Source organism: Marinicella pacifica, assembly GCF_014636635.1.
GTDB lineage: Bacteria > Pseudomonadota > Gammaproteobacteria > Xanthomonadales > Marinicellaceae > Marinicella > Marinicella pacifica.
This window is the reverse complement of the sequence record NZ_BMEO01000009.1, coordinates 1-101,711: the sequence shown is the minus strand read 5'-3', so window position 1 is coordinate 101,711 and position 101,711 is coordinate 1. Positions and strand designations below refer to the sequence as shown.

General features: G+C 45.5%; 105 protein-coding genes. 60 read left to right on the top strand and 45 right to left on the bottom strand.

What is annotated here, in order from left to right:
- Positions 1-134: 134 nt before the first annotated feature.
- The 7 genes from IEV16_RS10450 to IEV16_RS10420 all read right to left on the bottom strand — a co-directional run bounded on the left by IEV16_RS10450 (position 135) and on the right by IEV16_RS10420 (position 7,164).
- A complete protein-coding gene (locus tag IEV16_RS10450; protein WP_188365651.1) occupies positions 135-1,070 on the bottom strand; it encodes a toll/interleukin-1 receptor domain-containing protein in 936 nt (311 codons plus the stop codon).
- A 125-nt stretch (positions 1,071-1,195) separates the two neighbouring features.
- Positions 1,196-1,831, bottom strand: coding sequence for a TIR domain-containing protein (locus tag IEV16_RS10445; RefSeq protein ID WP_188365650.1), 636 nt, complete (start codon positions 1,829-1,831; stop codon positions 1,196-1,198).
- 2 nt (positions 1,832-1,833) lie between these two features.
- The gene (locus IEV16_RS10440) at positions 1,834-3,276 is read right to left on the bottom strand and encodes an SIR2 family protein (protein WP_188365649.1); all 1,443 of its coding nucleotides are present in this window, start codon (positions 3,274-3,276) and stop codon (positions 1,834-1,836) included.
- A gap of 132 nt (positions 3,277-3,408) precedes the next feature.
- Positions 3,409-4,176, bottom strand: coding sequence for a DUF6090 family protein (locus IEV16_RS10435; RefSeq protein WP_188365648.1), 768 nt, complete (start codon positions 4,174-4,176; stop codon positions 3,409-3,411).
- Positions 4,177-4,251: 75 nt separating this feature from the next.
- Positions 4,252-4,995 carry a hypothetical protein gene (locus IEV16_RS10430; RefSeq protein ID WP_188365647.1) on the bottom strand — a complete coding sequence of 248 codons (744 nt, stop codon included), beginning with the start codon at positions 4,993-4,995 and terminating at the stop codon, positions 4,252-4,254.
- 193 nt (positions 4,996-5,188) lie between these two features.
- Positions 5,189-5,587, bottom strand: a complete 399-nt coding sequence (locus IEV16_RS10425) for an ExbD/TolR family protein (protein ID WP_188365646.1) — start codon at positions 5,585-5,587, stop codon at positions 5,189-5,191.
- An 86-nt stretch (positions 5,588-5,673) separates the two neighbouring features.
- Positions 5,674-7,164: a choice-of-anchor Q domain-containing protein gene (locus IEV16_RS10420; RefSeq protein WP_188365645.1), complete on the bottom strand. Its 1,491-nt coding sequence runs from the start codon at positions 7,162-7,164 to the stop codon at positions 5,674-5,676.
- Between the two features lie 529 nt (positions 7,165-7,693).
- Between IEV16_RS10420 and IEV16_RS10415 the strand changes: the two genes are divergently transcribed.
- The 3 genes from IEV16_RS10415 to IEV16_RS10405 all read left to right on the top strand — a co-directional run bounded on the left by IEV16_RS10415 (position 7,694) and on the right by IEV16_RS10405 (position 14,095).
- Positions 7,694-9,328 carry an AbgT family transporter gene (locus IEV16_RS10415; protein ID WP_188365644.1) on the top strand — a complete coding sequence of 545 codons (1,635 nt, stop codon included), beginning with the start codon at positions 7,694-7,696 and terminating at the stop codon, positions 9,326-9,328.
- A gap of 76 nt (positions 9,329-9,404) precedes the next feature.
- Positions 9,405-11,054: a Na/Pi cotransporter family protein gene (locus IEV16_RS10410; RefSeq protein WP_229728320.1), complete on the top strand. Its 1,650-nt coding sequence runs from the start codon at positions 9,405-9,407 to the stop codon at positions 11,052-11,054.
- A 95-nt stretch (positions 11,055-11,149) separates the two neighbouring features.
- Positions 11,150-14,095, top strand: coding sequence for an HzsA-related protein (locus tag IEV16_RS10405; protein WP_188365643.1), 2,946 nt, complete (start codon positions 11,150-11,152; stop codon positions 14,093-14,095).
- A gap of 17 nt (positions 14,096-14,112) precedes the next feature.
- Here the strand turns inward: IEV16_RS10405 and IEV16_RS10400 are convergent, their stop codons facing one another.
- Entirely contained in the window at positions 14,113-14,496 is a 384-nt protein-coding gene (locus IEV16_RS10400; RefSeq protein ID WP_188365642.1) for a VOC family protein, read from the bottom strand.
- Positions 14,497-14,658: 162 nt separating this feature from the next.
- Here IEV16_RS10400 and IEV16_RS10395 point away from each other — a divergent pair, with 162 nt between their 5' ends.
- Positions 14,659-15,888, top strand: a complete 1,230-nt coding sequence (locus IEV16_RS10395; protein ID WP_188365641.1) for a hypothetical protein — start codon at positions 14,659-14,661, stop codon at positions 15,886-15,888.
- 9 nt (positions 15,889-15,897) lie between these two features.
- Here IEV16_RS10395 and rnk read toward each other — a convergent pair whose 3' ends face one another.
- The 4 genes from rnk to ubiG all read right to left on the bottom strand — a co-directional run bounded on the left by rnk (position 15,898) and on the right by ubiG (position 19,136).
- Positions 15,898-16,311 (bottom strand): nucleoside diphosphate kinase regulator, encoded by a 414-nt coding sequence (gene rnk, locus IEV16_RS10390; protein ID WP_188365640.1) that lies wholly within the window; start codon positions 16,309-16,311, stop codon positions 15,898-15,900.
- Positions 16,312-16,463: 152 nt separating this feature from the next.
- Positions 16,464-17,729 carry a hypothetical protein gene (locus IEV16_RS10385; protein ID WP_188365639.1) on the bottom strand — a complete coding sequence of 422 codons (1,266 nt, stop codon included), beginning with the start codon at positions 17,727-17,729 and terminating at the stop codon, positions 16,464-16,466.
- Positions 17,730-17,751: 22 nt separating this feature from the next.
- A complete protein-coding gene (locus tag IEV16_RS10380; RefSeq protein ID WP_188365638.1) occupies positions 17,752-18,411 on the bottom strand; it encodes an HAD family hydrolase in 660 nt (219 codons plus the stop codon).
- Positions 18,412-18,413: 2 nt separating this feature from the next.
- Entirely contained in the window at positions 18,414-19,136 is a 723-nt protein-coding gene (gene ubiG, locus IEV16_RS10375; protein WP_188365637.1) for a bifunctional 2-polyprenyl-6-hydroxyphenol methylase/3-demethylubiquinol 3-O-methyltransferase UbiG, read from the bottom strand.
- A 173-nt stretch (positions 19,137-19,309) separates the two neighbouring features.
- Between ubiG and IEV16_RS10370 the strand changes: the two genes are divergently transcribed.
- Positions 19,310-19,717, top strand: coding sequence for a MerC domain-containing protein (locus IEV16_RS10370; RefSeq protein WP_188365636.1), 408 nt, complete (start codon positions 19,310-19,312; stop codon positions 19,715-19,717).
- Here the strand turns inward: IEV16_RS10370 and IEV16_RS10365 are convergent.
- Positions 19,714-19,884, bottom strand: a complete 171-nt coding sequence (locus IEV16_RS10365) for a rubredoxin (protein ID WP_188365635.1) — start codon at positions 19,882-19,884, stop codon at positions 19,714-19,716. The two genes, IEV16_RS10370 and IEV16_RS10365, sit on opposite strands and share 4 nt — an antisense overlap.
- A 72-nt stretch (positions 19,885-19,956) precedes the next feature.
- Here IEV16_RS10365 and IEV16_RS10360 point away from each other — a divergent pair, with 72 nt between their 5' ends.
- The 4 genes from IEV16_RS10360 (at position 19,957) to groL (ending at position 23,805) form a co-directional block, all read left to right on the top strand.
- Positions 19,957-20,898, top strand: coding sequence for an ABC transporter ATP-binding protein (locus tag IEV16_RS10360; protein ID WP_188365634.1), 942 nt, complete (start codon positions 19,957-19,959; stop codon positions 20,896-20,898).
- Positions 20,891-21,661 carry an ABC transporter permease gene (locus IEV16_RS10355; protein ID WP_188365633.1) on the top strand — a complete coding sequence of 257 codons (771 nt, stop codon included), beginning with the start codon at positions 20,891-20,893 and terminating at the stop codon, positions 21,659-21,661. The genes IEV16_RS10360 and IEV16_RS10355 overlap by 8 nt, the downstream gene beginning before the upstream one ends.
- Positions 21,662-21,855: 194 nt before the next feature.
- The gene (locus tag IEV16_RS10350) at positions 21,856-22,146 is read left to right on the top strand and encodes a co-chaperone GroES (RefSeq protein ID WP_188365632.1); all 291 of its coding nucleotides are present in this window, start codon (positions 21,856-21,858) and stop codon (positions 22,144-22,146) included.
- Positions 22,147-22,161: 15 nt separating this feature from the next.
- Positions 22,162-23,805, top strand: a complete 1,644-nt coding sequence (groL, locus tag IEV16_RS10345; protein ID WP_188365631.1) for a chaperonin GroEL — start codon at positions 22,162-22,164, stop codon at positions 23,803-23,805.
- Between the two features lie 58 nt (positions 23,806-23,863).
- On the opposite strand, the gene IEV16_RS10340 is transcribed toward groL, so the two are convergent.
- Positions 23,864-24,736: an ATP-grasp domain-containing protein gene (locus IEV16_RS10340; RefSeq protein WP_188365630.1), complete on the bottom strand. Its 873-nt coding sequence runs from the start codon at positions 24,734-24,736 to the stop codon at positions 23,864-23,866.
- Positions 24,733-25,680, bottom strand: a complete 948-nt coding sequence (locus IEV16_RS10335; protein ID WP_188365629.1) for a TolB-like translocation protein — start codon at positions 25,678-25,680, stop codon at positions 24,733-24,735. The genes IEV16_RS10340 and IEV16_RS10335 overlap by 4 nt, the downstream gene beginning before the upstream one ends.
- A gap of 261 nt (positions 25,681-25,941) precedes the next feature.
- Between IEV16_RS10335 and IEV16_RS10330 the strand changes: the two genes are divergently transcribed.
- Positions 25,942-26,178, top strand: a complete 237-nt coding sequence (locus IEV16_RS10330; protein WP_188365628.1) for a sulfurtransferase TusA family protein — start codon at positions 25,942-25,944, stop codon at positions 26,176-26,178.
- Here IEV16_RS10330 and IEV16_RS10325 read toward each other — a convergent pair.
- Positions 26,175-26,738: an adenylate kinase gene (locus IEV16_RS10325; protein WP_188365627.1), complete on the bottom strand. Its 564-nt coding sequence runs from the start codon at positions 26,736-26,738 to the stop codon at positions 26,175-26,177. The two genes, IEV16_RS10330 and IEV16_RS10325, sit on opposite strands and share 4 nt — an antisense overlap.
- Positions 26,739-26,941: 203 nt before the next feature.
- Between IEV16_RS10325 and IEV16_RS10320 the strand changes: the two genes are divergently transcribed.
- From IEV16_RS10320 to IEV16_RS10300, 5 genes are all read left to right on the top strand, one after another.
- Positions 26,942-28,201, top strand: a complete 1,260-nt coding sequence (locus IEV16_RS10320; protein WP_188365626.1) for a 6-phosphofructokinase — start codon at positions 26,942-26,944, stop codon at positions 28,199-28,201.
- Positions 28,201-29,466, top strand: a complete 1,266-nt coding sequence (locus tag IEV16_RS10315) for a nucleotide sugar dehydrogenase (protein ID WP_188365625.1) — start codon at positions 28,201-28,203, stop codon at positions 29,464-29,466. The genes IEV16_RS10320 and IEV16_RS10315 overlap by 1 nt, the downstream gene beginning before the upstream one ends.
- A 14-nt stretch (positions 29,467-29,480) precedes the next feature.
- Positions 29,481-30,545, top strand: coding sequence for a DNA polymerase IV (gene dinB, locus IEV16_RS10310; RefSeq protein WP_443093961.1), 1,065 nt, complete (start codon positions 29,481-29,483; stop codon positions 30,543-30,545).
- A gap of 113 nt (positions 30,546-30,658) precedes the next feature.
- Positions 30,659-30,940 carry a type II toxin-antitoxin system ParD family antitoxin gene (locus tag IEV16_RS10305; RefSeq protein WP_188365623.1) on the top strand — a complete coding sequence of 94 codons (282 nt, stop codon included), beginning with the start codon at positions 30,659-30,661 and terminating at the stop codon, positions 30,938-30,940.
- Positions 30,941-31,276, top strand: a complete 336-nt coding sequence (locus tag IEV16_RS10300; protein ID WP_188365622.1) for a type II toxin-antitoxin system RelE/ParE family toxin — start codon at positions 30,941-30,943, stop codon at positions 31,274-31,276.
- Between the two features lie 115 nt (positions 31,277-31,391).
- Here the strand turns inward: IEV16_RS10300 and IEV16_RS10295 are convergent, their stop codons facing one another.
- The 4 genes from IEV16_RS10295 to IEV16_RS10280 form a co-directional block, all read right to left on the bottom strand.
- Positions 31,392-31,529, bottom strand: coding sequence for a hypothetical protein (locus IEV16_RS10295; RefSeq protein ID WP_188365621.1), 138 nt, complete (start codon positions 31,527-31,529; stop codon positions 31,392-31,394).
- Positions 31,530-31,693: 164 nt separating this feature from the next.
- Positions 31,694-31,882 carry a GNAT family N-acetyltransferase gene (locus IEV16_RS10290; RefSeq protein WP_268234414.1) on the bottom strand — a complete coding sequence of 63 codons (189 nt, stop codon included), beginning with the start codon at positions 31,880-31,882 and terminating at the stop codon, positions 31,694-31,696.
- Positions 31,883-31,894: 12 nt separating this feature from the next.
- Positions 31,895-32,203: a hypothetical protein gene (locus tag IEV16_RS10285; RefSeq protein WP_188365619.1), complete on the bottom strand. Its 309-nt coding sequence runs from the start codon at positions 32,201-32,203 to the stop codon at positions 31,895-31,897.
- 13 nt (positions 32,204-32,216) lie between these two features.
- The gene (locus IEV16_RS10280) at positions 32,217-32,933 is read right to left on the bottom strand and encodes a ZIP family metal transporter (RefSeq protein ID WP_188365618.1); all 717 of its coding nucleotides are present in this window, start codon (positions 32,931-32,933) and stop codon (positions 32,217-32,219) included.
- Positions 32,934-33,293: 360 nt separating this feature from the next.
- Here IEV16_RS10280 and sugE point away from each other — a divergent pair, with 360 nt between their 5' ends.
- The 14 genes from sugE (at position 33,294) to glmS (ending at position 45,327) form a co-directional block, all read left to right on the top strand.
- Positions 33,294-33,623 carry a quaternary ammonium compound efflux SMR transporter SugE gene (gene sugE / locus IEV16_RS10275; RefSeq protein WP_188365617.1) on the top strand — a complete coding sequence of 110 codons (330 nt, stop codon included), beginning with the start codon at positions 33,294-33,296 and terminating at the stop codon, positions 33,621-33,623.
- A gap of 84 nt (positions 33,624-33,707) precedes the next feature.
- Positions 33,708-34,622 (top strand): MBL fold metallo-hydrolase, encoded by a 915-nt coding sequence (locus tag IEV16_RS10270; protein WP_188365616.1) that lies wholly within the window; start codon positions 33,708-33,710, stop codon positions 34,620-34,622.
- A gap of 11 nt (positions 34,623-34,633) precedes the next feature.
- Positions 34,634-35,491, top strand: coding sequence for a polyphosphate kinase 2 family protein (locus IEV16_RS10265; RefSeq protein WP_188365615.1), 858 nt, complete (start codon positions 34,634-34,636; stop codon positions 35,489-35,491).
- Positions 35,481-35,945 carry an NUDIX hydrolase gene (locus IEV16_RS10260; RefSeq protein ID WP_188365614.1) on the top strand — a complete coding sequence of 155 codons (465 nt, stop codon included), beginning with the start codon at positions 35,481-35,483 and terminating at the stop codon, positions 35,943-35,945. Before IEV16_RS10265 ends, IEV16_RS10260 begins: the two co-directional genes overlap by 11 nt.
- Positions 35,946-36,016: 71 nt before the next feature.
- Positions 36,017-36,397, top strand: coding sequence for a PH domain-containing protein (locus IEV16_RS10255; RefSeq protein WP_188365613.1), 381 nt, complete (start codon positions 36,017-36,019; stop codon positions 36,395-36,397).
- A gap of 2 nt (positions 36,398-36,399) precedes the next feature.
- On the top strand, positions 36,400-36,702 hold the full coding sequence (locus tag IEV16_RS10250; RefSeq protein WP_188365612.1) for a hypothetical protein: 303 nt from the start codon (positions 36,400-36,402) through the stop codon (positions 36,700-36,702).
- Between the two features lie 18 nt (positions 36,703-36,720).
- Complete coding sequence (locus IEV16_RS10245; protein ID WP_188365611.1) at positions 36,721-37,203, top strand: hypothetical protein; 483 nt, start codon at positions 36,721-36,723, stop codon at positions 37,201-37,203.
- A gap of 95 nt (positions 37,204-37,298) precedes the next feature.
- A complete protein-coding gene (locus IEV16_RS10240) occupies positions 37,299-40,169 on the top strand; it encodes a M16 family metallopeptidase (RefSeq protein WP_188365610.1) in 2,871 nt (956 codons plus the stop codon).
- A 121-nt stretch (positions 40,170-40,290) separates the two neighbouring features.
- Positions 40,291-40,539 (top strand): hypothetical protein, encoded by a 249-nt coding sequence (locus IEV16_RS10235; protein WP_188365609.1) that lies wholly within the window; start codon positions 40,291-40,293, stop codon positions 40,537-40,539.
- Entirely contained in the window at positions 40,540-40,941 is a 402-nt protein-coding gene (locus tag IEV16_RS10230; RefSeq protein WP_188365608.1) for a hypothetical protein, read from the top strand.
- Between the two features lie 166 nt (positions 40,942-41,107).
- A complete protein-coding gene (locus IEV16_RS10225; RefSeq protein ID WP_188365607.1) occupies positions 41,108-41,365 on the top strand; it encodes a type II toxin-antitoxin system Phd/YefM family antitoxin in 258 nt (85 codons plus the stop codon).
- A complete protein-coding gene (locus IEV16_RS10220) occupies positions 41,365-41,787 on the top strand; it encodes a type II toxin-antitoxin system VapC family toxin (protein WP_188365606.1) in 423 nt (140 codons plus the stop codon). The genes IEV16_RS10225 and IEV16_RS10220 overlap by 1 nt, the downstream gene beginning before the upstream one ends.
- A gap of 353 nt (positions 41,788-42,140) precedes the next feature.
- Complete coding sequence (gene glmU / locus IEV16_RS10215; RefSeq protein WP_188365605.1) at positions 42,141-43,493, top strand: bifunctional UDP-N-acetylglucosamine diphosphorylase/glucosamine-1-phosphate N-acetyltransferase GlmU; 1,353 nt, start codon at positions 42,141-42,143, stop codon at positions 43,491-43,493.
- 1 nt (position 43,494) lies between these two features.
- Entirely contained in the window at positions 43,495-45,327 is a 1,833-nt protein-coding gene (gene glmS, locus IEV16_RS10210) for a glutamine--fructose-6-phosphate transaminase (isomerizing) (protein ID WP_188365604.1), read from the top strand.
- Between the two features lie 98 nt (positions 45,328-45,425).
- Here the strand turns inward: glmS and IEV16_RS10205 are convergent, their stop codons facing one another.
- From IEV16_RS10205 to IEV16_RS10190, 4 genes are all read right to left on the bottom strand, one after another.
- Positions 45,426-46,034 carry a nitroreductase family protein gene (locus tag IEV16_RS10205; RefSeq protein ID WP_188365603.1) on the bottom strand — a complete coding sequence of 203 codons (609 nt, stop codon included), beginning with the start codon at positions 46,032-46,034 and terminating at the stop codon, positions 45,426-45,428.
- A 56-nt stretch (positions 46,035-46,090) separates the two neighbouring features.
- Complete coding sequence (locus tag IEV16_RS10200; protein WP_229728319.1) at positions 46,091-47,032, bottom strand: pirin family protein; 942 nt, start codon at positions 47,030-47,032, stop codon at positions 46,091-46,093.
- 61 nt (positions 47,033-47,093) lie between these two features.
- Positions 47,094-47,807 (bottom strand): pirin family protein, encoded by a 714-nt coding sequence (locus IEV16_RS10195; protein ID WP_188365602.1) that lies wholly within the window; start codon positions 47,805-47,807, stop codon positions 47,094-47,096.
- Between the two features lie 14 nt (positions 47,808-47,821).
- Positions 47,822-48,250 (bottom strand): DoxX family protein, encoded by a 429-nt coding sequence (locus tag IEV16_RS10190; RefSeq protein WP_188365601.1) that lies wholly within the window; start codon positions 48,248-48,250, stop codon positions 47,822-47,824.
- Between the two features lie 82 nt (positions 48,251-48,332).
- Here IEV16_RS10190 and IEV16_RS10185 point away from each other — a divergent pair, with 82 nt between their 5' ends.
- The 7 genes from IEV16_RS10185 to mpl all read left to right on the top strand — a co-directional run bounded on the left by IEV16_RS10185 (position 48,333) and on the right by mpl (position 54,108).
- Positions 48,333-49,241 (top strand): LysR family transcriptional regulator, encoded by a 909-nt coding sequence (locus tag IEV16_RS10185; protein WP_188365600.1) that lies wholly within the window; start codon positions 48,333-48,335, stop codon positions 49,239-49,241.
- Between the two features lie 78 nt (positions 49,242-49,319).
- Complete coding sequence (locus IEV16_RS10180; RefSeq protein WP_188365599.1) at positions 49,320-49,850, top strand: cytochrome b; 531 nt, start codon at positions 49,320-49,322, stop codon at positions 49,848-49,850.
- Positions 49,851-49,890: 40 nt separating this feature from the next.
- Positions 49,891-50,679, top strand: coding sequence for a patatin-like phospholipase family protein (locus IEV16_RS10175; RefSeq protein ID WP_188365598.1), 789 nt, complete (start codon positions 49,891-49,893; stop codon positions 50,677-50,679).
- Positions 50,680-50,825: 146 nt separating this feature from the next.
- Positions 50,826-51,026 (top strand): CsbD family protein, encoded by a 201-nt coding sequence (locus IEV16_RS10170; RefSeq protein ID WP_188365597.1) that lies wholly within the window; start codon positions 50,826-50,828, stop codon positions 51,024-51,026.
- Between the two features lie 130 nt (positions 51,027-51,156).
- Positions 51,157-51,528, top strand: coding sequence for a DUF4398 domain-containing protein (locus IEV16_RS10165; protein ID WP_188365596.1), 372 nt, complete (start codon positions 51,157-51,159; stop codon positions 51,526-51,528).
- Positions 51,525-52,616: an OmpA family protein gene (locus IEV16_RS10160; protein WP_188365595.1), complete on the top strand. Its 1,092-nt coding sequence runs from the start codon at positions 51,525-51,527 to the stop codon at positions 52,614-52,616. Before IEV16_RS10165 ends, IEV16_RS10160 begins: the two co-directional genes overlap by 4 nt.
- Positions 52,617-52,728: 112 nt before the next feature.
- On the top strand, positions 52,729-54,108 hold the full coding sequence (gene mpl / locus IEV16_RS10155) for a UDP-N-acetylmuramate:L-alanyl-gamma-D-glutamyl-meso-diaminopimelate ligase (RefSeq protein WP_188365594.1): 1,380 nt from the start codon (positions 52,729-52,731) through the stop codon (positions 54,106-54,108).
- Positions 54,109-54,160: 52 nt separating this feature from the next.
- On the opposite strand, the gene ppa is transcribed toward mpl, so the two are convergent.
- The 3 genes from ppa to IEV16_RS10140 all read right to left on the bottom strand — a co-directional run bounded on the left by ppa (position 54,161) and on the right by IEV16_RS10140 (position 57,741).
- Complete coding sequence (gene ppa / locus IEV16_RS10150; RefSeq protein WP_188365593.1) at positions 54,161-54,709, bottom strand: inorganic diphosphatase; 549 nt, start codon at positions 54,707-54,709, stop codon at positions 54,161-54,163.
- 81 nt (positions 54,710-54,790) lie between these two features.
- Positions 54,791-56,320 (bottom strand): YifB family Mg chelatase-like AAA ATPase, encoded by a 1,530-nt coding sequence (locus IEV16_RS10145; RefSeq protein WP_188365592.1) that lies wholly within the window; start codon positions 56,318-56,320, stop codon positions 54,791-54,793.
- Positions 56,321-56,427: 107 nt separating this feature from the next.
- Entirely contained in the window at positions 56,428-57,741 is a 1,314-nt protein-coding gene (locus IEV16_RS10140; protein ID WP_188365591.1) for a hypothetical protein, read from the bottom strand.
- Between the two features lie 122 nt (positions 57,742-57,863).
- On the opposite strand from IEV16_RS10140, the gene IEV16_RS10135 reads away from it, so the two are divergent.
- Positions 57,864-58,646 (top strand): winged helix-turn-helix domain-containing protein, encoded by a 783-nt coding sequence (locus IEV16_RS10135; RefSeq protein WP_188365590.1) that lies wholly within the window; start codon positions 57,864-57,866, stop codon positions 58,644-58,646.
- Between the two features lie 59 nt (positions 58,647-58,705).
- Here the strand turns inward: IEV16_RS10135 and IEV16_RS10130 are convergent, their stop codons facing one another.
- The 3 genes from IEV16_RS10130 to IEV16_RS10120 all read right to left on the bottom strand — a co-directional run bounded on the left by IEV16_RS10130 (position 58,706) and on the right by IEV16_RS10120 (position 60,807).
- Complete coding sequence (locus tag IEV16_RS10130; RefSeq protein ID WP_188365589.1) at positions 58,706-59,338, bottom strand: hypothetical protein; 633 nt, start codon at positions 59,336-59,338, stop codon at positions 58,706-58,708.
- Between the two features lie 119 nt (positions 59,339-59,457).
- Positions 59,458-59,961, bottom strand: a complete 504-nt coding sequence (gene tpx, locus IEV16_RS10125) for a thiol peroxidase (protein ID WP_188365588.1) — start codon at positions 59,959-59,961, stop codon at positions 59,458-59,460.
- Between the two features lie 69 nt (positions 59,962-60,030).
- On the bottom strand, positions 60,031-60,807 hold the full coding sequence (locus IEV16_RS10120; protein ID WP_188365587.1) for an amidohydrolase: 777 nt from the start codon (positions 60,805-60,807) through the stop codon (positions 60,031-60,033).
- A 104-nt stretch (positions 60,808-60,911) separates the two neighbouring features.
- On the opposite strand from IEV16_RS10120, the gene IEV16_RS10115 reads away from it, so the two are divergent.
- Positions 60,912-62,051 (top strand): patatin-like phospholipase family protein, encoded by a 1,140-nt coding sequence (locus tag IEV16_RS10115; protein WP_229728317.1) that lies wholly within the window; start codon positions 60,912-60,914, stop codon positions 62,049-62,051.
- A gap of 94 nt (positions 62,052-62,145) precedes the next feature.
- Here the strand turns inward: IEV16_RS10115 and IEV16_RS10110 are convergent, their stop codons facing one another.
- The 4 genes from IEV16_RS10110 to IEV16_RS10095 form a co-directional block, all read right to left on the bottom strand.
- On the bottom strand, positions 62,146-62,733 hold the full coding sequence (locus IEV16_RS10110; protein WP_188365586.1) for an FMN-binding negative transcriptional regulator: 588 nt from the start codon (positions 62,731-62,733) through the stop codon (positions 62,146-62,148).
- 1 nt (position 62,734) lies between these two features.
- Entirely contained in the window at positions 62,735-63,352 is a 618-nt protein-coding gene (locus IEV16_RS10105) for a cation efflux transmembrane domain-containing protein (RefSeq protein WP_188365585.1), read from the bottom strand.
- 858 nt (positions 63,353-64,210) lie between these two features.
- Positions 64,211-65,332 (bottom strand): PilT/PilU family type 4a pilus ATPase, encoded by a 1,122-nt coding sequence (locus tag IEV16_RS10100; RefSeq protein ID WP_188365584.1) that lies wholly within the window; start codon positions 65,330-65,332, stop codon positions 64,211-64,213.
- Positions 65,333-65,358: 26 nt separating this feature from the next.
- Positions 65,359-66,396 (bottom strand): type IV pilus twitching motility protein PilT, encoded by a 1,038-nt coding sequence (locus tag IEV16_RS10095; protein WP_188365583.1) that lies wholly within the window; start codon positions 66,394-66,396, stop codon positions 65,359-65,361.
- An 86-nt stretch (positions 66,397-66,482) separates the two neighbouring features.
- Here IEV16_RS10095 and IEV16_RS10090 point away from each other — a divergent pair, with 86 nt between their 5' ends.
- From IEV16_RS10090 to lpdA, 10 genes are all read left to right on the top strand, one after another.
- The gene (locus IEV16_RS10090) at positions 66,483-66,917 is read left to right on the top strand and encodes a DUF192 domain-containing protein (protein ID WP_229728316.1); all 435 of its coding nucleotides are present in this window, start codon (positions 66,483-66,485) and stop codon (positions 66,915-66,917) included.
- 112 nt (positions 66,918-67,029) lie between these two features.
- Positions 67,030-68,544: an alanine/glycine:cation symporter family protein gene (locus IEV16_RS10085; RefSeq protein WP_188365582.1), complete on the top strand. Its 1,515-nt coding sequence runs from the start codon at positions 67,030-67,032 to the stop codon at positions 68,542-68,544.
- 385 nt (positions 68,545-68,929) lie between these two features.
- Positions 68,930-69,931 carry a type I glyceraldehyde-3-phosphate dehydrogenase gene (gene gap, locus IEV16_RS10080; protein ID WP_188365581.1) on the top strand — a complete coding sequence of 334 codons (1,002 nt, stop codon included), beginning with the start codon at positions 68,930-68,932 and terminating at the stop codon, positions 69,929-69,931.
- Between the two features lie 26 nt (positions 69,932-69,957).
- Positions 69,958-71,121, top strand: coding sequence for a phosphoglycerate kinase (locus IEV16_RS10075; RefSeq protein WP_188365653.1), 1,164 nt, complete (start codon positions 69,958-69,960; stop codon positions 71,119-71,121).
- A gap of 44 nt (positions 71,122-71,165) precedes the next feature.
- Positions 71,166-72,191: a class I fructose-bisphosphate aldolase gene (locus IEV16_RS10070; protein ID WP_188365580.1), complete on the top strand. Its 1,026-nt coding sequence runs from the start codon at positions 71,166-71,168 to the stop codon at positions 72,189-72,191.
- A 67-nt stretch (positions 72,192-72,258) separates the two neighbouring features.
- Entirely contained in the window at positions 72,259-74,535 is a 2,277-nt protein-coding gene (locus tag IEV16_RS10065; protein WP_188365579.1) for an NADP-dependent malic enzyme, read from the top strand.
- Between the two features lie 4 nt (positions 74,536-74,539).
- On the top strand, positions 74,540-77,206 hold the full coding sequence (gene aceE, locus IEV16_RS10060; RefSeq protein ID WP_188365578.1) for a pyruvate dehydrogenase (acetyl-transferring), homodimeric type: 2,667 nt from the start codon (positions 74,540-74,542) through the stop codon (positions 77,204-77,206).
- A 19-nt stretch (positions 77,207-77,225) separates the two neighbouring features.
- Positions 77,226-78,560, top strand: coding sequence for a dihydrolipoyllysine-residue acetyltransferase (gene aceF / locus IEV16_RS10055; RefSeq protein WP_188365577.1), 1,335 nt, complete (start codon positions 77,226-77,228; stop codon positions 78,558-78,560).
- Positions 78,561-78,564: 4 nt separating this feature from the next.
- Positions 78,565-79,236 (top strand): hypothetical protein, encoded by a 672-nt coding sequence (locus IEV16_RS10050; RefSeq protein WP_188365576.1) that lies wholly within the window; start codon positions 78,565-78,567, stop codon positions 79,234-79,236.
- An 11-nt stretch (positions 79,237-79,247) separates the two neighbouring features.
- Positions 79,248-81,032, top strand: coding sequence for a dihydrolipoyl dehydrogenase (gene lpdA / locus IEV16_RS10045; protein ID WP_188365575.1), 1,785 nt, complete (start codon positions 79,248-79,250; stop codon positions 81,030-81,032).
- Between the two features lie 46 nt (positions 81,033-81,078).
- Here lpdA and IEV16_RS10040 read toward each other — a convergent pair whose 3' ends face one another.
- The 3 genes from IEV16_RS10040 to IEV16_RS10030 form a co-directional block, all read right to left on the bottom strand.
- Entirely contained in the window at positions 81,079-81,627 is a 549-nt protein-coding gene (locus IEV16_RS10040) for a hypothetical protein (protein ID WP_188365574.1), read from the bottom strand.
- A gap of 74 nt (positions 81,628-81,701) precedes the next feature.
- Positions 81,702-82,673 carry an alpha/beta hydrolase gene (locus IEV16_RS10035; protein ID WP_188365573.1) on the bottom strand — a complete coding sequence of 324 codons (972 nt, stop codon included), beginning with the start codon at positions 82,671-82,673 and terminating at the stop codon, positions 81,702-81,704.
- Between the two features lie 12 nt (positions 82,674-82,685).
- Positions 82,686-83,036 (bottom strand): VOC family protein, encoded by a 351-nt coding sequence (locus tag IEV16_RS10030; RefSeq protein WP_188365572.1) that lies wholly within the window; start codon positions 83,034-83,036, stop codon positions 82,686-82,688.
- A gap of 365 nt (positions 83,037-83,401) precedes the next feature.
- Here IEV16_RS10030 and IEV16_RS10025 point away from each other — a divergent pair, with 365 nt between their 5' ends.
- A complete protein-coding gene (locus IEV16_RS10025; RefSeq protein ID WP_188365571.1) occupies positions 83,402-83,665 on the top strand; it encodes a hypothetical protein in 264 nt (87 codons plus the stop codon).
- Here IEV16_RS10025 and IEV16_RS10020 read toward each other — a convergent pair.
- Positions 83,662-83,991: a putative signal transducing protein gene (locus tag IEV16_RS10020; protein WP_188365570.1), complete on the bottom strand. Its 330-nt coding sequence runs from the start codon at positions 83,989-83,991 to the stop codon at positions 83,662-83,664. The genes IEV16_RS10025 and IEV16_RS10020 overlap by 4 nt on opposite strands.
- A gap of 101 nt (positions 83,992-84,092) precedes the next feature.
- Here IEV16_RS10020 and IEV16_RS10015 point away from each other — a divergent pair, with 101 nt between their 5' ends.
- Entirely contained in the window at positions 84,093-84,329 is a 237-nt protein-coding gene (locus tag IEV16_RS10015; RefSeq protein ID WP_188365569.1) for a DUF6868 family protein, read from the top strand.
- On the top strand, positions 84,317-85,258 hold the full coding sequence (locus tag IEV16_RS10010) for an FkbM family methyltransferase (RefSeq protein ID WP_188365568.1): 942 nt from the start codon (positions 84,317-84,319) through the stop codon (positions 85,256-85,258). Before IEV16_RS10015 ends, IEV16_RS10010 begins: the two co-directional genes overlap by 13 nt.
- Here the strand turns inward: IEV16_RS10010 and bioC are convergent.
- On the bottom strand, positions 85,255-86,085 hold the full coding sequence (bioC, locus tag IEV16_RS10005) for a malonyl-ACP O-methyltransferase BioC (RefSeq protein ID WP_188365567.1): 831 nt from the start codon (positions 86,083-86,085) through the stop codon (positions 85,255-85,257). The two genes, IEV16_RS10010 and bioC, sit on opposite strands and share 4 nt — an antisense overlap.
- On the bottom strand, positions 86,082-86,828 hold the full coding sequence (gene bioH / locus IEV16_RS10000) for a pimeloyl-ACP methyl ester esterase BioH (protein WP_188365566.1): 747 nt from the start codon (positions 86,826-86,828) through the stop codon (positions 86,082-86,084). Before bioH ends, bioC begins: the two co-directional genes overlap by 4 nt.
- 122 nt (positions 86,829-86,950) lie before the next feature.
- On the opposite strand from bioH, the gene msrA reads away from it, so the two are divergent.
- Complete coding sequence (gene msrA / locus IEV16_RS09995) at positions 86,951-87,448, top strand: peptide-methionine (S)-S-oxide reductase MsrA (protein WP_188365565.1); 498 nt, start codon at positions 86,951-86,953, stop codon at positions 87,446-87,448.
- A 190-nt stretch (positions 87,449-87,638) separates the two neighbouring features.
- Here the strand turns inward: msrA and IEV16_RS09990 are convergent, their stop codons facing one another.
- Complete coding sequence (locus IEV16_RS09990; RefSeq protein ID WP_188365564.1) at positions 87,639-88,037, bottom strand: ECF-type sigma factor; 399 nt, start codon at positions 88,035-88,037, stop codon at positions 87,639-87,641.
- Here IEV16_RS09990 and IEV16_RS09985 point away from each other — a divergent pair.
- From IEV16_RS09985 to IEV16_RS09970, 4 genes are all read left to right on the top strand, one after another.
- Positions 87,985-88,950 carry a tetratricopeptide repeat protein gene (locus tag IEV16_RS09985; protein ID WP_188365563.1) on the top strand — a complete coding sequence of 322 codons (966 nt, stop codon included), beginning with the start codon at positions 87,985-87,987 and terminating at the stop codon, positions 88,948-88,950. The genes IEV16_RS09990 and IEV16_RS09985 overlap by 53 nt on opposite strands.
- 168 nt (positions 88,951-89,118) lie before the next feature.
- Positions 89,119-90,690, top strand: a complete 1,572-nt coding sequence (locus IEV16_RS09980) for a hypothetical protein (RefSeq protein WP_188365562.1) — start codon at positions 89,119-89,121, stop codon at positions 90,688-90,690.
- A gap of 88 nt (positions 90,691-90,778) precedes the next feature.
- A complete protein-coding gene (locus IEV16_RS09975; protein WP_188365561.1) occupies positions 90,779-91,033 on the top strand; it encodes a type II toxin-antitoxin system Phd/YefM family antitoxin in 255 nt (84 codons plus the stop codon).
- A gap of 1 nt (position 91,034) precedes the next feature.
- The gene (locus IEV16_RS09970) at positions 91,035-91,289 is read left to right on the top strand and encodes a Txe/YoeB family addiction module toxin (protein ID WP_188365560.1); all 255 of its coding nucleotides are present in this window, start codon (positions 91,035-91,037) and stop codon (positions 91,287-91,289) included.
- Between the two features lie 32 nt (positions 91,290-91,321).
- Here the strand turns inward: IEV16_RS09970 and IEV16_RS09965 are convergent, their stop codons facing one another.
- From IEV16_RS09965 to IEV16_RS09950, 4 genes are all read right to left on the bottom strand, one after another.
- Positions 91,322-92,485 (bottom strand): aminotransferase class I/II-fold pyridoxal phosphate-dependent enzyme, encoded by a 1,164-nt coding sequence (locus IEV16_RS09965; RefSeq protein ID WP_188365559.1) that lies wholly within the window; start codon positions 92,483-92,485, stop codon positions 91,322-91,324.
- A 5-nt stretch (positions 92,486-92,490) separates the two neighbouring features.
- On the bottom strand, positions 92,491-93,456 hold the full coding sequence (gene bioB / locus IEV16_RS09960) for a biotin synthase BioB (RefSeq protein WP_188365558.1): 966 nt from the start codon (positions 93,454-93,456) through the stop codon (positions 92,491-92,493).
- Between the two features lie 125 nt (positions 93,457-93,581).
- Entirely contained in the window at positions 93,582-95,057 is a 1,476-nt protein-coding gene (locus IEV16_RS09955; protein WP_188365557.1) for a PepSY-associated TM helix domain-containing protein, read from the bottom strand.
- Complete coding sequence (locus tag IEV16_RS09950; RefSeq protein ID WP_188365556.1) at positions 95,054-95,584, bottom strand: hypothetical protein; 531 nt, start codon at positions 95,582-95,584, stop codon at positions 95,054-95,056. Before IEV16_RS09950 ends, IEV16_RS09955 begins: the two co-directional genes overlap by 4 nt.
- Positions 95,585-95,788: 204 nt before the next feature.
- Between IEV16_RS09950 and IEV16_RS09945 the strand changes: the two genes are divergently transcribed.
- From IEV16_RS09945 to IEV16_RS09930, 4 genes are all read left to right on the top strand, one after another.
- A complete protein-coding gene (locus IEV16_RS09945; RefSeq protein ID WP_229728315.1) occupies positions 95,789-97,930 on the top strand; it encodes a TonB-dependent receptor in 2,142 nt (713 codons plus the stop codon).
- Between the two features lie 182 nt (positions 97,931-98,112).
- Complete coding sequence (locus IEV16_RS09940) at positions 98,113-98,907, top strand: TerC family protein (protein WP_188365555.1); 795 nt, start codon at positions 98,113-98,115, stop codon at positions 98,905-98,907.
- On the top strand, positions 98,907-100,754 hold the full coding sequence (locus IEV16_RS09935; RefSeq protein WP_188365554.1) for a cation:proton antiporter: 1,848 nt from the start codon (positions 98,907-98,909) through the stop codon (positions 100,752-100,754). Before IEV16_RS09940 ends, IEV16_RS09935 begins: the two co-directional genes overlap by 1 nt.
- 44 nt (positions 100,755-100,798) lie before the next feature.
- Complete coding sequence (locus IEV16_RS09930) at positions 100,799-101,584, top strand: oxygen-binding di-iron domain-containing protein (protein WP_188365553.1); 786 nt, start codon at positions 100,799-100,801, stop codon at positions 101,582-101,584.
- Positions 101,585-101,711: the final 127 nt, after the last annotated feature.

Here is a 101,711-nt window from a genome sequence, read left to right as displayed (position 1 = left end):
TGGTTTGCTCCAAAGTTAAAGTTATTATACTCTCTTTAGCTTTGGCAGTGTTTATGGGGGGCTAGTCACATTTACTTTCAATTCAGCATCAAAACCCGCATTACGTATAGCCTTTGTTGTATACCGATTTTATTTTAGTCAAAATTTATTCTTTTACTAATATCATCAATGTTTTTTTGATGTCGTTCTCTTTCAATTCTCTCCCTTTCCGCTTGTTGTTGTTTTCTCAAGTTTATTTCCGAAATTTGTTTGTTAGCAACTTCAACTGCTAGTTTCAAGGTATCTTTATGATGTTTTTCGACTTCTTCAATTGTTGTCCCATCAAGTATGACTTGATTTCCATAAGCAGAGGCAATTCCAGGTCTGTGCATAGATGTAAATCGAGGTGGACGGTTCCAAGCATTCACAAACAATTCTCTCCATTCAGAACTTGGTGTTCGGTTTAATTCAAATGGAATTTTATACAATGCGCTGCCAGCAGTTCCGTCATTTCTTGGTTGTGAAATTTCATCAATTACAATTCCTTTAATTTTTACAGGTTCATCTTTTGGCACTGTCTTAATGACTTTTTCAGAACTAACCGTAGCATTAGTTTTTGTAGTTACTGTTCCAAGTTCTGGAGCCCTTTCTCTCGCATTTAGCAATGTAGTTGTTAAATCAGAGTAGTTATTATCGAAATGGGTTTGATTGGATAGGTCAACGTAATATTTTCCTAGAAGCCAAGAAGGAATAGATGTTTCTTTAGTTCCTGATTTAAGGATTGGTATAAACTTTCGATGATTTGAAGTTTCAAGAACTTCCGCTGTCATTATATCTCCTTCGTAACCAACTCCGCCAATTCTATTTTCGGATTTAGATTTATACTTTGGTGTGCAAATAATTAGAACAAAGTCATTTTCACGAACTGACTTTTCCATAAAATGAGGCATTTGGTCGCCAGGAACAACTTCCCATTGATCCAGCCTTGCGTCAATTCCATCATTACGTAATTCGGTCGCAAGGTTTTTGACCCATTCTTTGGCTTCGTCACTTTCCCAAGCGTAGGAAATAAATGTTTTAGGATTACTCATTCTCTTCGTTTTAATAGGCATACTCCTGTTTTGTATATTAAAAGTAGCGGATTTGAAGCACTAATTTTTCGGTTTAAAACTGACCTTTAAATTATCTTTCGCTTAAGGACTAAAACAGCTATTATTTATATATTGTTGGCAGAAGTACTTTCTCTTTTCTTAATTAGATTATAATTTCCAGTTACCTTACTTTTGTTATACGCATTTTCAATGTAGTGACTAGGATTGTTTAAAAATGATTCCTCCTCAACCAAAGCAATATATGAACCTTCCAATTGATCAAATGATTGGCAATTCGGACAAGAATATTTATCATCTGTATTTAGGTTATATCTATTACCTTTTATAATGTCATATAATTTTGAATCATCTATATATCTAGTTGTGCATCCATCTGCATTTTGACTGCTACTTACTAACCAATCATAACTACCATTATGCTTCATTATTACTCCAACGATTCCATTAGTTTTTGAAGTAGTTGATTGTCTTTTATATTCTTTTAAAGAATACTCTATCTCCCAATCTACCCATTCACTTTCTTTAAGGTTAGGCGATATGATTACAATTGTCACAGAGGTACCAAAAATCATATCTTTTAAGTTGTTTTTTATTTTATCAATTGTTTCTCCAGACATATCAGGTGATTCGGCTGTTTCTCCTTGATAGTAACGAGCATCTTCGCCAAGTTTTTCAATAATGTCATCTCTTAAATCTTGAGCCTCGCTATATTTATATGCGATGAATGTTTCTCTAGCCATTTCTATTTTCTTAGTGTTTCAAGTAAGCCCTTGATAATTTCAATTGCTTGCGTGAATGTGGTTCTATCATTTGCCAATTTTTTAAGACTGGGCATTATTATATCTGGGTCTGCGTAATATTTTTTTGGCTCTTTTGATATGATATTATAAATCTTTTCAGATGCATATTTCGTTAAACCAATTGGTATACAAATACAACCATTCTTGTGAGCAATTTCAAATTCACTTATTACTCCATTTGCTTCTACAATTTTATTATCAACCAGTTTATTTCCAAATACGAAAAAAGAAATTCCACATTGAGAAATCATTTTCTCTCTATAATCCGACCATAATTCTTGTAGATTCTTTGAACCTGTTGCAAATTGAGGAAATGGTTTCAAAATCAATTGATTCTCCGAGTATTTATTAGGATTGCTATGTATAGACTCAAGAGCTCCATTTATTACTGAACTGCCAATTCCCCAACCGAATCCATTTACAATTCTAAAATCACTTTCGATAATCACTTTTGCAAGATTGTGTACAAATCCTATAGCATTATTCTTATCGTGTGGTTCGTAAGTTTCCGCACTCCCGGAAACAAATATTGTTTTCTTTTTATATCTATTCTCGATTTCTGTCAAAATCTTAGTTATATCTTCATAACTGTCAATAAGTAAAGATTTTATTCCATATCGTTTTAAATCGTTTATAGTCAGAGTTTGTCTTCTATCGTTATAATCAAGAGTTGCTTGGTCTGGATTTGATGAATCACCCAATTCGTGCTTCTTTACAAAACAATAGTGTTGTCTTTTATCCTTGCTAAATCGGAAATTCAAACGACTTAATACATAATCGAGATTAGGGTCCGTAAAACTGAAGCCAATAAATAAGAAAGTTTTAGTTGTTAGTTCTCCACTCAAAGCATTTATAAAAGGTTCGTGTGTTTGATGGTACTGTTCATATTCCTGCTTAGTTAAAATGGCTTGGTCAGGATGATTGACATCCCCGTGCATTTTATATATTGCTAAATCTCTTTTAGGTTTGGTGTTTAATAGTTGATTGTTTCTGTATTTTACATCTACAACTTTATTTTCTTTTAAGTAAGTTTTTTCAATCAACTCATCATAATTTGTTGTCCAAATTGAAGAAACTGGTAATCGGGCAATAATTCTATGGTTTTCTGTTTCTTCTGTATCTTCCGTAAACTCTTCTAAAATTTTTCTATTTAGCTTAGACCTAGTTTGATTCTCATTCACGTGATATTGAGCAATTGATACTAAATCTTTTTCTTGGTTTATGTCCAAGCCTAAATCTTGAGCAATTTCGCTCATTAATTCAGACCAATTAACAAATCCTGCAGGAATAGAAAGTCCAGCACCAGCAAAAATTGAAGCTGTTCCCTCATTTAAGTCCTTAACGTAATCGTTTATAAAAACTTCAATTTCGTTAGTGAATTTCATTTGTTTAGTTCTTTTAAATTACTGCCAAAATCCCAGTATACACAATTGTGTATATCACGACTATACGTTATACGATATTAGTATATCCACTACAAATCAAAGGCTGATATAAGCAATCACTGAATCTTTAAATTAATGATCTAACACTTCATCAATCAAACCCAAAATCGTATTCAGATTGTCCATCAAAGGTTGGTAATGATTTTCGTCGGTGGCTTCGCAGGTGAGGATAAACATTAGCAGGTTATTTTCAAAGGCCCGTGATTCCAATAAATGCAGATTGCTTTTTTCCGATAAATTGGATGTTTCGTCATTAGCGGGCATTGCGCCTGCGTTTTGTAAAACTGTTTTAAACGAGGTGTCTGGACCGCGGAAAAAATCGATTAGATGCTCTCGTTGTATGCTGAGGTCATGTTCTTGTTTGGCGATGTCATCAACATTGGCCAGCCAATTGGTGAATAGACGCCGTAATTGCACCGATTCGATATCTTTTAAACTCCCCGAGTTAATCATTTCGGTGAGCAGAGAATTGTTCGGATTATAGGCGACATCATTATTCAAAGCCTTCATTAATAACCGGGAAAACCGCGTCTCATCGATTTGTTGTGAACGGTTGTTGATTAATTCAATCAGATCTCGGGCATAACTAAGATTACTTTTATTGACATCAATCAACACCGCCAGCTTGTGTTGATTATCCAGGAATTCTGTTTTTAAACCGGTTAAATAAACCCGGGCTTTGGCTTGTGTGGCTTTATCTTGATAATGGTTGTTAATCGCCACCGCGATTAATATGCCGACCACGACAAGCACAATTTCACCCAGGGCATACAACAGATAATTACTGAATCGTCGCTCTCCCAATAAACGTTGTCTTGTTTTTCTTAGTCGCGTTAGCATCAGATTCCTGAAAAATGGGGCCTTATAAATTATAGACGGAAATCCTTTATGACTAAATAAAACTCAAGGCTATACTCAAACTTCAATCTCATTTGACGAATCAATGACTTCTTCCGGCTCACCCATAATTTCATGGTAGCAGTGCGATAGCAGGGTGATGCAGTAAATAACAATAATGGCGTATATAGCCAGAACCAAAACGCCCAACAACCATTCCGGGAATGGCAGTAAGAACACCGCAGCAGGTACGATATTGGCCAGTATCGGAAAGATAATGATCAACCAGAACAAGGTCAGGGTGTGGGGTTTGGATTTGTGCCAAATTTCAGGAAGTGTAAATGATTGGCCGATGGCGATGCTTGGGAAGGCCAAGGCAATGCGCGATCCAAAGTAACCCGCCAATAAAGCTATACCTGAAAAAAAGACAATCGTTACGACACTCATTCCACCACTCACTAAACCGGTCGGTGATATGATTAAAAAAAGCGAAGTTGTGACAAATACGATAAGAGTAATCGCAATCATGACTGCGACCATAGACAGCATATAAATTATTTCAGGTAAGCCCCATTTAAAAGCGTGTATAACATCCTTTTCTTTCAATAAAACGGTTCTGTGCACTAAAACGGCTAATTTTGCATAGATTAAAGATTCAATTAAATTAACCAATAGACCATCCTCTTCAGGCCCAAATACAATCACCACAAGCAACGACAAAGCCACAAACAAACCACCAAAAAACAAAAATGGCTTGAGGTTTTCAATTAAGGTTCGTTCGGTTAATTTGTGGATTGTGAGGCTGTTTATCTTATTGTCCATAATTCAGAAGCAAATCATTAATTGTAATGGAAAAGACTATATGTTTTTGGGCTAATTTAAAGAATTTTTCAGACTTTAGGTTCAATCATAATGCAATAAATCCTTCTAAAAGACGCTGGATGCCGGCCTTCGCTAGCAAAATAAGCCGTTTAGAACAATCATACTTGAAAGGTTATTAAATTTAACTTACAACCTAGCGATTCCCACCGGCAATATGAATATCCTTAATACCGGCGTTTTTAAATATATCCATCACTTCAACCATATCGCCGGTATCGGCTTCCTTATCGACAAATAGTAAAACCAGCGAATGTTTCTCTGCCAGTTTTTGATTTTTTATGTAATCTTTCAGATCTTTGAGGGGCACATCGGTATTGCGCTGTTTTGATTTATCTGTAAACCGTATTACATCCTGCATAAGCCGAACCAATAGGCCATTGGTCTTTGTGCTGGTTGATGGGCGACTGACTTCGACAGCGGTTTCATTCACAGAAATGTCTTGTTCACTGCATCCGACAAGTGCTATAAATAAAACCGCCGAAATAAGTGCTCTTAACATTGTCAGGGAATGATGATAATTCAAATCATACATTCTAACTTAATTACATTTAGAAAGCTTTCATGTCATGTGGCGGTTCAATGACTTTGTTTTTATGGCTCTTTGTCCGCTGTTAATTTCTATTCAAAAATTGACTTGAAAATCACATCACTATTGCTGATTTCGATGGCGCCGATATCACAACGGTTGTCACCACTTTGGCTGCCGTCCTGGTGTCTGAAGCGGCCAATCTGATCATAGTTTATCGCTTGGCTTGCATCTATATCGCAGCCACCCGGGTTACCGGCATCGATTAAAGGGCTTCCGGTTACAGGCTGTTGGAAGAGTTTGTGGCTACCTTCATCGATGAGCGAACTCAGTTGTGGGTCGATGGGGTTTAATTCATCACCGATGGAATCTGAGGCTTGCGATAAAATTCCACAATCCTGGTCATTTTCAATAAAATTATAACCCTTCGACGTCAATCCGCCTGAACAGTTTGGCCCGATGGTTAAGGTACTGTTATTGGCAATGACGGTGTTGCTGATTGTGGTTTTTACGTTTCGACTGTAAATACCGCCACCGCCGGCTGTGGAAAGCGATGTTGCGATGGTATTTTCGGTTATGGTGTTATTGATGAAATGGATTCCATCCAGATTATCATCATGGGCCCAGACATACACACCACCGGCATATTTCTGTGCCACATTGCCAATAAAACTGTTGTTAATGCTTTCAAACGCACCGGTTTTAAACCACATGCCGCCGGCGCCGCCTACGCCACTTTGATTGTTATAAAAAACTGAATTTTCTATACGTCCGGTCACACCGGGTCCTTCAAAATAAAATCCGCCTCCATTTTGGTTACTGCTGTTTGATTCAAAACGGCTGTTTTTAATGACAATATCTACGAGCCCTAAACTGGTGGTTGTCACCATCAGAGCACCGCCATCATCGGTCCGGCTTTCATTACCGGAAAACACACTGTTTTCAATGGTCGCCACCAGGCTTTTACCATCCACAGCGCTGATACTAATGGCACCTGAATGGCCACTTGCATCATTGTCGATAAATTGACAGTTATTGATATATAGCTGGTTGGTGGAATCTGCCGCTAATACCCGAATCGCTCCGATCGAGTCAGTGGCCGTGTTATTTTCTATAATACAATCTGTTAGCGTTAAATCATGTCCTTCGAACTGATATATGGCTGTTCCACGGAAGCCTTCAGCCTTAAATATTCGAAGACCCGATAAACTAAAATCCGCACGAAGCGTGAATACGTATCCCAATTGTTGAGGGTATAAAGTTAATAAATCAGCGCCCGGGCCAATAATGTTGAGCGGTTCCATGACGGTTGGCAGCACAATCCCCAAGGTGTTTATTTCATCTTCTCCGGGTGCCAAATCAAATACAATGCTATCCTCGCCGGCATCACCCGCTTCACATTCTCCTGTTGTCACGCCTGAACTGACATTATTATTGGCTGAGGCAATCGCTTCAGGAAGCGTGCATACACCATCATCGGCAATGATCACACTGATATCATTGATGCTAATGGTGCGGGTATATCCATTGAGTGACAAGCCGATAAGGCCGATTACAATGAGGCATATTTGAGATATTTTCATGGCAATTTTACTGTTTAAATAAGCCCTAACAAAATCCATGCCCATTTACTGCCAATTATTTTAAATTTTCCATTCTGCAGAATCTTAACCACAATAAACAGGTTGGTAGACCCGACATTCATGGAATTCCAACCATTTAATCTCCAATCTGGTGTTGTTTCATCTGCAAAGGCACTCAGATCATCACGCCAATCCCACACGACACTACCAGAGTCTAAGGCATTTTGAAGATGTTCCTCAATTACCCACCGGTTATATAGGCATGTTTTTACTGGCCTATGTGCCACCCCTTTGGTACAAAATTATGGATCGCAAATTAATGGCTATGCATGAGTCAAATCTGCAAACAATAAACACCTTGTAAACAAATCCTGGTCTTTTAAGGCTAACCAGGTGTTTTTTTAACCCATTATTTTTGCATATTAACCTCTTGGGCAAAGCCAATCACTCACGACAATAACCAACTTTTATTGCAAATTCACAACCGTTGGTGAACAATAGCGTCTTTTGTTAAAAATTCAAACCGCTGATGAATTCAAAAACCGAGTCAAACACACCTGTAAAAACCACCCACAAAAACCTGCCGAATAAGCCACCAAATCCGCCGGAAAAAACCGGTGGCTGGTTTGCCAAGTTTCTGGCATTTGTGGAATGGCTGGGTAATTTATTGCCGCATCCGGTGACTTTGTTTGCCCTGTTTTGTCTCTTTATTATTCTCTTTAGCGGTATCGCTGAATGGCTTGGTATCAGTGCCCAGGACCCCAGGCCTGAGGGTGGTGGTCGGGTTGAAGGCGGTGTTATCGAAGTGGTGTCTTTATTTTCCGCGGAAGGTTTGCGCCGGATTGTGACCGGTTTGGTAACGAATTTTACCGGTTTTGCACCGTTGGGCACGGTCTTAGTGGCCCTGCTCGGTGTCTCAGTGGCGGAACATTCAGGGCTATTATCCGCCGGAATGCGATCACTGGTCATGGGCGCTTCAAAACGTATGGTGACTCTGGCCATTGTGTTTGCGGGTGTTGTTTCAAACACAGCTTCAGAACTGGGATATGTGGTATTGATTCCACTGGCTGCCATGATCTTTCACTCCTTAGGTCGTCATCCACTGGCCGGTCTCGCAGCAGCCTTTGCCGGTGTATCGGCCGGTTACAGCGCTAATTTATTTATCGGCACTGTCGATCCTTTATTGTCAGGTATTACTCAAGAAGCCGCTCGATTAATTGATCCGGCCTATGAAGTGGGTCCTGAGGTCAATTGGTTCTTTATGGTCATCAGCACCTTCTTAATTGCCATCCTGGGCACCTTTGTTACTGAAAAAATTGTTGAACCGCGATTGGGTCAATATGATGAAAGTGAAGCCAGTATTGATTTGGGCGAACAAAAAATTGAACCGGTTTCTCCGCAGGAAAAACGTGGTCTGAAAATGGCCGGTTTAAGCTTTCTTATTTTGTGTGCCATATTGGCTTTAACCATCGTACCGGAATGGGGTGTTCTGCGTAATCAGACCACCGGCGAAGTGGCCGGATCGCCCTTTCTTAAAGGTGTTGTGGTGTTTATTTTTATCACCTTTGCCATTCCCGGATTTGTTTACGGTAAAGTGGTGGGCACCATGAAAAATGACCGCGATGTCATCGATGCCATGAGTAAAAGCATGGGCACCATGGGCTTGTATATTGTCCTGGTATTCTTCGCGGCGCAATTTGTGGCCTTTTTCAAATGGTCAAATTTGGGCACAGTGATGGCCATTAAAGGCTCCATTCTGATCCAAAGTCTTGGTTTAGATGGCCCGATTATCTTTTTATTCTTTATCATCCTCTGCGGTATGGTGAATTTATCCCTGGGCAGCGCCTCAGCACAATGGGCCGTGACAGCACCCATTTTTGTGCCGATGCTGATGCTGGTCGGTTATGCACCGGAAACCATCCAGGCGGCTTACCGCATCGGTGACTCGGTGACCAATGTCATCACCCCGATGATGAGTTACTTCGGTCTGATTCTGGCCATGGCTTGTCGTTATAAAAAGGACTTAGGTATTGGTACGCTGATTGCCACCATGTTGCCTTATAACATCGTGTTCTTTGTCGGCTGGACTTTACTGTTCTATTTGTGGGTGTTTGTTTTTGGATTGCCGGTGGGCCCGGGTGCCGCCACCTATTACACACCCTAAACTTTAAGGGCATTTTCTTTTTGGCTTATTGGCCCTAAGATAAGGGCCTTTGAGTGGATAATATTTTCTTAATGCCGTGAGCAACCAGACATTTGTGATTTTCGGTTCCGTTTTAGGCGGGCTGGGTTTATTTTTACTGGCCGTCGGTATGATGACCGATGGTTTGAAGCTGGCTGCCGGTTCTTCATTACGGCATATTTTAGCCTATTGGACCAATTCCACACTGCGCGGTGTGACCTCAGGCTTAATCATGACCGCCATTGTACAATCCTCCAGTGCCGTGATTGTCGCCACCATCGGTTTTGTTAATGCCGGTTTATTGACCATGCGCCAAACGCTGGGCATTCTCTATGGGGCCAATATTGGTACTTCCATGACCGGCTGGCTGGTGGCTGTGGTCGGGTTTAATTTTAATATTCAGCATTTTGCCTTGCCAATGATTGGTGTCGGCATGCTGATTCGTTTATTTAACCGCTCAGAAGGCAGACTACCTTCTCTGGCCCTGGCTTTGGTTGGTTTTGGTTTGTTTTTTGTGGGCATCGACATCCTTAAAACGGCCTTTGAAGGGATTGTGGCCGGCTTTGACTTAAGCGCGGTGAATGTCAGTGGCTTTCAGGGCCAGCTGTTGTTTTTTTTGATTGGTATTGTCATGACCCTATTGACCCAGTCATCCAGTGCCGCAATCGCTTTGACCATCACCGCAGCGGTGTCGGGTATTTTAGTGATTGAATCAGCCACTGCCATGGTCATCGGCGCCATTGTCGGCACCTCTTCCACCTCCTTACTGACCACCATTGGTGCCACCGCCAACGCCAAACGGGTGGCCTGGGCCCAGGTTATTTTAAATTCAACCACCGCTTTGGTGGCCTTTATCATTCTGCCTGTACTGATGTTTTTATTGCATCGCGGCAGTACTTATTTTCAGGTTGAGTTATCCATTGGCTTAACACTGGCCTTATTGCACACCACCATTAACATCGCGGGTGTACTGTGTTTTCTGCCACTTAACCGCCGGCTTGCAGAATTTTTAGAGCGGCGCTTTACCACGCTTGAGGCGACACCAACCCAGGCCAAATATTTGGACAGCTCGATTGCCGCTTCACCCACTTTGGCCATTGACGCCTTGATTCTGGAGCTTAAAGACAATGCTGATCGCATCAAATCTTTACCACAAGTTGAATTTACCCAAGCCGCTCAATCACCCACTACAATGACTGAAGAGCTCCGGGTCATTACTGACTTATCAAAACAAATTTCGGAATTTATCGTGGTGGTTGAGCAGCATGCCCTATCAGAAAATACTTCTAAACAGTTGGTTTTATTATTGCGCATTGACGAATATTTACTGACTTGTGCCCAAGCCATCAACACAATATATCATCAGTATCAGCGTTTTGATGATTCGGAATTAGGCAACTTCAAGTTAGATATTAATCTTTACAAAGACAGTATTTTACTGAACCCGGATTTATTATCCGGTTTCGACCTCGACCAGCTACAAGCCCAGGTCAAAACGGACCATGACGCCGTTAAAGTCAAACTTCTGAACCTCGGCTCGCGCGGTGAAATTTCTTTCACCACCATGACACTGGTTTTAGATATTATGCGGGAACAACTTTATATGATTCAGCAGTGGCTAAAAGCCATTCATCTGCTAAAGCATGTTGACGCACAAAACCAACAAGCCGAACAATTAGATGACGATGATCATAGTCAATCAAATTAAATGGCTTACCAGCTGAATCCTAAAATGTGACTTCTGCCTCATTTTAATTTACTTTATCAATCTATTCTTAAGCAAAATAACTTTTTGGATAAATAATGCCCTATAAAATCTTCGCCCTGTGCCTAAGCCTGTTTGTCAGCTTCAATGGCCAATCAGGCGTCGTCGATTATGACATTATCTATGTGAAGCAACCACGCTTCGGTGATGCGGTTAACACCATCTGGCCGGAAATAGCGCACCCCGGACGATTGGATTATGGTGCTGATCTAATGCTTTTACACCCTGATGGCAGTGAGGAGATTTTGGTGGATTGTGAGGTCTGTAGTGTGACCGATCCGGTGATTTCCTTCGATGCTCAGTGGGTTTATTACAGTTTATTTCATGATGTCAGTCCGGGTAACCTCAACACCCAACGCGGCAATTTACCCTATCAGGGTGCCGATATTTTTCGTATGCATTTACAGACCCGGCAAATTGAACAGTTAACCCACGGTGAATTTACCCCCAACACCGGTGCCGGCAATTGGGATGAAAGTAATCCGTTAGATCCGGATAGTAGCTACAATCGTCTGGGTTACGGCATTTTAAATTTGGGCCCGATGCCCTTACCGGGCAATAAACTGGCTTTTACCAGTAACCGCAATGGTTTTGTGCCGCCACGCGGGTACACCAACCCCAATATGCAACTGTATGTGATGGATGTGGATGGCTCTAATGTCGAAGCCATTGCACCGATGACCATCGGCAGCGCTTTGCACCCAACCATCCTCAATGATGGGCGCCTGATGTTTTCTACCCTGGAAACGCAGGGCATCCGAGACCTTCGATTATGGGCGATTTGGACCATTTTACCCGATGGCCGGCAATGGCAGCCTTTGGTCAGTGCCATGACTTCCCCCAATGCCTTTCACTTTATGACCCAAATCTCATCCGGTGATATTGTGGTGGAGCAGTACTATAATCTGAACAATAATGGTTTCGGGGCTTTGTATAAATTCCCCATAGACAGACCGCCTAATCAGCCGCAATTTGGCAGCCCCTATCCGGAATTAAATCCGCCGATTGAACAAACGGTCACTCAACAAACCGGTCTTTATCCTTTTCGGTTTTCTTTTACCCCTTATGGCTATCAAGCGGTGACGCCCATGACCCATCCCGGCGACAGCGCCGCACCCATTGGCAGTAATAATGTTGATCGGGTGGGAAAATTCACCCAACCTTCAGCGGCACCGAATAATGATTTACTGACTGTTTGGTCACCGGGCCCGGCCAATGATCTGAATCGACCCACCACCATTCCTTACTACGATGCCGGTTTATATGTGATTAAAAATACCGAACAAGTTTGGCAGCCGGAAGATTTGGTGCTGATAAAAAATGACCCCGATTTTAATGAAGCCTGGCCCCGGGCAGTGGTGCCCTGGCAGGCCATTCACGGCACACCGGAACCCGCTATCCGGAATTGGTTACCCAATGATGGTGAACTCAATACCCAACTACCGGCCGGTACACCCTATGGCCTGGTCGGCTCAAGCAGTCTTTATAAACGCGACTCCTTTCCGGGGCGCGGTTCAGCTGATTTTGATGGTTTAGATCCCTTTAACACCTCACAAAACCGCGTCAGCAGTAACTGGTCGTGGCAGGGCGCTGAAGCCGGTAAATACGACAACAGCGACATCTGGGCGATTCGAATACTGGCGATGGAACCCAATACCCACCGCCGATACGGGCCCAATTATGCCCCCAGCGGTTCCACCGATTTCTATAACCACGCCAATGAACGGTTGCGTATTATGGGCGAAATACCGGTGCGTAAGGAAAACCCCGACGGCAGCCCGATTCTGGATGCTGAAGGCAATCCGGACACCAGTTTCCTGGTTAAAATTCCGGCTGACACGCCGTTTACTTTTCAAACCCTGGACCGTAAAGGCATGGTACTGAATATGTCACAAACCTGGCATCAGGTCAGGCCCGGCGAGGTGCGCACCGATTGTGGTGGCTGCCATGCACACAGCCAACAACCGTTGGATTTTGCCGGTACTGCCGCCAGTTTGCCCGACTATCCGGTTTGGGACTTATCGAAAACCACACCCTTTATCAAGGTCAATCAACAAGGCGACAATGAATTAGAAAATAGACCTGAAAAAGTCGTGGATGTGGAATTCTATCAGGACATCCGACCCATTCTGGAAAACCATTGTGTCAGTTGTCATAACGGCAACCAAAACGCCGGTAATCTGAATTTAAGCGATTACAGCCTGGAGGATCATTTACCCGGCGATTACCGCCGCTTAGCCAAAGATGAATCAGCCGATTATGGCTATCCGCCGGTGATTCATAATGGTGTCTGGCGCCAAACCAATGCCAGTCGCTATATTCGTAAATTCCAGAGTCGGCGCAGTTTACTGATCTGGAAAGTGTTTGGTGAACGCCTGGATGGCTGGCTTAACAGCGATCACCCCACCGCCACCATTCCGGGTGATCCCGCATCGATTCCTGGTGGTGCCAATCCAAATTTGGCGGATTTAGATTTTATCCCCAGTGCCGCCCACCCGGCCGGTGGCATGAGTGGCTTAAGCAATGAACAGAAAATGATCATCGCCCGCTGGATTGATCTGGGTGCGCCCATTGATACTGCTGAGGTTCGCGGTAATCCCGGTTTCGGCTGGTTTTTGGATGATTTAAAACCGACCCTATCCATCAGTTTACCGCGCCCTAATTACAACGAAAAGCCGGTCGATTTGATTCGACTGGGTCTGGCAGATGCCAATTCCGGAATCAACTTATCAACGCTGTCCATTAAAGCCAATTTTATGGTTAATAATCTGCCTGCAGAGAGCGAATTAAGTGGATTAGCGGTTAGCAACGGTGATGGCATTTACCAGATTCCTTTCACATCCGCCCTGCCGATTGATACAACTGAACGCCATATTCGCGCCGAAGTGGCCGATCATCAGGGCAACATCAAACGGGTCGATGTGCGCTTTTATACCGGTAATCCGGATATAATATTTATCGATGGCTTTGAGCTTACCCCGTAAAAGATTTTATTAGAGCTCTATGGGTTTGCTTTATTAACACGCCAGGGCGGGAAGCGTCGGTTGTCACCCGCCCAATAGAGTTTTATTTTGTTACCCGAAGGGTCGTGCAGAATGGCTTCACGCCAGAGATAAGTCTGGTCGGTAGGATCCTGGTCAAAAACCACACCCTTTTCCTTAAGCACCGCAACCCATTCATCCAATTTTTCATGCTCAAAATAAATCACCGCACCGTTATTATAAGCGGCTGTTTCATACGACAGTGAAAAGGTGGCCTGGCCGTCAGGGCATTCAAAACGGGCATAATGGGGTGAATCCACAATCAGAATAAAACCCAATTGCTGATAAAACCGTATGGCTTTTTTAAGGTCGCTGACCGGTAAAGTGATTTGGTTCAAATTCATAAAAGATAATTCTACGGGCGGTTCTAAACTTTATCATACCAATTATCCGGGTTTTCAAGGCATCAAAACCGAGCATCACCGATAAAAATTAAAAATAATTGGCGTTATCTTGATGCTTTTAGCGCCTTTATATTTAACACAACCACGATATCAGGTGATGCCATGTCTAAACAAACCTATTTACTTATTTTTTCCGCGCTCACGGTCATTCCGTACAATGCAAACAGCAATAACGGCAACTGGAGCCAGGTCCCGATTTTTAATGAAGCGCCTTTAGAGACCGTATTATGGAGTGACGGCAGCCCGATTGATCCTGATATGTGGGCCGCTATTTTGTGGAACGATGGTGTCAACAATCGATTGGATGTGGTGAATATACCGCCACCCTACGATGGCACCGGCTTGTCTTCAACCCCGCTTGAAAACACCGCTAATTTATTTGCTTTGGGAAGCCCGTGCACCGATGGTACAAACGTCGTGGTACCTTATATTAAAAATTTTAACGTTGAAGTGGCCCGATATAATGGCAGCAGTTGGTCCAAATCAACCTTGCCTGATACCGTCACCAATAATTTTGATAACACCCACTGCGCAGCAACGCAAGATGGCTTTTTTATTGGCACCCACGATCTAACCGATGGTGAAACAGAAATATTTAAATCCAATAATGGCGGTGCCAGTTATACCTTTTATGGTCGTTATAATTCCAGCGGTCCTTTTGATGGCGCCATCAGAGAGCCGTTGGCAAGCAATTGGGGTCAACGCTATATCCGGTCTGTGTTTCAGCAAAGCAACGGCATGATCAGATCATGTCGCTTTGATACCGCACCACACACACTAACCCCTTCTTGTGTCAATATTGAGCAACAGACACCACCGGGCGGTTTTACTTTTGTTAGAGAATCAGCCGGTGGCTTCAATGGCCAGGGAATCACATTCACGTATAATAGCAACGGCACCGCCAAAGCGTTGACATTTAACGAACAGGATCTGATTAATTTCCAAAATGATGTGTTAGGGCCGGTTAACAATAACGGCAGTCAGTTTTCATTCCAAGGGTCAACCATCATCACTGTCTTAGATGAGAACAACAAGCCGATGCAAAACCATGTGCTGTGGGGTGATTATTACTATATTGATACCAGCACGCCATTCCCGCCACCGCCTTCAATTGACAATAATTATCCGGTTGCCGGTGTCGGCGGCCCCATTGACGGTTGCGTGGTTCGACAAAAGCAAGGCCATCGTATTACTGATCGTGGTTTTTTTGTGGCGCCGCGCGTGGGCCCGGATGGCACGGTTCTGTATAAAAGGACGCTACGTTCAGATCCTATTTTTGCCGATGGCTTTGAATCAGGTAACACCGCCGCCTGGTCTTCCACTTGTCCTTGATAAATCGGCTTAGCGGTGGAGTTCCCCGGCACGTTCCGGCTGGTAAACCACTTCCTCGATTTGCACTTTAAGGGTACCGCCGCCGGGTTTTGACCACTCAATGGTTTCGCCTTCTTTAAGACCCAGTAAGGCACTGCCAACCGGGGCTAAAATAGAAATGGTTTCGCCATTGTCTTTCATATCTTTGGGGTAAACCAACGTTAAACAAAACGTTTCATTACTGGATAAGACCTTAAACTTCACTGTTGAGTTCATGGTCACCACATCCGTCGGTATGTCCTTAGACTCGACAATATCGGCCCGGCTTATTTCGGCATCCAAAGCATCTGCAATGGGTGTGTTATCGCCGGTCACGGCGTCCAATAAATCTTCCAAGCGTTTAGCATCAGTCTTGGAAATTATAATGTTTGGTAAATCACTCACGATAATCCTCGTTATTCTATTTATGAGTTTTAGTTACAAATAAAAGCAACTGTTGGCTAACCATGCCTAAACATTGTAGCTGTTAGCCAATAAATCAATGCCGTCTATTGTAATACCAATGGCTGATGCTTTGGCAATAATTAAATCCGCTACTATTCAAAATCAGGAAAATACTTTTCGACCGCGGTCATTAAGGCATCTTTGCGGCCTTCTTCCGGCCAGCCGATTATTTGATCAAGTACCTGGCCGTTTTTTAAAAAGTAAATGACCGGGGTGCCCCATTCTTCTAATTTGGTAAAATCTTGTTTTAAATAGGCGATATCTAAGGACGCCATGGGGTATTTTTTATTCCAGTTAACAATGGCATCAATGTTACTTAAGTAATTTTCATCGGCAATCCATCTGGAATGGTTTTTGAAAAACTGCGACAGTTTTTCATCGGCGACGATATCTTTAATCAGCAATTGGCAGAATTGACAGTAGGGATGGGCAATTACAATGACTTCTGTTTCGGTGTTAAAAGTAAATTCCTGTTGTATTAAGCTGGATTCATCGCTGGCGATTCGATAAACAGAAGGACCTTCAATTTCTTGGCTTTGAATGGCTGGTAAATCACCGACGGCCATGTCGGAATATTGTTGCTGTAATTGCTGAGCAGCGACTAACTGGCGGCTACTCAGTAATGATTCATAAACATCCGTGGCCACGGAGGGGATGTATTTGGATTCGGAAAACTGACTCACATAATCATTAAAACAAGCTAAATGCTGACCCGCAATGTCCTGATCATTGCGGTAAAAATTAATGGTGTAGAGCACTTCCAATACCGCCAGGGTTTCATTATGACCGCGTTGTGAGCAGTTTTTCTGGGTCAATTCAGGCAATAAGGTATTATCATAAAAATCCCGAAAATCAGCCATTCTGTCTAAATCGCTCTTATTTATATCATCTCGGTTATCGATGGCGCGTAATTGTGCCAGTAAGGGGTATTCAGCATTGCTCAGGTAGGGTTTTGTCGGCGGGCTATTATCGTCATCATCCGATGGAACAATATGCTCAGCTAAATAAGACTGACCGAATAAGGCCAGGACTCTATAGGCATCGGCGTAGGAAAGTGTTTCGATAATATTGGTATTAAAGCGAATTAAACCTTTATCAGAAAACCGTAAACCGTCGATAAAATCCTGTCGAATATATTCATTACTAAACACATTGAGTGGAAATTCAGGATACTTGAGGGTTTTGTAATAGGCCAAATCAGCTTTATTTTTAATTAAGGCGTGTCTTAACTGAAGGTCTTGAACCTTATCGAGTTGATTTATTAAGGCATCGGTTTGTGATAACGCTTCAATACTGTGGGCCGTGGTGAGGGACATAACACCCAGAGTTAGTACAAGACAGGTGATCAGAATTTTCATATCATTTCGCTGGTTTTAATATTTATTTGGCTTGAAACAAGGCCAAAAGTTCATGTGGATTATTAAAGCTGTGATGGGCTCGCCAATGTTCGGGCTGATCGTGGTCATGCAAATAGCCCCACAACGCCACGGCTGATTTAGTGCCGGCGGCATGGGCGGCCAGTACATCACTTTCGGCATCGCCTAAATAAAGCGTATCTTGCGCTTTGACTTGAACCACTTTCAGTGCTTGATGGATGGGTTCCGGGTGCGGCTTTGAATGACCGACTTCATCGGCACAAATCAATACCTGACTGGCGCTTAATTCCGGTAAGTGGGCGACAATCGGTTTCGCCAACCAGCCGGGTTTATTGGTGACAATACCCCATGGAATGGCTGCCGCATTTAAGTGATTTAACAGGTCACCGACACCTTCAAACAGGTGGGTGTTTTGATTCAGGTTTTGTTGGTATAACTTTAGATAGCGTTGTTGTAAGCGATCGCGTTCGACTTTGGGTGGTTGACCAAAAATAGATTCAATCAAGGCCGCTGAACCATGGGTAATAAAACCACGATAATCAGCGATGTTGATATTATGCGGCTGCTGGTGTTCATCGGCTAACTGTCGAAGGGTCAGCAACATATCGGTGGCGGTATCTATTAAAGTACCGTCTAAATCAAACAGTACGGCGCGATAAGGCATGGTTAATCTTTGCCTGAATCCTGGTTGTTTTTTTGAATGGCCATCAGATAATTAATGTCTAAATCACCCGCATCAATGACCGCGGTTTTGGTGATGGGGTTATAACGCATGCCGCTGATGTCTTTAATTTCAGTTTTGGTGTCATTCAGCATCTGCACCAATTCCGAAGGTTTAATAAATTGCTCAAAGTGATGGGTGCCTTTGGGAATCAGTTTCAGCACATGCTCTGCGGCGAAAATGCCCAGCATCATGGCTTTTGGGGTGCGGTTTAAGGTGGATAAAAATAACCAGCCGCCGGGTTTTAAGGCTTTTAAGCAAGCCGTTATAATGCCTTTTGGATCAGGCACATGTTCCAGCATTTCCAAACAACACACCACATCGTAGTGCTCCTGGTTTTCATCACTGAAAGTGGCGATGTCTTGCTGCTGATAATCAACCGTTAAATCCGATTCCAACAAATGCAATTTCGCGGTTTGTAATGATTTCTCAGCCAAATCCAAGCCAGTGACTTGTGCCCCCAGCTTGGCCAGTGCTTCACTCAAGACACCACCACCGCATCCCACATCGAGCACTTTTTTATCCTTAAATTCCACCATCGATTGCATATAAGCGACCCGTACCGGATTAATGTGATGCAAGGTTTTAAACGGTCCTTCAGGATCCCACCAAAAGGCCGCTTGCTGGTTAAATTGATCAATTTCTTGTGGATAATGATTGGCTGTCATGGGTTTTAAAACGTGAAAAGCAAAAGCTTATTCTAACGTTTTTATGGCAAAATTGGAAAAGACCTCACGATTAAACTACTCCCATCATTCACGATACATTTCATGACTTGATTTAACGCTGATGGTGCCCATATCTGGTATCATTATGCGCTTTGCCGATAAAGCATTATTACATGACCGAATCAAGCCTCAAACCAACCGCTGACAAGCTGGGAATTTTTATTTCCGGTTTGTGCGCCATCCATTGTGCTATGTGGCCTTTTTTATTAAGCGTCTCAGTGATTTTGCCCGATTGGGCACACATTGGTCATGGCTGGTTCTGGTTTACTGTGATTGCGGCTTTGGCTGTCTGGTCGATTGCTCATGGCTGGAAACAACATCGCGACCGTCGGGTATTTTTTTATGCCTCGTTCGGTTTAGGTTGTTTGATACTGGCCATCGTCACCGAAGCGTGGACCGGCATCTGGCTGGAATCAGCTTTGTATGTAATTGGCGGCTGTCTGATGGTGGCAGCACACTGGCGAAACCACAGAAGATGTCGCTGTGTCGAACACGTACACACAGCAGGTTGTGAACATTAAAGCAGTTCGAAGTCTTCTTTAGTGACGCCACAATCGGGGCACATCCAGGTATCAGGGATGTCTTCCATGCGGGTGCCTGGTTCCAGACCGTCTTCGGGCCAACCTTCGGCTTCGTCGTAGATAAAGCCACAGACAACACAGATGTATTTTTTGTATTCCGGTTCCATAAATTTTAGTGAATCGTTGGTCGTCCTTAATATGCGGATGACTGTGTTTATTTCAACCAAGATTAGGAAATTATGACCCACGCCATTGAAGTCAACAATTTAGTCAAAACCTACAAAGACGGAACCCGGGCACTTAAAGGGATTGATTTAAGTGTCGAAGCGGACCAAATTTTTGCTTTACTCGGGCCAAACGGCGCCGGTAAATCGACATTAATCGGCATTGTTTCATCATTGGTGAATAAAACCTCCGGCACGGTACGTGTTTTTGGCAAAGATCTGGACGCTGATCGTCAGGCGGTTAAATCCATGATTGGTCTGGTGCCGCAAGAATTTAATTTCAACACCTTTGAGACCCCTTATGACATTGTCCGTAATCAAGCCGGTTTTTACGGCATTCCGGCCAAAGTAGCCCGGCAACGTACAGAAAAATACTTAAAGCAGTTACAACTGTGGCACAAGCGTGATGCGGTGTCGAGGGGCTTGTCCGGTGGCATGAAGCGTCGGCTGATGATTGCCCGGGCGATGGTCAATGAACCAAAACTACTGATTCTGGACGAACCCACAGCCGGCGTTGATATTGAAATCCGCCGATCCATGTGGGCATTTTTAGAAGACATTGCGGTCACCGGCACCACCATTATACTGACCACCCATTATCTGGAAGAAGCCGAACAATTGTGCAAAAACATCGCCATTATTGATCATGGCCATATCGTAAAAAATACAACCATAAAAGAATTGATTAAAACCCTCGATATTGAGACTTTTATTTTTGATTTAGATAAAAATCCTGATCCAAAAATTCTTGAGCAGCTCGGCGCCATTGCCAAAGATGAAGCCTCAATTGAACTGTCCATTGCCAAAGACGAATGTTTAAACAGCGTCATCATGCAATTGGATGATGCCGGTTATCGGGTGATTTCCATGCGCAATAAAGCCAACCGTTTAGAAGAGTTATTTGTCGCCATGACCGGCGATAAAAGCCAAACCAATAAGGAGCAAACACATGGTTAACACCACCTATGTCGGTATTAAAACGCTGATGCGTAAAGAGATAAACCGTATTTTGCGGATCTGGACCCAAACCTTATTGCCACCGGCCATTACCATGACCCTGTATTTCATTATTTTTGGTAATTTAATCGGCTCACGGATTGGTAACATGGACGGATTCGATTACATGTCATTTATTGTACCCGGTCTGGTGATGATGGCGGTGATTACCAGCTCTTATGGCAATATGGTGTCATCATTTTTTGGCGCAAAATTTGCCAAACATGTGGAAGAGCTGCTGATTTCCCCGATGCCCAATTGGGCCATATTGGTCGGCTATGTGGGCGGTTGTTTGTTCCGTGGCCTGGCGGTGGGCATTATTGTCACCGGCGTGTCTCTGTTTTTTACCGACATTCAAATCCACAATATCTGGATTGTCATTTCTACCGTGGTACTGACTTCTGTGGTGTTTTCACTGGGTGGTTTTATCAACGCCGCTTTTGCCAAAAAATTTGATGACATCGCCATTATTCCAACCTTTATTCTGACACCTCTGACTTATTTGGGCGGGGTGTTTTATTCCATATCCTTACTGCCTGAATTCTGGCAGGGTGTCTCAAAAATTAATCCGGTTTTGTATATGGTCAACACCTTTCGCTACGGTTTTCTGGGGGTTTCAGACATAAATATCTATGTCGCTTATACCCTGATTCTGACCTTTGTATTTATCTTAGGCTTTTTCTCCTGGTTGATTTTGCATAAAGGCTGGGGGCTACGCAGCTAGTCAAAACGGCGCTTGCGGGCAGTATCACCAATCAGTCTGGGTTCAAACAAACCGCCACCTGGATGTTTATTTTTTTGTGTTTTTCCCTTGAATTACCACCCACAAACCCAATATGTCAAACCAACCAAGCGCACAGGCCTTCTGCCTGTGTGCATCAACAATAATACTGTTATTAATTTTAAGGAGTTTAATCAATGAATATACGTCCTTTACACGATCGCGTGATTGTTAAGCGCGTAAAAGAGGAAACCACCTCACCTGGCGGCATCGTACTGCCTGAGTCAGCCACTGAAAAACAGGTTATCGGTGAAGTTTTGGCCGTCGGTAACGGTCGCTTACTGGATAACGGCGAAATCAAAGCCCTTGAGGTTAAAGTCGGCGATAAGGTTTTGTTCGAAGACAAATACAGCGTCAACGAAATCAAAATTGAAGGCGAAAAAGTCGTCGTCATGAAAGAAGAAGACATCATCGGAATCATTGGTTAATAGGAGATAATTATTATGAGTGCAAAAGAAATCAAATTTTCAGAAGACGCCCGTGCCAAGATGGCCCGTGGTGTAAACCTTTTAGCCAACGCAGTTAAAGTCACCTTAGGCCCAAAAGGTCGTAACGTGGTTTTAGAGAAAAGCTTTGGCGCGCCGAATGTCACCAAAGACGGTGTTTCTGTGGCCAAAGAAATCGAGTTAGAAGATAAATTCGAAAACATGGGTGCGCAAATGGTCAAAGAAGTGGCCTCGCAAACCAATGATGTGGCCGGTGACGGCACAACCACAGCCACCATTTTGGCTCAGGCGTTTGTTCGTGAAGGCTTAAAAGCCGTCGCTGCAGGCCGTAACCCGATGGATTTAAAGCGCGGTATCGATAAAGCCGTTGAAAAAGCCGTTGAAGCGATAAAAAAACAAGCCACGCCCTGTTCTGACACCAAAGCCATTGCGCAAGTCGGCACCATTTCGGCCAACGCTGATGAGTCTGTGGGTAAAATCATTGCCGAAGCCATGGACAAAGTCGGCCAGGAAGGCGTGATCACTGTTGAAGAAGGTTCCGGTCTGAAAAATGAACTGGATGTGGTTGAGGGTATGCAATTCGACCGTGGTTATTTGTCACCTTACTTTGTGACCAATCAGGAAACCATGACCGCAGAGTTGGATGATTCTTACGTCTTATTACATGACAAGAAAATCTCCAATATCCGTGAACTGCTGCCGATTTTAGAAGAAGTGGCGAAAACCGGTAAGAAATTATTTATCATCGCAGAAGATATTGAAGGGGAAGCGCTGGCCACTTTGGTGGTCAATAACATGCGCGGTACCGTAAAAGTCTGTGCCGTGAAAGCCCCAGGCTTCGGTGATCGCCGTAAGGCCATGTTAGAAGACATCGCCGTATTAACCGGTGGCACTGTTATTTCTGAAGAAGTCGGCTTGCAACTGGATAAAGCCACCCTCGATGATTTGGGTTCGGCCAAGAAAATTCAGGTCAACAAAGACAACACCACCATCATTGACGGCGCCGGTGACGGCAAAGAAATCGAAGCCCGTGTGGCCCAGATTCGTAAGCAAATCGAAGACGCCACCAGCGACTACGATAAAGAAAAACTGCAAGAGCGCGTGGCTAAACTGGCCGGTGGTGTTGCGGTGATTAAAGTCGGCGCCGCCACGGAAGTTGAAATGAAAGAGAAAAAAGCCCGCGTGGAAGACGCTTTACACTCAACCCGTGCAGCGGTTGAAGAAGGTGTTGTTCCCGGCGGTGGTGTGGCTCTGATTCGTGCCCAGCAATCCATCAAAGGCTTAAAAGGTGACAACGAAGACCAGAACATCGGTATCGCCATCACCTTAACCACCATGGAAGAGCCTTTGCGTCAAATCGTACGCAACTGTGCTGAAGAAGATTCCGTTGTTGTTAATGAAGTGAAAAACGGCAAAGGCAATTACGGTTACAATGCCGCCACCGGCCAATACGTTGACATGATTGAAGACGGTGTCCTGGATCCGGCCAAAGTCACCCGCAGTGCCTTACAGCATGCGGCCTCTGTGGCGGCCCTGATGATCACCACAGAGTGCATGATTGCTGACGTTCCGCAAGAAGATTCAGGCACACCTGATATGGGCGGCATGGGCGGCATGGGTGGTATGGGCGGCATGATGTAAATCAGCGTCCAAACAACCTGATGTTGTTTAAAACCCCGGACCCGAGTTCGGGGTTTTTTTATGCCTGTTTTAACACCGCATCAACCAATCTATCTGCCGCGTTGGGTTGATGCCGAAAAAACAAGGACGGTTCAATCAGTTCCACTTCATTAATCACCCACTGTCCTGTTAGATCGCGAAGAAAATCTAACCGGGCATAACAAAGTGGCTCAAAGCGTTGCCATAGATACGCCATACATTGATCTGCAACAATCCGTTCAGGCACCCCAATCTCATAAACACAATCGACACCACCAAAGGTGTCTTGCACCCGGTAATCACCGGCTTTAGGTTTTTTAATAACGGCGTGCGTTAACTGTTCACCCATATAAATGATGGACAACTCACCTTGATCGGCTACCGAGGGTAGGAATGGCTGTAACATCATGCCTGAATGTGTGAGATGCTGCTGTAAATGACTCATCGCCGTTTCTACACCAGCTCTGTCCGCTTTAAAACGCAGTGTTCCTGAAGCATCCGCACCAATCACCGGCTTTATAAACCACTCATCCGTATCGACCGTGTTTAATAACTGCGCAAATTCTTCTGCATTGGGAAGCTGATTAATCCAATGGGTTTCTGCCACAGGCAATCCGGCTTTCTGCAAATCTCTAAGGTACGTTTTTTCACTGTTCCATTGCACAACCTGCGGTGGGTTAAGCACAGTCATTTTCTGACTTAACCGTTTTATGATTTTGAGAAAAGACGATGGTTTTTTATGATAATCCCAAACCGAACGAATAAGCGCCACATTATGTTTTACCGAGTCATTAATCTGATTCCAAATTAGCCATTCTATATCCACTTGTCGTTGTTTAAAGGCTTGTACTAAATGCCTGTCGTCTTTATCGCCCCCGGGCAGATTAAAACAGGTGAGTAACGCCAGTTTCATTTCGTAATAATGTCCACTTGAGCGTTGTTTTGCTGTGGTTCAAAAGTCGTTTGGTAGAGTCGACTTTGCCCATTTTCGTATTGTTGAGTAGCATTCACAAACGATGATAAATCCGCAAAGTCAGCATCGCCCATTGCAGTGCGTTTACTGGTCCAAACAAGACGCCCGTTATCCGCATCATAAAAGGGGCAATAATCCATTTTATCGGAATTAATAGTTGGACCTAAATTTACCCTGGGACTGAAACCACCGTCGCTTTGCCGGTAACTAATGTATAAATCACCACTGCCCAGACCATCATCGGCGGCGTACACCGTATAAATTAAAAAGGATTCATCAGCCGCCACATAAGCATTAAACTCATAACCCGGACTGTTAATATTGTCGCTTAATGCTTGAGCTGGCTGGTATTGTTTATCCACCCAACGGCTCATATAAATATCATCTTTGCGCGTTTCCTTATTTCGATCAGACGTAAAATAAAGATTATTATTGTCACTCACCGCCGGATAAAATTCATTGTGCTCTGTATTAACCGGTCCGGGCAAATGAATCGGTGCTGACCATTTGGATTTTTGGCTGTCTCTTTGCACATACCAGATATCATAATGACTGGATTGTTCTGTACCCGCCAACGGCCTGTTCGAAGCAAAATAAAGCCGTAAGCCATTGGAGCTCAAAAAGGGTTCGATATCGCGATAACGACCACTAAAGGGCATCAATTCAAAATGACGCCATTGATTCTTATCAAATCTGGCCTTAACGATTACGCTGTGTTGTTCAGAGACATCTTGTGCCGTAAAATAGGCTTCATCTTGATAAGCCGTAAAATCTCGAACGTTAATAAATTGACTTAAATTTTCTGCCAGCGGCTGTACTTGACTGGCTGCCTGTGAAGTGGAAAAAAACCCGAATATAATTAAAGCACAGCACTGTATATACATAATTTTAGGCTCAATAAAAGGTCTATATAGCTTATCATGGCTTACATACCGATAAAAAAGATTCTGAACTTGGCTTTTATTTCAGAAATAGTTTATATTTGTGACGGACTTCACAGTTTATTTATTGCTTTTACATAGAATAGAAATTAAGTCGAGAGATTGAGTTTACACACACCCTTTCCCCCTTTTCTCAATCTCTTGAATTTAAAAAGACCACAACCCCCTGTGGTCTTTTTTTTTGCCTCATGCTAAATTGCACCCATGACTGAACTTTCTGAAGTAGACATTGATGCCACCGGCTTATTGTGCCCACAACCCCTTTTAAAGCTCAAGCAAGCCATGTCAAAGCTTGCTGTGGGTCAGCAGTTGTGTATTGCGGTGACCGACAAACACGCTGAATTGGATTTTCAGGTGTGGTGTGAACGCTTCGGACATCGTCTGGCCGGTCCGATTGAACAGTCAGACCGGCAATTGTTTGTGGTTAAAAAGGGAGGTTAGAACCTCAGCACGGCCTGAATACGGTCGTGGACTTGTTCGATGCTACCGCTGCCATGAATTTCTGACACAATGTCCTGTTTGCGATAAAAATCAGCCACCGGTGCGGTTTGCTTGCGATATACTTCGAGGCGATTTCTGACCACGTCTTCGGTGTCATCACTGCGGTCTTCTTCCTCAGCCCGTTTCGCAATCCGCGCCACCACTTCATCGGGATCCACCTGAATCAGCAAAGCATGGTCTAATTCGATATTCAAATCGTCCAGCAAATCTTCCAGCATTTCTGCCTGGGTAAGGTTGCGGGGGAATCCATCCAGTACAAAGCCTTTTTGGGCATCGTCTTTGCTTAAGCGGTCTTTGAGCATACCCAAAACGATTTCATCGGACACCAGTTCACCGGCATCCATGACTTTTTTAGCCGCTTTGCCTAATTCAGTTTCGTCCGCGATGGCTTGTCGCAGTAAATCACCGGTCGAAATATGGGGGATACCGCGTTCTTTTACAATCAATTTAGCTTGGGTTCCTTTGCCACTGCCGGGCGCGCCGAGTAAAACGATTCTCATAGTCTTGTCTCTTATGCCTTATACCGACCATCCGGGGATATTGCATACAACGGTGCAAGTCAGGTTATTTTCAGTTAAAATTCTCAACGTCAATGCCTAATAATGGCCAGGAAATAAGGTGTTTGTTAGAAAAGCGCTAACAGTACACCGCAAACCTGAGATAGTCAATCATTCAACAAAAAAAATAATGACAGGATACCGATATGCCGAAGAAAAATGCCCTTTATTGCCAGTCCGGCGGCGTCACCGCCGTTATTAACGCCACCGCTTGCGGCGTCATCCAAACCGCACGCTCACTACCCGAAGTGGGTACTGTATTCGGCGCCAAAAACGGCATTATCGGGGCGCTCAGAGAGGAACTTATCGACACCGCACAACACAGTGATGAAGAGATTGCCACGTTAATGCACACCCCGGGTGGTGCCTTTGGTTCTTGCCGATTTAAACTTAAAGACCCTGAAGCACAAAAACGTGAATACGATCGTCTGGTGGATGTGTTCGAGGCTCATAACATTGGTTATTTCCTCTATAACGGTGGCGGCGATTCATCGGACACCGCCCATAAAGTCTCCCAGATGGCTCACCAGCGTGGTCTGGATGTGATGTGTATCGGCGTGCCGAAAACCATTGATAACGATCTTCCCGTGACCGACACCTGTCCGGGCTTTGGCACCACCGCTAAATACATAGCCACCTCGGTGATGGAAGCCAGTCTCGATGTCGAATCGATGTCAGAAAGCTCCACCAAAGTCTTTATCTTAGAAGTGATGGGGCGTCATGCCGGCTGGATTGCCGCCGCCGGTGGCTTGGCCGGTAAACACCATGACGAACCACCTCAGATTATCTTATTCCCGGAAGTGCCTTTTGATCAGGCCGCGTTCTTAGAACGGGTTAAATGGTCAGTGGACAATCACGGTTATTGTTCCATTGTGGTGTCCGAAGGCGTGCAGGACAAAAACGGCAAATTCCTGGCCGATGCCGGCACCACCGATGCCTTTGGCCATGCCCAATTAGGCGGCGTCGCCACCGTGATTGCACAAATGGTGCGTGATGAACTGGGTTTTAAATACCATTATGCCATCAGTGATTATCTACAACGTTCAGCACGACACCTGGCCTCGAAAACAGATTTAGAACAAGCCTATGCTGTGGGCAAGCGTGCCATGGAACTGGCTGCAGAGGGCCACAATGCGGTGATGCCGGTGATTCGTCGCTTAACCGAAGATCCCTACACCTGGGACATCACCACCGCAGAACTGAAAGACCTGGCCAATGTGGAGAAAAAACTGCCGCCTGAATTTATTACCGAAGATGGCTTTGGTATTACCGATGCCTGTCGCCGTTATTTACAGCCTTTGATTCAAGGCGAAGCCTTTCCACCCTTTAATGCCGACGGTCTGCCCCATTATGTGCGCCTGAGTCAAACACTGACGCCGCAAAAATTACCGGCTTTTGATATCTGATGTCAGCATCGACACACATTGCGGTGGTTGGATTGGGTTATGTCGGTTTGCCGTTGGCGATGGCTTTGGCCGAACATTATCCGACCATTGGTTATGACCTGAACGAGAAGCGAATTCGGGCGTTACGACAACACCAGGACCACACCCAAGAAGTCACTGCCGAACAATTAAAAAACAGCGCATTAGAACTAACCAATAACTGTCAGGATTTGGTGCGGGCCAACGTTTATATCATGACCGTGCCCACACCGGTGGACAGTAATCACACCCCGGATTTATCACCCTTACTGACCGCCAGCGAAGCCATCGGCGGCCTGTTAAAACAAGGTGATGTGGTGATTTATGAATCCACCGTCTATCCGGGTGCCACTGAAGGTATCTGTGCCGACACGCTGGAACAAGCCAGCGGCCTGAAGCTCAACCAGGACTTTTATCTGGGCTATTCACCGGAACGCATTAACCCCGGTGATAAGGTTAACACCTTACAAACCATTGTCAAAGTGGTGGCTGGTTCCACTTCTGAAACAGCTGATTTTATTAACGGCATTTACCAGAAAATCATCCCCGCCGGTACCCATATAGCGCCAAGCATCGAAGTGGCCGAAGCCGCCAAGGCCATTGAAAACACCCAACGGGATATCAACATCGCCTTTATGAATGAACTGTCGATGATGTTTCATGAAATGAACATTGATGTTCTCGATGTGATTGCCGCGGCCAGCACCAAATGGAATTTTCTGCCGTTTAAACCGGGCTTGGTTGGTGGCCATTGCATTGGTGTCGATCCCTATTACCTGATCCACCAATCTCAACAACACGGTTATTTTCCACAGTTAATCACCACCGCGCGACGCCTGAATGAAAATATGAGCAGCTATGTCTCTGAGCGCATTTTAAAACTCATGGCACTGCACTCCAAACACATCGTTAAATCACGTATTCTGATTCTCGGCGTGACCTTTAAAGAAAACTGCCCGGATCTACGCAACACCCGGGTGGTTGAAATTAAAGACCAGCTGGAACGCTACCATGCCCGGGTTGATATCTGCGACCCCTGGGCTGACTCCACGGACTTAAAACAGGAATATGGTATCGAACTCACACAAAACCCCCGGGCTGACAGTTATGACTTAGTCATTTTAGCGGTGGCGCACGATTGTTTTAAAGAAGATGCTTATACACCCCAAAACTTCAGTCGTGAAGATGGGCTGGTCTTTGATTTAAAAGGTCTGTTACCCAAAAACGAGGTTAACGCCCGCCTCTGATCAGCATGCAGCCCTTGCGTAAAATCATCCACATCGATATGGACTGCTTTTATGCCGCCATCGAAGTCCGTGATTTTCCGGAACTGGCCGGCAAAGCCCTGGCCGTCGGTGGTCAACCGCACAAACGCGGTGTGGTGGCCACCTGTTCCTATGAAGCCCGCGAATACGGCATCCATTCGGCCATGCCGATGGCCAAAGCCCTGAAACTTTGCCCGGATCTGATTATCCAACCGGTGCGTTCCGATGTTTACCGCCGGGTGTCCGCTGAAATCTTCGATATCTTTAAAAACTACACCGACATTATTCAGCCTTTATCGCTGGATGAAGCCTTTTTAGATGTCACCGACTCAGACCATTGCCATGGCAGCGCCACCTTGATGGCCAAAGCGATTCGCCGTGATATTGAACAACAACACCATCTCACCGCCTCAGCCGGCATCGCGCCGAATAAATTCCTGGCTAAAATAGCCAGTGACTGGCACAAACCCAATGGCCAGAAACTCATCAGGCCCGAAGATATTGAAGACTTTATGCGTGATTTGCCGGTTAAAAAAATACCCGGCGTCGGTACAGTCACCAACCAGAAGATGCACAACCTCGGTCTCCATACCTGCGCCGATTTGCAACAACTCACTGAAAGCGAACTGCAACAACACTTCGGCCGCTTTGGCCTGTCCCTGTTTAACTATTGCCGCGGCATCGACCACCGCCCGGTGCAAACCAAACGCATTCGTAAATCCACCAGCATCGAAGACACCTTTGTTAATGACCTGCCCAATCTCACCGCCTGCCAGGCGGTTATCCCCAGGCTCTATGAATCCCTGCTCGAACGCCATCAACGCGCCCTGAAAAAAAGCCATGTTCCGCTCCTTATCAAAGCCCTCTACGTCAAAGTACGCTTCAACGATTTCCAAACCACCACCGCCCAATCCATCAGTCACAAGCCTGATTTAACGACCTTCCAGGAACTCATCAAAACCGCCTGGCACCGACAAGGCAAGCCGGTGCGCTTACTGGGCCTCGGCTTTCAATACCAAAACCCCTTAACGACCCATCAAGCAGATTTGTTTGAGGTTTGATTTGTTAAGCCTTTTGGTTATTGTGATATAATTATTAAAATGACTTAGCGGGTGGCAATTATAGCCACCCTGCCTTAAAATATAGAAAAATTTACTTTTTTAAGGAGAATACCATGCCAGCAAATCATACGAAAAATATTGCGCTCACTTCAGAATGGGAGCAATGGATTAATGAATTGGTTGTTAATGGTGAGTATAAAAGTGCCAGCGAAGTCATGCGCGCAGGTTTGCGCACTTTAAAGCACAAACGAGACCTACAAAAAATGGAATTGGAAGAAATAAGACTTCGGATAGTGAATTCAATCAGTCAGGCTGAAGCTGATGATTTTGCCGTGGGTTCAGGTGAAGAAGCCATTAAAAGGGCTTTTTCCACCGCTGCACAAGATAATCCTTAAATGCAAACCTGGCGTTTAACACCGCAAGCAGAAAAAAGCTTGGTTGAGATTGCTGCCTGGACCATTAAACATTTCGGACAAGCCCAAGCGCTCAAAAATCGAGATGAATTGATTTCATGTATAAATCGACTTGCCAACAATGACCCACCTCATGGTAAAGAATGCAACGAATTAATGAGTGACAAATCGCAAGCCAAAGGTCTGTTATATTTCCATCAAGGCAGTCATTACATCATATTCAGACGAACCAAAAAACAATTAGAGGTTCTGGAGTTTTTCCATCAACGCATGAATATAACGGCACATTTAGAAGAACTGGCCAGAACAAAAAGATAATCATCTACCCATAATGAAATTTTGTGCCAGAGGATTAAAATAAATTCGCATCAAACCAACATATATAGAATTTATTAATCAGTCGGATGATTTACGTCATCAACAAATATCAGGTTTACAGGCATAGATATTCCTCATTATTTTTGTTATTTTCAGCGATGACGCTTAATGTCTTTGAATCACTATTAACCATACGCGCCATGGTTTTTATCAGATCATCTTTGGGAGCCGTTTCAAAACGACGGCCACCCATTACTACATCTTAAAAGCTCAACCGTTATAAAACATCACCTTTTATCAAAACCGGCTCTGCGACTGTATTTTCATGAAAAAAGCCTTGCTATTGGCTTTGTGATTTGTTTGAATTTGTACGCCGTCAACTTCGGTTAAATTTAAGGTCATAAGAATCGAATTGTCCTATTTCATAGTGAGCAAAAGTCGTTGTAGTTCTGCTTTGTATTGCACAATTTTATAAGTTTGTTGCATACCCAGGGCTTTAAAGAAAGCTTGCGCTCCACTGTTATCCCATTCTGTATCGACTGCAAACTCAGTAAAACCTTGTTGTCGGCACCAATGCATCAAAGCTTCGACCACTTGACGCCCCAGACCCTGACGCTGTCATTGAGGCTGAATATAAAGCCCTTCCAGATACGCCACACGTTCTCTTAAACATCCATCCACCACATTTCTTATTGATAGTTCAAAAAAACCCACATGCTGACATTTAATCTCAATAAATCCGGCAAACCAATCTTTATGCTTATCAATTTTATGCATTTCCTGTTGGAAAAATTCGTGGTCTTTTGGTTGCGGTTGATACAAAGTCTGGCGGAATGTTTGCCATTGTTCGAAATCTGTTTTTTCAATGGGAATTAATTGAAATTCAGAACAAGAGTAATAAGGCTCTGATTTACTAATATTTTTCATCGTATTTTTTATATTAAGCCGTTAATTGCTGTCCAATCAAGCCCAATAAAAAGCCCAACAATGCAAATATCGGCGGTGCCCAGTGAGATTCGAGTTTGGCTTGTGGCGCGATGTCCTGAAAGATAATGTAGGTTATACCACCGGCCGCGAACAGCATGATGGCTGCCACGATTGATTGAAAATCACTTAAAAACCAATAACCTGATAATCCGGCGATTGGACCTATAAAGGCAATTAACACAAAAACGATAATGATTTTCTTGGTGCTGTAATGCGTTGCGGCTTTGATTTCCCGAAAGGCATTGAAACCTTCAGGCAGGTTCTGCAGCGCCATGATCCCGGCCAACAGCGGTGCGACCTTTTTATCGATCACAAAGGTGGCGCCCAGCGCCAGTGCTTCGGGAATAAAATCAGCCAACATCGCCACAAGTTGACTGGCAGATGTCTGGTTTCTGGCCAGAATAATATCCAAAGTCATAAACACCAGACCACCCAGGATAAAACTTAACGCTGTGGCCCATATCGGTAAGTCTTTACTCCCTTCAGGCACCAAAACCAAAGCCACTGCCGCCAATAATGCCCCGCCGCCAAACGCCATCACACCATGACGAAGCTCGTTTTTTAGCCAATTACGGCGAATGTTCTCAAACGCCGCCAAAGACCCGCCAATCGGTATGGCAACCCCGGCCAATAAGGTTAACAGTAAAATAACTAACCACGCACTCATCATTTTAGTTTAGCGCAATTAGTCAAGGGACACAAACCGCCAACCCACCTAAAAAAAATAACTTTAATGACTGCATCTGATTGAATATAAAGAAATGTCCTTGGGGTTTCGCTTCCGCTCCCGGCTCACACAGCACACCTCCATCCATGGAGGTGTACGCTTCCGCTCCCGGCTCACACAGCACACCTCCATCCATGGAGGTGTCTTGCCTTCGGCAAACCGCCTAAGAAATAAAAAGGGCCTTTTACTTGCGTTTCCTTCCTTGAACTTCAGAATTTCAATCATTTTTTCAATAACCCAGACTTATGCAGAGGTCTCATTATATAATTCTGAATACCGAATTTGACTCGTGGAAACTAAATTATGGCGTGGATTTATTTACTGGTGGCCGGCATCTTTGAATGTGTTTGGGCCGTGGGTCTGAAGTACACTGAGGGCTTTTCTAAACCCATGCCTTCAGTTATTACTGTGGCGGCCATGGTTGCCAGTGTCTGGCTGTTGGCCTTGGCCATGAAGGAGATTCCCATTGGCACCGCTTATGCTGTGTGGACAGGCATTGGTGCCGTGACGGTGGCGCTGGCAGGCATGGTTTTATTTGACGAAAGCCGTGATGTGGTACGCTTGTTATGTCTGATGCTGATTATTATCGGTATTGTCGGTTTGAAGTTATTTTCCATACCTTCTGCCGGGTAATATTCACATCCTGTGGCTTATCGATATGCCATCATTTTCATGGTAATATCGTTATTTTGAATTTTTGAGAGTGGGATATTTGAGATGATTAAACGTTTATTTATGATGCTGTTGTCCGGTTTTACTCTGTCAGTGCAGGCACAGGAAGCGCCACAAAAAGTAGAATTCAAAACACAGGAAGTGGCAAGTGGTCTTTATATGTTGTCAGGAAAAAATGGTTTTACCGGGGGTAATCTGGGTGTGATGGTGGGTAAAGAAGCGGTGGTGTTGATTGATGATTCGATGCCGCAGTTACTTGATAATATGCAATCTTCAATTAAAGCCGTGACCGATCGTCCTGTAGATTATGTCCTGAATACCCATTTACATGCGGATCACACCGGCAACAATGCCGCCATGCACAAAAGCGGTGCCCATGTGGTCGCCCACGAAAATGTGCGCAAACGACTAATCCAAAAAGGCATTACCGACGGCAATGAAATGAAACCGACACCACAAGAAAATTTACCGGTGATCACTTTTGAACAGGCTATAAACCTCTATTTTAATGAACAACCGATGCGGGTCGTGCATGTACCGCATGCCCACACTGACGGCGATTCGGTAATCCATTTCACCCGCGCCAATGTAATACACACCGGTGATGTGTTTTTTAACGGCCGGTTTCCGTTTATCGACATTGATTCAGGCGGTTCTGTGGCGGGCATGATTGCGGCCTTAGAAACCATCGAGGGCATGGCCGATAATAATACAAAAATTATCCCGGGACATGGTGAGTTGGCGGATAAAGACGCGCTGCAAAAAGCCATTAAAATGCTCAAAGACAGCCGCGATAAAATTCAGCTGTTAATCGATCAGGGTCTTGATGAGGCGGCCACTGTTGATGCCAATCCATTGGCTGATTATCATCATAACTGGAACTGGAACTTTATCACCACTGAACGCATGGTGAAACAGCTGTACCGGGGCTTAACTGAAACGGACCATCACAGTCACTGAGGTGGGCTGACATGAAAGATGTCAAGAAAATCGACACGCCCTATGCAGGTATCGATAAAGAAAGCTACCATGTGGAAAAGCGTCGTTTGCAGGTTGAACTGTTAAAAATCCAGCAGAAAGTGGTCAAAGAGGAACAACGTCTTGCGGTGGTTTTTGAAGGCCGGGATGCCGCCGGTAAAGGCTCCACCATTAAACGCTTTGTCGAAAATCTGATGCCGCGACATTATAAAATCGTGGCCCTGGGGATTCCCAACTCGGTGGATCGAAAATACTGGTTTCGCCGTTATGAGCGGGAACTGCCTAAACCCGGTGAAATCGCTTTTTTTGACCGATCCTGGTACAACCGTGCGCTGATTGAACCCACCATGGGCTATTGCAATGAAGCCCAGTACAAGTATTTCATGAAAAAAGTGCTGGACTGGGAGCATAAACAGCAAGAAAACGGCCTGATGCTGGTTAAATTTTATTTATCCATAACCAGTGACAGTCAGTTATACCGTTTTGAAGACCGTTTAAGTGATCCGTTGACTTTCTGGAAGTTCTCTGAAAATGATTTGCATGCCAGAGAACGCTGGGAAACCTTTACCCATTTTAAAGAGCAGATGTTTAACCACACCTCCTCGCGTCGATCGCCCTGGGTGGTGATTAACGCCGATGAAAAACGGGCCACACGTCTGACCGCCATGTTATATCTTGTGCAATTACTCGGAGACGGTAGTTTTGTGCCCTTAAGCGGCGAAGAAAGTAAAACAACTTTTAGTATCAAACTGGATGGCGTGCGTTTTAATAATCTAAGTTTCAGACAGTACGCAGTGCTTAAAGCCCGTAAACGTCAACAAAAAATAATGGACCAACAAAATGACGCATAATTTAATCGACACCATCAATAAACCGGTGGTGGAATCAGCCGGTGGCCTGGTGTGTAATGATGACCAGCATATTTTACTGATGTTTAAACGCGGTAAATGGGACATGGCCAAAGGTCGTCTGGAAGCGGACCAATCCACTGAATTCTGTGCCCGCCGTGAAGTCAGTGAAGAAACCGGTTTGTTGCTGGATAAATTACACATCCGTGGCAAACTGGTCAGCACCTGGCACACCACCACCCACCAGCAGGTGGAATACCTCAAAAAAACCCATTGGTTCATGATGCATTACCAGGGCCGAGACGATGATTTATCACCGCAAATTGAAGAAGGTATTATTGAATGCCGTTGGGTGCATTTAAGTGAATTACCGGCATACCGTGAACTGATGCGACCACGCATCAACTATGTCATTGATTTCTGGCATAAAAATTTAGCCTATGTGCCAAGAAGATAGTCTATGACTTTGGACACGTTGGTTTCATGGCAGTGAAATGCTAAAATAATTTCTTTTATGTGGATATATCCATGCGTGTTCTGTACTCAGAAAATCCGGTGATGTTTAAAAATAATCCCTTAGGCTTTATTGCTTCAGTGATATTGATTGCGGCTTTTGGCCTTGGCATCATTATTCTATTGGTGTGGTATTTAAAAACCAAAGCCTTAAAACTCACCGTCACCGAACACGACATCGTGCTGGAAAAAGGCTTACTCAGTAAAGAACATTCAGAGATTAATATCGACAGCATTCGCACCATTCGGGTCTCACAGAGTTTTTTTAACCGCATCTTTGGTGTCGGTCAAATCGAAATATTTACCGCCGGAGATAACCCCGAAGTGGTGGCCGCCGGGATGCCGGAACCCAATCGGGTGCGTGAATTGGTTAAACACAGATCAGCGGAGCAATAATCATGGTGGGAGAAACAGACCAACAACAAAAAAATGAATCCCGTAAAATCGCCCTGGCTTTAGTGGGTATTGTCAGTTTAGTGGTGATTGCCGGGTTGTTAATGCTACCGTCATTAGCTGAAGCGATGGCACCGGGTCTGGGCTTAAAAGATGCCGCCATTATTGCCTTTTTTGTGACCGCCATTTTGTTGATTATCTTTGCGGTGGCCGCCGGTGACGGTTTGTTAGGCGAACTGCAATATATGTTGGCTGGGTTCTTTCTATTTTATTTAATCTTCTGGTTGATGATTGCCTGGGTGTTTTAGCGCATGCAGGATGATTCAGTGAGACCTCAATTTGCGCCGTTATACAGCCGTCGTGAACGGTGGCGTCTGTTACTGTGGGCCTTAGTAGTGACCGGACTACTGGCGTTGCTGATGATAACCCGCTTATTGCCCTGGCTTAATTCATTTCTGCCCACAGCGCATTGCCAAACAATCTTCGGAATTAACGGATTATCTGCCGTTATGCTATTAATGTTTGTGGCGGCACCCTTGTTGTTGGTTATATTTTTATTGGTTTTCGAAGGACCAAAAAGTTGGCGGGTTTGGCGGTTAAAACAAACACCATTGCCGAACGAAAAGGTCATGAAGCCAACCCGATATCGCTATGGCAATCGAGCCCTTTTACGACCCATCGGATTTTTGATCGTTATTATTGTGCTATTGGGCTTAACAGTTTGGGCTTTTATTTTAGTGGAAAATATATCAGATCAGATAACCACGGAAATGAAAACCTGTCCGCAAAGTCAAATCAGCCCAGAATAGTACTTTTGACACAGTCCAAAAGACCCGCAACCCTTTATAATCATACACATTTTAAAATTGGTTTCTTTTAAGCCACCCATCAGTGAGGAATTAACATGCAACCCAAAATTCACAAAATGGCACTGCTCTTATTCACAGCCCTATTGGTCAGTTGTGCCAGTCAGCCGGTTAATAAACAGGCAAACGCAGAAACGCGCAAAAACCAGGATGATCGTGTCTTTAACCAGGATTACGATATGCGGACTTTGGATAATGGCCTGAAAGCCATTGTTGTTAAAACCGATTATCCCGAAGTGGTCTCTTTACAGATTCCGGTGCAAACCGGTTCACGCAATGAAGTGGAACCCGGCAAATCCGGCTTTGCCCACTTTTTTGAGCACATGATGTTCCGTGGTACTGAAAACTATTCTCAGGAAGAATACGGTGCCATGCTCAAAGAAATGGGTGCCGATCAGAACGCCTACACCACAGATGATTACACCAACTACCACGTCACTTTTGTGAAAGATGACCTGGAAAAAATGCTGGAACTGGAAGCCGATCGCTTTAAAAACCTGAAATTTTCAGAGGCTCAATTTCGCACTGAAGCACTGGCGGTCAAAGGCGAGTACCTGAAAAACAGCGCCAATCCGTTCAGTAAATTGTTCGAAACGGTGCGTAAAAATGCCTATCAGGAACACACTTATCGCCATACCACCATGGGCTTTCTGGAAGACATCGAAGACATGCCCAATCAAATGGACTATGCCTTAACTTTTTTTGACCGCTGGTACCGCCCCGAAAAAGCCGCCGTGATTGTGGTCGGCGATGTGGATGTTGAGCAGACCCATGACTGGATTCAGCAGTATTTTGGTGACTGGGAAGAAGGTAATTACACGGTCGATATTCCGGTTGAACCACCGGCTAAAGGCAGTCAGTACCACCACATTGAATGGCCATCACAAACCCTGCCGATGTTTGGTTTGGTATTCCGTGGTACCGATGCCGATCCCATGAAAAAAGACAAAGCTGCGCTTGATATGCTGGGTCAAATTTACTTCGGCCAGAATTCAGATGTCTACCAGGAATTGGTTGTTAATAAGCAATTGGCCGATAGTTTGTTCTTTTACAGTCCTGACAGTAAAGACCCGGGTTTAATCTATATATTAGCCCGCTTAACCAGTCAGGATAACTATCCCGCAGTTAAACAAGCCCTAATCGACACCATTGTTCGTGCCCGTACCGAACAAGTGGACAGTGAAGAGCTGGCCGATATTAAATCTGCGGCGCGTTATGGCTTTGCCAACAGCCTCGATAATTCAGAAGCCATTGGCGATATGCTGGCTGCGGTGGTGCAGTATGACCGCAACCCCGAAACCGTTAACCAGCAATATGCCCGTTTAGATGAAATCACCGCCGACGATGTGCAGTGGGCCGCCAACGAATATCTGGTCGATGACGGTCGCATTATGGTGACGCTGGCGCAGGCCGAAGAAATTGCTAACCTGGATAAAGATTTCAGTCTGGCCGAGCAAGTGGCCAAAGCCAATCAGCCTAAAGAACCGGGTTTTCAAGTCACCGATATGCGCAACAACAGCGATATTGTCGATATTAACTTTTTATTCAACACCGGTGCCGCACAAGACCCAGAAGGTAAAAAAGGCCTGGCACAGTTAACCGCCGCCATGATTACCGACGGTGGATCTGAAAGCCGCAGCATCAAAGAAATCCAAAAAGCCATGCGCCCCATGGCGGCTTATTTTGGCGCCCAGGTGGACAAAGAAATGATTTCACTGTCCGGCCGTGTGCATAAAGACAAAGCGGGTGAATGGATGGATCTGGTGATGGATAGTTTATTGAATCCCGGTTTCAGAGAAGATGATTTTAAACGCCTCAAAACCCGGCAAATTAACAGCATCCAGACCGACCTTAAGCAGAATAATGACGAAGAACTGGGTAAAGAAGTGCTGTACGAGCAATTGTATGAAGGCCACCCCTACGGCAGCCTGAATTTAGGCCATGTCAGTGACCTCGAAAGCATAACGCTGGATGATGTGAAAGGTTTTTATCAACAGCAATTAACCCAGAATAATTTAAACGTCGGCATAACAGGCCATTTAAGCGATGATTTGAAACAAGAATTAATTGCGCAATTAACCGCCGAGTTACCCATGAAAGGGGCTGAACAGGTCAATATCCCGGAAGCGCCCGAGCTTAACGGTCGCCAGGCCTTAATCGTACAAAAACAAACCATGCCCACCGCGGTGTCCTTTGGTTTCCCGATTGACGTGAATCGCGCCCATGAAGACTGGGTCGGTTTATGGCTGGTGCGTTCATTCCTGGGCGAGCACAGAAATTCCAACAGTTTCCTCTACCAACGCATCCGTGAAGCCCGCGGTATGAACTATGGTGACTATGCTTACATCGAATACTTCCCGCGCGGCATGTACCGCACCCAGCCAAATGCCAACTTAGGCCGTTCAGAGCAAATCTTCCAGGTATGGATTCGTCCTTTGCGTTCGAATCAGGATGCGCACTTTGCCACCCGCGTGGCCATGTATGAGCTGCAAAACCTGATTGATAACGGTTTAACGCAGGAACAATTTGAAGCCACCCGGTCTTTCTTAAGTAAATACGCCGGCCTGTTATTAAAAGGCCAGGACCGCGTGCTCGGCTACCATATGGACAGCCAGTTTTACGGCACCGATGACTTTGTTGAGATGGTTAAAAACGGCCTGGCCGAGCTGACGCTGGCTGATGTCAACGCCATCATCAAAAAGCACCTGCAGACGGACGATATCCAATTCGTCTTTATCGCCAAAGATGCTGAAAACTTAAAACAGCGCTTAACCAGCGAACAAAGTTCACCGATGGAATACAACTCGGAAAAACCCAATGACTTACTGGAAGAAGACAGTGTCATCCAGGATTATCCGTTAAAGCTTGATGAAGTTGAAATCATCAATATTGACCAGGTTTTTCAATAACCACTGACCTAAGAAGACTAAAGCCGAATCACAAACGTGGTTCGGCTTTTTTTGTTGTGCTTATTTCCGAAGTGGTATCATAGTACATTTAAAATAGTCAATTTACGCGTTCGACTCGGAAATGAAAAATAATAAAACACAAAAAGCCACTAAAACGCTAAGAATTTTATGTGCCATCGTACTCACATGTCTTATTTATGCCTTTGGAGATATTGTTTTTAATCATGAAAGATTTAATCGGTTGGAAATAGTAATATTGCTGATGATAGATATCATATTAATGTCAGCGTTTATAAGACCGGTTTTGACTGGAGAATATTCTTATATCTTAAAATTAATGGGTAAGCCTTATTATCCTAAAAATAAATAGATGATAAATAAGATTTTAGATGCATTTCTTTGTAGTTTCTTTGCAACCCTTATTATTGGCATGATGGTTAACAGGTTATTACCCACATGGGAGGGTTTAGCTTCAGATGTTGGTAATAACGGTGTTTGGCTTGTGTCATTTATTGTTCACTACGTTTTTGGTCTTGCTGTAAGTGCCGGAGCAATTTTAAGTCAGATTCTCTCAAAAAATGTTACTGTCAGTAGAAAGTTTTGGGTTATTACGTCTGGTGTTATTGTGACCCTATTGCACCTGTTTCTTTTATTCGTTCAGTACGAATTTGAATCTTATGTGTTTTTCTCACTACTTTTTGGAATGAGTTTTGTATTATTTTTGGTGGCGATAGTAATGTGGAACACATTGCGTTTGAATAACAATTTTTAAAATACTGGCACATTACTTGCTCATTAAATCATGGCACCCATTCATTATCTAAAATCTCACAAATACCCTCATCTTTATAAATCTGCCAAAGCATAAGTCTTGAAAATAAATTAAAAAGCAATACAATATGTAGAAACGTACCTACAAGCAATTTTTGAGAAAAATAATGAGCAGAACAACCTTATCAAGCAGAGAATTTAATCAAGATGTGAGTAAAGCGAAACGCGATTCACGCAATGGGCCGGTATTTATTACAGATCGGGGCCGGGCTTCGCATGTGCTGTTAACAATTGAAGAATATCAAAAATTAACGGGCAATAAACGCAGTATTGTTGATTTGTTGGCGATGCCGGATGCGGAAGCGGTTGAATTTAATCCACCCAAGCTGGATAAAGAATTGTTCAGACCGGCGGATTTGAGTTGATGTATTTATTAGACACCAATGTTATTTCAGAACTGAGAAAAGCGAAATCCGGGAAAGCCAATAAAAATGTCGTTCAATGGGGTCAAAAAGTGCCGACAGCCGGTTTGTTCTTGTCCGTGATAACGGTCTTGGAACTGGAAACTGGTGTGAAGTTGATTGAAAGGCGAGATAAAAAACAAGGCGCTATGCTGCGCATCTGGCTAGATGATTATGTATTACCTGCTTTTCAAAGCCGGATTATTCCAATCGATACTTCAGTTGCATTATGTTGTGCTAATTTGCATGTTCCGGATCCCAGGTCAGATCGTGATGCCTTGATTGCAGCCACGGCGTTGACCCATAAAATGACGGTGGTCACCAGAAATACCGATGATTTTACACACATGGGTGTTGAGCTACTTAATCCATGGATAAAGTCCTGATGTAAGCCGCTAAATAATACAGATAATAAAGGTGTGTTCTTGGGATTTCATTCACTTTTGTTCCCGACAAATAGTGGCCTACAGGACGTAGGTCCGTGGCGAGAGCAGGACGCGGAAGCCGCCGCTCGCTCACGGCCTTAACGGACATTCCGTCACGCTTCTTCGCCTGCGGCGAAACCGCATGACTTCATTTACCTGGCCTAACCGGCTCGGCGGGTCGTGCTGCTGAGCAGCACTCCAATGTTCGCATTTCTGGGTGATGGTGTTGGGCTTTTTTTAATTTTGTCCGAAATAACTTATAATAGCTCGATTATCATTTCAGGCAATCAATCCTGTGGGTTAAAACTGCTTTCATGACCAAACCTAATCTTCATATTATTATCCTGGCCGCCGGTGCCGGTACCCGGATGCATTCGGACAAACTTAAGGTCTTGCACGAATTGGCCGGGCAGCCGATGATTGTGCATGTCCTGAGAACCGCGCAAGCGTTAAAGCCGGCACAAATAACTGTGGTCTGTGGTCATCAAAAGGACAGCCTGAAACAAGCACTGGCGAATGAGTCGCTTAATTGGGCTGAGCAAACGGAGCAATTGGGCACCGGTCATGCGGTGCAGCAGGCGATGTCGTTTGTTCAAAAGAATGAATCAGTGCTGGTTCTGTATGGCGATGCGCCCTTGGTGGAGGCTGAGGATTTGCAAACGATGCAGTCCGAAGCGTGTGTTCTGACGGCAGATTTGGATGACCCAACGGGTTATGGCCGGATTATTAATCAGGATGGCAAAATTACCGCCATTGTCGAACAAAAAGACGCCAATGAAGATCAGTTAGGCATTCAGGAAGTTAATTCGGGGATTATTAAAACGCCGGCGGCTGATTTAAACCGTTGGTTACAACAACTCAATAATAGCAACAGTCAGAATGAGTATTACCTGACCGATGTGATTGCCATGGCGGCTGATGAGGGCCGTCCATTTCGGGCAGTGCAAGCCGAACAAGCCGACATTGTGAAAGGTGCCAATGACATGCAGCAACTGGCCGAACTGGAAGCAATTTTCCAGCGACGCCTGGTGCAGAAGTTACTGCAGGAAGGGGTGCGGATGCCGCGACCGGAGACTGTCGATATCCGTGGTCAATTACAGTGCGGTCGTGATGTGGTGGTCGATAAAAACACCTTATTTGTGGGCGAGAATCGTTTGGCTGAGGGTGTTCAAATCGGTGCCTTTTCGGTGCTTGAGGATTGTGATTTGGCCGCCGGTACCGTGGTGGAACCGCATTCGATGTTAGCCGGCGTGAAAACCACCGGTGCCTGTACCATTGGCCCGTTTGCCCGTTTGCGACCCGGAACAGAACTGGCGCAAGGCGCTAAGGTCGGCAACTTTGTGGAAATGAAAAAAACCAAGGTCGGTGAAAATTCTAAAGCCAGTCATTTAAGTTATTTGGGTGATGCCGTTATTGGTAATCATGTAAATATTGGTGCCGGTACCATCACCTGTAACTATGATGGTGTGAATAAATTCACCACCGTGATTCAAGATGGCGCCTTTATTGGCTCAGACAGTCAGTTGGTGGCACCGGTGAGCATTGGTAAAGATGCCACCATTGGCGCCGGTTCGACCATCACCAAAGACGCCCCGGCGGGTCGATTAACTTTATCCAGAAGCCGCCAGCGCAGCGTCGCCGACTGGCAAAAACCGAGTAAGAAATAATATGTGTGGAATTGTTGCAGTAAGTGCCAAAAGGCCGATTGTTGATGTCATCATGAATGGTCTGAAAACCCTGGAATATCGGGGTTATGATTCTGCCGGCATCGCAGTTATTACCGATTCGGGCATCGCCATTCGCAAACAAGCCGGTAAACTCAAGCATTTACAAGCCGATTTGGAAGCCAATCCGGTTAATGGTGAGGTTGGTATTGGTCACACCCGATGGGCCACCCATGGCGAGCCCACGTCAGCCAACGCCCACCCCCATGACTCAGACAATGCCATTGCCGTGGTACACAATGGCATTATTGAAAACTACCGGCCATTACGGGAAAAATTAACCGCGGCCGGCTATCAGTTTAAGTCTGAAACAGACACCGAAACATTGGTGCATCTGATTCATTATTATCAGGCGCAAGACATGAGTTTTTCTGCCGCCAGTCATAAAGCCTTGCGCGAATTAGAAGGCGCCTACGCGGTGGCCATTGTATGTATGTCGGATCCCGGCCGTGTGATTGCCGCCCGCAAAGGCAGTCCGCTGGTGGTGGGTGTTGGTGAGCAGGCCAATTATGTGGCCAGTGATGTCCAGGCTTTGGTCAGCCAGACCGACCGGTTTTATTACTTAGAAGAAGGCGATGTGGTGGAAATTACCGCCGAAAGCTGCGATATCTATGATGAATCGGGGCAGGCGGTTGAACGTGAATTAAAAACCGTGACCTTGTCATCGGAAGCCCTGACCAAGGATGGCTATGCCCATTATATGCTGAAAGAAATTCATGAACAGCCAATTGCCGTGGCCAACACCATTGCCGATCGTTTGTTTAATGACGCCATCGCTGATGATTTTATCGGTGCTGATGCCAGAGAGATTCTCAGCCAAACCAAACAGATTCATATTGTTGCCTGCGGTACCTCGTATCATGCCGGTATGGTGGCGCGTTATTGGCTGGAAGCCATTACTCAAATCCCAACACAAGTCGAGATTGCCAGCGAGTACCGTTATCGCAAACCGGTGATTCCGGCGAACACCTTATTTTTGACGATTTCACAATCCGGTGAAACCGCCGATTCTTTGGCGGCGTTGCGGTTTGCTAAAAAAGCCGGTTATCTGGCCACCTTTGCGGTGTGCAATGTCGCCAATTCGACCCTGGACCGGGAAAGTGATGAATGTATTTTGACCCATGCCGGACCGGAAATTGGCGTCGCATCGACCAAAGCCCTGACCACACAATTGGCCGTAATGGCTTTGTTAACCTTAAAATTGGCAGAACTTCGCGATGTGGATATCAAAGTGCGCAAGAACTTAGCCAAACAATTACGCACCCTGCCGGGCATTATTAACCAATCGTTATTGCTCAATAATCAGATTAAGGTGTTTGCTGAACAAATCGTACAACGCGATCATGCCCTGTTTTTAGGCCGCGGCGTGCATTATCCAATCGCTTTAGAAGGCGCCTTAAAGCTCAAAGAAATTTCTTATATCCATGCCGAAGGTTACCCCGCCGGTGAGCTTAAACACGGTCCATTGGCGCTGGTGGATGATAAAATGCCGGTGATTGCAGTGTGCCCTAATGATGAGTTGTTAGAAAAACTCGAATCCAACATTGAAGAAGTCCGAGCCCGCGGTGGTGAACTGTATGTCTTTGTCGATCACAAAAGCCAACACGGTTTAAAAGACCGCGTACCTTATCTGATCGAAATGGAAGCCAGCGGCTCTTTCACCTCACCGATTGTCTTTAATGTGCCCCTACAGTTACTCAGTTACCATGTGGCGGTATTGCGCGGCACCGATGTCGATCAACCCAGAAATCTAGCTAAATCCGTTACGGTGGAATAACACGGTCTGATCAATTATGGGTGTTGTGGGTTATGCTTAACTAACGGAAAAAACCCTGCGATTGCATGATGCAACCGCAAGGCTTTACCGATGTCACATTAACCATGCACTTTTAAGCGTTTTTCAATCGGTTCGAATGATTTATCGCCGGCGGGTTGCTCGATGCCGCCGAAGACCATTTGCGCAATCAGGTGCCAGTCTTTATCGACGTTCCAGGTTTTTGCCACCTGGTCATCGATGACCGGATTGTAGTGCTGTAAGTTGGCGCCAATATTCAAGGCGGCTAACTTCGTCCAGATGACATACTGGTGCATACCGCTGGTGTGGTGTGACCAGTCGGGGAATTTATCGGCATACAGGGCAAAGTTTTCTTGTAAGCCCTTCACCACGCTGTCATCTTCAAAGAATAGAATGCTGCCGGCACCGGCTTTAAAGCCCTCAATTTTTTGTTGAGTGGGTTTGAATTTCTCATCATCATTGACGATACCGCGCAAGGTGTCTTCGGTGATTTGCCACAGTTTTTCATGGTCATCACCAAACAAAACGATGATACGTGTTGATTGTGAATTAAATGCCGATGGTGTGTGTAACAGCGTATGTTCAACCAGGTTAACAATTTCTTCCTTAGCCACAGGTAACTGCTTGCTTAAGGCATAAATTGAGCGCCGGGTTTCGGCCAGTTGTTGTAGGTGTTGTAATTTTGACATGGTTTTTCTCCAAATATTATGTTCTGTGTAATTCAAAATAAATTGTATGCGCGTCTTTAACCCTTAAATCCTTTGGGTAAAGGCGGTGCGGACAGTCTTTTCAGGTCAGAATCGACATCGCCAAAACGCGCATGTCCCGCATTCCAGTCACTGATGGATTGTTCGATATCCGCCTTATTATCGTCAACGAAATTCCACCACAGCAGTACTTTTTGCTTCAGTGGCTCGCCGCCAATAAACATTAATCGGGTGCCTTTTTCAGCGCTGATTGTGATGCCTTCTGGATCGCTGATATCGCTTTCATCAAAACGCAGTAATTCGTTTTGATTCAATTGTTGTCCGTCATATTTAAAAGCACCTTCCACCACCAAAAGCCCATATTCAAAGCCGGACTCAAGGTTTAATGTGAGCTTGTCGTCTTGTAAAAAATGCACATCAATACCCACCAGCTTTGAATACTGTAGCGTCGGTGCGGTATGGCTTTCACCGGCTGCAGTCGTATAGCTGCCTGTGGTTAAGTACAGTTCAACATTGTTTTCTGTCCAATTGGGCACTTTAGGGTAATGATGAAAGCTGCGTTCGATCTTTTGGTCCTTCGGCAGCGCAATCCAGAGCTGCACCAAATTGATATTACGTTCAGCATCGGCAGAACCGCCGGTATCGGCAAACACACTTTGTTCGGTGTGGCTGATGCCTTGTTCTAATCCGGTGCCGGCGGTCATTAAGTTAACTTGGTTTTTGGTAATCACTTGTTCGTTACCCAAACTGTCTTTGTGCAACACTTCACCGGATATCATCCAGGAGAAGGTTTGCAAGTTGGTGTGCGGGTGTCTGCCGACCTGCATGCCCGGGTCTTGATCATCAAAATTAGCCGGGCCGGCATGGTCTAAAAAGCACCAGGCGCCAATCGGTTGCTTGCCTAAATTGGGTAATAACCGGGCGATGGAAATACCGCCGACATCAGCCATTCGTGGTTTTAGGGTTTTAACTGTCATCATTAACCTCTCTTTAATTTAAAATTGTTTGCTTGTAACTACCTGGTCCAGGCTCAATCTTTGCTTACAAACGCATGGGCACTTCCATCAGTAACACATGGGCATCTTGGGCCACGTTCATGGTGAATTCTGCGGTGTCTTGAATGCCTAAACCATCACGGGTATTCAGGGTTTGACCATTAATATCCACCTGACCTTTGATTACAAACACATAAACGCCGTTATTCGTATCATGTAGCTGATAGGTTTTGCTGACGTCTTGATCAAAATCACCCAAACTAAACCAGGCGTTTTGATGAATCCATACCCCCGCATCATCCGGATTAGGAGACAACACCTGATTAAATTCATTAGGCTGCATCATGTCAGCCAGAGGCAGCTGTTGATAACGTGGTTTGACGTTCTTTGTATGGGGGATGACCCATATTTGTAAAAATTTCACCGGATCTTTGGCATCGCCGTTCATTTCACTGTGGGTGATGCCGGTGCCGGCAGACATCACCTGGATTTCACCGGCTTCAATGATGCCCTGGTTGCCCATATCATCCCCATGACGGAGTTTCCCCGACAAGGGAATGCTGATAATTTCCATATCGCGATGCGGGTGCTTGCCAAAACCCTGGCCACCGATGACATAATCATCGTTGAGGACGCGCAGGGCACCAAAGCCCATACGCTCCGGGTTGTAATAATTGGCAAAGCTGAAAGTGTGTTTACTTTTCAGCCAGCCGTGGTCGGCATGACCACGGGAGTCGGCTGCATGATATATGGTTTTCATATGAACTCCTATGCTTATTGACTGATCTCAGTCTGACGATTATCCAGCGCATAAGCACCGGCACCGTGCGCCACAATCAAAAAGAAACCACCGGCGATGGCGATGTTTTTCAAAAACATATTCAGCTGGGTTTGATCACCAAAATCAGCATGAAATATAATCGCGGAAAGGATGCTGAAACCGGCCATTAAAAACGCCACAATCCGCGCTTTATAGCCCGCCACAATAGCGATGCCACCGAGGACTTCAAGGATAATCACCAGCGGCAGCATAACACCGGGTACACCCATGGCGTCCATATAACCTTGGGTGCCGGCATAGTTGGTTATTTTGCCTAAGCCTGACATAATAAAAATAGCCGCTAAAAAAATACGACCAACGGGTGCACTAAAATTTTGTAATTTATTCATTGTTTTCTCCATATAGTTAATCAATGTTGCCATTATAAATGTTGACTAAAAAAGGATAAATGGCAATAATCACAAAATACAGTTCATATATTTAGAACAATAAGAGGTCAATTAAATGGGACAATTAGAAGATATGGCGATGTTTGTGCGGATTGTAGAGTCCGGCAGTATCACTAAGGCCGCCGAACAACTGAATACCGCCAAATCAGCGGTCAGTCGACGGTTGAAAGACCTGGAAACCCGTCTGGGCAGCCAGTTAATCAGCCGTACAACCCGACAATCGAATCTCACAGAAGCGGGCGAGCTGTACTACGAGCGCGCCAACAGCATCCTGAACGAAGTCGATGCCTTAAATGAACAAGCCGGTGGGGCGCCGACCCGTATTGAAGGTACACTTAAAATGACCGCACCGCACACATTTGGCCTGATGCACCTCACCGACGCCCTTCATGAGTTTGCCTGTAAACATCCGAAGCTAAAATTTGAACTGGATTTTTCTGACCGACAAGTGGATTTAGTCGAGGAGGGTTATGAACTGGCCATTCGTATCAGTGAATTACAAGATTCCAGTTATCAAGCGAAGCGATTGGCCCTGATTCGTTTTGTACTGTGTGCCAGCCCTGACTATCTCGATAAAAAGGGTGTCCCTGAAAAACCGGAACATTTAGCGCAGTTTGAATTTTTACAATACAGTCTCAGCAGACAGAATACAGTTCATTTAACGAATGCTCAAGGCCAAAAGCATCGCATCGAAATGAATTCAAAAATAATGGCCTCCAATGGAAGCTTTTTAGTCGATATGGCCGCCAGAGGTCATGGCATAATTTACATTCCTACCTTTATAGCCCACCAGAAATTAGCCTCCGGAGAACTGGTTCCTGTGCTAGAAGATTATCTATTACCCACCTTGAATGCCTATGCGGTTTATCCAAAAAATCGGTTCTTATCACAACGCTGCCGGCATTTAATTGATTTTCTGGCTCAACGCTTTGGTGATCAGCCTTACTGGGATCAAACCGCATAAGTGTTATTACTGCGTCAAAAAGATATGATATATTACACTAATCTTAACAGCATTTATCATCAAAATCGGAGGTAATCAATGGCGTTAACAGACAACACTGAACATTACGGCATAGTGACCAGGGTCTTTCATTGGGGCATTGCGGTACTTATCTTGTGGCAATTTCTGAGTGCAAGCGCCCATTTCTTTTTTGAAGACACCGCCGTTGAAGCATTTTTCTGGCCAACACATAAACCTTTGGGGGTGATTTTACTGGCGCTGATGGTGTTGCGATTGCTGTGGTATTTTATAAACCGGACAAACCGGCCGCAATCCGTCAGCCTGCTCGCCAAGCTGGGCCATATAACCATATATCTGTTAATTGTAATCATACCCGTTGTGGCACTGCTCAGACAATACGGTTCAGGCCGCACGTTTGAACTGTTCGGGATAACGGTGTTTCCCGGTTTTGAAGGTGAGAAAATTCAGTGGATGCTTGATTTAGGCAGTGACTTTCATGGCGAACTTGGCTGGGTTCTGTTGTTGCTTATCATCGGTCATATTTTTATGACCTATGTTCATCAAAAATCATCCACTAAACAAAACGTCTTATCACGCATGTGGAAATAATGAGCTTTTATAAAAAAATGTTATTACACAGGAGATTATAATGCCCTTAAAAGCACCTGTCGGTTTAGTCTTATCCGGCGGCGGATTTTTAGGTATTGCCCATATTGGTGCCATTAAAGCCTTAGAGGAAATGGATATTCATCCGACCACAATTTCCGGTACCAGTGCCGGTGCACTGGTGGCGTCTTTGTACGCTGCCGGTTATTCCTGGCAAGAGATGCTGACTTTTTTTAAAGAACTCGATTTGTTCTCATTTAAAAAATACACCTTATTAAAACCGGGGATGATTGATACCGATAAATTTTATGATGACTTTAAAGAATATTTTCCCGATGACAGTTTTTCGACTTTAAAGAAACGTCTGTTTATTGTCGCCACCAACATGATTTCAGGACAGGCACGAATTTTTTATGATGGACCGTTAATTAAACCACTGCTGGCGTCCGGTGCTTTTCCGGGGATTATGACGCCGGTTGAGATTGATGGCGTGCTTTATAGTGACGGTGGTATCACCAATAATTTTCCGACCGAGCCGTTATCGATTTATTGTGAGCAATCGGTGGGTGTGTTTGTCAGTCCCTTGGAATCGGCGCAGGCCGACAGTCTTAATTCAACCATGTCGGTGACCCAGCGGGCCTTTACCATTCTCAGAGCCCAGGCCTCGATTAAAAAGTTTTCGGACTGTGATTTAATTATTGCCCCCACGGCCTTGCGAAAATATAGCTTTTTGAAAAAAGATTCAGCGGATGAGATTTTTGATTTGGGATATCAGGAAACCTTAAAGAAACTGAAAAACCTGGAGCAGGATAAAAACCCCAAAGCAGTCTGAATTCGATTCATCTCGTAATTTATCATCAACCGTGTTTCGAGGGCGAGGTAAGTCTTTGATTTATCATTCTTTTAACATTCCGTTTACAATTTATTTATCCACTGTTCTTTACAATATTTACTCATTCAAACTGAGGAGAAAATAAAATGAATTGGGATATTATTGAAGGTAAATGGAGCCAGTTTAAAGGTGAAGCACAAGTTAAGTGGGGAAAACTCACTAATGACGATTTAGATGTGATAGCCGGTAAACAAGAAAAATTAGTCGGTCGCTTGCAAGAGCGCTATGGATATAATAAAGAAAAAGCCGAGCAAGCTGTTGAAGAATGGCAGTCGCGGCTTGATTAAAATATGTGGTTTTAAAAGCCTCATTCATCCATAATATTGTTATCCCCTCGCCCGGTTGGTGAATTTAACGCAATTCACTCCCTACCACCAGTCGGGCGAGGTTCTAATTTCAATTGTAAAGAGAGGACTTATGAATTTTAAATTATTAAGCTTAAGCACCTTGTTTTTGCTGCTTTCCATGCCGGCTTTGGCCGACAGAGATGCAGCCAATAAGGCCATCAACCAAGCCGAAGTGTTGATTGAATCCGCCGAACGCTCCAACGGAATGCAATACGCCGTTTATTTAATGAAATCGGCACGGGATAACCTCAACCAGGCCAAAATCGACCTGGATAAACGGGATTGGACTGAAGCTGAAATTGCCGCCAAGAAATCACAACGCGACGCTGAAGTGGCGGCCGCTAAATCTGATGCCATGAAAGCCGAAAAAGCATACACAGATTTACGTCAGGCGGTGGATTTACTGCGCAATGAATTACAACGTAAACGGAGTGGACAATGAAACAGACTGTAAAATACATGATGAAAATTTCACTACTTTTGAGCTTTGTGGCGTTACTCGCGTCCTGTGCATCCACACCGGAGCCTGACCCTCGTGTGGAAGCGTTACAAAACCGCATGTCTGATCTGTTGGCCAACCCTGAATTGGCTTCTCGTGGCGGTGAAGAATTAAAGCGGGCTCAAAACGCTTTAAAAACCGTTGAAAACCGTCCCAAGAAAATGGACGATCAGGCTTATGAATATGCCATTTACGCCACCGATCGGCTGATAGAATTGGCTAAATATAGTGCACAAGAGCGTTACTATAACGATGAACGCAAGGCACTGGCGGATGAACAAAGTCGTTTGGTCCTTGAATCACGTACTTTGGAGGCTGAAATGGCTGAAAACCGCGCCGAACGCGCCAAGCAAAGTGCGATGATGGCCGAACAACAACGCGCGCAAGCCATGGCACAAGCCCAGGAAGCACAACAAATGCGCGATGCGGCGATGCAAGCTAAAGCAGAAGCCGATGCAGCTCGTGCCGAAGCGGAGCGCTTGAAAAAACAAGCCCAAGTTGCTGCCGAATCAGCCATGACGGAAGCCGAAAAAGCCAAAGCCCGTGCCGAAGCAGAAGCCGCCAGAGCGGAAGCGGCACAAGCTGAAGCCGCCGCCGCAAAAGCCGCCATGAACAGTTTGCAAAACCAGCTGTCTGAATTGCAGGCCAAACAAACTGAACGGGGTTTGGTGATTACTTTAGGTGATGTGTTGTTTGAGTTTAATAAATCTGATTTGAAACCCGGATCGGTGCGTAATTTAGAGCCATTGGTAAAAGCCCTTAAAGATAATCCGAATCAACAGGTGATTGTCGAAGGCCATACTGATAACGTTGGCAGTAAAGAATATAATTTAAAATTGTCTGAACAACGGGCTGAATCGGTCAAAGATTATTTAACCAATAACGGTATTGAGTCTGATCGCATTGAAACCGAAGGTCTGGCTTTTGAATTTCCGGTGGCCACTAATGATACTGCTGAAGGGCGCCAAAGAAACAGACGCGTAGAAATAATTTTACCGGACGTTGAACCGGAAGATATTGAAGAAGAATAAACAGTGTTATGATTTAACTTTTGACCGGCTGTGATTAAAACAGCCGGTTTTTTTATGTTCAACCTTGCGTCAGGCTTTCTGTTAAAATGCTCTCTTTTTGTGCCTTGAATCAATGAAAATTCATATCCTGGGTATCGGTGGAACATTTATGGGTGGCTTGGCAGCGATTGCCCGTCAGCTGGGTCATGATGTGACAGGCAGTGATCAAAAAATATACCCGCCTATGAGCACCCAATTGGAACAAATGGCCATTAACGTACATGAAGGCTATGACAACACACCCTTACATTCTCAACCTGATTTGGTACTGGTGGGTAATGTGATGTCTCGTGGCATGGAAGCGGTTGAGTATATACTCAATGAAAATCTGAATTACCAATCCGGCCCGCAATGGTTGGGCGAAACGGTGTTAAAACACAAAACCGTATATGCGGTGGCCGGTACCCACGGCAAAACCACCACCGCCTCTATGTTGGCCTGGATATTAACCGACCAGGGCATTGACCCGGGGTTTTTAATCGGTGGCGTCAGCCCCCATTTTGATTCATCCGCCAGGCTTACTGACAGTGCGCATTTTGTGATAGAAGCCGATGAATATGACAGTGCTTTTTTTGATAAGCGGGCTAAATTTGTGCATTATCACAGCGATGTGCTGATTCTAAATAACCTCGAGTATGACCATGCCGATATCTATCCTGATTTGACTGCCATCCAGACCCAGTTTCATCATTTGGTGCGGACCGTACCGGGTAACGGCGAAATCATTGTCAATGCCGATGACCCGCATGTAAAGACCGTTTTGGATATGGGTTGTTGGACGGATTTGGTCAGTTTTGGCAGTGGCCCGCATGCTGATTTCTGGGTCATGCCATTGGGCGACAATCCGAGTCATTTCAGTATTCAAAACAGCACCGACCAACTGGCTGAAGTGCGTTGGAACGTGTCCGGCAAACACAACCAGATGAATGCCCTGGCAGCGATTTTGGCCGCCACCCGTGCCGGTGTCTCGATTGCCGCTGCAGCCGATTCCCTTTGTCGCTATGAGAATGTCAAACGCCGCATGGAATTGGTTGGTGAGTCCGGCGGAGTGCGGGTGTTTGATGACTTTGCCCACCACCCCACCGCCATTGAAACCACTTTATCTGGACGGCGCCCACATGTCCATGGCCGACTGATTGCTGTAGTCGAACCGCGCAGTAATTCCATGCGGGCCGGTGTCCATTCCCGACAGTTACCCAAAGCGCTGGGAACAGCCGATCAGGCTTTTGTGATGGTCTATCCGGATATGCAATGGGATGAACTGGTGCTGGAAAAGCTTAAACAAAAAGCCACCATAGTGGATTCTGTGGAAGCCCTGATCAGCCAAATCAGGGACACTGTTGAACCCGGCGACGAAGTGATATGTATGAGTAACGGTGGATTTGACAATGCCCCACGTCGTTTGGCTGATGCCATTCAGCAAAAACCAAAGCAACAAAAACAACGTCCTTGAAAAAAACCGCCCAAAACCCCTTCTGGCCAAGGGCGGTGCATAGATGCAATAATTAGAAATTTGGCTTGTCTTTTAAATTATTAAAATTATCAATGGCCTCACGAATCTCCTGTTTGGCCTCTTCAACGCCACCCCAGCCTTCGATTTTGACCCATTTGCCCTTTTCCAGATCTTTATAATGTTCAAAGAAATGGGCAATGGTATCCAGCGTGACTTCGTTAATATCGCGAACATCTGCCACATGGCGGTATAAACCACTGATTTTGGACGTGGGGACGGCGATAATTTTGGCGTCTTCACCGCTTTCATCGGTCATTTTAAGCACACCCACCGGGCGGCATTTAATCACGGAACCGGGCAACAATGGCAAAGGCATTACAACCAACACATCCACCGGATCACCGTCACCGCACAAAGTGTGGGGTACAAATCCGTAATTACAGGGATAATGCATGGCAGTATTAAGCACTCGATCCACGGTCAGCATACCGGATTCTTTATCGACTTCGTATTTAATGGCGTCGCTGTTGCGGGGAATCTCAATCACCACATTGATATCATGAGGCGCATCCGAGCCCACCGGCAGGTCTTTTAAGGTCATGGTTTTGTTCCTGTGACTAAAAGCCGCGTATTATAACGGCTTGGGGGCTGAAAGCCAGCACCTCCTGGCAATTATTGCGTTTTAACAATAATCTTCCCGATCAAACCCCCGATATGCCACGGCTTCGGATAAGTGACTTTGGCACACTTCATCTGACTGTTTTAAATCAGCAATGGTGCGGGCCACCTTGATAATGCGGTGGTAAGCCCGTGCCGATAAGCGCAACCGTTCCACAACCTGCTCTAAGAAATCCAATAATACGGCAGACAATGGAATCAAATCCTCAATCTGCCGACCCTGCAACTGCGCATTGGTCAGACCACCATTACGCTTAAGCTGTTGTGTTCGTGCTTTCATCACTAAAGAACGCGCTTGTTGTGAAGTTAAACCTGAAGTTTTTGTATTTCTTAACACCTTATGCGGCACCCGCGGAACCTCAACCTGTAAATCAATGCGATCCAGTAAAGGCCCCGATATTTTAGTTCGGTAATGTTGAATCTGCCCCAGACTGCATTGACACGGTCGGTCTTCATCGCCCAAATAGCCACAAGGACACGGATTCAGACTCGCCAATAATTGAAACCGTGCCGGAAATTCTGCACTTCGGGCAGCTCGGGAAATAACGATTTTCCCCGACTCTAATGGCTCTCGCAACACCTCCAAAACATGCCGCGAAAACTCCGGCAATTCATCCAAAAATAAAACGCCGTTCTGGGCTAATGAAATTTCTCCGGGCATTGGTTGTGAGCCCCCACCGACCAAAGCTGCAGCCGAAGCGGTGTGGTGTGGAGAACGGTAAGGCGGGATTCCCCAATTGCTGGGATCAAAGCCAGCGCTGCTGATGGATGCCACTTTAGCGGTTTCCAGACTTTGGGTTTCGGTTAAGGTGGGTAAAATCCCCGGCAAACGACTGGCGAGCATGGTTTTACCGGTGCCCGGCGGGCCGTAAAACAAAAGATTATGGCCGCCGGCCGCCGCAATAATCAGTGCCCGCTTGGCTTGTTCCTGGCCTTTGACTTCACTTAAATCGCCGATTGGTTTTTGCGCACCGGGCTTTGATGACCTGTCTTGTCGTTCATGGGCACTCGGCAATTCACGGTCACCACACAGCCATTCACAGACCTGATGCAAAGAATCAGCCGCCAAACATTCACAGGATTGAACCAAAGCCGCTTCAGCGGCATTACGACCCGGCACCACCAAACGCCGATTCGCCTGTGAAACCGCACTCACCACCGGTAAAATACCCCGAATCCCCCGCAATTGTCCGCCTAAAGCCAGTTCACCGACAAACTCCGTGCGTTCAAGCCGATCCGGACTGATTTGCTCTGACGCCGCCAGAACGCCCAAAGCAATCGGCAAATCATAACGCCCGCCACCTTTGGGAATATCTGCCGGTGAGAGATTAATGGTAATCCGGTGCGGCGGAAATTCAAAGCCACTGTTCATAATCGCCGCCCGCACCCGGTCTTTGGATTCCTTCACAGCGGTTTCCGGCATACCGACAATCGACAAACTCGGCAAACCACGCGAAATATGCACCTCAACCCGAACCTGCGGCGCCGCCACCCCAAATTCTGCCCGCGATAAAACCACCGCTAATTTCTTCATACCATCACTTCATCAAAACAAAGTCAAAGCCTAACCAAAAACAGCGAAAAAATCTGTCGTGATTATCGATTCACTTTGTAAGAAATTATCGATTGGGGTGTGGAAAATTACAAAGCAATCTCACAAACAGACGTTTTATCCAGACAGTCAAAGCCGATGGTATTCGCTTCAGCATCGTAATCAAAAGGTTCCAGGGTGTAAGGGTTTTTATAGATTGAGTTATTAACCACGGTGCTGATATTCTGGTCGTTGTGTAAGGCCAGTTCGATGCGTAGGTTTAGTAAGACCAGCATGGCGTTTAGATCGTGCACTCGTGCGAAATAATCCTGGTAGTTGCCAACACTGTATTTAATCAGTAATTTTCCGCTTGGATTATATAAGCTAATGGGTGATTTAAATTCGGGTTTATACGGCCATTCATCAGCTTGATAAGCATCGTAGAAAGCTGGGCTGTCTAAGTTGTTTAATTCTTTGGTGAGTTTTATATTTGCTAAGTAGTATTGGTTGATTGTGGCTTGAGGTTGATAAAGAGGCTGATAAAACCAACGATCAATAACATCACTGGATTCATTTAACGCACTGTAAAAAGTACTCATAGCATATTTAATTTCAAATTCAATGGGTTTCATAAAATCACCTTCTTGCTGATTTAAAGGACTGATATGAGGTTGAATGTTAAGTAATTGTTTTTTGCTTAAATCACCGGATTGAAGGGCATAGGCCAGAATTTGAATTTCATTATGGATGGCGGCAATGGCAATCATTTTGGTGATGAGCAGGTTATTGTTTTGCAGGATCATGCGCCAAAAAGCCAAATCTTTGCTGAGTAAAGGTATAAAGTCCGTTGGGTTATCAAGCCATTCATTTAATAACAGCACCCGTTGCGCACTGAGTAACGGGGAATAGGCCGGAATGGGTGAGTCAAATGTTAGCTGTGTGGCTTCCTGGTAGTTTGGGTATTCGATTAATGCTCTGTAGCGACCCAGAATGATTTGGCTGTGGGGGTTGGTGATGGGTTGATTGGACAGGTTTGTCACATATTTTGTCACACAGTTTTTTTCTTTACGGGTATGGCATCGCGTTAACTTCCTGAGTTGTTGTGCATCGAGCTTGTGCTTTTCAAGCTGTTCTTCATCCTGGTGATTCAGATAGTCATAGCCCTGTTCAGTGATGTTATCATTAAGTTGTTGGCGAATCTTTTGGGTGGCCGATTGATACGATGACTCTGGATAATAACTCAGCGCGATTAATGCCGGATAAGCATTATCCGCTTGATAAGGTTTGGCTTTGATGTCTTTAATCGCCTGGACTTCAGGTAAGAGTTCTTCATCGAACACCGAGAGGTTAACAATAACGGCGATAACAAACAGCATGGCCATCATGCCGATAAGGATAAATAACGCTTTAAGTAATTTTTTCATGGTTGTTCCTTGAATCTAAGGCTTTTTATTATGGTCTACGGGAATATTAACCGCCTGAGTAAAGTCTGAGCAATGTCTGAGGGCATGTTAAATGAATAAAATAAAATGCTAAACTGAGCGTTATGAATAAACCAGTTAAGTACCTATCTGCCGATTTATTGATTTGTCCGAATTCAGGCGAAGTCCGTCAGGGCAAGCAAAGCATTCGGTTGAGCCCTGTGAATATGCGGGTTTTGATGGTGCTCATTAAACACGCCGGTAATACAGTGACACGGCAGCAGATATTCGATCAGGTTTGGCCGAATCAAGTGGTCAGTGACGATGCCTTAACCCGGGCCATCGCCGATTTAAGATCGCAGCTAAAGCCGTTATCTACCTATTCAACTTTGATTAAAACCCGACCCAAGTTCGGTTACAGCTGGCAACCGGTGGTAAGGCCATTATCAGCCGATAATCAATATAAAAGCAACTGGCTGAGAACGCTGTTGAGAACGCTGTCAGGCTATATCGCTTTGTTTATTTTGGCGGTGGGTCTGGTTTATGGCTTTTTATACTGGCAGTTTAAATCCGAGCCGGTGGCTTTGGTTATTTTACCGACAGAAACAACGCAGCCGAACTGGGCTGTCGATGCCGCTTTACAACAGGCGGTGTTAAAAACAGATGATCTGAATTATTTATCAGACCATGCCTTTTATGCCCATAAAGGCAATCCTTATCCTTATTTCAGTCATGAATTTGGGGTGCGTTGGTTTATTGAAAGCAAACTTGATAACAATGCATTAACCTTGCAACTGGTCGATGCCCGCACGGCTTTGGTGATTTACAGTGAAGAGCACAGCATAGAGACTAAAGATGAACTAACCCGAAAAGCCCGGGAATTTATTCAATTTGTTGCTGAGCTATAATAAACCGTTGGAGTGCTGCTCAGCAGTACTCCTTGCTATCTGAATAATAAAAAATTAGGTTAAATCCAATCATCATTTTTGGGTTGGTGACTAAAATGCTGAGTCATGGCTTGTTCGTTGGTATATAAACGGTACAGCAATTTAAAATAATGAATGAAGGTGAAAATTATTAAGACTGCTAAATAGATCATTACAGCAGAGGTCAATAGAAAGGTAATATAAATGGCTATTTCGTGCCATGTAGCCACAATGGTCGATATTGCGTTACCGGTGTTACGCATAAATTGAGTAAAAAAGAGTATCAGATAAATAATCAGAACTGGAATTATTAGTCGAATCAGCATCAGGACTAAATGAATCGGGCGCCATTTTTGTGCCAACCACAATTTTTTTCTGTACGGCCAACACAGTCTAATGACCGGAATAAAGGATAATGTCGTAAAAATATTGACTAAGCCAATAAGTGATAAACACAACAGACCTATTAGCCAAATTATTTTACTAACACCCCACAGTTGGTGATTAAAAAATGTCACATGATCTTGTACTATCCAATAAGCGACAGGAATTAGGGTAAAGAAAAAAACAATACCCAAAACGGTGTTTTTGATTGCAGAATTTGATTCTTTAGATTCAATACTTTTTTGTTTTTGGTTTTTTTCAATCAGGCGGTCAAGCGCATCTTTCTTCATGCCTTTATTATACGTTACAGTACGGCAGCATTGTGACAAGTTCTGTTATAAGGTTGATTTGGGCATAAAAAAAGCGGAGACCTTTTTGGGTGTCCGCTTTTTTTGTCTTTATGGAGTGGTTATTGTTTTAGTGCCTGCAAGGCCGCTTCGTAGTTTGGTTCGTTGGTCACTTCATCGACCACTTCACGGTGGATGATGTTGTGGTTTTCATCCAGTACGAACACAGCGCGGGCGGTGAGACCGGCTAAAGGTCCATCGCGCATTTCTAAGCCGTAGTTTTGGGCGATGCTTCTGTTTTTAAAATCGGAGGCAGTCACCACATTGTCAATGCCTTCGGCGGCACAAAAGCGCTTATAGGCAAAAGGTAAATCCATGGATGTAAACACTACAGCGGTATTGTCCATATCGGCGGCTTTTTGATTAAAGGTGCGCAGTTGCTGGGCGCAGACATCGGTGTCGACGCTCGGCGCGACATTTAAAACCACCCGTTGGCCTTTAAAATTATCCAGACTGACTTCGGATAAATCGGCACCCGTGAGTTGGAAGTTGGGGGCTTGTTGTCCGACCTGAGGTTGCTCGGCATTGAGGTGAACAGGGTTGTTTTTAAAATTTACTTGGCTCATCTTTGGACTCCTTTAAATTAAATAAACAGAGTAACAAATCAGGCCTGAAAATAGCGTTAAAAGACCCGCTTATTTTAAGATAAAGTTGTCCCTGTCGTTGAGAAACCCAAAATGACTTCTCTGTTGTTGCAGGGTGTCATTGCAAAGTGTCAGTGTTTTCACAAACGGCGTCTGTCTGTCTGGCGCGGACATGGGTTCGCCAATGGCATTATAGACGGTTGAATCTCCGGCATATTTCAGGTCGTTTCCATCTGAACCGATGCGATTGACGCCGGCCACATAAGCCATATTCTCTATGGCGCGGGCTTTGAGCAGGCTTTGCCAGGCTTCACGACGTGCTGCCGGCCAGTTGGCAATATAAATGAGCAGATCAAAATCCACGTCATTGCGCGACCACACCGGAAAGCGCAGGTCATAGCAAATCAAAGGGCAAATTCGCCAGCCTTTGTATTCAATGATTAATCGTTCACGGCCGGCGGTGAAATGATGGTGCTCATCGGCGTAGGTGAAAAGGTGTTTTTTATCATAACTTTGAAAATCACCATTGGGTTCAACCCAATACATGCGATTGTAGAAGTGGCCGTGTTGTTCAATGATTAAACTGCCGGTGATGACGGCTTTATTCTGAGTGGCTTGTTGTTGCATCCAGTGGAGCGTTTCACCAGATTCAGGTTCTGCATTCTCAACCGTGGCCATGGTAAAGCCGGTTGTAAACATTTCCGGTAGAATGATGACATCGGTGGATGTTTTGATGTCTTTAATAAGCGTGGCAAAATGGGATCGATTGGCTTCAGGGTTATGCCAATGAAGTTCTGTTTGAATGAGGGTGATGGTTAATTTGTTCATAAGCTTTAAGAATACACAAACAGGACACTTTTTACAAAACACACTGCATTTTAATATAGCCGGTTCTTGATTATAATGAAGTGTTTATTAAACCATCTCATGCATTGAAGATAACCAGACAAAAACCCATACATGTTCCGGCCACTGCCCTGATGCTGCCGGGCGGTGGTGCCCGTGGTGCTTACCAGGTGGGTGTATTAAAAGCCATTATGGATATGATGCCCACAGGCTTTCGTTTTCCCATTATCAACGGTACTTCGGCAGGCGCCATTAATGCCACGGTGATGGCTTCGCATGCCAGGCGACAGAGATATGGCGCTAAACGGCTGGAGTATTTTTGGCGAAATATCCATTGTGATGATGTTTACCGCACCGATGCCCGCTGTGTGTTTAAAACCATGGCACGGGTTGTGGGGTCGTTATTTTTTGGCCGTTTGGGTTTGCAGCCACCGAAATCATTACTGGATAACACGCCGTTACAGCAATTATTGCAACGTGAATTAAAATTGGCACAAATTCAAGAGGCCATTGATGAGGGGTTTCTCACCGGCTTATCGATCACCGCATCGTCTTATGACACCGCCATGGCCAAATGTTTTTTCCAGGGCAATCAGGCCATTAATCCCTGGCAGCGCACGCGACGGGTGGGGTTGCGAGAGCGCATTACGGTGAACCATGTGTTGGCATCCACCGCTTTGCCTTTTTTATTTCCGGCACAACGTATTGGCTATGAACATTACGGTGATGGCGGCTTGCGCATGACCGCACCCTTATCACCGGCGATTCATCTCGGTGCAGATCGTATTCTTGTGATTGGTACCCGGGATGAGTCCCCCATTGAAACGCCGCGTAAAGTCACCGAATACCCAAGTATGGGTCATTTGGGCGGTTATTTACTGGACACCATTTTTATGGATATGCTGATGGCGGATCTGTCCCGACTGCAACGCATTAACCGGACACTAAAGCTGATTGCGCCGGAAAAACGCGAAGAGTACAGTCTGCGACCCATCAACACGCTGGTGATCAAACCCAGTCGCGATGTCCGGGAAATAACCGCCCAATATGCCCCCGAGATTCCCGGACCTGTGCGTACCCTGTTGAAAATGATTGGCGGCTGGGGCAAAGACTGGCGCATGCCCAGCTACCTGTTGTTCGAACCCGAATACACCGGCGCCCTCATCGACCTGGGCTACGCCGACGCGAGATCACAAGCCGCTGAAATCAAAGAGTTCCTCAATTAAAACAGCCCGTGGAACCACTATAGCTTCAATTTTAAGAGAAAAACCATCTCAATGTGAATCACCATGCCATTCGCAATTAGTTATGAATATACCGCTAATGATTAAGGATTTTATTCATGGTTTTGGCAAGCTGAATTTGGCCATTTTTTTTCAGTGCATTGATGATATTTTGCTGATCATTGGTTGAGCGGTCCTGGCTGAGTTTAAACTGGCATTGTATTGACCGGATTTCAATTCTGATGGCGACAATGGCAGAAAGCATGCTCGGCTTGTAATTGCCGTCCCAGCTGAACCCCATCAGGGTTTGGTGATGGTTCGAAAGTTTATCAACGACTTTTTTAATGATTGATTCAGATGTTTCAGTGTGACACGTTCCGCCAACATGAAGTGCCTGATAATTCCAGGTGGGTACCCCCGGTTTTTCATACCAGTCAGGTGAAATATAGCCATGTGGACCGGTGAACACCACGCTGACCGGTGAATTATTCAGGTAGGTTAAATCCGGGTTGTTTTTAGCCAGGTGTCCCCACAGGCAGTTGCGTTCGTCATCATACAACAAAGGCACGTGGTTAATGACCGGAAAAGTTTCGGTGGCGCACACCAGCTGGGCAAAGGGGTGATGTTGCATAAAGGCGGTGAACACCGAATGATCTTTGACCGCATAGTCCGGAGGTATATGCATGTTAGTGACTGCAACTGGGTTTCAGGTTTTCACGGGCATGGTTAATCACCTCCAAACCGGAACGCAAAAGATAGACAGCCAATAAAAATGCCACCAGTAAATCCGGCCAGCCCGATTGAGTCATCCAAACCAATCCGGCGGCAACAAACACCGATAAATTAGCCACAATATCATTGCGTGAACACGCCCACACTGAAGACATATTGACATCTTCATGGCGGTGCTTACTAAGCAATAACAGGCACAGGGCATTGGCTGTTAATGCAACCAAACTAAACACACCCATCAATTCAAAAATAGGCACCGCCGGATTAAATAATTTATAAGTAACCTGACCCAAAATCAGCAAACCACCCAATAAAATCAACCCGCCTTTAAAAACAGCCACTTTGGCTTTCGCCGTATTGGAACGACCGACCGCGTATAAACTGACCGCATAGGTGATCGCATCACCCAGATTATCAAATGCATCGGCAAACAACGCCGAAGACCCGGCCCACCAGGAAGCGACAACAATTACCGCAAACATCAGGGCATTGATGATTAAAACAGCAATTAAAGTGCGTTTCTGCCGGTCATTCTGTGCCGATAAAACCGATTCTGTTTCGCAACAACCCATGGAAAAATAATCCGGTTAATAATAAATGCTTATTATAACAAGTAGGTCATTATTTGTATTGAATCGGCAATCATGAGTAAAGTTTAATTATGAAATACGATTAAAAGAATAGAAGTCCCTTAATTACACCAAAAACATGTCAGCCATTGGTGCGCTTTAGCGCATCAGCAGCTGACTCATAAAATCATTGTCTTTTGCGCCATACAATTATATTTGGCGACGCAGTCGTAAGAAGCGAAAGACATTTACCGGCCAACAAAGTTGGCCTGAGATTTCACTTATTTAAGTTAACTGTAATTCGGAAAGACGATTAAAAGAGATAGAGGCCTTAACGAAACTTAAAAGCATGTCAGCCGTTGGTGCGCGAAGCGCATCAGCAGCTGACTCATAAAATCATTTTCTTTTGCGCCATACAATTATATTTGGCGACGTAGTCGTAAGAAGCGAAAGGCAAATTACCTGCCAACAAAGTTGGCCTGAGATTTTACTCAGTGAAGTTATCTTAAGACTTTGAAAGATGACTAAAAAAGCCATGCTCCATAATTACACTTAAAAACATGTCAGCCATTGGTGCGCGAACGCATCAGCAGCTGACTCATAAAATCATTGTCTTTTGCGGTTTACAGCGGAGCTGTAAGAAGCGAAGCACAAGTTACCGGCCAACAAAGTTGGCCTGAGATTCCACTTAGTGAAGTTATTTTCAGTCTTTGAAGGTTGACTAAAAAAGCCATGTCCTGTAATTACACCTAAAAAGCATGTCAGCCGTTGGTGCGCGAAGCGCATCAGCAGCTGACTCATAAAATCATTGGGCTTTGCGGGTTACGTCGTAGACGTAAAAAGCGAAGCCCAAGTTACCTTTTACTTGTCCTCTTCCAGTCCCACACCATCCATACCCATGGATAAAGTGTCGGCGTCGCCGCCTTGAGAGAGCTTAATGGCCAGGCGCACTTCGTTGGCAGAATCGGCGTGGCGCAGGGCGTCTTCGTAAGTGATCTCGCCGGCCTGATAGAGTTCGAACATGGCCTGGTCGAAGGTCTGCATACCCATGTTGGTGGATTTTTTCATCAGATCCTTGAGTTTTTCGATTTTGCCTTTGCGGATATATTCTTGTGCCAAAGGTGAATTAATCAGAATTTCAACCGCAGCACGGCGGCCGTTGCCGTCGGGTGTAGGAATCAGCTGTTGCGCCACCATGGCACGTAAATTTAAGGACAAATCCATCAGCAACTGATCACGGGCGTCTTTGGGGAAGAAGTGCATAATTCGGTCCAGGGCCTGGTTGGCGTTGTTGGCATGGAGTGTCGCCAGACATAAATGGCCGGTTTCGGCGAAAGTGACCGCTTGTTGCATGGTTTCTTTGGTGCGGATCTCACCAATCATAATCACATCGGGGGCTTGACGCAGCGAATTTTTTAAAGCCACTTCAAAACTCTCGGTGTCCAAACCCACTTCCCGTTGCGTAATCACGCAACCTTGGTGTTCGTGAACATATTCAATCGGATCCTCAATGGTGATGATATGGCCTGTGGTGTTGACATTGCGGTAACCAATCATGGCAGCCAAAGAGGTGGATTTACCGGTACCGGTACCACCGACAAAGATAATAATACCCCGTTTGGTGAGTGTCAGTTCTTTGAGGACTTCAGGCAGTTTGAGCTTCTCGAAGGTCGGGATTTTAGATTCAACCCGACGAATCACCATGCCCACGGCATTGCGCTGATAAAAGGCACTGACCCGAAATCGACCGACACTGGATACGCCAATGGCGAAGTTACATTCGTGAGTCCGTTCAAATTCTTCTTTTTGATAGGGCGACATAATGCCGGTGACCATATCTCTGGCCTGGGATTTGTTGAGGGGTTGCTGGGTGATGGGAATCACCCGACCATGAATTTTAATACTGGGCGCCAGACCGGCGGTGATGAATAAGTCCGATGCCTTTTTATGCACCATTAATTTGAGGTATGAATTAAAGTCCATGGGTGTCTCCTGTCATCGGTGTCATATTAATCAAAATCAGCTTTGGATACGGCACGTGAGCGGGCCTGAGCCTTGGCGATTAAGCCGCGATTGACCAAATCTTTTAAACATTGATCGAGTGTCTGCATTCCAATCGACTGTCCGGTTTGAATGGATGAATACATTTGCGCCACTTTGTCTTCACGGATGAGGTTTCGAATGGCGGGAATACCTATCATAATTTCATGGGCGGCAATTCGACCGCCGCCCACCCGTTTAATTAAGGTTTGGGCGATAACAGCGCGTAATGATTCGGATAACATGGAACGCACCATGGGTTTTTCGCCGGCCGGAAACACATCAATAATACGGTCAATGGTTTTCGCCGCTGAAGAAGTATGCAAGGTGCCGAATACCAGGTGACCGGTTTCCGCAGCGGTCAGCGCGAGGCGAATGGTTTCCAAATCACGCAACTCTCCCACCAGAATAATGTCAGGATCTTCACGCAAAGCCGATCGCAAGGCGTTTTCAAAGCTTTTGGTGTCGCGGTGTACTTCACGCTGGTTAATCAGACATTTATTGCTGGTGTGAACAAATTCAATGGGGTCTTCAATGGTCAGGATATGGCCGTGCTCTTTCTTATTAAGGTAGTCAATCATGGCCGCCAGGGTGGTGGATTTACCCGAACCGGTGGGACCGGTCACCAAGATTAAACCTCGGGGCACATCAATGATGTCTTTAAAAATCGCCGGACAATTCAAATCTTCAAAAGTGAGGATTTCTGTGGGAATGGTCCTGAATACGCCGCCACAACCACGGTTCTGGTTAAAAGCGTTAACCCTGAAACGTGCCAGACCCGGTATCTCAAAAGAAAAGTCAATTTCATAAGTTTCTTCATATTCCTTACGCTGATAATCATTCATGATGTCATAAATCATGTCATGCAATTCCTTGTGCTCCAGAGGGGGCAGGTTTATGCGTCGAACATCACCATCTACCCGGATCATCGGCGGTAAGCCTGCCGAAAGGTGTAAATCCGAGGCTTTATTTTTGACTGTAAAAGCCAGTAATTCTGCAATATCCACTCAATACTCTCAAATTTAACAGTTTATTGAGTTTAGCCTTGTTAAGTGATAAATTCCAGCACGGTGTATAAAAAAATAACGAAAATATGATGAAAACCAGCTTTTTATTTGGACTGTTTCTGCTATTGGCGGGTTGCCAGACAACGCCCCATCAGGTTTCCATCAATGAAGTGACCTTTCAGGTCAGTTTGGCAGAAGACGATAACAGCCGGGCCATGGGTCTCATGTACAAAAAGTCTTTACCACCGGATGCGGGCATGTTGTTTATTTTTCCCGACAGTCGGCCGCGTGCTTTCTGGATGAAAAACACCCTGATTCCATTGGACATACTGTATTTTAATCACAATAAGATACTGGTCAGTATTCAAGCCGATGTGCCACCGTGCCGAAACACCACCAGCCGGTGTCCCAATTACCCGAGTGAAAAACCGGCTCAATATGTTCTTGAAATCAATGCCGGTTTGGCCGACAAGTACGGATTCAAAGTGGGTGATGAACTCATTCTCGACCTAAAAAAGTAGCTTTGAACTTCATACCACATAAAAAAACAGTTATGATAAGCCATCTTTCGCCTGACGGATTAGCAAGGTCGTGGTGAATGCGTACTCAATTAAAAAGAACGGGAATAAATTAATGTACTTAAAAAAACTGTTAGCTTTTTTTCTGGTTTCGGCTTCGGTGCCTGCCTGGGCGGTTAAAGCGGATGAAAAAATCAATGCAATCGTCCAGCCCATTTCAGATGCGATTGCCGGTGTGGTGTTTTATTCAATCACCATTCCGGGCGGCTATCAGGTCCCGATTGTGCTTATCTGGCTCATTTTGGCAGCCACTTTTTTTACCCTTTATTATAAGTTTGTTAACCTGCGATCGTTTCGCCATGGCTTTGATTTAATCCGCGGTAAATATGATTACCACGATGCCGATGGTGAGGTGACACACTTTCAGGCACTTTCGACCGCCTTATCCGGCACTGTGGGCTTGGGTAATATCGCGGGGGTGGCGGTGGCGGTCAGTCTCGGCGGGGCCGGCGCCACTTTTTGGATGATTGTGGCCGGCTTTTTGGGTATGTCCACTAAGTTCGTAGAATGTACCCTGGGGGTCAAATATCGCACCGTGCTGGCCGATGGCACCATTCACGGCGGGCCGATGCAGTATTTAACCAAAGGCTTCAGTGAACGTGGTTTTCCCAAGTTTGGTAAGTTTTTAGCCATCTTCTTTGCGATTATGTGTATTGGCGGCTCCTTTGGGGGCGGCAACATGTTTCAGGCCAATCAATCATTCCAGCAACTGGTCAGTATCACCGGTGGTGAGGACAGCTTTTTGGTGGGTTACGGCTGGGTCTTTGGTTTGATTGTGGCGACCTTTGTGGGCATCACCATCATCGGTGGCATTAAAGGCATCGCCAAAGTGACTTCTAAGCTGGTGCCTTTTATGGGCATTATTTATGTGCTTACCGGGCTTGTGATTATTGCCATGAATTACCAACATATTCCCGAAGCTTTCAGCGATATCTATTACGGCGCCATGGATGCCAAAGCGGCTTTTGGCGGTATCGTCGGTGTTCTAATTGTGGGTTTTCAACGGGCGGCTTTTTCCAATGAAGCGGGTATCGGTTCAGCGGCTATTGCCCACTCGGCCGTGACCACCAATGAGCCGGTGACCGAAGGGTTGGTGGCGTTGTATGAACCTTTTATTGATACGGTTATCGTGTGCACCATCACCGCTTTGGTGATTGGTATCACCGGTTACATACCGGCAGCTTCTGATAACACCATTCAGGGCATTGAGCTGACTTCAGCGGCTTTTGCCAGTAATGTCTCATGGTTTCCTTATGTGTTAACGCTGGCCGTGGTGTTATTCGCCTTTTCCACCATGTTGGCCTGGTCTTATTATGGGGTGCGTGCATTTACATTCTTATTTGGCCCCGGCAAAAAACAAGAAACGGTTTACAATGTGATGTTCCTGGTCTTCGTTGTGATTGGTGCGTCGATGAACCTGTCCGGCGTGATTCAGTTTTCAGACGCGATGATTTTTGCCATGTCATTTCCGAATATTATAGGTTTATATTTCCTGGCACCGGTGGTGAAACGTGAACTGAAACAGTACTACAGGAAACTGCGCAATGATGATCTGCCAACGGTGGATTGAAACGGCTACACCCAAAAAAAATAAAAAAACCGGCTGAGTATTATCTGGCCGGTTTTTTTAATTAATGACTGCGTTTTTTGGCAGCTTTTGATATTTTTTGTCGTGTTTCGGATTGCATAGGCTGCTCAAGTGCACCAGGGAATGGTGCAAAAGGCGCCAGACTTTCTCTGATGGCCTGCTTTTCGCTTGGCAAATTCCGGCACGACTGATTTTTTGATGTGGGTTTAATCAACATATTCGTACCTCAAAAATATTTGTGGTTATGAGTCATTTTAATTAAAAAATTAGAGTAAACCACCCAATTTTCAAGCCTTTAATCTTTATTTATGTTGAAATAGTACCCTTTCAACAATAAATAAGTTTATTAATAAGAAGGAATAACCTCATGACAATAAAAATAGCAATTAACGGATATGGTCGTATTGGCCGGTGTATTTTACGGGCACTTTACGAACTCAAACAACATGACATTAAAGTGGTCGCCATCAATGACTTGGGTGACGCCCGGGCCATGGTTCATTTAACCCGGCATGACACCGCACATGGCCGTTTTCATGCCGATGTGGACCTCAAAGACGATAAAATGGTGGTCAATGGCGATGAAATTCAGTTATGTCATGAAAAGGATCCGACACAATTGCCTTGGCATGAGCTGGGTGTTGACGTGGTGATGGAATGCACCGGTATCTTCAGAGCGCGTGACAAAGCTGCTTTGCACATTAAAGCGGGGGCCAAAAAAGTCATTATTTCAGCGCCGGCCAACGGTGAAATTGACAAAACCGTGGTTTATGGTGTGAACCACCAGGTGTTGACGGCGGATGATACCGTGATTTCAAATGCTTCATGTACCACCAACTGTTTATCGCCACTGGCTCAGATTTTACACCAAAGTATAGGCATTGAATCCGGATTAATGACCTCCATTCATGCCTATACCAATGACCAGGTGCTCAGCGATATGTACCACAAAGATTTACGCCGCGCCCGTTCGGCCACCATGAGTCAGATTCCCACCAAGACCGGCGCGGCGGCAGCCATCGGGCTGGTATTACCGGAACTCAATGGCCGATTGGACGGATATGCCATGCGCATTCCCACCATCAATGTATCCTCAGTGGATTTAACTTTTATCGCCAGCCGTGAAACCACTGTCGAAGAGGTCAATGAAGTGGTAAAATCAGCAGCCGATAATTCTGCCGTATTGGGTTATTGTGATGAGGATTTGGTGTCCGTTGACTTTAATCACAATGCCCATTCGTCCACTTTTGATGCCGGCGTCACCAAAGTCACCAATGGCCGGCTGGTTAAAGTGCTGGCCTGGTATGACAATGAATGGGGATTTTCTTGTCGTATGCTGGATGTAGCAGAAGCCCTGATGAATGCCTGAATGGTGGTTGATAAACGATGAAACACATGACTGAACTCACGCTGACTGATCAGCGGGTTTTAATCCGTGAAGATTTGAATGTGCCCATGGCGTCCGGCAACATCACCGATGACAGCCGAATTCAGGCTGCCTTACCAACCATTAAAAAAGCCCTGTCACAAAATGCGGCGATAATTTTGGTGTCTCACCTGGGCAGGCCGACAGCCGGTCAATATGACCCGCAATTTTCATTATTACCGGTTGCCAACCGCCTCAGTCACTTATTGAATCAAGATGTTAAACTCATTCAAAACTGGCATCAAGGCGTGGATGTCAAACCCGGTGAAGTGGTGCTGTTAGAAAATATTCGTTTTGAAGCCGGCGAGAAAAGCAATGATGAACAACTGGCCAGGCAGTTGGCGGGGCTCTGTGATATTTTTGTGATGGATGCTTTTGGTACCGCCCACCGCGCCCATGCATCCACCACCGGTGTCGCGCAATATGCCCCTATAGCCTGTGCCGGGCCTTTGCTGGTCAAAGAATTAACTGCCCTTGAAAAAGGGCTTAAAAACCCTGCCAAACCCATGCTGGCAGTCATTGGTGGTGCCAAAGTTTCGGGTAAGTTGCAGGTGTTGCACAGCCTGGTTGGCAAAGTGGATAAACTGATTGTCGGCGGCGGTATTGCCAACACTTTTATTAAAGCCGCGGGATACAGGATTGGACAATCTTTGTATGAACCGGATTTGGTGGATGAGGCGAAACAACTCATCGAAACAGCCAGAGAAGCCGGCAATGAAATACCCATCCCCGAAGATGTGGTGGTGGCGGCAGAATTCAAAAGCGATGCCTTGGCTGAAGTAAAAAGTGTGGACAATGTGGCCGATGATGACATGATATTGGACATCGGACCCAAAACAGCTGCTCTTTATGCTTATCTGGCCAAACAAGCCAAAACCGTGGTCTGGAACGGCCCGGTGGGTGTGTTTGAATTTCCGCAGTTTTCTCGGGGCACCCAGTTATTGGCTGAAGGCATTGCCCAAAGTGGCGGTTTTTCCATGGCCGGCGGCGGTGACACCCTGGCAGCCATCGCCAAATATGGTATCGAAGATAAAATTTCTTATATTTCCACCGGAGGCGGGGCTTTTTTGCAGGTACTGGAAGGCAAACCTTTGCCCGCGGTCACCCAACTTGAACAAGTGGCTGAGCGGTAATCCCGACAGCCCTCATAAATTTAAAAACTTAACAGGATAAGATTATGACAGACAGAATAGATGAAATGATTGAAACGGCCGCCGCTATGGTGTCCTCGGGGCGTGGCGTATTGGCGATTGATGAAAGCACCGGCACCTGTCAGAAACGCTTTGACACCATTGGTGTTGACTGCACTGAAGACAACCGCCGAGATTACCGCCATATGTTATTGAGTGCTGATGGCCTGGGTGAATACATATCCGGGGCGATTTTATTTGACGAAACCATCCGTCAAAAAGCACCGGACGGTACATCACTGGTTAAAATCATGCAGGATGCCGACATTATTCCGGGTATTAAAGTGGACAAAGGTGCCAAAGATCTGGCCGGATTTCCCGGTGAGAAAGTTACCGAGGGTTTAGATGGCTTACGTGAACGTTTGCATGAATACTATGACATGGGCGCCCGATTCGCCAAATGGCGTGCGGTCATCACCATTTCAGAAAACAATCCCAGTCAGACTTGCATTGAAGCCAACAGCCATGCGCTGGCGCGTTACGCGGCTTTGTGTCAGGAAGCGGGGCTGGTACCGATTGTGGAGCCTGAAGTTTTGATGGACGGCAGTCACGACATTGCCACCGCTTATGAAGTCACTGAATTGACCCTGAAATCATTGTTTAGCCAGTTATACGAGCACAATGTAATTTTAGAAGCCTGTATTCTAAAATCATCGATGGTGGTGTCCGGCAGTGATTGTCCCGAGCAGGCTGATGCCGAAGAGGTGGCCGAAGCCACCTTAAGTTGTTTCTTTAATACCGTTCCGGCTGCTTTGGCAGGTATTGTATTTTTATCCGGGGGACAATCTGAAATTGAAGCCACTGAACATTTAAATGTTATGAATCAAATGGGTCAGTTGCCCTGGCCGTTAAGCTTTTCTTATGGTCGTGCTTTACAGGCCTCAGCCCTTAAAGTTTGGGGTGACAATCCCAAAAACAACGTCAAAGCGGCTCAGGCTGAACTGCTGCATCGTGCACGCATGAATTCTTTGGCCACATTGGGTCAATACGACGAACAGGCCGAACAAGGCTAAAACAGGGTGACGGCTTATTCAGGATGGTTAAGCCGTTACTTGTTGATACATATATTGGGGTGACACCATGAGTCTTTCTGAAGACATGAAACAAGCGGCGCTTGAATACCATCAGTATCCAACGCCCGGTAAAATTAAAATCACAGCCACCAAAGCCTTAACCACTCAAAAAGAACTGGCTTTGGCCTATTCGCCCGGCGTGGCAGCGCCGTCAGAGGCGATTGCCGCTGACCCAAACAAGGCCGCTGATTACACCGCCCGAAGTAACATGGTGGCGGTGATTTCCAACGGCACTGCAGTACTGGGTCTGGGTGATATTGGTGCGCTGGCCTCAAAACCGGTGATGGAAGGTAAAGGGGTGTTGTTCAAAAAGTTTGCCGGCATTGATGTGTTTGACATCGAGATTGATGAAAAAGACCCCGATAAACTGATTGAGATCATTGCCTCATTAGAACCGACTTTCGGTGGCATCAACCTCGAAGACATTAAATCACCGGAATGTTTTGAGGTGGAAGAAGCCTTAAAAAAACGCATGAAAATTCCGGTGTTTCATGATGATCAGCATGGGACCGCCATTATTACCGCAGCCGCGGTGATTAACGCCCTGAAAATCACCGGTAAAAAAATTGAAAATGTTCGCCTCACCACCTCCGGTGCCGGTGCGGCCGGTATGGCCTGTCTGGACTTGCTGGTGACCATGGGCATGCAACGCGAACATATTATTGTGTCTGATTCATCGGGTGTTTTGTATGAAGGCCGAGAAGATTTAAGCGATCCCCGACGCATTGAATACGCAAAAGGCGTCAAACAACAATCACTGACCGAAGCCTTGGATGGCGCGGACATCTTCCTCGGTGTTTCGGTGGCCGGTGTACTCAAACCCGACATGCTGAAAAAAATGGCCAAAGATCCGTTAATTTTGGCACTGGCGAACCCCACACCTGAAATTATGCCGGAGTTGGCACTCGAGGTCAGGCCCGATGCCATCATTGCCACCGGCCGCTCTGATTATCCGAACCAGGTCAATAATGTTCTGTGCTTTCCCTATATTTTCCGCGGTGCATTGGATGTGGGCGCCACCGCCATAAACGATGCCATGAAAATTGCTTGTGTGAAAGCCCTGGCTCACCTGGCCCGGCTGGAAGTCAGCGATGTGAGCCGTGAAGCTTATGGTGACATAGAGCTCAGTTTTGGTCGTGACTACCTGATTCCGCAACCTTTTGATCCGCGTATTTTGCTACACGTGGCGCCGGCGGTGGCCAAAGCCGCCATGGACAGTGGTGTGGCCAAACGACCACTTGATGACCTGAAAAAGTACGAACATCAGCTCAGTGAATTTGTCTATCAAAGCGGTTTACTAATGCGCCCGGTATTCAATCAGGCACGAAAAGATTTAAAACGCGTGGTATTGGCCGAAGGTGAAGATGAGCGGGTGTTGCGTGCCGTGCTCACTATCAACAGTGACCGACTTGCCAAACCAATTTTAATTGGCCGCCCGGATGTGGTGCAATCACGCATTGAACGGATTGGCATTAATCTGACCATTGGCGAAGATTTTGAGTTGGTTAACCCACAAGATGATCCACGTTTTTACGATTATTGGACACTCTACCATAAACTGATGGAACGGCGAGGTGTTAGTCCGGAAATCGCCAAAGCGGTGGTCAGAACCCGCACCACGGTGATAGCCGCGCTGATGGTTAAACGCGGCGAAGCCGATGCCATGCTGGCGGGTTTAAACGGTCGTTACCATAAAGTCTTACAACACATTATTGATGTGATTGGTTTAAAAGACCAGACACCATCGAGTTTAAGCGCGGTGGCCACCGACCGAGGCAGTTACTTTATCACCGACACCAATGTCAATCCCAACCCAACGGCCGAAGAAATTGCCAGTATGGCCATCAGTGCTGCTGAGCGTGTTAGAGCTTTTGGCAAGACCCCGCGTTTGGCTTTGTTGTCATATTCGAATTTCGGTACCCGGGACGGTGAAAGCCCTGAAAAAATGCGCGAAGCTTTAGCGCTCATCAAACAGCAGGCACCGGACTTACAGGTTGAAGGTGAAATGGATGCCGAATATGCCCTGGTACCCAATATCCGATCCAAGGTATTTCCCAGCGCTGATTACACGCAAAAGGCCAATTTATTGGTGATGCCTAATCTGGACACTGCCACCACCGCCTTAAATATGATAAGATATTTTTCTGAAGGCGTGACTGTTGGCCCCATGCTTATGGGCACCCAATTACCGGCCCATGTGCTCAACCCATCCTCTTCTGTCCGCAGAATTTTTAACATGGTCGCCATCGCCGCCGTTGACGCCCAAAACACCATAACCAAGTGATATTATGACAAACATCAAAACCCAACATGATATTGACGCTTTAGAAACCCAAGAATGGCTGGATTCATTAAAAGCCGTGATTGCGGAAGAAGGCCCCGAGCGGGCCCATTTTCTGATTGAACAACTGATTGACTTAAATCGCCGATCCGGTGGCCATTTGCCCTACCAGGCGACCACCGCCTACCTCAACACCATTCCGGTAACGGAACAGAAACAATCCCCCGGTGACAGTGATTTAGAGTGGAAAATCCGTGCCATTATCCGCTGGAATGCCATGGCCATGGTGGTCCGTGCGAACCGCCGCCCCGGCTCTCTCGGTGGTCATATTGCATCCTTTGCTTCGGCCGCCACCATTTATGACGTCGGTTTCAATCATTTTTTCCGTGGCAAAGACCACCCTTCTGGCGGTGATTTATTATATGTACAAGGCCACAGTTCTCCCGGCTTTTATGCCCGTGCTTTTTTAGAAGGCCGTATTAGCGAAGAACAACTGGACAAATTCCGCGAAGAAGTCGGCGGGAAAGGCTTGCCTTCTTATCCACATTCCTGGTTGATGCCGGATTTCTGGCAGTTTGCCACGGTGTCCATGGGACTGGGACCGATTCAGGCCATTTATCAGGCACGATTTATGAAATATCTGCAAAGTCGAGGCATCATTGAAAAAACCGACCGTAAAGTGTATTGCTTTTTGGGTGATGGTGAAACCGATGAACCGGAATCTTTGGGTGCCATTTCACTGGCCGGCCGTGAGAATCTGGACAATCTGGTGTTTGTGATTAACTGTAATTTACAACGCTTAGACGGACCGGTGCGCGGTAACGGTAAAATCATCCAGGAACTGGAAGGCGTATTCCGCGGTGCCGGCTGGAATGTGATCAAAGTGATTTGGGGCTCTTACTGGGATAAATTATTCGCCAAAGACACCGATGGCTTATTGCGAAAACGCATGGAAGAAGCCGTCGATGGTGACTACCAAATGTACAAATCCAAAGACGGCGCTTATGTGCGTGAGCATTTCTTCGGCAAATACCCGGAACTCAAAGCCATGGTTTCACACATGACCGATGATGATATCTGGCGCTTAAACCGAGGCGGTCATGATCCACACAAAATGTATGCCGCTTACAGCGAAGCCACTTCGCATGAAGGGCAACCGACGGTGATTCTGGCGAAAACCGTGAAAGGCTATGGCATGGGTCCCAGTGGTCAAGCCGCCAACACCACCCACCAACAGAAAAAAATGGACACCGAAGCGATTCGGGAATTTCGCAATAAATTTAATGTGCCCATTAAAGATGATCAGCTTGAAGAGGTGCCCTATTACAAGCCCGCTGATGATTCAGAGGAAATGAAATACATGCTGGCGCGGCGTGAAGAGCTGGGTGGTTTTTTACCGCAACGCAGTTATGAAAACCAGCCTTTAGACATTCCTGAAATGGCCGCATTTGAAAGCATCACCAAAGGTTCCGGTGATCGTGAAATCTCCACCACCATGGCCTTTGTTCGGTCACTGGCGGTGATGTTGCGAGATAAAAACATCAAGGAAAAAATAGTACCGATTATTTGTGATGAAGCGCGTACCTTTGGTATGGAGGGCTTGTTCAGACAGCTCGGTATCTATTCTCACCAGGGCCAGAAATATGAACCGGAAGATTCTGATCAACTGATGTTTTACAAAGAATCTGAAGATGGTCAGGTATTACAGGAAGGCATTACCGAAGCCGGTGCCATGTGCTCCTGGATAGCAGCGGCAACTTCGTATGCCAATTACAACACGCCGATGATTCCGTTTTATATTTATTATTCTATGTTCGGTCATCAGCGCATCGGCGATCTCTGCTGGGCCGCCGGTGATATGCGCGCCAAAGGCTTTTTACTGGGCGGCACATCAGGCCGCACAACCCTGAACGGAGAAGGACTGCAACATCAGGACGGCCATTCTCATTTGATTGCCTCCACCGTGCCGAACTGTATTAGTTATGACCCAACCTATGGCTACGAGGTTGTTGTCATTCTGCAATCAGGTTTAAAACGCATGTTTGTTGATAATGATGAGGTGTATTACTACATTACTTTACTCAATGAAAACTATCCGCATCCGGAGATGCCTAAAGATTGTGAAGCGGGCATTATCAAAGGTCTGTATAAATTAAAAGAACGTCCAAAAAAAGGCAAAGCCCAGGCGCAGCTGCTGGGCAGTGGCAGTATTTTACGGGAAGTGGAGGCCGCTGCTGACATGTTACACAAGGATTTTGAGGTGGCTTGTGATGTCTGGAGTGCCACCTCGTTCACCGAACTGAAAAGGGAAGGCCAATCGGTGCAACGTCATAACCGCTTACATGCCGATAAAAAGACCAAACTCAGCTATGTGGAGCAATGTTTAGACAAACAGCCCGGTCCGGTGATAGCCGCCAGCGATTATGTGCACGATTTCGCGGAACAAATCAGACCTTGGGTGAAAGCCCCTTACGCCACTTTGGGCACCGATGGTTTTGGTCGCTCCGATACCCGTGAGCAATTACGAGAATTTTTTGAAGTGTCGCGTAACCACATTGCTTACACCACCGTGGTAGAATTGGTGAAAGTCGGTGACTTACCGAAAACAGCGATTAAAAAAGCGATTAAAACCTATAACATACAGACGGATTTAGACGATCCACGCGTCTCTTAAGACAATTGAGGACAGTATTGTGAGTGAAACAAAACAAATAAAAGTACCGGATATTGGTGATTTTACCGATGTGCCAGTCATTGAAGTCCTGGTCAGTGAAGGCGATGAAGTCAATGCTGAAGACCCGATAATTACTTTAGAGTCTGAAAAAGCCACCATTGAAGTGCCCAGTCCTGAAGGCGGTAAGATCACCAAATTACTGGTCAAAGAAGGTGATTCTGTTTCAATGGGCACGCCGATGATGGAACTTGAAATCAGTGCTTCGGATGCTTCAGAGGACGATTCTGAAGATGATAAACCAGAAGCCAAAGAAGACAAGTCAAAACAAGATAAAACCACTCAAGACCAGCCCAAACAAACCAAGCGCAAACCGCAACCAGTCAACAGTGGCGAAAAAGGTGGACCAAAACCACCGCCGGTGCCCGAAGAGGTGCCCACAGAACGTGTCGGCAAACTGGCCCATGCCTCTCCGGCGGTGCGAAAATTTGCCCGCACACTGGGTGTTGATGTGGCGCAGGTAAAAGGCAGTGGCCGCAAAGGCCGCATCACCAAAGAAGATGTCGAAAAACATGTGAAAACCGTGATGCAATCCGGTGATACCGTGGTTAAAAGCGGTTTTGATGTGCCGCCTTTCCCGGCGGTCGATTTCACTGAATTCGGTGACATTGAAACCCGGGCCTTAAGTCGGATTCAGAAAATTTCCGGTAAATATTTACACCGTAATTGGGTGCGCATACCGCACGTCACGCAATACGATGAAGCCGATATCACTGAGCTCGAAGAATTTCGTCAGGAAAACAAACAAGACGCCAAAGACATGGGCTTTAACCTCACGCCACTGGCGTTTATGGTCAAAGCGCTGGCCAAAGCCCTGAAAAAATTCCCCAAATTTAACAGCTCACTGGATATTAACGGCGAGAATTTGATCTACAAAAAGTACTTCCATATCGGTATTGCCGTGGACACCCCCGATGGTCTGGTGGTGCCGGTGATTCGTGATTGTGATAAAAAAGAAGTGTTTGAAATCGCCAAAGAAATGGCCGAAGTTTCACAGCGGGCCCGTGACGGTAAACTATCCCCCGATGACATGAAAGGCGGTTGTATGTCGATTTCATCTTTAGGGGGTATCGGCGGCACCGCATTTACGCCGATTATCAATGCCCCGGAAGTGGCGATTCTGGGTATTTCACGATCACAGATGAAACCCCATTGGAATGGTGAAGAGTTTGAGCCGCGTTTAATGTTACCGCTGTCCTTAAGTTATGATCACCGCGTGATTGACGGTGCTGATGCGGCCAGGTTTATTGTGTATTTGTCCGACATACTGTCTGATATGAAGAAAATGCTGTTGTAAAACAATGCCTCAATGGCTGGAAAAACTTAAACATAAGGTTGAGCAAGCCAAAGCTGCCGCTGAATCAGCCGGCACACAGGATGTTGCTCACGAGCGGTTTAACGATGAATTTAGTCATCAGGTGGCCTGGACGCCCTTAAAGCCCGGGGGTAGTAGTTTCGGGACGCATTATTTAATTACGCCGGAGTCAGGTGGTCGAACATTGATGTTTAAAGCCACCAAAGGCGGACTGGCTTTTGGCCTGGTTTTTTTGTTGGTGGGTTTGGGTATTTTGTGTGGCATGATCTGGCAAATTATGCGCGGCGAATCATGGCAGTTGTTGTTTATTGGCCTGTTTGTCGGTCTGCCTTTTTCAGTCGCCGGTATCTATCTGGTTCGGTGGCTGACCAAGCCACGGATTTTTGATTTGGTGAGCCGTGAATTTTATGCCGGTTTTAAAAGGCCGGACAGACACCAAAAAGACACTATCACGGACTTAAACCGGGTCAGGGCTTTACAGTTAATGACGGAAACAGTCAGAGGCAATAAGGGCCGATATAGCAGTTACGAACTGAATTTGGTCTTAAATGATGGCAACCGGGTGGCGGTGGTCGATCACGGAAACTATGAACAAATGCTGATGGATGCCGAACAACTGGCCAAGGCCTTACACGTTCCCTTATGGGATAACACTTAACGAGATACTTTATGAGTAAAACAATTGACATAAAAATACCGGATATCGGTGATTTTGATAATGTACCGGTGATTGAGATATTAGTGGCAAAAGGTGACCAAGTTGAAAAAGACCAATCCCTGATTACTCTGGAATCAGAAAAAGCCACCATGGAAATCCCCAGCCCCGAAAGCGGCACCATAAAATCACTGGATGTCAGCGAAGGCGACAACATGGCCAAAGGCGCTGTTATCGGCACCATGGAAGTCAGTGAAGACAGTGGTCAATCGGATGAAACTGAAAAACAGCCGGACAAAGAAAAGCAATCATCTGAAGAGACACAAAAAACCACCAATAAATCCGCTGAAAAATCTTCTAAAAAACAAACCCAGCAAGACACGCAAAAAACCGTCTCACAAGACCATAATTACGACACCGATTTGGTGGTGATTGGTGCCGGCCCGGGTGGATACACCGCTGCGTTCCGTGCCGCTGATTTGGGTTTAAATGTCACCTTGGTGGAGCGTTATGACACTCTGGGTGGTGTTTGCCTGAATGTCGGTTGTATTCCTTCAAAAGCCTTGCTGCACACGGCTTCAATCATTCGTGAAACACAAGCGATGAAAGATCATGGCGTGGTCTTTAAAAAGCCTGAAATTGACCGCGAAAAACTCCTGGACTTTAAAAACGGCGTGGTCGGAAAACTCACCGGCGGACTGGCACAAATGGCCAAACAACGCAAAGTTAACCGCATGACCGGTGAAGCGAAATTTGTCGATGACCATACCTTACAAGTCGGTGACGATAAATTAACTTTTAACCAGGCCATTATCGCGGTCGGCTCGCGGGTCTTTAAATTGCCCGATATGCCCTGGGATGATGAGCGTCTGATGGATTCCACCGATGCCCTGGCCATGACCGAGATTCCGAAATCCTTATTGATTATCGGTGGCGGTATTATCGGCTTGGAAATGGCCACGGTGTATTCTGCTTTAGGCAGTGAGATTACCATTGTCGAAATGATGGATCAGCTAATTCCAGGTGCCGATAAAGACCTGGTGAAACCATTACAACAGCATTTGAAGAAAACCATGGGTGCTGAGATTAAACTGAAATCAAAAGTCACTGAATGCAAAGCCCAGAAATCCGGACTTAAAGTCACCTTTGACGGCGATGACAGTGAAACCTATGACCGGGTTCTGGTGGCTGTGGGCCGCCGCCCCAACGGTGATTTAATCGCCGCTGATCAAGCCGGGGTCGAGGTCGATGACCGAGGTTTTATTTCGGTGGATAAACAAATGCGCACCAACGTCAACCATATCTTCGCCATCGGCGATGTGGTCGGTCAACCGATGCTGGCCCATAAAGCCAGCCACGAAGCCAAAATTGCCGCCGAAGCCGCCGCCGGTGAAAAAGTCTATTTCGATGCCCGTGTGATTCCCTCGGTGGCCTACACCGATCCGGAGGTCGCCTGGGTCGGGCTGACTGAAAATGAAGCCAAGGAAAAAGACATCGCCTATGAAGTCGGTAAATTCCCCTGGGCCGCCAGTGGCCGCGCCATCGGTAACGACCGCACCGAAGGCTTTACGAAGCTTCTATTTGATCCGGAAACCGAGCAAATCCTCGGCGCCGGTATCGTCGGCACCAATGCCGGCGAGCTCATCAGTGAACTCTGTCTGGCCATCGAAATGGGCTGCGAAGCCGCCGATATCAGCCTGACCATCCACCCGCACCCAACCCTGGCCGAATCCGTCGCCATGAGTGCCGAAGCCTTCGAGGGTACGATTACGGATATGTATCTGCCGAAGAAAAAGTAAGACGGTCACTCGCCCCCGCTTAAGTGTGGGGGCGACATGTCCGAAATTATTCAAAATCAGTCATAAAAACAGTGTCCTGATAAAACAGCACATCGTCATACCGGGCTTCATTATTGGCCGTGCCTGAGGATTGGGTTTGTAGGGTTAACACCACCCGCGCAAATACACCCCCGCCGTACTCATTGCTCACTTCGCCATCAAAATCCAGCCATGTATCAGGTTGTGACATATCAAAAATCGTATGCCAGGGCCACGTGGCGACATTTACGTCATTGGCGTCGTACCACTCGACAATCATGTTCATATAAGCAGGTGTGGCGGATGACGGGTATTTGTAAGATGTCCCCAATAAATAATGATAATTGGGAATCACCGGTATTTTTTCAGAATACATATAAATAGAACCACCATTATTAAAGTTATCACTAAAAGAAATGGCACCCGGTTGATGGTGGCCATCATTCGATAACCATTGCGGTGTATGAGAAGGGTTATCCCACGGGCTTACACCTTGGGTAAAATGACCATTGCTTAAAAGCTGCTGCCCCCAAGCACCAGTTGAACATAAAAATAAAATCAATACGCGTAGAATCATATAAATCTCCTGTTTACTGTGAGTAACGAGAGATTTATAAAAAAAGGGACAAATGTATTTATAATGAAGCGGTATTAAAACCGCCAGCTATTACTAATATCATCATAAAATAAATCCAGGGAATCATCGGGACGTTTTCCGTTGAGGACGGTTTTGAAGAAGTGTCTGACGGTGTCGTTGGTGTCGGCGTAGAACAGGCCGTGGGTGCGTTCGACGCCGGGGCCGTCAGTGAAGTCGTAGTAATTGGGTTTTTGGGCAATCAGACCGCGGGCGGTGCGACCGAGGCGGTCTTTTTGGAAATTGCTGTCGGACCATTTGAGGACCCAGTCATTTTCGTTGATGGTGATGTAGATGCGTTTACCGGTTTCAATGGCATCGACCCAGTACTGGTGTCCGGGATGATCCACATCGGCCTGGCACAGGATAATGTTGGCGAAAATATTGGCATCATTTTCGTACAAGGCATCACGCACATAGTTTTGGAGCAGAAAATTACCCAAACTATACGCCATCAGTGATAATTTAACATCGCAGTTTTTCTGATGGTCATGATCAAAAGGGCCGCAATGATAAGCGCCGAGTTTCATTAAAGTGGCATCGAGTGCGGCCACTGAGGCCTGGGCGGTGCGTTTGGCATCGCGGTATTCACGGGTGGTGAAACCACCGGTATTCGACGGCCAGGAAAAAGCCACCACTTCGACGTCATACAATTCTTCGATTAACAGGCTTTGTGCCAGGTTTTTCTGGAAAGACTGGTTATAGCCGTGAATAAAAAAGACGCAATTCTTGTTGGCTTTTTGCAGGCGCTTACGCAGTGCGGAAAATTCATGCCGTGAAGGTAGATTCTCGGCGGTGAGATTATTCGGTTCTTTCACCAGTTTAATCCGCCAGTCGCCTTTATTCGGACCTGATTTAAGTTTTTTGGCGTGTGCCAGCCGGATTTCATTCGGGCCTTTGGCATTAACCTGCTCGCCAAAAGCAAACTCATCGGCCACACCATTTTGAAAACGGTCCTGGTTAATATTTCGATTGGTAACAATGAGCATGATAAAACCTTTTTATTCAGACCACACGGCCATTTCATTACCACCGGGTTCTTTAAAGTGAAAACGACGTCCACCTGGGAAGTCAAAAATATCGCGGGTGATACGGCCGCCTGCCTGACGGACTTTGTTAAGAGTTTCGTCCAGCTTGGCGGAATAAAACACGGTTAAGGGTGCGCCCTGATCGGCAGTTTTGACTTGCTCAGAACTGAAAAAACCACCATCGAGATTGCTCAGGCTAAAGGCGGTGTAGTCAGGTCCATAATCCGTGAACGACCAGCCAAAAACGGTGTTAAAAAATGATTTGCTTTCGTTTAAATCACGGCTGGCAAATTCCAGGTAATTAATCGATTCGTGTTTTGGCATGGTTGGACTCTTGCGTGGACTGATTTAATTATAGCCTGTTGGTGACAATGAGACGATGGGTTTCGTGTTAAAATAATCCTATGAATACCCCACTGCCATGTGGTGCCCAAGATACAGTGCAGTGCATTGAACATATTTGCACTATGAGAGCCAGCCACAAACCACATAACAAGGCATCGTTTGCAGGTAATGGCCTTAGTCCTTGCCAAGAACGATAACGCAGTAATGTGGTTTGTGACTGACTCCCAAAGGGTGAACCATAAAACAGTCATCTACGGCGTTATGTTTCCTTGTAATATGAATAACTATTACGAAGAAAACATGTCTTGTAGCTGACTATTTTATGATTCACTCATAGAGCAAATATGTTCAATGCACTGCACCAAGAAGCGGCGATTGTTCAAAAACGCCGTCTGGATATGGTTTGTCTTAATCAGGCAGGTGAAAAAATCAGCTATGGCCGTGTTCTACCCATCGATATTAACAGCCAGAAGGGTGTAGAGTGGTTGCATTTTATCTATGCCGATGTGGACAATAATATTCGTCGGGTACAAGTAAACACAGCGCAAATTGTGTCTTTTCAGGCGGTTGATGAACAACAGCCAAATCTCCGTTATCAACGAAGTTAAGTGCTTTCAGGTGCAGCCTGCCGGCCACAGGACCAGCACAAACCGAAATGACCTTCATTGATCTCGCCACATTGCGGGCAGGTCCAGTCCGGTGAATCCACGGATTCATCCAGTGTTTTTTTAAATGCATTCACTATTTTAATGGCTTCGGGGTAGTCTGATTTTTTGTGCAACCACAACTCCGGCCAGGTTTCGGTAAACGGCAATTCACCGGTACCGCCAGCCAACAATTCATTTTTAATAAAACAGGATATATCGACGTCATCTAACTGCTGTTTTAATTGCACCAGGACAAAAAGCCGTTCGTCAGTGAATAGTTTAATCATGAAACCATTATATCAATTATGTAGAGACCTTTGTATTAATCGTGAATTAACTGTGCTTAACAATCGGTTATAATAATGATGGTTTTAATGGTGAGTACTTTATGTTTGACTGGCAGGCTTTTTTAGGATGGAATATCCTGGTTCACTGGGGTATTTTGTTATTCGCAGCTTTACTTGTTCTGGGTGCCAAAAACTGGATGGTACGGGTGCATCAGAGATTCATTGATTTACCCCGGGAAACTTTATGGGTGTCTTACTGGTGGTTTCTGGCACTGTATAAATTATTGATTTTAGTTCTGTTTGTCGGGCCTTATGTGGTACTTCGATGGTTGATGTGAATTCTGTCTTTGAGCATCATTTCGGGCATTTTACACCCGATGAAGTCACCGCTGAGCGGATTGCCTGGTGCCGCCGTTTACCGGCAAACTGGTTTGGTAAGCAGTTGGCCCAATGGCAGCGTAAACGGGTCATCCGTGGCCTGGAAGGTCCGCTTGATTTAAGGCTGGATGGTATCAAAATGCGGGTGGTTCTGGTGGACAATGTCTCAGAGCGCAGCTTTGTGTTTATGCCCTGGCGTTTTGATGCGCTTGAGCGTGAGTTAATGCTGAAATTATTGCCCAGAGATGGCGTGTTGGTGGATATCGGTGCCAATGCCGGTATTTACAGCTGTTTGGCGGCACGGCAGTTAGGAAAGTCCGGCGTGGTGGTGGCGTTTGAGCCGAATCCGCTGATGGTTGAGCGTTTGCGGTTTAATCTCGGCGCCACACTGGCCGACTGCACAGACAAGCCACGGATTGACATTCAGCCGGTGGCCGTCAGTGATGACAGCGGTTCAATGTCTTTTTATGTCAACCGCAAAAATTTAGGCGCATCGTCTTTAAGCAGGCAGCACCACAGCCGCAAAATTGAGGTGGACTGTCGGCCCTTATTGTCTGTCATTGAAGACTTAAAACTGTCGCGTATTCATGTCTTAAAATGTGATGTCGAAGGCAACGAAGACCGGGCCTTGCTGCCGTTTTTTACCGATGCACCGAATCATCTGTTACCGGCTTGTGTAATCGTCGAAGACAATGAGTCACAATGGCAACAGCCGTTATTAGAAGTGATTATGCAGCGCGGTTATGTCGAGACTCACCGCACCCGCATGAACGTGGTACTGCAACAACGGCGTCAGATTAAATTGTCTGAGTCAGAAACAGCCGTGAGAGAAGCGGTTAAAACCAGCAGTGTTGCCGGTTTGGCTTACCGCGAAAAAACTCGAAGTTAATCTTTAATCCGTAACGACAAGCCATGATCTTGGCTTGATTTTTTGGCCCTTAAGTAAACCAGTTCAAAGGTAGCCGGTATCAGGCCCTCTTCGGTGCGAAATTGTTCGTAATGCTTTGTCAAATCTTTTAAAACCCGTGGTGAGGTTAACCCCCTTGACCGTTTGTCATCGGTATTATGGGCACCGATATTTTTCAGGTCCCGCATCACATCAACCACCGATTTGTAAGTCATGGTGATTAACTCAGAGTCAGCAATCACATCTTCAAATCCCAGGCGTAAGGCCAAATCGGCCAACTCATTGGCCGGCACAAAATGGTTCACATGCGGCTTGTCATCAATTTGGGACCAGGCATGGTGTAATTCATGCAAAGTATGTTCACCCATGGTGGTCAGGTGCATCAGGCCGCCGGGTTTTATGGCGCGTTTAATTTCCTGAAAAACGGTTTGTTCATCACACCATTGGAGCATTAAATTTGAAAACAACAAATCGATGCTGCCAGCATGAACATCAATGGCATGGGCATCGGTTTGGCGGCATTCGACTTGTTCATGTGGTTTGATTTGATTAAGCATTTGTGCACTAAAATCAGCGGCAATAATGTGGCTGTCCGGGAAACGTTTTAATAAAGGCTCAACCGCCCAGCCGGTGCCGCAACCTAAATCCAAAATGGTTTGGGGTGAAAAAGGTTGTTCAGATTCAAAGGCATCAAAATCAACCCGTTCCAATAAGCGTTCCAGGGCTTCTTTTTGCAATACTGCATGTTGTTCGTATTGCTGGGCAGCTTTGCTGAAAGCGGCCTTGATTTGATGGTGTTCTAAGCTCATAAAAAATCTCGAATGATGCCAGACATGGCATCAGCATGTTGTAAAAAGGGGGCGTGACCACCGCGACACAGATGAAACTGACCGCCACTTATTTCAGCGGCTTGTTGCATGGCATGAGGGTGAACAATGCGATCGCGCCGACCACTGAGCCAAAGTGAGGGCATTGTGAGGTTTTTCAATGCCGCACTTAAATCCGTATGCTGTAACAGTTTAAGACCATTCATCAGTGCGGTCTTATGCGGCAGGGGTTGCGAAAAGACAATGTCTTGTAACTGTTTAAAATGTTGGCGTTCATTGTGCACACCGATGACTTCCAAAGCCAGAAATCGATCGATGGTGGCCATGACATCCTGTTGTAAACTGTCTTGAAAAGCACGCACTGTCTTTATCGGCATGCCCTGTGGCCAATGCGGCTTGGCCTGAAAACACGGTGTGGCACAGACCATAATCAACGCATTCACTTGTTCCGGTTTATGTATGGCCTGATTAAGCGCGATTAAGCCGCCCATCGACCAACCCAACCAGACACCAGAGGGTATTTCCCGGCAATCATTGACTAAATCTTCGGCATTATCAGAAAGCAGTCGATCCCGGTTTTGTCCATGTCCCGGTAAATCAATTAAATTCAGGGTAAAGTCGTTCGATAAGTCAGTCGCCCAGGATTTAAAAATACCGGCATGCATGCCCCAGCCGTGAAGCATATTTATCACCGGGCCTTGTCCCCGGGTTTGTATGATTTTCATAATAGGATGTTGTGCTTTGGGCTGTCGGCATTGTATAAGAAATGCCCCGTGACTGAAAACAGACACTTGATAAATTCACTGCCAGAACCCAAAATTGAATAATTACTCCACGAGAAAAACACATGACACAAGAACGCATTATTTTGGCCGGCGGCTGCTTTTGGGGCATGCAGGATTTATTCAGAAAACAGCCCGGTGTGGTGTCCACCCGGGTTGGATACAGTGGTGGCGATGTTAAAAACGCCACCTACCGCAATCACGGCAACCACGCAGAAGCCATCGAGATTATCATTGATACTGAGCAAACCAGTTTTAAAGACATGTTGCGGTTTTTCTTTCAAATCCACGATCCAACCACCAAAAACCGCCAGGGCAACGACATCGGCACAAGTTACCGCTCGGCCATCTTTTACACCTCTGATGCGCAAAAAGAAACCGCTGAAAAAGTCATTCTGGCCGCCAATGAATCGGGTTACTGGGACAGTGAAGTGGTCACTGAATTGGCACCTGCCGGTGATTTTTGGGAAGCTGAGCCGGAGCATCAGGATTATTTAGAACGCTATCCCGATGGCTACACATGTCACTTTGTCCGCAATGAATGGCAATTACCGCAAGAATAAACTTTTTTAACTTCGTGGTGTTTATTTTAAGAAGTCAAAAATAATTGGCGTAAATAATTAATCCTTGCCGCCATAAACAACATAACCGTCATTTTTGGAGGAAAAACAGGGTGGTCATTGGCATCGCCAAAGCCATTAAACACATTATTCAAGCCCGGGATTTGACCTGTTAAAAAAAGAACCATTCGGGTTAACGCATTTGCGTAATCAACCAGGCACGGGCGGCGGACCATTGGCGGTTGACAGTACGGGGTGAGATTTCTAACAGCTCAGCCACCTGATCGATGCTGAGTCCTGAGAAATAACGTAACTTGACCACCTGTGCCATGGTCTCATCTTTGTGCTCCAGGGTGGTTAAGGCGGCATCTAAGGCCACCAGATCATCTTGGATATCCACCTCATCGGGGATATCAACATTAAAAACATGGGCTTGGCCACCACCGCGCTTTAAGGTGTTTTTAGCACGGGCCGACTCCACCAGAATACGGCGCATCGATTCGGCAACGGCCCCGTAAAAGTGTTTTTTTGACTGCCAGTTGATACAGTACGGCGAATTAGATAACCGCAGTTTAAAAAGCCTGTCGACCATCGCTGTTTTAGATTACTCTCAAGGTCATTATGACGCGGCGTTGATAAATTTTCAGGCGGTGTTAACAGCGCGACAACAACAGTTGGGTGAGCAGCATAAATTAACCGCCGATGCCCATAATCGATTGGCGGCCGTCAATTTTGAATTGGGTCAATTGGATTTAGCAGATGGTCATTATAGCGTGGCATTACAGACCTATGAACATTTACACTTAGACCGTAGTTTAGTCTATGCCAGGGTGTTAAATAATCGGGCTTTGTTATGGCGCCAGCAACAAAAATACAGCCAGGCAGTCGAGATCCTTAATCAATCCTGGCACATTCAACAGCAGCAATTGGGCAGTGATCACCCTGATCTGGCCTCGGTGGAGAATAATCTGGGCTTATTGTCCTATGATTTGGGCCAAATCGATGACGCCATTAATTGGTTTAACAAAGCCTATCAAAGGCAAATCGAGCATCACCCACAACCGCCGGTGAGTGCCGCCTATGCCATGAATAATTTAGCCCATATGTATTTGCTCAATGGCCGGATTGAAGCGGCGCGTCAATGGGCCCATGACAGTATGGCTCTTCGCCTGGCCCATTTAGACAAGGCCCATTTGGCGATTTCGGATAATGCCATGATATTGGCCAGGGTGGCATTGTTAGATCAGCAGACCGAACAGGCAGCGATATTTTTCAAACAAGCGCTGGACATTCGACAACAGCATCTGGATGACCGTGATTGGCGGGTGCTGGAAACACAACTGTGGCAAAGCTTGATAGGACCCAATGCATTTTCCACATTGGATAGAAATCAAGCATTTGCCAGCCTTTGTCAACGTTTTGGATTTTCACATCCTAAATTGAATAACTTATTTCAGGCTTTTGCGATTAAGGATAATCAAATGGCACTGTGCTTGAATGAATAAGCTTGTCGCCGGGCTATTTATCAATCAAACAATCCGCTCATAAGAGATTGTTATGACACTCTGATAACATTCTCTAATAGGTTACTGACAGTTGTTTGAAAGGGTTATAGAATGAGGATTCCTGATGTTGGCCTGCTTAAATTGAACCAAAATACATTATTGCGGACCTTGAAAACTGTCTGTCTGTTATTTCTCGCGTTATCTTTGGCGTTACTGGTGTTTCTGAAAAATGGCTGGGTGACAGAGGATGCCTACATTCTCTTTCGCAGTCTGGAGCAATTATTTGCAGGTCATGGGCCCAACTGGAATCCCCATGAGCGGGTACAGGTATTCACCAGCCCTTTATGGTATGGGGTTTTGGCTTTTTCCCGATTGTTTTCGCAGGACTTATACCTAACAACCATTGTTGTTTCTTTGTTTTTGTGGCTGGCCACCCTTTTTGTCATTCACGCCATAATCAAGCACGCAGGGATTTTATTGTTGACGGTGTTGGTGTTGATTTCATCGAATTCATTTTTTGACTACACCAGCTCAGGTTTAGAAAATGTGCTGGCGTATTTAGTTATTGCCTGTTTTGTTTATACTTACCTGACGTTTTTTTCAGGTTCAGTTAGAGAACACGCAGACGATCAAACCTTGAAAACAAGCATGCTCAAACTGTTGGTTATTTATGGCCTGTTAATTTTGGTGCGCCATGATTTGGCTTTACTCCTGTTTCCGGCAATGGCCTATGCGGTCATTCAATCTAAGTATCTTTTTAGCTGGAGACAATGGTTGCTGTATGCCGCCCTGGCTTTTTCACCGTTTTTTCTCTATAGCCTGTTCTCGTTAATTTATTACGGCTTTTTGTTCCCCAATACCGCCTATGCCAAGTTAAGCACCGGCATTCCACAAATGGATATGTTTTCTCAGGGTTTTCGTTATATTCTGGTGACACTGAAATATGATGTGATGACTATGCTGGTTATTTTGGCAGCGATTATCGTCAGTTTTCTACCGTCAACTAAACCCCAGATACGTTATTTAGGTTTTGGTTTGTTATTGAATTTATTTTATGTGGTCTATGTTGGTGGGGATTTTATGCTGGGGCGGTTTTTGTCCTATGCATTTTTACTCAGTGTTTTAATTCTCGCAGTTCATGCCGCAAGATTAAACCGTTATCAACTTGTTATGATTGGCCTGGTGGTTATGGTGTATGCGATTTTTTATCACCATACACCGGCAAATTCACCAATTAAGTACAAGAACCAACTGATTGAATCAGGGGTTGCAGATGAGCGGGGATTTTATTTTAATGACGTTTCACTGTATAGCTACGTTCAATTGGATCGGGATGCGTTTCCACAATCCCACTGGCGTAAACAGGCTGAAAAATTTAAGCAATCAGACAACATGCTGGTGATTCGCCCAACCATAGGCCTCTATGGTTATTACGCCGGTATCGATAAAATTATTGTTGACCCCTTTGCATTGGCCGACCCCTTGTTGGCCCGCTTACCGGCAGCACCCGTACCCTGGCGAATTGGTCACTTTGGACGCTATTTACCGGCCGGTTATGAGGACAGTATCAGGAACAACAACGAAGTCATCGTTGATGAAAACATCAATGCCTACTATAAAAAATTAAAACTCATTACCCAGGGTGAAGATTTGTTCAGTTATCAACGTCTGAAAACGATTGTTTTGTTTAATCTTGGGGCTTATAACGATTTAATTGAGAATCTAAAAACCGAAACGTAATGGCCTGTTCTTGAGTGATAAATAATTCGTGACATAAAAAGTAGTATGTTGTATAGTTGTACCATTAGTTGTACAGGTAGATTGTTTGATGAAAGTGATTACATTTAGCCAAGCGCGAAAAAAATTAAAATCTGTTTTGGATGCGGTTGTTAATGATATAGATACAGCCATCATTACCCGCCGTGACGCAGAAAATGCTGTCGTCATGTCTATGGATTATTATAATAGTTTAATGGAGACTGTCTATTTACTTCGCTCACCTGCCAATGCTGAACATTTGAGTGAATCAATTGCGCAATACAAAAAAGCACAAGTGATTGAGCATAAACTTATTGAAGATTGAGGTGCTGATTTGTTGGACAGAAGCTGCCTGGAAGGATTATGTTTATTGGCAAACTCAGGATAAAAAAACACTTAAACGCATTAATAAGCTTATCAAGGACTGCTGTCGAACACCCTTTTCCGGGCTGGGTAAGCCAGAAGCCTTAAAAGAAAATCTATCTGGATTCTGGTCCAGGCGTATTGATGCCAGTCATCGACTTATCTATGCCGTAGACGATAATCGCTTAACCATTATTTCTTGTCGATATCATTACTGATAGACCGATTTTGGCAGGACTAACCGATTTCTTCAATAATTCCGAATCAAACACTGCACCAGTAAATCAATGTCTTCGATTTCTAAGGCGTGGTGCACGGTTAAACGTAATCTCGACTGGTTTTTTGGCACCGTTGGTGGTCGGATGGCGGCGCTGAAAATACCCCGTGATTTTAAATAATCGGCGGTTTCCAGAGCGGCGATTTCGCTGTTGAGAATAAAAGGCTGAATCGGCGTCTCGCTGTGACTGAGGTTATCGGCAATGCCGTATTGCTGGCATTGTTGGCGCAGACGGTCAATCAGCTCCAGTAATTTTTCACGTCGCCAAGGCTCGGATTGAATCAGTTCCAGGGCTTTTAAATTGGCCGCCACCACCGGTGTCGGCATCGATGTGTTAAAGCGATAGCTTCTGGCTTTTTGCAGAATGGTTTCGATTAAATCATCATCGCCAACCACAAAAGCCCCGGCACTGCCAAAGGCTTTACCGAAAGTACCTGATAGTAATGGAATATGTTCTGAAGTCAATAATTGCTGTTCGATGACGCCACGCCCCTGTTCGCCGATGACGCCGATACCATGGGCATCATCCACCCATAACAAGGCATTAAACACATCGGCGCTTAAGGCAGTGGCAAATAAATCCGGACTGTCGCCATCCATACTAAAAACACCTTCGGTGGCCCACAAGATGGTGTTGTCAGGATATTCCTCATTAAAATGCTGACACTGTTGCTCGCCCTTTTTAGAGTCTAAATGTGGATAACGTTTAAGTCTGGCACCGGCCAGTTGCGCCGCATCAATCAATGAAGCGTGATTCAGTTTGTCCTGAAGAAATAAATCATGGCGATTAAGCAAAGCCCCGGCAATGCCTAAATTGGCCAGATAGCCCGATGAAAACAACAGGCAACGCGGATAGCCTAAAAATTCAGCCAGGGCAAATTCCAGTTCCTGATGCACCGAGGTGTAGCCCGATAGCAATGGAGAACCTGTGGCGCCAAAGCCGAATTTTACCGCGGCTTCATGAGCCGCCAGCACAACTTCGGGATGATTCGACAGACCTAAGTAATCGTTGCTGTTAAAATTTAATAATTGTTCACCATCAATGCTGACATAACGACCTGATTGGCTGGTTCTAAGCACCCGACGACGAAACAGTTGTTGTTTTTTTAAACGGTCTAATTCGTCGCGGCGTGACATGGTACTTAGTGACGTTTCGGCATCGGTTTAATGCCCAGTTTTTGAAACAGCGCCATGTCTTTATTTTCTTCGGGGTTTTGGGTGGTCAATAATTTTTCGCCGTAAAAGATGGAATTGGCTCCGGCCAGAAAACACATGGCTTGCACCGCTTCGGACATGTCGTTACGGCCGGCGGACAGTCGCACCATGGATTTTGGCATCATGATACGCGCCACCGCAATGGTACGGACAAAATCCAAATCATCAATTTTTTCAATGCCATGTAGTGGTGTGCCTTTAACCTGTACCAAGGCATTAATCGGTACACTGCCTGGATGCGGGTCTAAATTAGCCAACGCCATCAACATGCCGCCACGGTCTTGCTGCGATTCGCCCATACCGACGATACCGCCGGAGCAGACATTGATACCGGATTGCTGAACATTTTTTAAGGTGTCCATGCGCATATTAAATTTACGGGTGGTAATAATTTTATCGTAAAAGGATTCTGAACTGTCGATATTGTGGTTGTAATAATCCAAACCGGCGGCGGCCAGTTTAGAGGATTGTTGTTCGTTTAACATGCCTAAAGTTAAACAGGTTTCCATGCCCAGCGCTTTTACGCCCTTGACCATATCAATCACCTGATCCAAATCCCGGTCTTTTGGGGAACGCCAGGCCGCGCCCATGCAAAAACGCGTGGCCCCCTGTTGCTTGGCCGCCGCGGCTTGCTCCACCACCGCGTCCACCTGCATCAAAGGCTCTTTTTCAACACCGGTGTCATAACGTACTGATTGTGGACAATAACTGCAATCCTCGGGACAGGCACCGGTTTTAATGCTGAGCAAGGTGCTGATTTGCACTTGGTTCGACTCAAAATAATGACGATGGGTTTGTTGCGCTCGATACATCAGGTCATTGAAAGGTGTGGCAAACAACGTGTCCACTTCTTGTTGGGTCCAATCATGACGGATTGGCAGGGCTGGCTTCATAATCTGCAGTTATATTAAGAATAAAACAGTATGCTTTTTTGCCCTGCATTAGTCAATAAACAGGCGTTTGAAATTATCACGAGCACGAAAAAGCCGGTTAAAAAGCCGGGACAGGCATCAAGATTTTAAGGCTGTGCGGCTGCTTTAACCGGTTTTTTAAGAAAAGCGAACAAAAAAGCGATCACTATCAAGATCAGGTTAAAGCCGTTAAACCAGCTGACTAAGGCATAATCGTATTGTATTAAATGACTTAGAACGCTGAGGATGATGGCGGCTAACGTGGCAAGTCTTAGGTATTTAACCCATGTCATTAAGCGCTGTTGCTGTTCTGGATGGTTCGGGTTGGCGACAAAAAACCAGGCGGCGATCAACAGGTAGCTTAACCAAAAGCTCAAAGCCACAGCAGTACCGAAAAGGATTGACGTTAATAAAGCCAGACTGAAGCTTAAGGGCGCACCCCAGATAATGCCCTGCCACAAGGCATACCAACGGTTGAGCAATTGACGTTTGATAAACCAGATATTGACACCAGTGGCCACCATCACAGCCATGGCAATGCCTAATAGGAAATACAAAACCTTAATGGCAAAAGAGCCAAATTGGCCGAAGTGAAGTCGATAACTGGAATAGGCCACTTGTCGGCCCCAGTCGCCATCTGACATGTGTTTGGAATCGATGTATTCGCCGGTGTTATGGAAACGAAAGACTTCTGAGTAGATTAAACGCTCGGGCATCTGTAAATTGACTTCAATATATTGGCCCTGTTTGCCGCCATTTTTCAGGGTCACAAACATCAAATCAGCCTCCGGGTATTGGCTTTTGAGTTTTTTTAGCATGGGTTCTAACCGGACCGGTTCGGCCGGTGCATCAAACGCAAGCTGAGCCGGGAAGATGGTGTCCACAGCCTCGCTTGTGGTCATGTCATCATCGAGTAAATCATAACCCAATAGTGTGATGCTAAATAAGCCAATGTAAGCGCCGGTTAAACAGACAATAAAGAAAAAAGGCAGACTCCAGACGCTTAGGCGGTTGTGAATATCAGTTTGTTCCAGTTGGCGGCTACCGCCCCAGCGCAGCTTAAAAGCATCTTTGAATAGGCTCGGGTGGGCTAAAATACCCGAGATCATCAGTCCCAGCATCATCGCCCCCAATAAGCCCACCAGAATGATGCCAAAGGTGTTGGGTAAGTGCAGGTAAATATGCAAATCACTGAGCATTGCGGTCCAGGGTGTGTGCATATCAACACCTCGGCTACCGTCTTTATTCAGGTAATAACCACCACTGCGGTTGCTGACATGTGCCCGCGGAATAACGCTCGACGGTGGCGCAAAGTAGAGTGTTTTAGGCAACATTTCCCGGTTGTTGATGGCGCGATTAATGGCATTATTAATAGCGGTTTCTAATTGCTGGATATCGACTTCAGCGGATTCGCTGATGGTCGGTTGTTCCCAGCGCTCAGTCTCCTGAAAAAACACCACCAAAGCGCCGCTTAAACAGACCAGATAAAGCAATGCTGAAAAAAACAGACCCAACCAGGCATGGCTGCGCAGGGATTTTTTGACCACATGTTTTGAGGGTGTGAGTGATTTCTTTAAGTTCATTGCAGGCCCCAAACACTTAAACCGCTGATACTGATTAAAATAAGTCCGGTTCGGCTTAAATGGGTGGTCGCCGTTAGCCAAACAGCGATGAGTCCCCACAGTAAAGGCATCAGCATAATCATTACCACTAATCGGTTCAGCGTTAACAGTGGTAATAAGTGTGTAACACCGGTGGCCATCACAATGGCCATGGCCAATGCCAAGGGACCGGCTAACAGAATCATTAATAATTTATACCAGATTGACGCTGTGCTCCGGTAAGGGGACGGCCGTTTTATGGGTTTGACCGGTTTACGCGTACTGTTGATATAAATCCAGACATAAGCCGGCACAGTGATTAAAAATAAGCAATAAAATACAGCATGCTCAATGCCATGAGCCGATTTAAAAGCATAAAACGAACCCACCAGTAACACCAAAACCAATAAGCGATACGGCCATTTCGGTGCTGATTTTTGGCTTAAATACCCAATAATTGGCGTGATAGCCAGGAACAAAAAAGCAATGGTGGTTAACAAAACAGGCATGTAAACAGCGGTATGTAAAGGATTCAAAAAAGGGTATATTATGCCAAATGATAATCATTATCAATCTTAAAAAATGTATTTTATTTTACTTATGCTTGTAATAGGAATCATTATCATTATAATTCGCATCCTATTGACAGCTGCGCGGTTAATTCGCCCATGTCTTTAAAGCACAGTTCTTATGACAACAACAGAAAATAAAAAATGATAAAAATAAACTATTTTAAAGCCCTGGTATTACCAGTGATTACCTGTTTAGCCGTATCAGACGTCCAGGCACAAGCCGAAGATAAGGCATCCGAAAATATGACAATGGATCAAATGGTGGTGGTCGGTTCCAGAACCCCGACGGCCATCAGCCAAATCCCCGGCACCGTCTGGGTTATCGAGTCCGATGATATTCAACAACAAGCGGATTCCGGTGCTGATTTAAAAACAGCTTTGGGCCGTTTGGTGCCGGGTTTGGATCTGGCGCCGCAAGGTCGCACCAACTTTGGCCAAAATCTACGCGGCCGAAGCGTCCAGGTGCTGATTGATGGTGTCTCGATGAACGGTTCACGCGGCTTATCACGGCAGTTTGATTCGATTGACTTATTTAATGTGGCTCGCATTGAAGTGCTCTCCGGTGCCAGCAGCTTATATGGCGGCAGTGCCACCGGCGGCATTATTAATATCATCACAAAATCCGGTGATGGTGGGAATTTAAGTTTTGAAACACAGGCGCAATTGAAATCCGGTTTTAACAGCAGCGATGATCTGCAAAAACAACTGGCCCAATCGATCAGTGGCGGTGGTGAAAGCGTCAACGCACGCTTGGGCATTTCGTACACCGATAATGAACGTTTTTATGACGGTAACGGTGAGGAAATATTTCCTGATATTACCCAGACAGACTTACAGGATAACCGGCAGATTGATGTGCTGGGTCGTGTCGATTTCGCATTAAGTGATAATCAAAGCCTGGATTTAACCGCGCAGGTGTACCGTTCGGGCTTTAAAGGTAATCGGGATGTGTACTTTCCGAATTTAACCGATGCACCGGTGGCTAATTTGTTTGGTGCTGAAATTCGGGATGGCTTTGATTCCGATCGTGACCCGGCCACCGACCGGGAATTATTTAACGCGCAATATCACCATGCTGATTTATGGAGCCAGGATTTTTACCTGCAGGCTTTTTATCGCAATGAGCAGTCAGCGTTCCATGCCTTTCCCTATCCTTTTTTACTGGCGGCTGAACAACGCTACGCCATTCAGTTTGCCGCCTCAGAACAAAATACCCGACAAACCGGTCTAAAAGCCTTGTTTGATAAGCGCGTTAATGATCGTTTTAGAATCAGTTATGGTGTGGATTTGGATCAGGAGCGCTTTGATGCCAATCAAATGTTTTTTGATTTTAGACGCACCGATGAAACCGGGGGGTTGGTGCAACGCCAATCCGGTATCGAAGATCGTTACCCGACCTATGATGTGGATGGTCAGGCAGCCTATGTACAGACTGACTGGCACATCACCGATGCCTTTAAATTAACCGGTGGTCTGCGTTATCAGCACACCGATGTGGAAGTGGATGATTTTATAAAATATGGTTATAGTGGTTTTGATGAAACCCGCGTGGGCGAGTTGGTACCTGGTGGCAGCAATGATTATGATGCCACTTTATTAAACTTAAGTGCTTTGTATGATTTTGGTGCGCATCAAACCTGGCTGCGCTTCAGTCAAGGTTTTGAATTACCGGATCCGGCCAAATATTATGGCAAATCACCGGACATTAATGTTAATGACAATCCCTTAACCGCGATTAAAACCGACCAGGCCGAACTGGGCTGGCGTTATATGAATGATCATATTTCTACCCAATGGGCGCTGTATTATGCCTGGTCAGATAAAGCCGTGGAAAATACCGAAGATCTGTCGGTGATTGTGGTGGATGAAGACACCCGTGATTTTGGACTGGAAGGTGCCTTTGATTACTATGCGGATCATGGATTTGCTTTTGGCGGTACACTCCATTGGGTGCGTTCAGATCAGAAAAATAACACAGGAGACTGGAAACGACAGGATGCGCGGTATGCTTCACTATCCTCTTTGACCACTTATGTCGGCTGGCGTAACAACACCGTTGATTTACGCTTACAAGGCCAGCGAGCTTTTGACTTAAAAGACGCCGCCGGCCGCGAAATCAACGGCAACACAACCTATGATTTGGTCGCTTCTAAAGATACCGCCATTGGTCGCTTTACGGTTGGCATAGAAAACTTACTGGATAAATCTTATTCCACCGTCTGGGGACAGCGGGCCACCTTGTTTTATGCCGCTTTTGGTCCCGAGTACCTGTTCGATTTTTAGGGCCGTGGTCGTACATTTGCCTTCAATTGGTCGTACAGTTATTAACAAGACTGAAAAGCTAAAAAAACCCGGATGCGCATCCGGGTTTTTTAATCCTGACAAAAAAATAAAAAAATCCTGCGATGATGTTATAGGTTCTATACAATATTGACCTTTGTTATTGCATAAAAAGAGGATTGGATATGGAAGGTTTATTCACCCTGGAAAACTTAATGACCCTGGGTATGCTGGTGATGCTACAGGCGGTGTTGGGTTTTGATAATTTATTGTACATTATTATTGAATCCAAGCGGGTCGAGCCCACTCGACAGTCGAAGTTACGCACCACCGGTATTTGGTTGGCGGTGGCGTTTCGTTTATTGCTGTTGTTTTTGTTGATCAAAGTACTGAGTTATTTTACCGACCCTTTATTTTCTATCGGCTGGGGTAATGTGGTTGAAGGGACTTTTACTTTGCGTTCTTTGGTGGTGTTGTTTGGTGGAATATTTATTATTTATACCGCCATGAAGGAAATTCTGCATATGATGTACATGGAAGAACACATGCAGGAAAAAGACAAGCCACAATCCTCTTTTGCCAAAGCCCTGATTCTGATTGTCACCATGAATGTGGTGTTTTCCTTTGACTCGATTTTAAGCGCCATGGCCCTCACCGATAATTATATTGTGATGGCCACTGCAATTTTAATCGGCGCTTTGCTGATGGTGTGGCTGGCGGATACCATTGCTGACTTTTTACAGCGTAACCGGATGTTTGAAGTCCTGGGATTATTTATTTTGTTGATTGTGGGTGTGATGCTGTTATCAGAAGGCGGACATTTGTCTCATCTGGCGTTCTTTGGCCATGAAATCGTGCAGATGAATAAAGTGACCTTTTATTTTGTGATTGTGGTGCTGGTACTGAGCGATATTGTGCAGTCACGTTATTCAAAAAAACTCAATGCTTTAAAAAGCAGATTTAAAAAGGACAATGCTTAATGGATAATTATTTACTGATTGCGATTGCCGCCATTGGCGTTTTGGGGTCTTTGGCGCATTGGTTGTCATGGTGGTTGAAATTACCGTCAATTTTATTTTTGTTGATTATTGGTATTATTTTGGGTCAACCGGTCACCGGCTGGTTACAGCCGGATGTGGTGTTTGGCGATTTGTTGTTCACCATTGTGTCACTGTCGGTGGCCGTGATTTTATTTGAAGGTGCCCTGACTTTAAATTTTAATCAAATCCGGGGACTTGAATCGGTGGTTCGGCGGATGGTGACAGTGGGGATGATAGTCACCTGGCTGACCATTGCACTGGCGACCCATTGGTTACTTGAACTGGACTGGTTATTATCTTTGTTATTCGGCTCTCTGGTGGTGGTGACCGGGCCCACCGTGATTGTGCCGATGTTGCGCATTCTTAATCTTGATAAACGCATTGCCAATGTGTTGCGCTGGGAAGGCATTGTGATTGATCCGCTGGGCGCTTTGTTGGCGGTGTTGGTGTTTAATTTCATTATTTCTTCGCAACAGGGGGCCGAAGGTCTGGTTGGTGTACTGTTTGATTTTGGCTGGATTATCATGGTGGGCGTGGTCATCGGAGGCATTGCCGGTGAATTGATGGCGCAGGTTTTACGTCGGCATTGGGTGCCGGATTTTCTGCACAATGTGTTCACCCTGACCCTTGTATTTGGTGTTTTTGCGGTGTCTGATGTACTCGCCCATGAGTCCGGTTTGTTAACTGTCACCGTAATGGGTATGTGGCTGGCCAACAGCAAAAATGTCGAAATTGAGGATATTTTAAACTTTAAAGAAAGTCTGACCCTGTTGCTGATTGCCGGTTTGTTTATTATCCTGGCGGCGAGGATGGACATTGAACCCTTAATTGAAATCGGCTGGCTGTCGGTGGTATTGTTTTTAATCATCCAGTTTGTGGTTAGACCCCTTAAAATTGTGGTCTCGACCTGGGGTTCGGATCTGAACTGGAAAGAACGGGTGATGTTGTCCTGGATTGCACCGCGCGGTATTGTGGCAGCCGCAGTATCGGCTTTGTTTGCCTTGCGTTTAGAACAAGAAGGCTATGCCGAAGCACCCTTATTGGTGTCACTGACCTTTATGGTGATTATTGGTACGGTGGTGTTTCAATCGGCCACCGCCGGAATGTTATCCAAACGATTGGGGGTGGCCAGCCCCGAGAGTAAAGGGATTTTAATCGTTGGTGCCAATCCGGTGGCACTGGCGATTGCCGAATCTTTGAATGAACAAGGTTTTGATTGTATGGTGACCGATTCTCACTGGCGTTATATCAAGGAAGCCCGAATGCGTGATATTAAATCCTATTGGGGCAATGTGGTGTCAGAACACGCGGACCAGCAGTTGGATTTAATCGGTGTGGGACGCATGTTGGCGGTGTCAATGAATCGCGAACTCAATCTGTTGGCCGCCACCCGTTATAAAAATGAATTTGGGGCCGGTAATATCTATGTGATTACTAACGAGGAAAAACAAAAGGACGAGCGAAAACACACCACTTCAAAAGGCGGTAAAGCGCAAACCTTATTCTCTAAAAAGGTGACTTTTGCCAATCTGGCCAGTTACATTTCCCGTGGTGCGCAGATAAAAACCACCTTGCTCACCGAAGAGTTTGATTTTGAGGCTTATCAGGCCAAACATGGCGACAATGCCATTCCGCTGTTTGGTATCGCTCCGGATGGTATCCGGTTAAAAGTCTTCACCGGTCAGCGAGATTATGAAAAACTCAAAAGTGACTGGAAAGTGATGAGTCTGATTATTGAAGAAGATAATAATGACAACAGGATAGTTGATAAAAGTCAAAATTTCTAAATCAAGCGACACCTAAAATAAGGGCTTTTCATTTGGAGAAGCCCATGGTCGGCAAAGCACAGGTTTTATATCGCGGCGCACAGCATGAATGTTTGGCCTTTAACGACTTGGTTGAAGGTGAAGGGGTTCAGTCGAATCAGTTTTTAATCCGCAACGGCACGCATTCAATGCTATTGGATCCGGGCGGAGATCTGACCTATATTCCATTAACCATTGCCTTAAGCCGTCACATCCGCTTACGAGATTTGGATTATATTTTTGCCTCACATCAAGACCCCGACATCATTGCTGCAATTGATCGCTGGATTGTCAACACTGGCTGCCGGGTACTGGTATCCAAATTGTGGAGTCGTTTTTTACCGCACCTGGTGGCTGCCAATGTGGATAAGCAAATGGGCAGTTTCGTCAACTTTATCAATCCCATTCCCGATCAGGGTAAGCGCATTCAACTGGGCGATGCGGAATTAATTATCTTACCCGCTCATTTCCTGCATTCAGTGGGTAATTTTCAAATTTTTGATGTCACCAGCGGTATTTTATTCTCGGGTGACATGGGCGCGTCCATGGATGAAGTGACAGACAACCCTTTCGTGGATGATTTTGAAAACCATATTCCAAAAATGGCCGGTTTCCACGAACGCTATATGTGTTCCAATAAAGTGACGAATCTGTGGGCGCGTATGGTGCGTGAACTGGACATCAAAATGATTGTGCCACAACATGGCCGGGCTTTTAAGGATGAACAGGTGGGACAATTTTTAGATTGGGTCAGTGATTTAGAATGTGGGATTGATTTAATGGGCCGTGGTCACTTCACGGTTCCTGATTAATGCTGAACTTAAAATTATGCAATAAAAAAGCCGGCAATATGCCGGCTCAGGCTAATGACAAACCCCTGTTTTTTTCAGGGGTTTGTTGTATTTAGGGCTTTTAATTAATTATTGATGATTCATCAAC

Excerpts from the sequence above, each read along its gene's own strand:
- IEV16_RS10425 (WP_188365646.1), bottom strand. The coding sequence starts at position 5,587 with ATGTATGATTTGAATTATCATCATTCCCTGACAATGTTAAGAGCACTT.
- IEV16_RS10265 (WP_188365615.1), top strand. The coding sequence starts at position 34,634 with ATGAAAGATGTCAAGAAAATCGACACGCCCTATGCAGGTATCGATAAA.
- IEV16_RS10070 (WP_188365580.1), top strand. The coding sequence starts at position 71,166 with ATGACAGACAGAATAGATGAAATGATTGAAACGGCCGCCGCTATGGTG.
- IEV16_RS10035 (WP_188365573.1), bottom strand. The coding sequence starts at position 82,673 with ATGCTCATTGTTACCAATCGAAATATTAACCAGGACCGTTTTCAAAAT.
- IEV16_RS10040 (WP_188365574.1), bottom strand. The coding sequence starts at position 81,627 with ATGATTCTACGCGTATTGATTTTATTTTTATGTTCAACTGGTGCTTGG.
- IEV16_RS10170 (WP_188365597.1), top strand. The coding sequence starts at position 50,826 with ATGAATTGGGATATTATTGAAGGTAAATGGAGCCAGTTTAAAGGTGAA.
- IEV16_RS10180 (WP_188365599.1), top strand. The coding sequence starts at position 49,320 with ATGGCGTTAACAGACAACACTGAACATTACGGCATAGTGACCAGGGTC.
- IEV16_RS10145 (WP_188365592.1), bottom strand. The coding sequence starts at position 56,320 with ATGAAGAAATTAGCGGTGGTTTTATCGCGGGCAGAATTTGGGGTGGCG.
- IEV16_RS09945 (WP_229728315.1), top strand. The coding sequence starts at position 95,789 with ATGATAAAAATAAACTATTTTAAAGCCCTGGTATTACCAGTGATTACC.
- IEV16_RS10020 (WP_188365570.1), bottom strand. The coding sequence starts at position 83,991 with ATGATTAAACTATTCACTGACGAACGGCTTTTTGTCCTGGTGCAATTA.
- glmU (WP_188365605.1), top strand. The coding sequence starts at position 42,141 with ATGACCAAACCTAATCTTCATATTATTATCCTGGCCGCCGGTGCCGGT.
- IEV16_RS10435 (WP_188365648.1), bottom strand. The coding sequence starts at position 4,176 with ATGCTAACGCGACTAAGAAAAACAAGACAACGTTTATTGGGAGAGCGA.
- IEV16_RS10450 (WP_188365651.1), bottom strand. The coding sequence starts at position 1,070 with ATGAGTAATCCTAAAACATTTATTTCCTACGCTTGGGAAAGTGACGAA.
- IEV16_RS10105 (WP_188365585.1), bottom strand. The coding sequence starts at position 63,352 with ATGGGTTGTTGCGAAACAGAATCGGTTTTATCGGCACAGAATGACCGG.
- IEV16_RS10190 (WP_188365601.1), bottom strand. The coding sequence starts at position 48,250 with ATGGCAACATTGATTAACTATATGGAGAAAACAATGAATAAATTACAA.
- IEV16_RS10280 (WP_188365618.1), bottom strand. The coding sequence starts at position 32,933 with ATGATGAGTGCGTGGTTAGTTATTTTACTGTTAACCTTATTGGCCGGG.
- groL (WP_188365631.1), top strand. The coding sequence starts at position 22,162 with ATGAGTGCAAAAGAAATCAAATTTTCAGAAGACGCCCGTGCCAAGATG.
- glmS (WP_188365604.1), top strand. The coding sequence starts at position 43,495 with ATGTGTGGAATTGTTGCAGTAAGTGCCAAAAGGCCGATTGTTGATGTC.
- IEV16_RS10120 (WP_188365587.1), bottom strand. The coding sequence starts at position 60,807 with ATGAACAAATTAACCATCACCCTCATTCAAACAGAACTTCATTGGCAT.
- ubiG (WP_188365637.1), bottom strand. The coding sequence starts at position 19,136 with ATGACAGCCAATCATTATCCACAAGAAATTGATCAATTTAACCAGCAA.
- IEV16_RS10420 (WP_188365645.1), bottom strand. The coding sequence starts at position 7,164 with ATGAAAATATCTCAAATATGCCTCATTGTAATCGGCCTTATCGGCTTG.
- IEV16_RS10240 (WP_188365610.1), top strand. The coding sequence starts at position 37,299 with ATGCAACCCAAAATTCACAAAATGGCACTGCTCTTATTCACAGCCCTA.
- IEV16_RS10100 (WP_188365584.1), bottom strand. The coding sequence starts at position 65,332 with ATGGACTTTAATTCATACCTCAAATTAATGGTGCATAAAAAGGCATCG.
- IEV16_RS10250 (WP_188365612.1), top strand. The coding sequence starts at position 36,400 with ATGGTGGGAGAAACAGACCAACAACAAAAAAATGAATCCCGTAAAATC.
- IEV16_RS10130 (WP_188365589.1), bottom strand. The coding sequence starts at position 59,338 with ATGAAGAAAGATGCGCTTGACCGCCTGATTGAAAAAAACCAAAAACAA.
- IEV16_RS09950 (WP_188365556.1), bottom strand. The coding sequence starts at position 95,584 with ATGCCTGTTTTGTTAACCACCATTGCTTTTTTGTTCCTGGCTATCACG.
- IEV16_RS10205 (WP_188365603.1), bottom strand. The coding sequence starts at position 46,034 with ATGTCAAAATTACAACACCTACAACAACTGGCCGAAACCCGGCGCTCA.
- IEV16_RS10185 (WP_188365600.1), top strand. The coding sequence starts at position 48,333 with ATGGGACAATTAGAAGATATGGCGATGTTTGTGCGGATTGTAGAGTCC.
- sugE (WP_188365617.1), top strand. The coding sequence starts at position 33,294 with ATGGCGTGGATTTATTTACTGGTGGCCGGCATCTTTGAATGTGTTTGG.
- IEV16_RS10050 (WP_188365576.1), top strand. The coding sequence starts at position 78,565 with ATGCCTCAATGGCTGGAAAAACTTAAACATAAGGTTGAGCAAGCCAAA.
- IEV16_RS10160 (WP_188365595.1), top strand. The coding sequence starts at position 51,525 with ATGAAACAGACTGTAAAATACATGATGAAAATTTCACTACTTTTGAGC.
- IEV16_RS10405 (WP_188365643.1), top strand. The coding sequence starts at position 11,150 with ATGCCCTATAAAATCTTCGCCCTGTGCCTAAGCCTGTTTGTCAGCTTC.
- IEV16_RS10025 (WP_188365571.1), top strand. The coding sequence starts at position 83,402 with ATGTTCAATGCACTGCACCAAGAAGCGGCGATTGTTCAAAAACGCCGT.
- IEV16_RS10395 (WP_188365641.1), top strand. The coding sequence starts at position 14,659 with ATGTCTAAACAAACCTATTTACTTATTTTTTCCGCGCTCACGGTCATT.
- IEV16_RS10305 (WP_188365623.1), top strand. The coding sequence starts at position 30,659 with ATGCCAGCAAATCATACGAAAAATATTGCGCTCACTTCAGAATGGGAG.
- mpl (WP_188365594.1), top strand. The coding sequence starts at position 52,729 with ATGAAAATTCATATCCTGGGTATCGGTGGAACATTTATGGGTGGCTTG.
- IEV16_RS10165 (WP_188365596.1), top strand. The coding sequence starts at position 51,157 with ATGAATTTTAAATTATTAAGCTTAAGCACCTTGTTTTTGCTGCTTTCC.
- bioB (WP_188365558.1), bottom strand. The coding sequence starts at position 93,456 with ATGAAGCCAGCCCTGCCAATCCGTCATGATTGGACCCAACAAGAAGTG.
- ppa (WP_188365593.1), bottom strand. The coding sequence starts at position 54,709 with ATGACCTTAAAAGACCTGCCGGTGGGCTCGGATGCGCCTCATGATATC.
- IEV16_RS10440 (WP_188365649.1), bottom strand. The coding sequence starts at position 3,276 with ATGAAATTCACTAACGAAATTGAAGTTTTTATAAACGATTACGTTAAG.
- IEV16_RS10110 (WP_188365586.1), bottom strand. The coding sequence starts at position 62,733 with ATGCATATACCTCCGGACTATGCGGTCAAAGATCATTCGGTGTTCACC.
- IEV16_RS10030 (WP_188365572.1), bottom strand. The coding sequence starts at position 83,036 with ATGCCAAAACACGAATCGATTAATTACCTGGAATTTGCCAGCCGTGAT.
- IEV16_RS09990 (WP_188365564.1), bottom strand. The coding sequence starts at position 88,037 with ATGGTCGACAGGCTTTTTAAACTGCGGTTATCTAATTCGCCGTACTGT.
- IEV16_RS10065 (WP_188365579.1), top strand. The coding sequence starts at position 72,259 with ATGAGTCTTTCTGAAGACATGAAACAAGCGGCGCTTGAATACCATCAG.
- IEV16_RS10415 (WP_188365644.1), top strand. The coding sequence starts at position 7,694 with ATGAATTCAAAAACCGAGTCAAACACACCTGTAAAAACCACCCACAAA.
- IEV16_RS10195 (WP_188365602.1), bottom strand. The coding sequence starts at position 47,807 with ATGAAAACCATATATCATGCAGCCGACTCCCGTGGTCATGCCGACCAC.
- IEV16_RS10295 (WP_188365621.1), bottom strand. The coding sequence starts at position 31,529 with ATGGGTGGCCGTCGTTTTGAAACGGCTCCCAAAGATGATCTGATAAAA.
- IEV16_RS10385 (WP_188365639.1), bottom strand. The coding sequence starts at position 17,729 with ATGAAAATTCTGATCACCTGTCTTGTACTAACTCTGGGTGTTATGTCC.
- IEV16_RS10090 (WP_229728316.1), top strand. The coding sequence starts at position 66,483 with ATGATGAAAACCAGCTTTTTATTTGGACTGTTTCTGCTATTGGCGGGT.
- IEV16_RS10430 (WP_188365647.1), bottom strand. The coding sequence starts at position 4,995 with ATGGACAATAAGATAAACAGCCTCACAATCCACAAATTAACCGAACGA.
- IEV16_RS10300 (WP_188365622.1), top strand. The coding sequence starts at position 30,941 with ATGCAAACCTGGCGTTTAACACCGCAAGCAGAAAAAAGCTTGGTTGAG.
- IEV16_RS09940 (WP_188365555.1), top strand. The coding sequence starts at position 98,113 with ATGGAAGGTTTATTCACCCTGGAAAACTTAATGACCCTGGGTATGCTG.
- IEV16_RS09975 (WP_188365561.1), top strand. The coding sequence starts at position 90,779 with ATGAAAGTGATTACATTTAGCCAAGCGCGAAAAAAATTAAAATCTGTT.
- IEV16_RS10380 (WP_188365638.1), bottom strand. The coding sequence starts at position 18,411 with ATGCCTTATCGCGCCGTACTGTTTGATTTAGACGGTACTTTAATAGAT.
- IEV16_RS10175 (WP_188365598.1), top strand. The coding sequence starts at position 49,891 with ATGCCCTTAAAAGCACCTGTCGGTTTAGTCTTATCCGGCGGCGGATTT.
- IEV16_RS10445 (WP_188365650.1), bottom strand. The coding sequence starts at position 1,831 with ATGGCTAGAGAAACATTCATCGCATATAAATATAGCGAGGCTCAAGAT.
- IEV16_RS10200 (WP_229728319.1), bottom strand. The coding sequence starts at position 47,032 with ATGATGACAGTTAAAACCCTAAAACCACGAATGGCTGATGTCGGCGGT.
- IEV16_RS10335 (WP_188365629.1), bottom strand. The coding sequence starts at position 25,680 with ATGTATATACAGTGCTGTGCTTTAATTATATTCGGGTTTTTTTCCACT.
- gap (WP_188365581.1), top strand. The coding sequence starts at position 68,930 with ATGACAATAAAAATAGCAATTAACGGATATGGTCGTATTGGCCGGTGT.
- IEV16_RS10320 (WP_188365626.1), top strand. The coding sequence starts at position 26,942 with ATGCCGAAGAAAAATGCCCTTTATTGCCAGTCCGGCGGCGTCACCGCC.
- IEV16_RS10350 (WP_188365632.1), top strand. The coding sequence starts at position 21,856 with ATGAATATACGTCCTTTACACGATCGCGTGATTGTTAAGCGCGTAAAA.
- IEV16_RS09930 (WP_188365553.1), top strand. The coding sequence starts at position 100,799 with ATGGTCGGCAAAGCACAGGTTTTATATCGCGGCGCACAGCATGAATGT.
- IEV16_RS10220 (WP_188365606.1), top strand. The coding sequence starts at position 41,365 with ATGTATTTATTAGACACCAATGTTATTTCAGAACTGAGAAAAGCGAAA.
- IEV16_RS09965 (WP_188365559.1), bottom strand. The coding sequence starts at position 92,485 with ATGTCACGCCGCGACGAATTAGACCGTTTAAAAAAACAACAACTGTTT.
- IEV16_RS10015 (WP_188365569.1), top strand. The coding sequence starts at position 84,093 with ATGTTTGACTGGCAGGCTTTTTTAGGATGGAATATCCTGGTTCACTGG.
- bioH (WP_188365566.1), bottom strand. The coding sequence starts at position 86,828 with ATGAAAATCATACAAACCCGGGGACAAGGCCCGGTGATAAATATGCTT.
- IEV16_RS10135 (WP_188365590.1), top strand. The coding sequence starts at position 57,864 with ATGAATAAACCAGTTAAGTACCTATCTGCCGATTTATTGATTTGTCCG.
- IEV16_RS10260 (WP_188365614.1), top strand. The coding sequence starts at position 35,481 with ATGACGCATAATTTAATCGACACCATCAATAAACCGGTGGTGGAATCA.
- IEV16_RS10325 (WP_188365627.1), bottom strand. The coding sequence starts at position 26,738 with ATGAGAATCGTTTTACTCGGCGCGCCCGGCAGTGGCAAAGGAACCCAA.
- aceE (WP_188365578.1), top strand. The coding sequence starts at position 74,540 with ATGACAAACATCAAAACCCAACATGATATTGACGCTTTAGAAACCCAA.
- tpx (WP_188365588.1), bottom strand. The coding sequence starts at position 59,961 with ATGAGCCAAGTAAATTTTAAAAACAACCCTGTTCACCTCAATGCCGAG.
- IEV16_RS10340 (WP_188365630.1), bottom strand. The coding sequence starts at position 24,736 with ATGAAACTGGCGTTACTCACCTGTTTTAATCTGCCCGGGGGCGATAAA.
- IEV16_RS10285 (WP_188365619.1), bottom strand. The coding sequence starts at position 32,203 with ATGAAAAATATTAGTAAATCAGAGCCTTATTACTCTTGTTCTGAATTT.
- IEV16_RS10085 (WP_188365582.1), top strand. The coding sequence starts at position 67,030 with ATGTACTTAAAAAAACTGTTAGCTTTTTTTCTGGTTTCGGCTTCGGTG.
- IEV16_RS10330 (WP_188365628.1), top strand. The coding sequence starts at position 25,942 with ATGACTGAACTTTCTGAAGTAGACATTGATGCCACCGGCTTATTGTGC.
- IEV16_RS10075 (WP_188365653.1), top strand. The coding sequence starts at position 69,958 with ATGACTGAACTCACGCTGACTGATCAGCGGGTTTTAATCCGTGAAGAT.
- IEV16_RS10360 (WP_188365634.1), top strand. The coding sequence starts at position 19,957 with ATGACCCACGCCATTGAAGTCAACAATTTAGTCAAAACCTACAAAGAC.
- IEV16_RS10365 (WP_188365635.1), bottom strand. The coding sequence starts at position 19,884 with ATGGAACCGGAATACAAAAAATACATCTGTGTTGTCTGTGGCTTTATC.
- IEV16_RS10355 (WP_188365633.1), top strand. The coding sequence starts at position 20,891 with ATGGTTAACACCACCTATGTCGGTATTAAAACGCTGATGCGTAAAGAG.
- IEV16_RS10270 (WP_188365616.1), top strand. The coding sequence starts at position 33,708 with ATGATTAAACGTTTATTTATGATGCTGTTGTCCGGTTTTACTCTGTCA.
- IEV16_RS10010 (WP_188365568.1), top strand. The coding sequence starts at position 84,317 with ATGGTTGATGTGAATTCTGTCTTTGAGCATCATTTCGGGCATTTTACA.
- IEV16_RS09955 (WP_188365557.1), bottom strand. The coding sequence starts at position 95,057 with ATGAACTTAAAGAAATCACTCACACCCTCAAAACATGTGGTCAAAAAA.
- IEV16_RS10370 (WP_188365636.1), top strand. The coding sequence starts at position 19,310 with ATGACCGAATCAAGCCTCAAACCAACCGCTGACAAGCTGGGAATTTTT.
- msrA (WP_188365565.1), top strand. The coding sequence starts at position 86,951 with ATGACACAAGAACGCATTATTTTGGCCGGCGGCTGCTTTTGGGGCATG.
- IEV16_RS10230 (WP_188365608.1), top strand. The coding sequence starts at position 40,540 with ATGATAAATAAGATTTTAGATGCATTTCTTTGTAGTTTCTTTGCAACC.
- IEV16_RS10255 (WP_188365613.1), top strand. The coding sequence starts at position 36,017 with ATGCGTGTTCTGTACTCAGAAAATCCGGTGATGTTTAAAAATAATCCC.
- IEV16_RS10140 (WP_188365591.1), bottom strand. The coding sequence starts at position 57,741 with ATGAAAAAATTACTTAAAGCGTTATTTATCCTTATCGGCATGATGGCC.
- IEV16_RS10400 (WP_188365642.1), bottom strand. The coding sequence starts at position 14,496 with ATGAATTTGAACCAAATCACTTTACCGGTCAGCGACCTTAAAAAAGCC.
- lpdA (WP_188365575.1), top strand. The coding sequence starts at position 79,248 with ATGAGTAAAACAATTGACATAAAAATACCGGATATCGGTGATTTTGAT.
- IEV16_RS10235 (WP_188365609.1), top strand. The coding sequence starts at position 40,291 with ATGAAAAATAATAAAACACAAAAAGCCACTAAAACGCTAAGAATTTTA.
- IEV16_RS10315 (WP_188365625.1), top strand. The coding sequence starts at position 28,201 with ATGTCAGCATCGACACACATTGCGGTGGTTGGATTGGGTTATGTCGGT.
- IEV16_RS10225 (WP_188365607.1), top strand. The coding sequence starts at position 41,108 with ATGAGCAGAACAACCTTATCAAGCAGAGAATTTAATCAAGATGTGAGT.
- IEV16_RS09935 (WP_188365554.1), top strand. The coding sequence starts at position 98,907 with ATGGATAATTATTTACTGATTGCGATTGCCGCCATTGGCGTTTTGGGG.
- bioC (WP_188365567.1), bottom strand. The coding sequence starts at position 86,085 with ATGAGCTTAGAACACCATCAAATCAAGGCCGCTTTCAGCAAAGCTGCC.